This is a genomic window from Paenibacillus sp. RS8, assembly GCF_041956825.1.
Lineage (GTDB): Bacteria > Bacillota > Bacilli > Paenibacillales > Paenibacillaceae > Paenibacillus_AQ.
This window is the reverse complement of sequence record NZ_CP168131.1, coordinates 1-115343: the sequence shown is the minus strand read 5'-3', so window position 1 is coordinate 115343 and position 115343 is coordinate 1. Positions and strand designations below refer to the sequence as shown.

87 protein-coding genes, 1 tRNA gene, 3 rRNA genes, 2 pseudogenes and 2 other annotated features (1 of these 95 running past the window's edge) are annotated in these 115343 nt (G+C 44.0%); of the genes and pseudogenes, 82 read left to right on the top strand and 11 right to left on the bottom strand.

The genetic code is table 11. The features are described 5' to 3' along the window. Positions 1 to 1185, top strand: the end of a protein-coding gene (locus ACDZ28_RS01635; protein ID WP_375103879.1) for a beta strand repeat-containing protein. Its footprint begins 2520 nt before the window's first position; 1185 of the gene's 3705 nt are visible here — the last part of the coding sequence; the start codon falls outside the window, past its left edge; the stop codon is at positions 1183 to 1185. A gap of 393 nt (positions 1186 to 1578) precedes the next feature. Then, positions 1579 to 3009, top strand: a complete 1431-nt coding sequence (locus ACDZ28_RS01630; RefSeq protein WP_375103878.1) for an exosporium glycoprotein BclB-related protein — start codon at positions 1579 to 1581, stop codon at positions 3007 to 3009. Between the two features lie 98 nt (positions 3010 to 3107). Here the strand turns inward: ACDZ28_RS01630 and ACDZ28_RS01625 are convergent, their stop codons facing one another. The 5 genes from ACDZ28_RS01625 to ACDZ28_RS01605 all read right to left on the bottom strand — a co-directional run bounded on the left by ACDZ28_RS01625 (position 3108) and on the right by ACDZ28_RS01605 (position 10213). Further along, the gene (locus ACDZ28_RS01625) at positions 3108 to 6452 is read right to left on the bottom strand and encodes an SNF2 helicase associated domain-containing protein (protein ID WP_375103877.1); all 3345 of its coding nucleotides are present in this window, start codon (positions 6450 to 6452) and stop codon (positions 3108 to 3110) included. A gap of 82 nt (positions 6453 to 6534) precedes the next feature. Then, positions 6535 to 7224, bottom strand: coding sequence for a TetR/AcrR family transcriptional regulator (locus ACDZ28_RS01620; protein ID WP_375103876.1), 690 nt, complete (start codon positions 7222 to 7224; stop codon positions 6535 to 6537). Between the two features lie 58 nt (positions 7225 to 7282). Continuing rightward, positions 7283 to 8338 carry an ABC transporter permease gene (locus tag ACDZ28_RS01615; RefSeq protein ID WP_375103875.1) on the bottom strand — a complete coding sequence of 352 codons (1056 nt, stop codon included), beginning with the start codon at positions 8336 to 8338 and terminating at the stop codon, positions 7283 to 7285. After that, the gene (locus tag ACDZ28_RS01610; protein ID WP_375103874.1) at positions 8335 to 9066 is read right to left on the bottom strand and encodes an ABC transporter ATP-binding protein; all 732 of its coding nucleotides are present in this window, start codon (positions 9064 to 9066) and stop codon (positions 8335 to 8337) included. The genes ACDZ28_RS01615 and ACDZ28_RS01610 overlap by 4 nt, the downstream gene beginning before the upstream one ends. A gap of 262 nt (positions 9067 to 9328) precedes the next feature. Beyond that, positions 9329 to 10213 carry an AraC family transcriptional regulator gene (locus ACDZ28_RS01605; protein WP_341114724.1) on the bottom strand — a complete coding sequence of 295 codons (885 nt, stop codon included), beginning with the start codon at positions 10211 to 10213 and terminating at the stop codon, positions 9329 to 9331. Between the two features lie 124 nt (positions 10214 to 10337). Here ACDZ28_RS01605 and ACDZ28_RS01600 point away from each other — a divergent pair, with 124 nt between their 5' ends. Further along, entirely contained in the window at positions 10338 to 12428 is a 2091-nt protein-coding gene (locus ACDZ28_RS01600; RefSeq protein WP_375103873.1) for an alpha-glucuronidase family glycosyl hydrolase, read from the top strand. 96 nt (positions 12429 to 12524) lie between these two features. After that, on the top strand, positions 12525 to 15968 hold the full coding sequence (locus ACDZ28_RS01595; RefSeq protein WP_375103872.1) for a glycoside hydrolase family 2 TIM barrel-domain containing protein: 3444 nt from the start codon (positions 12525 to 12527) through the stop codon (positions 15966 to 15968). A gap of 95 nt (positions 15969 to 16063) precedes the next feature. Here ACDZ28_RS01595 and ACDZ28_RS01590 read toward each other — a convergent pair whose 3' ends face one another. After that, positions 16064 to 16717 carry a GntR family transcriptional regulator gene (locus ACDZ28_RS01590; protein WP_375103871.1) on the bottom strand — a complete coding sequence of 218 codons (654 nt, stop codon included), beginning with the start codon at positions 16715 to 16717 and terminating at the stop codon, positions 16064 to 16066. A 186-nt stretch (positions 16718 to 16903) separates the two neighbouring features. Here ACDZ28_RS01590 and uxuA point away from each other — a divergent pair, with 186 nt between their 5' ends. The 6 genes from uxuA (at position 16904) to pstA (ending at position 24101) form a co-directional block, all read left to right on the top strand. Further along, positions 16904 to 17980 carry a mannonate dehydratase gene (gene uxuA, locus ACDZ28_RS01585; protein ID WP_375103870.1) on the top strand — a complete coding sequence of 359 codons (1077 nt, stop codon included), beginning with the start codon at positions 16904 to 16906 and terminating at the stop codon, positions 17978 to 17980. Next, entirely contained in the window at positions 17981 to 19603 is a 1623-nt protein-coding gene (locus ACDZ28_RS01580; RefSeq protein ID WP_375103869.1) for a mannitol dehydrogenase family protein, read from the top strand. It begins immediately after the preceding gene. A gap of 243 nt (positions 19604 to 19846) precedes the next feature. Next, positions 19847 to 21283: a stalk domain-containing protein gene (locus ACDZ28_RS01575; RefSeq protein ID WP_375103868.1), complete on the top strand. Its 1437-nt coding sequence runs from the start codon at positions 19847 to 19849 to the stop codon at positions 21281 to 21283. Between the two features lie 55 nt (positions 21284 to 21338). After that, the gene (locus tag ACDZ28_RS01570; protein WP_042130657.1) at positions 21339 to 22199 is read left to right on the top strand and encodes a phosphate ABC transporter substrate-binding protein; all 861 of its coding nucleotides are present in this window, start codon (positions 21339 to 21341) and stop codon (positions 22197 to 22199) included. A gap of 82 nt (positions 22200 to 22281) precedes the next feature. After that, positions 22282 to 23229 carry a phosphate ABC transporter permease subunit PstC gene (pstC, locus tag ACDZ28_RS01565; protein ID WP_375103867.1) on the top strand — a complete coding sequence of 316 codons (948 nt, stop codon included), beginning with the start codon at positions 22282 to 22284 and terminating at the stop codon, positions 23227 to 23229. Then, positions 23226 to 24101, top strand: a complete 876-nt coding sequence (gene pstA, locus ACDZ28_RS01560) for a phosphate ABC transporter permease PstA (protein WP_042130653.1) — start codon at positions 23226 to 23228, stop codon at positions 24099 to 24101. Before pstC ends, pstA begins: the two co-directional genes overlap by 4 nt. 1677 nt (positions 24102 to 25778) lie before the next feature. Here pstA and ACDZ28_RS01555 read toward each other — a convergent pair. Next, positions 25779 to 25852, bottom strand: a tRNA-Arg gene (locus ACDZ28_RS01555). Positions 25853 to 26132: 280 nt separating this feature from the next. Here ACDZ28_RS01555 and ACDZ28_RS01550 point away from each other — a divergent pair. The 6 genes from ACDZ28_RS01550 to ACDZ28_RS01525 all read left to right on the top strand — a co-directional run bounded on the left by ACDZ28_RS01550 (position 26133) and on the right by ACDZ28_RS01525 (position 32599). Continuing rightward, a complete protein-coding gene (locus tag ACDZ28_RS01550) occupies positions 26133 to 26978 on the top strand; it encodes a hypothetical protein (RefSeq protein ID WP_339287839.1) in 846 nt (281 codons plus the stop codon). A 98-nt stretch (positions 26979 to 27076) separates the two neighbouring features. Continuing rightward, complete coding sequence (tig, locus tag ACDZ28_RS01545; protein WP_341114711.1) at positions 27077 to 28411, top strand: trigger factor; 1335 nt, start codon at positions 27077 to 27079, stop codon at positions 28409 to 28411. A gap of 285 nt (positions 28412 to 28696) precedes the next feature. Beyond that, complete coding sequence (gene clpP / locus ACDZ28_RS01540) at positions 28697 to 29287, top strand: ATP-dependent Clp endopeptidase proteolytic subunit ClpP (RefSeq protein ID WP_036685049.1); 591 nt, start codon at positions 28697 to 28699, stop codon at positions 29285 to 29287. 12 nt (positions 29288 to 29299) lie between these two features. After that, positions 29300 to 30556, top strand: a complete 1257-nt coding sequence (gene clpX, locus ACDZ28_RS01535) for an ATP-dependent protease ATP-binding subunit ClpX (protein ID WP_042130648.1) — start codon at positions 29300 to 29302, stop codon at positions 30554 to 30556. Positions 30557 to 30665: 109 nt separating this feature from the next. Beyond that, complete coding sequence (gene ispG / locus ACDZ28_RS01530) at positions 30666 to 31793, top strand: flavodoxin-dependent (E)-4-hydroxy-3-methylbut-2-enyl-diphosphate synthase (RefSeq protein ID WP_060621818.1); 1128 nt, start codon at positions 30666 to 30668, stop codon at positions 31791 to 31793. Between the two features lie 134 nt (positions 31794 to 31927). Further along, entirely contained in the window at positions 31928 to 32599 is a 672-nt protein-coding gene (locus ACDZ28_RS01525; protein ID WP_375103866.1) for a type IV toxin-antitoxin system AbiEi family antitoxin domain-containing protein, read from the top strand. A gap of 1192 nt (positions 32600 to 33791) precedes the next feature. Here the strand turns inward: ACDZ28_RS01525 and ACDZ28_RS01520 are convergent. After that, complete coding sequence (locus ACDZ28_RS01520) at positions 33792 to 33944, bottom strand: hypothetical protein (RefSeq protein WP_375103865.1); 153 nt, start codon at positions 33942 to 33944, stop codon at positions 33792 to 33794. Positions 33945 to 34095: 151 nt separating this feature from the next. Between ACDZ28_RS01520 and lonB the strand changes: the two genes are divergently transcribed. The 20 genes from lonB (at position 34096) to ACDZ28_RS01420 (ending at position 58821) form a co-directional block, all read left to right on the top strand. After that, positions 34096 to 35805 (top strand): ATP-dependent protease LonB, encoded by a 1710-nt coding sequence (lonB, locus tag ACDZ28_RS01515; protein WP_375103864.1) that lies wholly within the window; start codon positions 34096 to 34098, stop codon positions 35803 to 35805. Between the two features lie 293 nt (positions 35806 to 36098). After that, positions 36099 to 38462, top strand: coding sequence for an endopeptidase La (gene lon / locus ACDZ28_RS01510; protein ID WP_042130641.1), 2364 nt, complete (start codon positions 36099 to 36101; stop codon positions 38460 to 38462). 12 nt (positions 38463 to 38474) lie between these two features. Continuing rightward, positions 38475 to 39143, top strand: coding sequence for a ribosome biogenesis GTP-binding protein YihA/YsxC (gene yihA, locus ACDZ28_RS01505; RefSeq protein ID WP_042130640.1), 669 nt, complete (start codon positions 38475 to 38477; stop codon positions 39141 to 39143). A 103-nt stretch (positions 39144 to 39246) separates the two neighbouring features. Next, positions 39247 to 40029, top strand: coding sequence for a tyrosine-protein phosphatase (locus ACDZ28_RS01500; RefSeq protein WP_375103863.1), 783 nt, complete (start codon positions 39247 to 39249; stop codon positions 40027 to 40029). Positions 40030 to 40166: 137 nt separating this feature from the next. Then, positions 40167 to 42197 (top strand): S-layer homology domain-containing protein, encoded by a 2031-nt coding sequence (locus ACDZ28_RS01495; protein ID WP_375103862.1) that lies wholly within the window; start codon positions 40167 to 40169, stop codon positions 42195 to 42197. 125 nt (positions 42198 to 42322) lie between these two features. Further along, the gene (locus ACDZ28_RS01490; protein WP_375103861.1) at positions 42323 to 43102 is read left to right on the top strand and encodes a YveK family protein; all 780 of its coding nucleotides are present in this window, start codon (positions 42323 to 42325) and stop codon (positions 43100 to 43102) included. After that, complete coding sequence (locus tag ACDZ28_RS01485; RefSeq protein WP_339287833.1) at positions 43083 to 43769, top strand: CpsD/CapB family tyrosine-protein kinase; 687 nt, start codon at positions 43083 to 43085, stop codon at positions 43767 to 43769. Before ACDZ28_RS01490 ends, ACDZ28_RS01485 begins: the two co-directional genes overlap by 20 nt. Before the next feature lie 41 nt (positions 43770 to 43810). After that, positions 43811 to 45643: a polysaccharide biosynthesis protein gene (locus ACDZ28_RS01480; RefSeq protein ID WP_375103860.1), complete on the top strand. Its 1833-nt coding sequence runs from the start codon at positions 43811 to 43813 to the stop codon at positions 45641 to 45643. 25 nt (positions 45644 to 45668) lie between these two features. Then, on the top strand, positions 45669 to 46346 hold the full coding sequence (locus ACDZ28_RS01475) for a hypothetical protein (protein ID WP_375103859.1): 678 nt from the start codon (positions 45669 to 45671) through the stop codon (positions 46344 to 46346). A 2-nt stretch (positions 46347 to 46348) separates the two neighbouring features. Next, positions 46349 to 47374 (top strand): stalk domain-containing protein, encoded by a 1026-nt coding sequence (locus ACDZ28_RS01470; protein WP_375103858.1) that lies wholly within the window; start codon positions 46349 to 46351, stop codon positions 47372 to 47374. Positions 47375 to 47727: 353 nt separating this feature from the next. Further along, on the top strand, positions 47728 to 48843 hold the full coding sequence (locus ACDZ28_RS01465; RefSeq protein WP_375103857.1) for a DegT/DnrJ/EryC1/StrS family aminotransferase: 1116 nt from the start codon (positions 47728 to 47730) through the stop codon (positions 48841 to 48843). 2 nt (positions 48844 to 48845) lie between these two features. Beyond that, positions 48846 to 49580 carry a sugar transferase gene (locus ACDZ28_RS01460; protein WP_375103856.1) on the top strand — a complete coding sequence of 245 codons (735 nt, stop codon included), beginning with the start codon at positions 48846 to 48848 and terminating at the stop codon, positions 49578 to 49580. A 47-nt stretch (positions 49581 to 49627) separates the two neighbouring features. Next, positions 49628 to 50626: a glycosyltransferase gene (locus ACDZ28_RS01455; RefSeq protein ID WP_375103855.1), complete on the top strand. Its 999-nt coding sequence runs from the start codon at positions 49628 to 49630 to the stop codon at positions 50624 to 50626. Between the two features lie 29 nt (positions 50627 to 50655). Further along, positions 50656 to 51975: a nucleotide sugar dehydrogenase gene (locus tag ACDZ28_RS01450; RefSeq protein WP_375103854.1), complete on the top strand. Its 1320-nt coding sequence runs from the start codon at positions 50656 to 50658 to the stop codon at positions 51973 to 51975. 126 nt (positions 51976 to 52101) lie between these two features. Next, the gene (locus tag ACDZ28_RS01445) at positions 52102 to 53205 is read left to right on the top strand and encodes a glycosyltransferase (RefSeq protein ID WP_375103853.1); all 1104 of its coding nucleotides are present in this window, start codon (positions 52102 to 52104) and stop codon (positions 53203 to 53205) included. Positions 53206 to 53247: 42 nt separating this feature from the next. Beyond that, positions 53248 to 54405: an O-antigen ligase family protein gene (locus ACDZ28_RS01440; protein WP_375103852.1), complete on the top strand. Its 1158-nt coding sequence runs from the start codon at positions 53248 to 53250 to the stop codon at positions 54403 to 54405. Further along, positions 54402 to 55367: a glycosyltransferase family 8 protein gene (locus ACDZ28_RS01435; protein ID WP_375103851.1), complete on the top strand. Its 966-nt coding sequence runs from the start codon at positions 54402 to 54404 to the stop codon at positions 55365 to 55367. The genes ACDZ28_RS01440 and ACDZ28_RS01435 overlap by 4 nt, the downstream gene beginning before the upstream one ends. Positions 55368 to 55392: 25 nt before the next feature. Beyond that, complete coding sequence (locus tag ACDZ28_RS01430; RefSeq protein ID WP_375103850.1) at positions 55393 to 56514, top strand: polysaccharide pyruvyl transferase family protein; 1122 nt, start codon at positions 55393 to 55395, stop codon at positions 56512 to 56514. Between the two features lie 30 nt (positions 56515 to 56544). Then, a complete protein-coding gene (locus tag ACDZ28_RS01425; protein ID WP_375103849.1) occupies positions 56545 to 58008 on the top strand; it encodes an oligosaccharide flippase family protein in 1464 nt (487 codons plus the stop codon). Between the two features lie 165 nt (positions 58009 to 58173). Continuing rightward, positions 58174 to 58821, top strand: coding sequence for a YdcF family protein (locus ACDZ28_RS01420; RefSeq protein ID WP_375103848.1), 648 nt, complete (start codon positions 58174 to 58176; stop codon positions 58819 to 58821). A gap of 1291 nt (positions 58822 to 60112) precedes the next feature. On the opposite strand, the pseudogene ACDZ28_RS01415 reads toward ACDZ28_RS01420, so the two are convergent. Together ACDZ28_RS01415 and ACDZ28_RS01410 are read right to left on the bottom strand one after the other, a co-directional pair. Further along, a pseudogene (locus ACDZ28_RS01415) lies at positions 60113 to 60293 on the bottom strand (DapH/DapD/GlmU-related protein); the annotation flags it as partial. Between the two features lie 129 nt (positions 60294 to 60422). Next, positions 60423 to 60656, bottom strand: a pseudogene (locus ACDZ28_RS01410) (hypothetical protein); the annotation flags it as partial. A 666-nt stretch (positions 60657 to 61322) separates the two neighbouring features. Here ACDZ28_RS01410 and hemA point away from each other — a divergent pair. From hemA to ACDZ28_RS01335, 15 genes are all read left to right on the top strand, one after another. Next, complete coding sequence (gene hemA / locus ACDZ28_RS01405) at positions 61323 to 62720, top strand: glutamyl-tRNA reductase (protein ID WP_375103847.1); 1398 nt, start codon at positions 61323 to 61325, stop codon at positions 62718 to 62720. Positions 62721 to 62725: 5 nt separating this feature from the next. Continuing rightward, on the top strand, positions 62726 to 63553 hold the full coding sequence (ccsA, locus tag ACDZ28_RS01400) for a cytochrome c biogenesis protein CcsA (RefSeq protein WP_339291451.1): 828 nt from the start codon (positions 62726 to 62728) through the stop codon (positions 63551 to 63553). A 5-nt stretch (positions 63554 to 63558) separates the two neighbouring features. Continuing rightward, the gene (locus ACDZ28_RS01395; RefSeq protein WP_375103846.1) at positions 63559 to 64206 is read left to right on the top strand and encodes a bifunctional precorrin-2 dehydrogenase/sirohydrochlorin ferrochelatase; all 648 of its coding nucleotides are present in this window, start codon (positions 63559 to 63561) and stop codon (positions 64204 to 64206) included. A gap of 439 nt (positions 64207 to 64645) precedes the next feature. After that, positions 64646 to 65599 (top strand): hydroxymethylbilane synthase, encoded by a 954-nt coding sequence (gene hemC, locus ACDZ28_RS01390; protein ID WP_375103845.1) that lies wholly within the window; start codon positions 64646 to 64648, stop codon positions 65597 to 65599. Positions 65600 to 65604: 5 nt separating this feature from the next. Further along, the gene (gene cobA / locus ACDZ28_RS01385; RefSeq protein WP_375103844.1) at positions 65605 to 67158 is read left to right on the top strand and encodes a uroporphyrinogen-III C-methyltransferase; all 1554 of its coding nucleotides are present in this window, start codon (positions 65605 to 65607) and stop codon (positions 67156 to 67158) included. Between the two features lie 577 nt (positions 67159 to 67735). Further along, positions 67736 to 68734 (top strand): porphobilinogen synthase, encoded by a 999-nt coding sequence (gene hemB, locus ACDZ28_RS01380; RefSeq protein WP_042191201.1) that lies wholly within the window; start codon positions 67736 to 67738, stop codon positions 68732 to 68734. A 76-nt stretch (positions 68735 to 68810) separates the two neighbouring features. Beyond that, positions 68811 to 70112 carry a glutamate-1-semialdehyde 2,1-aminomutase gene (gene hemL, locus ACDZ28_RS01375; protein ID WP_375103843.1) on the top strand — a complete coding sequence of 434 codons (1302 nt, stop codon included), beginning with the start codon at positions 68811 to 68813 and terminating at the stop codon, positions 70110 to 70112. Continuing rightward, positions 70109 to 71044 carry an RluA family pseudouridine synthase gene (locus tag ACDZ28_RS01370; RefSeq protein ID WP_375103842.1) on the top strand — a complete coding sequence of 312 codons (936 nt, stop codon included), beginning with the start codon at positions 70109 to 70111 and terminating at the stop codon, positions 71042 to 71044. The genes hemL and ACDZ28_RS01370 overlap by 4 nt, the downstream gene beginning before the upstream one ends. 355 nt (positions 71045 to 71399) lie before the next feature. Then, entirely contained in the window at positions 71400 to 72752 is a 1353-nt protein-coding gene (locus ACDZ28_RS01365) for a LysM peptidoglycan-binding domain-containing protein (RefSeq protein ID WP_375103841.1), read from the top strand. Between the two features lie 340 nt (positions 72753 to 73092). Further along, positions 73093 to 73376: a binding site (T-box leader), on the top strand. Between the two features lie 203 nt (positions 73377 to 73579). Beyond that, positions 73580 to 76216 carry a valine--tRNA ligase gene (locus ACDZ28_RS01360; protein ID WP_042132415.1) on the top strand — a complete coding sequence of 879 codons (2637 nt, stop codon included), beginning with the start codon at positions 73580 to 73582 and terminating at the stop codon, positions 76214 to 76216. A 5-nt stretch (positions 76217 to 76221) separates the two neighbouring features. Further along, the gene (locus ACDZ28_RS01355) at positions 76222 to 77598 is read left to right on the top strand and encodes a folylpolyglutamate synthase/dihydrofolate synthase family protein (RefSeq protein WP_042130595.1); all 1377 of its coding nucleotides are present in this window, start codon (positions 76222 to 76224) and stop codon (positions 77596 to 77598) included. 6 nt (positions 77599 to 77604) lie between these two features. Continuing rightward, on the top strand, positions 77605 to 78981 hold the full coding sequence (gene murC / locus ACDZ28_RS01350; protein ID WP_042130593.1) for a UDP-N-acetylmuramate--L-alanine ligase: 1377 nt from the start codon (positions 77605 to 77607) through the stop codon (positions 78979 to 78981). 281 nt (positions 78982 to 79262) lie between these two features. Next, positions 79263 to 80429, top strand: a complete 1167-nt coding sequence (locus ACDZ28_RS01345) for a GGDEF domain-containing protein (RefSeq protein WP_375103840.1) — start codon at positions 79263 to 79265, stop codon at positions 80427 to 80429. A 36-nt stretch (positions 80430 to 80465) separates the two neighbouring features. After that, positions 80466 to 81623 (top strand): GGDEF domain-containing protein, encoded by a 1158-nt coding sequence (locus ACDZ28_RS01340; protein ID WP_042130590.1) that lies wholly within the window; start codon positions 80466 to 80468, stop codon positions 81621 to 81623. Positions 81624 to 81961: 338 nt separating this feature from the next. Then, positions 81962 to 83146 carry a glycosyltransferase gene (locus ACDZ28_RS01335; RefSeq protein WP_042130587.1) on the top strand — a complete coding sequence of 395 codons (1185 nt, stop codon included), beginning with the start codon at positions 81962 to 81964 and terminating at the stop codon, positions 83144 to 83146. A gap of 93 nt (positions 83147 to 83239) precedes the next feature. Here ACDZ28_RS01335 and ACDZ28_RS01330 read toward each other — a convergent pair whose 3' ends face one another. After that, positions 83240 to 84226, bottom strand: coding sequence for a diaminopimelate dehydrogenase (locus ACDZ28_RS01330; RefSeq protein WP_042130586.1), 987 nt, complete (start codon positions 84224 to 84226; stop codon positions 83240 to 83242). Between the two features lie 215 nt (positions 84227 to 84441). Between ACDZ28_RS01330 and ACDZ28_RS01325 the strand changes: the two genes are divergently transcribed. The 31 genes from ACDZ28_RS01325 (at position 84442) to rrf (ending at position 115343) form a co-directional block, all read left to right on the top strand. Next, positions 84442 to 85677 (top strand): SPOR domain-containing protein, encoded by a 1236-nt coding sequence (locus ACDZ28_RS01325; protein WP_375103839.1) that lies wholly within the window; start codon positions 84442 to 84444, stop codon positions 85675 to 85677. A 251-nt stretch (positions 85678 to 85928) separates the two neighbouring features. Further along, positions 85929 to 86174 (top strand): DUF4321 domain-containing protein, encoded by a 246-nt coding sequence (locus ACDZ28_RS01320; RefSeq protein WP_042130585.1) that lies wholly within the window; start codon positions 85929 to 85931, stop codon positions 86172 to 86174. Between the two features lie 34 nt (positions 86175 to 86208). Beyond that, positions 86209 to 86805, top strand: coding sequence for a nucleoside triphosphate pyrophosphatase (locus ACDZ28_RS01315; RefSeq protein ID WP_042130583.1), 597 nt, complete (start codon positions 86209 to 86211; stop codon positions 86803 to 86805). A 24-nt stretch (positions 86806 to 86829) separates the two neighbouring features. Continuing rightward, positions 86830 to 87519, top strand: coding sequence for a DNA repair protein RadC (radC, locus tag ACDZ28_RS01310; RefSeq protein WP_042130581.1), 690 nt, complete (start codon positions 86830 to 86832; stop codon positions 87517 to 87519). A gap of 39 nt (positions 87520 to 87558) precedes the next feature. Further along, on the top strand, positions 87559 to 88593 hold the full coding sequence (locus tag ACDZ28_RS01305) for a rod shape-determining protein (protein ID WP_042130579.1): 1035 nt from the start codon (positions 87559 to 87561) through the stop codon (positions 88591 to 88593). 62 nt (positions 88594 to 88655) lie between these two features. Next, the gene (gene mreC, locus ACDZ28_RS01300; protein WP_042130577.1) at positions 88656 to 89534 is read left to right on the top strand and encodes a rod shape-determining protein MreC; all 879 of its coding nucleotides are present in this window, start codon (positions 88656 to 88658) and stop codon (positions 89532 to 89534) included. Then, the gene (gene mreD, locus ACDZ28_RS01295) at positions 89534 to 90064 is read left to right on the top strand and encodes a rod shape-determining protein MreD (protein ID WP_081389959.1); all 531 of its coding nucleotides are present in this window, start codon (positions 89534 to 89536) and stop codon (positions 90062 to 90064) included. The genes mreC and mreD overlap by 1 nt, the downstream gene beginning before the upstream one ends. 79 nt (positions 90065 to 90143) lie before the next feature. Further along, positions 90144 to 90803, top strand: coding sequence for a septum site-determining protein MinC (gene minC, locus ACDZ28_RS01290; RefSeq protein WP_042130575.1), 660 nt, complete (start codon positions 90144 to 90146; stop codon positions 90801 to 90803). Positions 90804 to 90808: 5 nt separating this feature from the next. After that, complete coding sequence (gene minD / locus ACDZ28_RS01285; RefSeq protein ID WP_042130573.1) at positions 90809 to 91603, top strand: septum site-determining protein MinD; 795 nt, start codon at positions 90809 to 90811, stop codon at positions 91601 to 91603. 300 nt (positions 91604 to 91903) lie between these two features. Continuing rightward, positions 91904 to 92767: a M23 family metallopeptidase gene (locus ACDZ28_RS01280; RefSeq protein WP_042130571.1), complete on the top strand. Its 864-nt coding sequence runs from the start codon at positions 91904 to 91906 to the stop codon at positions 92765 to 92767. Beyond that, positions 92760 to 93602: a M50 family metallopeptidase gene (locus ACDZ28_RS01275; RefSeq protein ID WP_042130570.1), complete on the top strand. Its 843-nt coding sequence runs from the start codon at positions 92760 to 92762 to the stop codon at positions 93600 to 93602. The genes ACDZ28_RS01280 and ACDZ28_RS01275 overlap by 8 nt, the downstream gene beginning before the upstream one ends. 59 nt (positions 93603 to 93661) lie before the next feature. Next, a complete protein-coding gene (locus tag ACDZ28_RS01270) occupies positions 93662 to 94903 on the top strand; it encodes an Rne/Rng family ribonuclease (RefSeq protein ID WP_042130568.1) in 1242 nt (413 codons plus the stop codon). Beyond that, complete coding sequence (locus tag ACDZ28_RS01265; protein ID WP_156114857.1) at positions 94884 to 95033, top strand: hypothetical protein; 150 nt, start codon at positions 94884 to 94886, stop codon at positions 95031 to 95033. Before ACDZ28_RS01270 ends, ACDZ28_RS01265 begins: the two co-directional genes overlap by 20 nt. Beyond that, positions 94966 to 95051, top strand: a sequence feature (ribosomal protein L21 leader region). Its footprint overlaps the gene before it by 68 nt. Positions 95052 to 95065: 14 nt before the next feature. Next, positions 95066 to 95377: a 50S ribosomal protein L21 gene (gene rplU / locus ACDZ28_RS01260; RefSeq protein WP_042130566.1), complete on the top strand. Its 312-nt coding sequence runs from the start codon at positions 95066 to 95068 to the stop codon at positions 95375 to 95377. A 12-nt stretch (positions 95378 to 95389) separates the two neighbouring features. Further along, complete coding sequence (locus tag ACDZ28_RS01255) at positions 95390 to 95725, top strand: ribosomal-processing cysteine protease Prp (protein ID WP_042130565.1); 336 nt, start codon at positions 95390 to 95392, stop codon at positions 95723 to 95725. Positions 95726 to 95742: 17 nt separating this feature from the next. Beyond that, positions 95743 to 96054, top strand: coding sequence for a 50S ribosomal protein L27 (gene rpmA / locus ACDZ28_RS01250; protein WP_042130564.1), 312 nt, complete (start codon positions 95743 to 95745; stop codon positions 96052 to 96054). A gap of 279 nt (positions 96055 to 96333) precedes the next feature. Next, the gene (locus ACDZ28_RS01245; RefSeq protein WP_076120422.1) at positions 96334 to 97074 is read left to right on the top strand and encodes a Spo0B domain-containing protein; all 741 of its coding nucleotides are present in this window, start codon (positions 96334 to 96336) and stop codon (positions 97072 to 97074) included. Between the two features lie 15 nt (positions 97075 to 97089). Continuing rightward, complete coding sequence (gene obgE / locus ACDZ28_RS01240; protein ID WP_042130561.1) at positions 97090 to 98400, top strand: GTPase ObgE; 1311 nt, start codon at positions 97090 to 97092, stop codon at positions 98398 to 98400. A 212-nt stretch (positions 98401 to 98612) separates the two neighbouring features. Beyond that, entirely contained in the window at positions 98613 to 99932 is a 1320-nt protein-coding gene (locus tag ACDZ28_RS01235) for an SPFH domain-containing protein (RefSeq protein WP_375103838.1), read from the top strand. 11 nt (positions 99933 to 99943) lie between these two features. Further along, positions 99944 to 100690 (top strand): hypothetical protein, encoded by a 747-nt coding sequence (locus ACDZ28_RS01230; protein WP_375103837.1) that lies wholly within the window; start codon positions 99944 to 99946, stop codon positions 100688 to 100690. A gap of 15 nt (positions 100691 to 100705) precedes the next feature. Beyond that, a complete protein-coding gene (locus ACDZ28_RS01225; protein ID WP_375103836.1) occupies positions 100706 to 101476 on the top strand; it encodes a DeoR family transcriptional regulator in 771 nt (256 codons plus the stop codon). A gap of 66 nt (positions 101477 to 101542) precedes the next feature. Next, the gene (locus tag ACDZ28_RS01220; protein WP_375103835.1) at positions 101543 to 102904 is read left to right on the top strand and encodes a hypothetical protein; all 1362 of its coding nucleotides are present in this window, start codon (positions 101543 to 101545) and stop codon (positions 102902 to 102904) included. A gap of 159 nt (positions 102905 to 103063) precedes the next feature. Next, entirely contained in the window at positions 103064 to 103501 is a 438-nt protein-coding gene (locus tag ACDZ28_RS01215; protein WP_076120416.1) for an ACT domain-containing protein, read from the top strand. 36 nt (positions 103502 to 103537) lie between these two features. After that, complete coding sequence (locus tag ACDZ28_RS01210) at positions 103538 to 104824, top strand: homoserine dehydrogenase (protein WP_375103834.1); 1287 nt, start codon at positions 103538 to 103540, stop codon at positions 104822 to 104824. 60 nt (positions 104825 to 104884) lie between these two features. Further along, on the top strand, positions 104885 to 105865 hold the full coding sequence (gene thrB / locus ACDZ28_RS01205; RefSeq protein ID WP_076120414.1) for a homoserine kinase: 981 nt from the start codon (positions 104885 to 104887) through the stop codon (positions 105863 to 105865). Further along, on the top strand, positions 105862 to 106749 hold the full coding sequence (gene pheA, locus ACDZ28_RS01200) for a prephenate dehydratase (protein ID WP_042130547.1): 888 nt from the start codon (positions 105862 to 105864) through the stop codon (positions 106747 to 106749). Before thrB ends, pheA begins: the two co-directional genes overlap by 4 nt. A gap of 4 nt (positions 106750 to 106753) precedes the next feature. Next, the gene (gene ilvE / locus ACDZ28_RS01195; protein ID WP_042130546.1) at positions 106754 to 107635 is read left to right on the top strand and encodes a branched-chain-amino-acid transaminase; all 882 of its coding nucleotides are present in this window, start codon (positions 106754 to 106756) and stop codon (positions 107633 to 107635) included. Positions 107636 to 107961: 326 nt separating this feature from the next. Then, positions 107962 to 109809, top strand: a complete 1848-nt coding sequence (locus tag ACDZ28_RS01190; RefSeq protein WP_375103833.1) for a LysM peptidoglycan-binding domain-containing protein — start codon at positions 107962 to 107964, stop codon at positions 109807 to 109809. Positions 109810 to 110297: 488 nt separating this feature from the next. Next, a 16S ribosomal RNA gene (locus ACDZ28_RS01185) occupies positions 110298 to 111855 on the top strand. Between the two features lie 232 nt (positions 111856 to 112087). Next, a 23S ribosomal RNA gene (locus ACDZ28_RS01180) occupies positions 112088 to 115016 on the top strand. 214 nt (positions 115017 to 115230) lie between these two features. Further along, positions 115231 to 115343 (top strand): 5S ribosomal RNA (gene rrf / locus ACDZ28_RS01175). The 16S, 23S and 5S rRNA genes sit together here, the layout of an rRNA operon.

Here is a 115343-nt window from a genome sequence, read left to right as displayed (position 1 = left end):
GCGACAGGAGCAGACGGAGTGACAGGTGCAACAGGAGCAACTGGAGTTACCGGAGCAACAGGAGTAACTGGAGCGACTGGAGCAGCCGGAGTAACCGGAGCAGACGGGGTGACTGGAGCAACTGGAATAACAGGAGCAACTGGAGCAACGGGAGCAAACGGAGTGACTGGAGCAACGGGAGCAAACGGAGTGACTGGAGCAACGGGAGCAACTGGAGTTACCGGAGCAACAGGAGTAACTGGAGCGACTGGAGCAGACGGGGTGACTGGAGCAACTGGAATAACAGGAGCAACAGGAGCAACAGGAGCAACGGGAGCAAACGGGGTGACTGGAGTAACAGGAGCAACGGGAGCAACTGGAATAACAGGAGCAACAGGAGCAACGGGAGCAAACGGAGTGACTGGTGCAACAGGAGCGGACGGAGTGACTGGAGCAACGGGAGCAACGGGAGCAGACGGAGCAACTGGAGCAACGGGAGCAGCCGGAGTGACTGGAGCAACAGGAGCAACTGGAGTTACCGGAGCAACAGGAGCAACTGGAGTTACCGGAGCAACAGGAGCAGATGGAGTAACTGGAGCGACTGGAGCAACCGGAGTAACTGGAGCGACTGGAGCAACAGGAACAACAGGAGCAACAGGTGCAACAGGAGTAACTGGAGTAACAGGTATTACCGGAGCTACAGGAGTCACGGGTCCGAATATTCAACAAGAGGGATTTTCGGCATTTAAATCTTCATTGTCGGTCTCCACTTCCTCACAAATAACAGGTTGGACTGTAACAACACCATTTTATGATAGCCCGACTTTCGACGAAGTTGGGGGCAATTATACCATTCCGACAACCGGCAGATATTCAATTGAAGCTACTATCAACTATTCCACAACTGCCTCAATCTCAATTAGTCTCGGCAGTGCGATCAATCCAGCTTTCGTAGTTCAGAGAACTTCTCCAACAACAACAAATCTGGTTAGTGGATTATTTCCAGTGTTGGATGTGAATGTTGCGCTTATTCTAACTTTGAGAGCTATTTTGGGAAGCGGGACTGTAACGTTGGCTGGTGAATTTGCACTGACAGCAGGTGATGTTATTGGTTTGTTCTATGTGTCAAATGGCTTGACGGTTCCTTTGGATTTGGGCGGCGCTAACACAGCGGGTATCGTTTGGTCTGTTCATGAATTGACTTAATTTATTCACGTAGTTTGATGGTAAAAAGAGGGGGTACTCTGGAGCGTAAGTAAGGTTCCTGAGCTATCCTCTGTTTTGTTAAAGGGACATGTTATGGGGAGAACAGAATAATGCTCCTAAGATCTACAGCTAATTAAATGATGATAGATTTTCAGAGTTTTTATAAGTATTTAATATGTATAGTAGTAGCTTTTGATGGATGTCCACACCTTAAATCAAGATAAGAATATTACTATTAAGAGCCGGAAATTTCCAACTGAAAAATATAATAGGCTCATTGCTAGCGAATTTAGAGTAGATCGGAGGAATGTTTATAGTAACGCAACTATTTAGAGTTTTTGTAGGACAATCTTTTTGTAGGCAATCTATTTAAAAATAAAAGGAGTTGATAACTTGAGTTATTTATCTACTGGACCTATAGAAAACAATCTGGTAGGCGGAGGAAGACCCACCCAGCTGGTTACTATTAAGCTTGTCAATCAGAGTGATGTTTCTGCGGCTATGATACAAATTCAAGGCTACTATATGAACGGTACAAGAACACTATATGTTAGTGAACTTCATACTGTGGGTCCTAATCAAGTGCTAACGAAAGATTATTATGCAGATTTTGATTCATTCGAATTTTTATTCATAACATCAGCTCAGATAGACGATCCAATTCAAGTCTCAGTTTGGGGAAAAAGCAGCACAGGCCAATTAGTGACTGCCCATCGGCTTGTATACTCTGAATTGTATAGTGAATATATAGGTTATACAGGAGCTACCGGAGAAACCGGTGCCACAGGAGATACGGGGGCGACGGGAAGTACAGGTGCAACGGGAGCGACCGGAAATACAGGTGCAATGGGAGCGACCGGAAATGCAGGCGCAACAGGAGCAACCGGAAATGCAGGCGCAACAGGAGCAACCGGAAATGCAGGCGCAACAGGAGCGACCGGAAATGCAGGCGCAACAGGAGCAACCGGAAATGCAGGCGCAACAGGAGCAACCGGAAGCGCAGGCGCAACAGGAGCAACCGGAAGTGCAGGAGCAACAGGAGCAACAGGAGTCGCAGGTGTAACAGGAGCGACCGGAAGCGCAGGTGTAACAGGAGCGACAGGAAGTGCAGGCACAACAGGAGCAACCGGAGTCGCAGGCGTAACAGGAGCGACAGGAAATGCAGGCGCAACAGGAGCGACCGGAAGTGCAGGCGTAACAGGAGCGACCGGAGTCGCAGGTGTAACAGGAGCAACCGGAGTCGCGGGCGTAACAGGAGCGACCGGAATTGCAGGCGTAACAGGAGCAACAGGAGCTACGGGTTCAGGAGCCATTATTCCATATGCTTCTGGTCTGCCAGCTGTTATGACCACAGTATTGGGAGGTCTTTTGAATACTTCAAGTGCGATTGGTTTTGGTAGCACTGCAACAAATATCGCTATTACAGGTGGCACTATAGATCTTACAGGAGCAGCTGGAACCTTGCTGAACTTTGCGTTCTCAGTTCCTCGAACTGGAACGCTTACTTCTCTAGCAGCCTATTTCAGTACGACAGCTTCCGTTAGTTTAGTTGGTTCTACAGTAACAATCACGGCTCAATTATACAGATCTACTACACCTAACAATACCTTCACAGCAGTACCTGGGGCTTTAGTTACATTAAGTCCTGCTCTTACAGGATTAATTTCTCTTGGATCTATTAGCAGTGGGAATACCACAGGTTTGAGCATTCCTGTAACTGTGGGAGAGCGCTTGTTGTTGGTCTTTACTTCAACGGTAACGGCTGGCCTTGATGTTGCAGCAACCGTTGCAGGCTACGCTAGTGCAGGAGTTACAATCGCATAATCTGATGATGATTATGACGTATTTACTACAGAAAAAGGGATATCCCAAAAGCCATTTGGCTGAAGGATATCCCTTTTTTTCTCCAAACATCATTACACCTAGATCATCAGAATTTCTCGGATGTCTTGTTCTGTCAGAGTAGATAACCCTTCCTGACCTGGCTGAATTACCTCATCGATCAAGTTCCTTTTCTTCTGTTGTAGCTCATACATCTTGTCCTCCACAGTGCCTTGGGTGACGAGCCGAATGACTTGCACTACTTTTTTCTGCCCGATTCGGTGTGCACGATCCGCTGCTTGCTGTTCGACGGCAGGGTTCCACCACAGATCGTATAAGATTACAGTGTCAGCCCCTGTTAAATTGAGTCCGGTTCCGCCAGCCTTTAAAGAGATCAGGAAAATATCCCGCTCTCCTTCATTAAACTTATTACATAAATCTACCCGCTGTGACACAGGCGTTTGACCGTCTAGATAAAAATATGGAATGCCTTGATATCCAAGCTCCCGTCCAATTAGGCCAAGCATTTCTGTGAACTGGGAGAATACTAGCATTCGTTTACCTGAGCTGCGGCATTCCTCGATGATTTCAAGAAGCTGCTCGAACTTGGCGGAGCCTCCTTCATACCCATCTACAAAAAGAGCCGGGTGGCAGCACAGCTGGCGCAGACGGGTGAGTCCCGCAAGGATTTTAATCCGATTATTATTGCCAAAGCTATCTTGTGTAAGATGCTTAAGCGCCTCTTTTTTCAAACGGGCGAGATAAGCGACATATAACTTCTTCTGCTCAGGCAGTAGCTCACAGGCTTGAAGGGACTCGATTTTCTCAGGAAGCTCCTTTAACACATCACTCTTTAAGCGCCGCAGCAAAAAGGGACGTGCCCGTTTAGCAATAACATCTCGCGGTAAATCGTGGAAAGCCTTCTTGCCTGGAAACAGCCCAGGGAATACAGTGCCGAAGATGGACCAAAGATCTTCCAGCGCATTCTCCACAGGAGTCCCAGTAAGTGCAAAACGATGCCGGGCCTGAAGAGCCATCACAGCTTGGGCAGTTTGCGTTGTATGGTTCTTTATGGTTTGCGCTTCATCGAGAATTAGGGTATGAAAAGACTTCTTAGCATACAACTGTACATCTCTGCGAAGCAGCGGGTAAGAGGTGATGATTACATCAGCCTTTGCTGCATTTTTTAAAATTCGACCGCGTTCCGTTAAACTTCCATCTGCAATAACAGCCTTGGTTTCAGGCGTGAATTTTTTGAGTTCATTAAGCCAGTTGTAGGTAAGAGACGCCGGAGCGACAATAAGAGCCGGCAGACCACTCTGACGAATATTTGGAAGCTCAGAGAGCAGAAAAGCGATACTCTGCAACGTTTTTCCAAGACCCATATCATCCGCCAAAATACCGCCAAAACGGTAATGGGCCAATGTTTTCAGCCACTGAAATCCATACTGCTGATAATCCCGAAGCACAGGAACTAGACTTTCTGGTATAGGAAAATCAAGGTTCTCAGGGTTGTGCATATTCGCCAGTAGCCGCCTAAAAGATCTGCCAAGCTTAACGGAGTCACTTTTCTCGTCTGCGGAGGTCAAATGTAAACCACGTACAATCGGCAGAGAAAATGCGGCACCTTTGATCTCACCTTCCCGAATACCCATTTCGTTCATAAAGGTGATGATTTCTTGAAGCTCCTCACTTTCCAGCGGCAGCAACGCCCCTTCGGGCAAGCGGTAGTATTTACGTTTATCCTGAAGTGATTTCAAGACCATCACAATCTCAGATTCGGGAATACCACCCATGTCGAATTTAAAATCAAGCCAGTCGGTTTTCTCATTCCAACTAATGCTCACCTTTGGTGGCGTGGTCCCCGTGAACAATCTATCTTTGACAGCGGTGGTCGCATAGACCGTTAGCAGTGGCTCAAGCAACGGAATCGTATGGTACAAAAAATCGTACTCACCTTCCTCATCCGTCATAATATACCCGCCTTCGGTTTTGGCGAAGGATTCATGCCCCATTAGCTCCAGAATTCGGGCCTCTCCTTCGCCGTCGCGAATAAGAATCAAGTTCGTACCGCGAATATGGGCATTTTCGTCTAAAGGATTGATAATGATGTCACCATACTGAAACTCTAACCCTGCGAGTAGTCTATCTCTCACACGGTCCAGATAAAGCCTCGCTGTAAGCTTGTGTTGTACAATTCGATCAGCAATGGAGTCGGCGATATGCACGTTGCCCAGTTTTTTCAGTCCAGGAATAACCTTGTCCATAAAAGGCTCCATTTGCTCAGGTGCGATATCGATGCCATCTCGCCGGGAAGATTCCAGCATTTTCTTCATCTCAGATAGGCGCATGCATTCCTGAGGGGATAGCTTCAACAGCTTCCCTTCAGACAGCACGAGTCCATAGTCTTCCAGAACTGAGATCTGCTCCAGTCCTTGAATATCCAGATGGTATCCTTCGCCTTCGGCTTGCTCGAATGCAAAGCTAAGAGGCGGTGCTTCATTAGACATATGAATGCCTTCGTGTAGTATCTCTCCTTGTTGCAGATAAACCGATGAAACCTCTGAAAGCGCAGGCTGAAGCGTCTCCCAGAAAAAAGGAGGGACAGCCAGCAGGCGATCTCCTCCCAGGTTACCACCATATGGAGAGTAGTTAGTGACGTTGTCACGATACATTTTTTCATTTAAGACAATTTCAATCAGCTTCTGAAGAACGATGTTATCTTCCTTCCGAAAGCTGTGAATGGCAGGATCATAGATGAAATGCTTAGAGAACTCGAAGGTTTCTCCACGGTGAATGCGTTCCAGAAAACCTCTTATTTTATGAACGACATATAGACGTTTCAAGCCGACTTTTATTTCTATCCCCAGCATGGTAGCGGTGTAGCTGTAAGTGAATGGCTTGCAGATGAACTCTACATTTAATGGGATTCTATTGTCCACAAAAGCTCCAGTACCACTCGGACGCGGTTTATGGTTGCTGAACATGCCTAACAGGCTGCTCACCAGATGCTGATCTCTGGAATTTCCTCCTATGTCTCGCGTAGAATCCGTAACAATACGTGGGGTTAAGACCCCAGTATCTTCTATAGAAGAAAGACGGGAAGCCCCGGAAGGCTCCTCTTGTTCTCCGGTAGACTCAAGGGCATCAATGCTGATCAATACAGCAGCGATATGTTTGCAGAAAGGCCCCCCATGTGAGTAAGCGGGACAAGTACACTCTGCCGATACATCACCATCGATATCAATGACAACCATGACTTCGTAGCCAATGCCCCCTTGAACGAGCGCTTCATAACGAGATCTGGGCAGATCTGGGATGGATTCATTTCGTTCTTCAATATCAAGGATATCGACGCTTCCAGACTGGTGATAAGCCAATCCTTTTTCAAAAATAGACTTGCCGCACAGCAGCTTAATTACCCGTTCTGTTACACTAAAGCCCATAACATAATTCCTTCCTCGTAACTTGTTCTTCGAAAAGTCCGATTATTATATAGTTCTTATGATAACAGAACGGGCGTGCGCATCAAATAGGAGCCGCGGCTCTACCAATCCCATGCATAATAAAATGGATCGTCAGGTTAATCTCTTCTTCGTCGTTCCAGTCCTTCTCTGGCTGTAGAAGCAGGCGATTAATCACATACCCTACAACGGATGAAATAGTGAAGCGTAGAATAGCGGGTGCAGGTAATTCAATGACTTCGCCTTTTGCCTTGAAATGTTCAACAATTTCGATGAAACGTTCCAGCACTTTACTCAGAATATTCTCCGTGAATTGCTCTTTGAGCTTTGGCTGGAAAGGGATCTCCTGAATTAGGATCTTTAGAATTTTATAATTCTTGCGGGCAAACTCCAACCGATTACTGATGAATGATCGCAGGAATTCTTCAAAACTGTCAAAGGGTACGTCAAGTACCCCATTGAAATTTCGTAGCACAAAAGGGGCGAGCATACGACTCATGGTGGGAGCTACGATGGACAGGAGTAAATCTTTTTTGGTTTTGTAATATCGGAAAATCGTTCCCTCTGCTACGCCTGCCTTTTGAGCAATCACACTAGTCGCTGTAGCAGCGTATCCTTTTTCGGAAAACACCTCAATCGCCGCATGCAAAATGGAAATCTGCTTCGGTGTCAGTTTATCGTCTTCACTTCTGGCCAGCAGCTCTTCAATCCACTGCTCTTCTATATTTTGATCCGCAGAATCGTGTTCCTTCATTACATTTATCCTCCAAACTTGGTTCATTCCGTTTAACCGATGAAAGATCTTAGTGAGGCTACATTTTCCGGTGTTTGCGCAGCGCCAATACATTCAGAATCATGAACAATAGTGAGAATCCGATCAGCACATAGACATCCAAAGCGATGGAGTTCCATCCTTTGCCACGGATCATGATGTTCATAAGCGCTTCTGATCCATAATAAATCGGGGTCGCGTAGCCGATGCGCTGTAGCCACAGTGGTAGGGTGTCGAGTGGGAACAGTCCGCTGAGGAAAACTTGTGGCACGATAATGAGTGGAATGAATTGAATCATCTGTAGCTCGTTAGCTGCAAAAGCAGATAGTAACGTGCCCAGTGTCAAAGCTGTCATCGACAGGAGTAAGGTGATCAGCATTACGTAACCAAAGCTTCCCGTCATCATAATGCCAAGAATCTGAATGGAGAACCATGAGATCAACAGCGCTTGGAATACGGTGAAAATGCCGAAACCACATACATACCCGAGTACAATCTCCCATCTTTTTAAAGGAGTGGAAAGCAAACGTTCAAGGGTGCCTGTAGTCCGCTCTCGCAGGAAAGAAACACCGGCAATCAGGAATACGAAAAAGAAAACAAATACACCAATCATAATCGGACCGAAGCGGTCGATCGTCTTCATATTCTCAGAACCGTATAGGTAGCTGATCTGGGGCTGTAATTGTAATGGTGTCTCTGTACTAGGAAGAAGCTTCTGAGATAGCTGTTGAAGCGTCATAATTACCGCCTTGTTGGCCGTTGGATTGCTGCCTTCTAACAACACTTGGGGCATGCCTAGTGATTCTCCGGCCTTTCCGTCCAAAGTGATCAAAGCGTCAATCTTTCCTTCTACTAGAGCGTCTTTTCCTAACTCTGCGCTGGCATAATCTTGGATTGTGACCTGTTGTTCTTTTAACGCAGCTGAGATACTTAATGGCACTTCGGATATTCCGATTGTTGGCTCATAGGCATCACCGTTAAATACCAAGCTCATTAAGCTTAGAACGAGGAGCGGTGCGATGAACATTAAGGCCATCGTTCTTTTATCATGAATAAATTGTCGCAAAATCCGTAAGGTGATCGCTCGGATTCTCATGAACGGACACCCCCATAATATAGAAAGGCTTCTTCAATAGAAGTTGAGCCAGTGGCTTGAAGCAGTCCGGCAGGTGTGTCGGCGGCAAGCAGCTTGCCATCACGGATCATTCCGAGGCGATCACATTTCTCTGCTTCGTCCATGACATGCGTAGTGAGTACAATCGTGGTGCCTTTCTGGTTCAGGGCTTTTAATTCTTTCCATATAGATAAACGCAGTACAGGATCGATGCCAACGGTAGGTTCATCAAGAATAAGCAGCGGAGGCTCATGGAGCAGCGCAATCGCCAGGGATAAGCGGCGCTTCATTCCGCCAGAGTATTGATCTACTCTTTTGCGCAGATGCTCTTGCAGATCCACCAGTTCCATAACAGCTTTGATACGTTTGCCGCGCTCCGCACCTTTAAGTCCATATAGCGCAGCGAAGAACTCCAGATTTTCTTTTGCGCTGAGTTCCGTATATAGGGCATCGGATTGAGCCATGTATCCAATTTGCTGCAGGATGGATAGCTTAGGCATGGTGACACCAAGCACCTTTACCTCGCCTGAGGTCACCACGTCGATACCTGTTAACAGCTTCACTAGCGTTGTTTTTCCGGAGCCAGATGGGCCTAGTATACCGAAGGTTTCTGCACGTTCGACTTGAAGCGAAATATCCTCGAGAACCTGTTTGTCTCCAAAGGCTTTTCTGACACGGCTCACTGAAATGACTGGAAATTCCGGACCCATATTCATCTCCTCGATTCTGAATAGTCTGGGATACTGAATGGTGTTACAGAGTGCTCTCCAACACGATAATGAGTGAGCGCTCGCTCATTATTGTGCTCCGGAATCCAGTAAATGTAAAGTATTCAATTTTTGGCTGAAAGCTGCTTAAAATCAGGTATAAATCGCAAAGTAGCGGCATTTTTACACAAGATGTGAATACTTGTTCACGAACCGGCTTGATATGATGTTAACTAGGAATGAGGCAGATGGAATATTCAACAACCTAATGATGGATATACCATTGCTTCCGAAATCGATTAGGCGTTGTGCCGAAATGAGTTTTGAACAATTTGCAGAAATGAGAGCAATTCGTGATTCCGACTTCCTCGGCGATGTGCGCGACTGTGTATTCGCTTGAAGTCAGAAGATGAACCGCTTCTTGCATTCTTTTTACCGTTAAATAATTGGAGATACTGCTGCCTGTACATTCTTTGAATAAGTGGGATAAATGATGGGGTGAAAGATGCAGATCCTTGCTCATTTGATCCAGCCGCAAAGGTTCCTTGTAATGCAACTGCAGCCATTCCATGATACTTTCTGCCTGATGTGGTTTGCGGAGCAGTTGTTCCCTGGAGGTCGTCTGATGCTGTGTATCCCATAACGGCTTTAAAGTATGTAGGAACGTGATGAGAAACAACGAAACCTCCTCAAGGAAATCATTTTTGTGCAAAGTTGGAAGCGCTTCATCCAGATCTTTCAGAAGAGCCGTCAGGGATTGAAGGTCCTGCTGTTCATACCATCGAGGTGAGGCCAAATCGCCACTATGAATATGATTAAAAAACTTTTGCAGGATAGGCCACTTCTCAAAATAAGCTTTAAATAGGCTAGGCTCATAATGCACGATCGAACGCACGAAAGGAATCGCCTCATTAATTTCAATTTGAATATGATGCAGTTGGTAAGGCTGGAAAATACAGATCATCCCTGGTTTTATTTCATAACTATTCTGATCAATAATCAGCGTACCTTTACCTTCATGAACAATAAGAATTTCAACACCTTGATGGGCATGGAATGTTCCTTGATAGTCATCTGTATTTGTACTAGTTCTTTTATATACAAAATAGAGATGGAACGGTTGTAAGTCCTGCTGCGCATGGTACGTCACATTCGTGTTCCTCCTATATAGTAGGGATGCGGTTAATCTATCGTTTACAAAAGTATAAGAGAACCATTGCATAGCTAGCAACATTTGGGCATAAAAGTCTTACACTAATGGAGGACACCGAATTATGGCAAAGAAAAAAACAGAATTACATAACGCAGGGTATAAAGCTTGGCTCGAATATCCTAATATCCAATCGAGCGCCATAAGAGAGCGCTATGCTTCATGGTGTTATAACATCTTGACCTCCAATCAGGAACACCCAGTGATCAAAAGTGCTGTGCAAGAACTAACACGCGGCATACAAGGAATGCTTAATATCGATGCTATCATTACTCAGTCTCAGGATATAGCTGAGCAAGCTTGTATTGCAATCGGTACGTTTGACAGTCATCATCCACTTCTTACGCATACCTTCAGCGAAGCTGAGAGGACAGAGGTTGGGCTTGAAGGATATGTCATTCGAACAAATGTGGAGAAGAATTGCATTGGAATCGGTGCCGCAACACCTGTTGGATTACTGTACGGCGTATTTGCATTCTTACGCTTACTTGGAACGGGTCAATCTATTGAAGCGTTGGACGTGTTGGATCATCCGGTAAATACGCTCCGCATGATGAATCAATGGGATAATATCGATGGAAGCATCGAACGTGGTTACGCAGGGAAGTCGATATTCTACGCGGGCAACGAAATCACTAAGGACTTTGATCGTTTGCAAGATTATGCGAGAATGCTCGCTTCGATAGGGATCAATGCGATTGCTATAAACAATGTCAATGTACATCGGTTTGAGACGATGTTTATTACGGACCGCTATCTTCCAGACATCGCGAGGGTTGCAGATATCTTCCGTAACTACGGTGTGAAGCTGTTCCTAAGTATTAACTATGCTAGTCCGATCGAACTCGGGGGATTGAATACTGCGGACCCATTAGATCCTGAGGTTCGCCAATGGTGGAAGGCTAAGGCTATAGAAATCTATAAAGAGATTCCAGACTTCGGTGGTTTCCTCGTAAAAGCAGATTCAGAGAATCGTCCAGGTCCGTTTACTTATGATCGTGATCATGCAGAGGGTTCAAATATGCTAGCTGAAGCTTTATTGCCTTTCGGGGGAATCGTCATCTGGCGCTGCTTCGTCTACAATTGCAAGCAGGATTGGCGGGATCGTTCTACCGATCGCGCACGTGCGGCATATGATCATTTTAAACCGCTGGATGTCCGATTCATGGAGAATGTTATTTTACAGGTGAAGAATGGTCCAATGGATTTCCAAGTGCGAGAAGGCGTATCTCCGTTGTTCGGTGCTATGAAGCACACGAATATGATGATTGAATTTCAGATTACGCAGGAATATACAGGCCAACAGCGTCATGTCTGCTACCTCGTCCCTCAATGGAAGGAAGTTCTTGATTTTAATACGTACGCAACAGATTCGGAGTCATCGGTAAAGCGGGTTGTTGATGGATCCATGTATGGTAATAGATATAGCGGCTTCGCGGCTGTTTCGAATATTGGCAATGACCATAACTGGACAGGGCATTTGTTAGCACAGGCCAATCTGTATGGTTACGGTCGACTCGCTTGGAATCCGGAATTAAGTGCAGAGCAAATTGCGAAGGAATGGATAATGCTCACTTTCAGTGCAGAGGATGAGCAGTTAATCGATACTATTCGTGAGATCTTGCTAACCTCTTGGCATATCTATGAATCTTATACTTCGCCGCTTGGGGTAGGTTGGATGGTTAATCCGGATCACCATTACGGTCCAAATGTGGATGGATATGAGTATTCGAAATGGGGAACGTATCATTTTGCGGACCTACAAGGCATTGGCGTAGACCGGACAATGAAGACAGGTACAGGATATGTCGGTCAGTATCAAGGCGCGAATGTAGATCTGTATGAATCTGTAACTACATGTCCGGATGAGCTATTGCTGTTCTTCCATCATGTCCCGTATACGCATACGCTTCATTCTGGTAAAACCGTCATAGAGCATATTTATGATTCGCATTTTGAAGGTGTGGAACAGGCAGATCAACTGAAAGAGATGTGGCAATCTCTTGAGGGGAAAATAGACGATAGCAGACACGGGCAGGTGGCAGACCGTCTGCATGAACAGGCACTGCATGCTCGCGAGTGGAGAGATATCATCAATACGTATTTTTATCGAAAAAGCGGTATCCCAGACCGGCTTCAACGCAAAATATACTAAATATTAACATTAGGAGGAGTGTGTCCAGTAGGGCCACTCCTTCTAATGTTCCCTCTCTTTGTTTCATACTCCTACGAGAAGAAAGGAAGATACATATTGAATCATAAAAGATTGTTTAATGAAGGCTGGGAATTTGCTAAGAGCACCTTAGAAGTGACGGATGGAGAATTCTTGGATTTTCATACCGTAGATCTCCCTCATGATTGGTTGATTTATAATACTTTAGACTTGTATGAGGATAGCATTGGCTGGTATCGAAAGCGTTTTATAAAGGAGAAGGACGATAAGCAGAGATTGTTATGCTTTGATGGTATTTATATGGACTCGGCGATTTATGTGAATCATCAATGGGTAGGAGAGTGGAAATACGGGTATTCTTCCTTTGAATACGAGATTACAGATTTGCTCATAGACGGGGAAAATGAAATTCTAGTGAAGGTCGTGCACCAGAGTCCGAATAGTAGATGGTATTCAGGAGCGGGGATCTATCGGAATGTATGGCTCAAGACAAGAGATTCCAGTCACATCGTGACAGATGGGATTTATATTCATACGGTACAAGAGGATAGCGAGTGGCGAGTGGAGGTCGATACCGATGTGAACTTCACGGAAGAGATGCGGCTTTCGCAAACCATTCTACATCAGGACCGAGTGATAAAGACCTGTGTAGAAAAGCTCTCAGCTGGAGAACAAACACAAGCTCCCTCTCGTGTAAGTCAGGTGCTATCTGTAGATACGCCTTTATTATGGAGCACGGATGAGCCGCATTTATATCAGCTGAAAACGGAATTGCAATATATGGCATCTGATCAGGGTTCTGAAGAAGTGTGGAGAACCATTGAGGTAGTAACACAGCGTATAGGCTTTCGAACGATAGTACTGGATCCGCAAGAGGGAATGCTCCTTAATGGTTTGAAAATTAAGCTTAACGGAGTTTGCGAGCATCATGATCTTGGAGCATTGGGTTCGGCGTTTAATACAGCAGCCTTGCGAAGAAGACTTAAGATCTTAAAGGACATGGGTGTGAATGCGATACGCACCGCTCATAATATGCCTGCTGCAGAGCTTATGGACTTAGCGGATGAAATGGGGCTGCTTGTGGTTTCGGAAGCCTTTGATATGTGGGAACGATCGAAGACTTCATATGATTATGCAAGGTTTTTCAAGGACTGGGCCTTAAGAGATGTGTGTAGCTGGGTCATGCGAGATCGTAACCATCCAAGCTTGCTGATGTGGAGTATTGGCAATGAAATTTATGATACACATGCAGATGAACGAGGCCAAGAAATAACGAGTATGCTGATGGAAGCCGTTCTTCATTATGATCCAAGAGGCAACGGAAAAGTGACCATTGGATCGAACTATATGCCATGGGAGAATGCTCAGAAATGTGCGGACATCGTAAAGGTGGCAGGCTACAATTATGCGGAAAAATATTACCATCAGCATCACGCAGAGCATCCTGACTGGATCATCTATGGCAGTGAGACCGCCTCTATTGTGCAGAGTAGGGGAATATATCACTTCCCATTCGAGCAATCCATCTTGGCTGACGACGATGAGCAATGCTCTGCGCTAGGCAATAGCTCTACAAGCTGGGGAGCGAAGTCAGCAGAAGCGTGTATTATTGCGGAGCGAGATGCGGCGTTCTCATTAGGTCAATTCATATGGACCGGCTTTGACTATATTGGTGAACCTACACCGTATCATACGAAGAACTCGTACTTCGGGCAGATGGATACAGCGACCTTTAAGAAGGATTCTTATTATATCTATCAATCGGCTTGGACGAATTACAAGAGCAATCCGATGGTGCATATTCTCACCTATTGGGATTTTAATCCAGGCCAGATGATCGATGTTCGAGTCTGCTCGAATGCGCCGAAGATAGAATTGCAGTTCAATGGTGAGACTGTAGGGACCTATGATATCGACCATGAACATGGGACGCAGTTAGCTGGCTGGTGGAAGATTCCTTATGAACCAGGCGAGCTTAAAGCCATCGCTTATGATGAAGCTGGCCAAATCATTGCAGTAGACTTCAGAGAATCGTTTGGTGATGTGAGTCGAATCTGCTTAAAGGCGGATAAGGATACGCTTCTTGCGGACGGTACAGATTTAATCTTCGTCGAAATTACGATGGAGGATGAGATGGGTCATACCGTTGAGAATGCCAACAATCGCGTACAAGTCCAGGTGAGCGGAGCAGGGCGGTTAATCGGTTTAGATAATGGAGATAGCACGGACTATGATCCTTACAAAGGAACGAGTAGACGTTTGTTTAGCGGCAAGTTAATGGCGATTGTGGCTGCCAGCTTAGAGGCTGGAACGATTACAGTTGAGGTTACTTCGGGAGGTGTAGAAGGCAGTAAGCTACAGCTTCAATCACTCCCTGTGCCAGATCGTAAAGTAGGTATTTCGGCAAACACAAGAAATTTAGATATGCCATGTGTGCTGGGGAATGAAGAAGAAATTCCTTTACGGAAAATAGAGATTGTAAGTCATTCTGGGCAACAGTTCAATGAATCTAGAAGAGAAATGATCGTTAGCGCAAACCTCTACCCTGTAGATACTTCTTATTCTGAAGTGGCATGGAGCATTGTAAATGACGCTGGGATCGAGTCTAATTTAGCCCGGATCGAATCGTTTGGAAAAGAAGCCAAAATCACGGCATTAGGAGATGGGAATTTCCGCGTTCGCTGTATGAGTAAGAACGGTACGGATAAGACAAAGCTGATTTCACAGTTGGAATTTACGGCGAGCGGTCTGGGAACGGCCTTTAAGGATCCGTATGGATTCATTTCTGGTGGATTATATGACGAGTTTAAAGGCGAAGTCGGAAACGGAAATGAACGAGGCGTAGCTACGAGTCGAGATGGTGAGACGCAGGTTGCCTATCGTGAGATTGACTTTGGACCTTACGGCTCGGATTTGATAACGATTCCCCTATTCGCATTGTCTAACGAAGCCTACGAGCTCCAGATTTGGGAAGGCATGCCGGACGAAGAGAACAGTGAACTTTTGGCAGACGTTATTTATCAGAAGGAATCACAATGGAATGTTTATCAGGAGGCAACCTATCGATTATCCAAGAGACTCACTGGCATCAGCTCTATTTGTTTCGTATTGCAGAAGAAGGTGCATATTAAAGGCTTTTCATTTGTGAAAAAGAATCGAGCGTTCGAGCAGAACCATGCTGTAGATTGCGATCGTATTTACGGTGACACATTTACCATCGCTGAACAGGGCGTTGAAGGAATCGGGAATAACGTATCCCTTGTGTTCGAGCAGATGGACTTTATCACGGAAGGTGCTTCAAGGCTTGTTATTTGCGGAAGATCACCGATCGATAAAAATACCATTCATATTCGCTTCGAAGAGGGTGAAGAGTCTAACCATCAACTGATCGAATTTACACAATCAGATGGATATGTAGAGCGAGTATTTGAGTTGGAGAAAGTGACAGGAGAGCAGAAAGTAACGTTTATCTTCTTGCCTGGAAGTCAGTTCGATTTCGGGTGGTTCCGATTTGAAAGATAGTTTGTCATTTTAACTACAATGATAAATGAAAAAAGGACCGTGGCTGCATGAGGCGGTCCTTTTGTTATTAAGTAGGCTCTGTTAATACGCGTGTATTACGTTTTGATATAATCCGCAAAATTCTCCAGCAAGTATAAGGAGTTCATATCTTCACGCAAATGATGCTGGACTAATGCATCCACTTTATCCGTTTCATGGTTTGTCATACAATCCAGGATCATGTGATGCTCCCTTAAAATTTTCTCCAGCTTTTCTTGCTTTAGAGTATGCAGACGGCGGTATCTTTCATAATGCACATGGGAGAACTTAATTTGTTCCCACAAAAATTCATGTCCTGCTAAAGAGAATAACGTCTTATGAAAGGCGTCATCCAAGGCAAGAAAGTGCTCAAATGCATGTTCTTGATGGATGGCGTTTTTTTGCTCTTCCAGATTCTTCTGAAGTTCCATAATTCCTTTAAGAGTAAGGCTGCCGGATAGACCTTTGATAATATCTTTTTCCAAAACACTTCTTAAATAGATCATCTGCTCAACCGATTCCAAATCAATGTACGAAACAAGATTCCCTTTTTTCGGATACACATCAATATAGGACTCGAGGGATAGCTGCTTAAGTACATCGCGCAATGGTGTTCTGGATATCTGAAACCGTTCGGACAACACGGTCTCACTCAGAATGGTTCCAGGCTTTAGCGTTAGATTAAGGATTTCGCGCTTCAATAGGTTCAAAATATCATTTTTGGTGGACATGAGTTACGTCTCCATTGCCATTGAATTTGTAATTAAGATTCATTATATATTCATTTTAACTTGTATACAAGTTTTTATTAGATGTATTAAAGTTATTGACAAAATCCAATGTTTAACTCTAATATTTGAGTATAATTTCTTGTATACAAGATCTCGACATATGAAATTATAGGAGGTTTTATCCAGATGAACATGACATGGAGATGGTATGGAGAAGGCAATGACAACATTACGCTTGATCATATCCGGCAAATTCCGGGGGTAATGGGCATTGTCTGGTCACTACATCATAAGGTAGCGGGCGAAGTATGGGAAATGGATGAAATTCAAAAGGTTGCGGATCAAATTACGGGCAAAGGGTTTAGCACTGCCGTAGTAGAGAGTGTGAATGTCCATGATGATATCAAAATTGGACTCCCGACGCGTGATAAATATATCGATATTTACATAGATACCATCCGGAAGTTAGCCAAGGTCGGTACTAAAGTGATCTGTTACAACTTTATGCCGATCTTTGACTGGACTCGGACGGAGCTGTACAAGGAATTGCCGGATGGCTCAAATGCTCTTTTTTATGAAAATGCAGCCGTTAATGATAACCCTCGCGACATGGTGAATCGTATTCTGGAGGGGGCTGGCGAATTTACGATGCCTGGCTGGGAGCCGGAGCGTCTGGCGAAGCTTGATGAGCTTTTCGCCGCTTATGCAGATGTAACGGAAGAGAAGCTGTTCGAGAATTTGATCTATTTTTTGAAGCGAATTATTCCGGTCTGTGAGGAAGTGGATATCAAAATGGCGATCCATCCCGATGATCCCGCGTGGCCGATCTTTGGTTTGCCCCGCATCGTCCGCAGCCGCGATACGATTCGCCGTTTACTCGATGCAGTAGATAGTCCGTATAATGGATTAACCTTTTGTACAGGATCGCTCGGGACGAATCCGAAGAATGATCTGCCAGCGATGATTCGGGAATTCTGTAATCGTATTCATTTTGCTCATATTCGAAATGTTAAGGTTTTTGAGAACGGCGATTTTATTGAGGTCTCTCATCGTGGACGGGATGGCAGTGTGGATGTAGCAGAGGTTGTCAAAGCATATCATGAGAACGGATTTACGGGATATGTGCGCCCAGATCATGGTCGTCACTTATGGGGAGAAGAGAAGACTTGCCGCCCAGGATACGGGCTGTACGATAGAGCGATGGGGATCATGTATTTACTTGGTGTGTGGGATAGTCTAGAAAATACGACGGGGGTGAAGTGAATGCTGCTCCTGACAAGAGAGTGTATTCAATCATGTGCAGAGGCGTGGAAGGACGCTGACGTGGAGCTTCCTCAGTTTGATTATGAGCAGGTGGCGAAGAATACACGTGTTAGGCCGGAATGGGTTCATTTTGGAGCGGGTAATATTTTTCGTGGATTTGTTGCAAATGCTCACCAGAAGCTGTTGGAGCTTGGAAAAGCAGATACAGGTATTATCGCCGCTACCTCCTCAGACTACGAGCTGATTGACAAGATTTATAAACCGTATGATCATTTAACACTTCTCGTATTAATGAATGCGAATGGCGAGTTTACGAAAAAGGTCATCAGCAGCATTACCGAGGCTGTAATGGCGAACACAAATCGAGCGGAGGATTACTGCCGTCTGGTTGAAATTTTTGAGAATCCGAGCCTGCAGATGGCCAGCTTCACCATTACAGAGAAAGGCTACACTTTAACAGATGCTAATGGAAAGTACCTTGATATTGTGAAAAAAGATATGGAGCAAGGGCCGGAGCAGCCTTCCCACAGCATGAGTGTGATCGCTTCACTTGCTTACCGTCGTTATCTTAAAGGGCAGTATCCGATGACTTTTGTTAGTATGGATAACTGTTCACACAACGGGGATATGCTGAAGAATAGCGTGATTACAATCGCCAAGGCATGGGCTGTAAAAGGACTTGTGGAGGATGAATTCGTAGTGTATCTCGAAGACGAGAGTCGGATAACATTCCCTTTGTCGATGATTGATAAAATCACACCTCGTCCGTCCGAGGCTGTACGTAATGCCTTACAGGAGCAAGGGATTGGCGGTATGGACATACTTATTACCTCGAGAAACGCTCATACCGCACCTTTCGTTAACGCAGAAGTTAGTGAATATCTGGTTATTGAGGATAAGTTTACGAATGGGCGACCTTTATTAGAAGAAGCGGGCATTATATTCACTGATCGTGAGACCGTGAACCGAGTTGAAACGATGAAGGTTACGACCTGTCTGAATCCCTTACATACTGCCTTAGCGGTTACTGGCTGTCTACTAGGCTACACGCAGATTTCCGATGAGATGCAGGATCAGACCCTACGTTCATTAGTCGAGAGGATTGGGTACAAGGAAGGATTGCCTGTAGTTGTAGATCCTATCATTTTAGGACCACAGCAATTCTTGGATGAAGTGCTGCAAGAGCGACTCACGAATCCATATATTCCGGACACCCCGCAGCGAATTGCGACAGATACGTCGCAGAAGGTGGGCATTCGTTATGGGGAAACGATCAAATCCTATGTACTACGAGAAGATCTTAATCCAGCTGACTTGACGGCGATTCCATTAGCCCTTGCTGCATGGTGCCGCTATTTGATCGGAGTGGATGATGAAGGGAATTCATTTAAGCTAAGTCCCGATCCTCTAATGGAGTCACTTCAAGCACATCTGCAGGGAGTGACTTTGGGAGATTCGAACTCTAATGTGCACGAGATTTTAGATAATCAGAAGATCTTTGGTGTACCTTTATATGAAATCGGTCTGGGTAGCAAGATTGAAAGTTACTTCTATGAGATGCTCAAAGGCCCAGGAGCTGTACGGAGAACGTTGGAAAGGCATTTAAATGAAGAGTTAGTGTAGATCACATTTACAAAAAACCTCATGGAGTAAAGCTACTGCACCCCGCAGAGCAATACTCTATGAGGTTTTTTGGTGTCTAGTCCATTTGGTTTATCTAGATAGTGCAGTCTATTACGCTAATATACCTACTTTTTCAAAAAAATAATTATAGTTAATATTTCCATAACATTCCTCTGCAACAGAGTTGACAATTGTAGACGAAAATGACATTAGCAGTTACCTATACGAAAAGGGTGAATCTAATTGAAAAACAGTAAATGGATTAGCGCAACGTTGGCTTCAGCACTTCTTGCAACAGTAGGCGTTGGGAGTGTATCTGCAGCTAGCATCGGCAGTAATGTAAAATCTGTAGCTACCAATCAAGCCGCTGCAAAAACAGCAGTTAAAGAAGGTACAGCTACTTGGAATGTAAACGGTACGCCGATTGTGTTTAACACCATTAATAGTAGTGGTTACAAGCTGTACGCTCTGAATCAGGTAGCTGGTGAAATTGGAGCTAAGTTAGTACTTGGAGCTGGCGGGTTTGAACTTAATGACAGCAAAGGATTACATAATGTCCAACTCAAAACAGGCTCAAAGAGCTATCAAGTAGATGGTAATACTGATACGTTCACCGTTGCTCCAGTATTTTATAACGGTAAAACCTATGTGGAGCTTACTAAGTTAGTTTATGCATTAGGCGGAGAGCTGGATGCTGATGCCAGCACGATTTTAAGCTTTGCTCGTCCTGAAGGATTGTTTGATACTTTACACTGGACAGCAGCTGGAAATCTGATTGCGAACAAAAGTGATGCTGAAACTGCTCAACTTATCAAATTCAGCACTGAACCAGGTAACTACGAAGTATTTTCATCAAATGACAGTGCAGTGGATTTCTCGGTATCGCCGGATGGACAGTGGGGAGCTTTCAACGATGAGACTGGTTTGTTAAATCTGATTAACCTGTCGAGCGGAGCTACTAAGATACTGGGTACTGATAATAGCGTAAAAACAGATCTGGTATGGTCTAACGATGGTAAAAGCATTTACTTCATCCAAGGAGACAAGCAAGAAAAAATTGCAAAAGTCTCAGTAGAAACTGGTGATGTAAAATCCGTATTGGCGGACAAAGTTGAAAATAAATCCGAACTGCGCATTTCCACTGACGAAAAGAGTGCCGTTTATATCGTTAACTTGACGGGTGTTGCTAAGAACGATGCGGACAGCACAGAAGATTCTCTTACTGTAGACTTCAGCTCTGCTGGAGAGCAGCTTTACAAGCTAGACCTGGCTACAAAAGATGCTAAACCAGTTGCACTGACAACTACACCGGATAACAAGCTGTACCCTGAAATTTCTGCTGATGGCAGCGTAGTTTACCTGAGCGCAGATGCTGAAGGTAACGCAGCTAACACATTGAAGGTTGTAAAAGCAGACGGAACAAGCAGCAAAATTGCACTTGATGTAGAAGTAACTTGGTCTACTGGCGTTAAGAACGGCTTGGTTGTGGCAGGTTCAGCGGCAGATGGAAGCACAGTAGTTTATTCCATTGATAACAATGGTGCTAAGACTGAGCTGTTCCGCTCCACTGAAGATGTATCTGAAGTAGCAGTTTCGAATGATGGAAGTAAGCTTGCTATCGTAAGTGACGGCGGTGTATGGGTAGTTCAAGGCGGTAAAGCGTTGCAACTGTCGAAATAATAAATATCCCCAATCATATTTTAACGGCGTAGAGCCGAGAGGAGAAATAATACAAATGAAGATTTTCAAAAAGCTAACAGTAACGGCTCTAACGGCTGTAATTGCGGTAACCGCATCTTTCGCAGGGGTTGCAGCAGCAGCTGATTCACTAAAAGGTAAGATCACAGTTAACGGTTCGACCGCACTTCTTCCATTGACGCTTCAAGCGGCAAAAGAATTCCAAAAGCTGCACCCTAAAGTAAAAATCGCAGCATCAGGTAAAGGTTCAGTAACTGGACCTCAAGCTGTTAAAAAAGGCATCGCCGATATCGGCGCTTGCGACTGGGATGCTAGCATCGACGTACCAGGCTTCAAAGCTTTTGACGGCCAAGTTGCGAACAAAGTAGCTGTTATTCCTTTTGCTACAATCGTGAATAAAAATGTTGGCGTAGATAACCTTACAACTGAACAACTTAAAGGCATTTTCGCAGGCAAAATCACGAACTGGAAAGAAGTAGGCGGTTCTGATGCTGATATCGTAGTTATCACTCGCTCTTTCGGTTCCGGTACACGCGTTAACTATCAAGCTAAAGCTTTGGATGGCGGAGAAATCGTTAAAAAAGCTAAGAACTACAAAGAAACTGGTTCTTCCGGTGACATGAAAACAGCAGTAGGCACAACTCCTAACTCTATCGGTTATATCGACCTTGTATATGTAAGTGGCGACGTAAAAGCTGTTAAACACAACGGTGTAGCTGCTACTACAGACAACGTAATCAATGGATCTTATAAGATCTGGGCTTACGGTTACTACATGACTAAGGGCCAACCTACTGGCGCAACAAAAGAATTTATCGAATACGTACAAAGCAAGAAGTTCCAACAAGGTTCCCTGAAAAAGCTTAAATTCATTCCGATCGCAGCAATGAAGGGCTAATATCATCTAAAGATCATATTGAACGGTAACAGCGGCCAGCTCCGATCTTGATACGGGGGTGGCCGCTTACAGGAGGGAAAGTATGGGGGCACCAGTCCACGGCTTGGCAACTAGGGGAAAAGAGAGCGTAACGCAGGTTACCGCTAACTCCAAACGTCATGGTAGACATTTGTTTAGCAACAAATTTTTCAAGTTTTATTTTCTATTCAGCATTCTCGCGCTTTGTTTCGTGCTTGGACTTGTAATTCTATTTATCGGCAAAACGGCTATGCTTCTGTTCGGCCATCTCTCGCCTGCGGACTTTTTCTTTTCCTTTAATTGGACGCCGGAAGAGGATTCTTTTGGAGCGGCTGCCTTCATTGTAAATACACTTTCTCTAACTGCATTGACACTGCTGATCGCAGTTCCTATCTCGGTGGGGATGGCGGTGCTTTGTGCAGAAATTGCTCCAAAATGGATGAAGACTTTCATCCGTCCAGTGCTAGATTTGTTAGTAGGTATTCCTTCAATTGTTTACGGATATATAGGCTTAACGGTATTACTTCCTTTCTTGCGCAGAATTAGCGGGGAGAGCTTAGGTGATGGCCTGTTAGCAGCTGCACTTGTGCTCGCATTAATGGTGCTGCCAACGATTTGCCGAATCAGTGATGATGCCATTGTCTCTGTGCCGCGCAAATATCGGGATGCAGCATATGCTCTTGGATCTACCCGTTTACAGGTAATCATGCGTGTAATACTGCCTGCAGCTAGCCGGGGAATTATCTCTGCGGTTATTCTGGGTATGACTCGTGCTGTGGGTGAGACGATGGCTGTAGTTATGGTTATCGGGAATACACCGCAATTGGCGAAGACGTTATTCACGCCAGCATCGGTGCTGACTAGTAACATCGTTATGCAAATCTCTAATGTAGAGTTTGACTCTACTTGGAACTATGCGCTACATATGATGGCATTTCTCTTGCTAGTAATATCATTTGTATTAATTCTGATTATCCGCGTGTTGGGTAGAAAAAGGAGGGATGCAGCGTGAACGGATTCGCAAGTACAAAGCATACCGCGCGTGCCCAAAGAAACAATAAAATCGCGACCATCGGGTTTTATACGTTAGGGGCTTTAGTCATGCTGCTGATTTTCTGGCTGCTCTTCACGATTCTTAGTAAAGGTCTACCGGCACTTCGGCCCGATTTCCTGATTAAACAACCTGAAGAGATTGATGCAGGTGGTGGGATTGGCCCGGTGTTGTTCAACTCCTTTTACATTTTGTTTATCTCGCTGATTATTTCCGTTCCAATTGGTTTGGGTGCGGGAATCTATATGGCTGAGTATGCGCCAGATAATAAATTTACAGGGGCACTGCGTATTTGCGTGGAATCACTGTCATCGGTTCCTTCGATCGTGTTCGGTATGCTCGGACTTGCGATTTTTGCGGAATATTTCGATATCGGTCTTACGATTCTTGGCGGGGGCGTCAGCTTGGCGCTACTGAATCTACCTATGCTTGCTCGAGTAACAGAGGAAGCGATACGTGCCGTACCAGGGGATATACGCGAGGCTGGTTATGCGCTTGGGATGACTAAATTCCACGTGATCCGCACGGTAGTCCTACCTGTTGCAATGTCTGCCATCGTTACTGGGATTTGTCTTGTTGCTGGACGCGCTTTCGGGGAGTCTGCGGTTATTATCCTTACTGCCGGTCTCAGTACCTCAGGCGAAATGTGGGACTTCAATCTGTTCTCACCGGGTGAAACCCTGGCCGTACACCTCTGGTATGTACAATCCGAGGCGATTGTAGAAGATGCACGTCAAATTGCTGATAAGTCGGCAGCGGTACTTGTATTTGTAGTTTTGTTTATCAATTTTGTATTTCGATTCCCGCTGTGGTTGGGAAATCGCCGGAAGTAATGAAGTAGGGTCTACGGGGGAACCTGTAGGCCTTTATTTGTTTGTAAGGTTTGATGGGTTGCTGATGAGGTGCTGATAGATTCTCGACGGATTGATGGATGAATTGAAGTTGTTTATTCCTAATTAGGGAATATCTCCCTATAATTCAGTGTTTTATCGTCTTTAGAAGCATAATTAGGGAAATCCTCCCTCTAATATCTTTGATTTACACCTAAATAGAGGTTTTTAGGTAATATTTAGGGAGGATTTCCCTAAAAAGTTTGTTTTTTAGCGATTACAGGCGAATTTCAGGGAGAAATTCCCTAATGTTATAATATCGGCAGGATATAACCCGTCCGATCAGTTTACGGGAACTTCACCCTAAGTAAGCTCCAATAACTGAAAGGTCCTCATTCAGTTAAACTGCCACGAATCCGAAACAAGTAGCTCATAACCCGCAACCATCAAGCCTCTAGTTCCTTCAACCAATCTAGTTAATCGAGCGTACCTAGCCGTCACAGCACCTTAGGATACTCTGAGGAACGCCAACCATACTCGCCCCAGTTCCAAGTTCCTTCAACCATTCTAGTTTATCAAGCGTACCTGTCGTCACAGCACCCTAGGATACTCCGAGGAACATTAACCGTACTCGCTCCAGTTCCAAGTTCCTTCAACCAATCTAGTTAATCGAGAGTACCTAGCCGTCACAGCACATTAGGATACTCCGAGGAACGCCAACCGTACTCGCCCCAGTTCTAAGTTCCTTTAACCATTCTAGTTTATCGAGCGAACCTAGTCGTCACAGCACCTTAGGATACTCCGAGGAACGCCGATCACACTCGCTCCAGTTCCGAGTTCTTTAAACCAATCTAATTAATCGAGCGAACCTAGCTGTCACAGCACCTTAGGATACTCTGAGGAACGCCAACCATACTCGCTCCAGTTCCAAGTTCCTTAAACCAATCTAGTTAATCGTGCGAAACTAGTCGTCACAGCACCTTAGGATACTCCGAGGAACACTAACCACACTCGCTCCAGTTCCAAGTTCTTTAAACCAATCTAGTTAATCGAGCGTACCCAGCCGTCACAGACCCTAGGATGTACCGAAGAACGCTAACCGTACAAGCTTCAGCCACAAGTTTCTTAACAAACCTAATGAGATGAACGTAACACATCTATATACAATCAAGGATACTTTGAGGAACACCGACCACACTCGCTCCAGTTCCAAGTTCCTTCAACCATTCTAGTTAATCGTGCGAAACTAGTCGTCACAGCACCTTAGGATACTCCGAGGAACACTAACCACACTCGCTCCAGTTCCAAGTTCCTTCAACCAATATAGTTAATCGTGCGTACCTAGTCGTCATAGTATCTTAGAATGCTTCTAATAAGCCTCTAATAACAACAATCGCTATTATCCCAGCCACATATTATTCAACAACCTGTCAGATGATTAACATTACATTTTGCGTCTGAAGAGTCGAGTATTCTTTAAGCATATACGTCGAGTGTTTCTACCGCAGAACGCAATAACAGCCTCCCCGAAGGAAGGCTGTTATGCTGATGTCGCGTGCGGGATGCAGCCCTAACGGGCTGACGCGAAGCGTACGTTTTCGATGCTCACTCCGAAGAACCCGGTGCTTCACATCCCCTGAACGCAGAAACAGCCTTCCCGAAGGAAGGCTGTTTCACTGACGTCCCGGAAGGGATTCGAACCCCTGACCGTGCGCTTAGAAGGCGCATGCTCTATCCAGCTGAGCTACCGGGACATGAATGATGGCTGAAAAGCAAGCAGGATTTATCTTATCATATGCGTTAAAGTTTTTCAAGCTGTTTTTTAAAAAGAGTACGGGGTATGCTATAATCTACAATTATTAAGTTTCGGATGAAGCTTAAGGTCTTAATAACATTTATGACGTTTTAGAATTCAATTCACATAATTAGCTATAAGGAGGTGCCCTCATTAAAGATTCAGATTCCCCCGCCACAAAAGAAAATATCGTCCTGTTTCCCAAGACACTGGACTATTATCAAATCCAGCTTACGGTGATGCTGGAGAGTGAACGGTACGGGGAAGCGATGGAACTGCTTCGTTTTTTGCTGCAGTGTCAAGGTCAGGAAGAGCGAAATTACGAAGAATGGCGGTCTTTGCTGGAATGGCTGGAAACGGCGTTCCCCTATGCGTCCCAGAATGGAGATGCAGAAGGAGCCGTTCACCCCGAAGACGAAGATTTAAGAGAAGAAGATATGGCCCGTCTTTTGGCCAAATCAAAAATGACCGAGGATGCGGGGTACCCTCAAAAGCTGCTGCAGCGGGTAATGAATGAGCCGCTGTCAGAGGCGACAATCCTAGCACTAGAGCAGCTTTCTTATCTGGAAGGCGGCGGAGTCGATGAGGCGCTGACGGCTTGGCTGCAGGGGGATAATGTTCACCCACTGCTGCAATTTCGGACCCTGCAGACCCTTCGGCGGCGTGGGATGCAGGGTACGGTCAATCTGATTCGAGGTCACGAAACAGCAATTGTAGAGATTGAAAGTGTGCCGCTGCAGACCGAGGATTTTCCACCGCAGGTGAGTCAGGTGCTGGAGCGGGTAGCCGAACAGGCGGAGGTACACGAGCCTACGCTGTATTATTTTGCACAGGAGCTCTGGGGTCAGTTCGTCATGTCGATTTATGGATCGGAAGAGTATCGGAAATTACTGGATGGAGAAGATGCGCTGCTGGATATTTGGGCAGGGGCGTTACACCAGTTTGTATCCGAGAGCTTAAACGGTACACGGCAAGAAGAGGAGACTCGTGGAATGTACGGCATTACAGACGGCATGCGCTTTCAATTTGAGGGAGCTTATCGTGCGATCAAGGGTTTTGTAAAGACTTCTCTACTTGATAAATAAAGTAATGTTGTATATAATATAATGGTTATTCTGTGCGTGGATTGTATCATTTTTTGAAGTAAACTTGTGAACCTATATTTTGGAGGGAAAAGTATAATATGAAAGCAACATGGGAAAAAATAGAGAAGAACCTTGGAGTTCTTGAAGTAGAAGTTGACGCAGAACGCGTTGCAGCAGCACTCGATAAAGCTTTTAACAAAGTCGTTAAGAAAGCTAACGTACCAGGCTTCCGTAAAGGTAAAGTGCCACGCCCGATCTTTGAATCCCGTTTTGGTGTAGAAAGCTTGTACCAAGATGCAATCGACATTCTTCTTCCTGAAGCTTACGGTGAAGCAGTTGAACAAACTGACATCTTCCCTGTAGACCGTCCTGAAGTTGATATTGAGCAATTTGCTAAAGGTCAATCCTTTATCTTCAAAGCGAAGATCACGGTTAAACCTGAAGTGAAGCTTGGCGATTACAAAGGTCTGGAAGTTCCAGTACAAAAAGCTGAAGTGACTGAAGAAGAGTTGAGCGCTGAGCTTGCTCGTCTGCAAGAGCGTCATGCTGAACTCGTTGTAATTGAAGAAGAAGCAGCAGCTAACGGCGACATCGCTGTGATCGATTTTGACGGATACGTTGATGACGTAGCGTTCGAAGGCGGAAAAGCTGAGCGTCATTCTCTTGAGCTTGGTAGCAACTCCTTCATTCCTGGATTTGAAGAGCAAGTAGTGGGAATGTCCACTGGAGATTTCAAAGATATCGAAGTTACTTTCCCAGAAGAATATCATGCAGAGAACCTTGCGGGTAAGAAAGCAGTATTCAAAGTGAAACTGCACGAAATCAAACGCAAACAACTTCCTGCACTCGATGATGAGTTCGCTAAAGATGTAAGTGAATTCGAAACTTTGGAAGAGTACAAAGCGGATCTGAAAGCTCAGCTCGAATCCCGTAAACAGGATGAACTGAAAGGTCTTCGTGAGAACGCAGTTGTTGATAAAGCAGCAGCAAACGCTGAAGTTGAGATCCCAGAAGCAATGATCAACAGTGAAGTTGAGAACATGGTTCGTGATTTCGACACTCGTCTTCGTCAACAAGGTATGAACATGGATATGTTCCTTAGCTTCTCCGGTCAAACACGTGAAGACTTGCAGAACCAAATGAAAGGCGATGCTGAAAAACGCGTTCGCAACAACCTGGTACTGGAAGTTATCGCTAAAGAAGAGAACATTGAAGTTTCTGAAGAAGAAGTTAACGAAGAGTTGGCTACTATGGCTGAAGCTTACAAACGTACTCCTGAAGAAATTCGCAGCATCTTGGCAGCTAACGGTTCCCTGGGCAGCTTGAGCGAAGAACTTTCTTTGCGCAAAACCATTGATTTCCTTGTTAGCAACAGTGTAGAAGTTGAAGCAGTAGAAGAAGCACCAGCTGCTGAAGACACTAAAGCTGAGTAAGATCTTTTTGACACTACCTAGAACGGCCAAGTAAGTCGGCCTCCATACAGATATGATAAGGCACGTAAGTTTCGTTACGTGCCTTATTTTTATCCTCGGCCACAGATATATGTGAGTACATAGGTATTCGTATGAGCGTATGGTAATAAAAAAATGGCGTGACAATCATTATTGACAAGCAGTGGACAGGTCTGCTGTAGTGAAAAAATGACATCGAGCCGTGAACGTGTTAAAATATTTTTGAAACGATAAGACTAATCTGTAAAGAGAAAAGAGGTTGGTGGCATGAGTCTGGTACCAATGGTTGTGGAATCAACAAGTCGTGGGGAACGTTCATACGATATCTATTCCAGATTGCTCAAGGATCGCATTATTTTCTTAAGCAGTGCGATTGACGATGATGTCGCCAATCTGGTTATTGCTCAACTGCTGTTCCTTGCAGCAGATGATCCCGAGAAGGACATTCACTTGTACCTCAACTCACCCGGTGGTTCAGTAACAGCCGGCATGGGTATATACGATACGATGCAATATATCAAACCGGATGTTTCAACCATTTGTGTAGGAATGGCGGCAAGCATGGGATCGCTCCTTCTAACAGCTGGGGCTCCGGGCAAAAGATATGCGCTGACTAACAGCGAAGTTATGATTCATCAACCGCTCGGTGGTGTTCAAGGTCAAGCGTCCGACATTTGGATTCATACCGATTGGATCCTCAAGACGAAACAGAAGTTGAATCAAATTTATGTAGATCGCACAGGTCAGCCCCTTGAAAAAATCGAACGGGACACAGACCGCGATAACTTCATGAGCGCGGAAGAAGCCAAGGAATATGGGCTTATTGACCAGGTTCTTTCTTCACCGATGAAATCTTAAAGGGGTGGTTAGATGTTTAAATTTAATGATGAAAAAGGGCAATTGAAATGTTCTTTTTGCGGCAAATCACAAGAGCAGGTTCGTAAGCTTGTAGCAGGACCGGGCGTTTATATATGTGACGAATGTATCGAGCTTTGCACGGAAATCGTGGAAGAAGAGCTCGGTCATGAGGAAGAGCTTGATCTGAAGGATATTCCAAAACCAAAGGAAATCCGCGACATTTTGGATCAATATGTAATCGGTCAAGAACAAGCGAAGAAATCGTTGTCTGTTGCGGTTTACAATCACTATAAACGTGTGAACAGCCAAAGCAAGATCGAAGATGTTGAATTGACAAAGAGTAATATTCTCTTGCTTGGTCCAACAGGTTCGGGTAAAACCTTGCTTGCTCAGACGATGGCGAAGATTATCAACGTTCCTTTTGCTATTGCAGACGCTACTTCCCTAACGGAAGCTGGATATGTCGGCGAGGATGTTGAGAACATTCTGCTTAAGCTGATTCAAGCGGCAGATTATGATGTGGAGAAAGCCGAACGCGGCATTATCTATATTGATGAGATTGATAAAGTGGCACGTAAATCCGAGAACCCGTCCATTACTCGTGACGTATCCGGTGAAGGTGTTCAGCAAGCGCTTCTGAAGATTCTGGAAGGAACAGTTGCTTCTGTACCTCCACAAGGTGGACGTAAGCATCCACATCAAGAGTTTATTCAAATCGACACGACGAACATTTTGTTCATCGTTGGCGGTGCCTTTGACGGTCTGGAGCAAATGATTAAACGCCGTATCGGTAAAAAAGTCATTGGCTTCAACGCAGCGGTTGAAGGACAAAAGGATCTCAAGCCTGGCGAATATTTGTCGATGGTATTGCCTGAAGACTTGCTCAAATTCGGATTAATTCCTGAATTTGTAGGCCGTCTACCGGTTATCTCGACTTTGGAGCCGCTTGATGAGAATACGCTGGTGCGTATCCTTTCCGAGCCTAAGAATGCACTCACGAAACAATACATCAAGCTGCTGGAAATGGATAACGTAGCGCTGAAGTTCGAACCGTTGGCACTCGAAGCAATTGCCAAGGAAGCGATCAAACGCAATACGGGAGCCCGTGGACTGCGCGCGATTATTGAGAGCATCATGCTTGATGTGATGTATGAAGTTCCTTCACGCGATGATATCAAGGATTGTGTGATCACGGAGCAGGTCGTTCAAGAGAAGGCTTTGCCTGAATTGAACCTTAAGAAAGATAAGAAGAAAGAGGAAAGCGCGTAAGTCGCTTACCTTAACAATACATGTCACTGTCTCCACCTTTCTTCCGCTTATCCCGCTTCACTAGCGGTTGCGAAGGGGTGGAGCTTTGGCGTTATGGGGGAGAAAAATCATGTTCTTGAGACACCAAACCCGTCCTGTCAATGTTGGCGGGCTCATTATTGGGGGAAACAACGAGGTTGCGATTCAAAGCATGTGTACAACCAAAACAGCTGATGTGGAGGCTACTGTAGCCGAAATTTTACGGCTTGAGGAAGCAGGCTGCCAACTGGTACGCGTTACTGTCAACAATGAAGAGGCAGCCGCCGCGATTAAGGAGATCAAGAAGCAGATTCATATCCCACTCGTAGCGGATATTCATTTTAACTATAAGCTCGCGCTGATGGCTATTGAGAACGGCATCGATAAAGTACGGATTAATCCGGGCAATATCGGTCGTCGGGAGAAGGTAGAAGCAGTAGTTAAAGCGTGTAAAGAAAAAGGAATTCCGATTCGGATTGGTGTAAACGCCGGTTCTTTGGAGAATCATCTCTTGGAGAAATACGGATATCCGACTCCAGAAGCTATGGTAGAAAGTGCACTGTACCATATTGGTATTTTGGAAGAGCTGGATTTCCACGACATTATCGTATCTTTAAAAGCATCCGATGTGCCTATGGCCATCGAAGCTTACCGTCAGGCTGCGGAAGTCATTCCTTATCCGCTGCACCTTGGGATTACAGAATCCGGCACCTTGTTTGCCGGTACAGTAAAAAGCTCCGCGGGTATCGGTGCACTGCTCTCTATGGGCATCGGCAGCACCCTGCGTATCTCGCTTAGCGCTGATCCAGTGGAAGAAGTTAAGGTGGCACGCGAGCTGCTGAAGACCTTTGGTCTGATCTCTAACGCGGCAACGCTGATCTCTTGTCCAACTTGCGGCCGACTGGATATCGATCTTTTCTCCATCGCTAATGAGGTGGAAGAATACATTTCGAAGCTTAAGGTGCCTATTAAAGTTTCCGTGCTTGGCTGCGCCGTTAATGGTCCTGGTGAGGCACGTGAAGCAGATATCGGTATTGCTGGTGCCCGTGGGGAAGGTTTGTTGTTCCGTTACGGACAAATGATTCGTAAAGTCCCTGAAGCGGAACTAGTGAACGAGCTGAAGAAGGAAATTGATGCGATTGTTGTGGCGTATGAGGAAACTGGTGAAATTCCAGGCCGTGCACACGCTAATCTTGCACCTCCTGTGCAATCGAAGTAATCTGGTCTTTTACGAATTTATGATTCGTTAATAATAGGTGGCGAAGAACGCCCTGTTACACCCCGGTTTATCTGGTGGTGGGAACGGGGCGTTCTTTTTTTTACGTGAAATTAATTTTATAGGGGGAACATCGAATGAATTATGAACAAGCCCATGAAGCATTTATAGAGCGACATCTAACAAGCAGGACAGGTGAAAGACGGGGAAGGTTGGAGAGAGGACATCGTCATGCCGAAGAAATGTTTTTGCAGAATGTATGGTGGCCGCTTCGTGGGGACTTCAAGGATCTGCATCCGGAGTATGAGGTGCTGGATTGGCGCGGACGATCATACTTTGCTGACTTTGCGTATTTGCCAGGACCAGTGAAGCTGTTGTTCGAGATCAAGGGTTATGCAGCACATGTACGAGACATGGACCGACAAAAGTATAGCAATGAGCTGAATCGTGAAACTTTCCTGTACGGGATGGGGTACCAAGTAATTTCATTTGCCTATGATGATGTGAACGAGCGGCCTGATTTATGCATCACATTGCTGACTATGGCGCTAAGTCGACATCAGGTTGTTAGTGCACCGGGCGGTAGACTTCTACTCGCTGAGAAGGAAATTATCCGTTTAGTTGTCCGTAAAGCTGGGACAGTGCGTCCAAAAGATGTGTCAGATTACTTTGGGTTAGATCCCAAGACTGTACGAACGATGTTAGTTAATTTATGCGAAAAAGGCTGGCTGGCTCCAGTAAGAAGGGGAGTTGGTGTTAAAAATGTTGAGTATAAACTGGCACGTGATGTTCTTTATTATTGGGATTGAACAGAATGTAGCAAAGTGTGAAGTAGTGACAAGTAATTAGGGAAATTCTCCCTGATCTATGCTTGATATTGCTCGAAATAGGCTAGATTGCGGAAAAACTCCCTAATTAATGGGCGATTTCCACGTTTTGAGCCTTCTGAGCAAATAATCAGGGAGAAATTCCGCAATTGTGAGCGTAGGGAGCAAATATGACGAAAATCAGGGAGGATTTCCCCAATTATCGGCAATCGGCATACTGTTCTGAAGGTTACTTTGCGTTCTTAGTAAGTGTTGAGAATGGAGCAAAGTTCGGATACCGAGGGCTGTAGAGTAATCAAGGTACTACCCAACAAAAGGTTACTTTGCGTGCTTAGCGAGTGTGATGAACGGAGTAAAGTTTGGATACCGAGGGTTGTAGAGTAATCAAGGTACTTACCCATCAAAAGGTTACTTTGCGTGCTTAGTGAGTGTGATGAATGGAGCAAAGTTTGGATACCGAGGGCTGTAGAGTAATCAAGGTACTTACTCATCTAATGGTTACTTTGCGTGCTTAGCGAGTGTGGAGAATGGAGCAAAGTTTGGTTACCGAGGGCTGTAGAGTAGTGAAGGTAATTACCCATCTGAAGGTTACTTTGCGTGCTTAGTGAGTGTGATGAATGGAGCGAATTTTGGATACCGAGGGCTGTAGAGTAATCAAGGTAATTACCCATCTAAAGGTTACTTTGCGTGCTTAGCGAGTGTGGAGAATGGAGCAAAGTTTGGTTACCGAGGGCTGTAGAGTAATCAAGGTACTTACCCATCTGAAGGTTACTTTGCGTGCTTAGTGAGTGTGATGAATGGAGCAAAGTTTGGATACCGAGGGCTGTAGAGTAATCAAGGTACTTACCCATCTGAAGGTTACTTTGCGTTCTTAGTAAGTGTTGAGAATGGAGCAAAGTTCGGATACCGAGGGCTGTAGAGTAATCAAGGTAATTACCCAACAAAAGGTTACTTTGCGTGCTTAGTGAGTGTGATGAATGGAGCGAAGTTTGGATACCGAGGGCTGTAGAGTAATGAAGGTAATTACCCAACAAAAGGTTACTTTGCGTGCTTAGTGAGTGTGATGAATGGAGCGAATTTTGGATACCGATGGACGCCAACTAATTAGGGAAATTCTCCCTGATCTATGCTTGATATTGCTCGTAATGGGCTTAATTGCGGAAAAACTCCCTAATTAATGGGCGATTTCCGCATTTTGAGCCTTTCTGAGCGAATAATCAGGGGGAATTTCCGCAATTGTCAGCGTAGAGAGCATATATAACGAATAATCAGGGAGGATTTCCGCAATTGTCGGTAAGCTAGCAATGGCATCCCCATTCCAAGCCAAAGGATACTCTGCGCACTAAGCGATTTCGGCGTATGGAGATACTCAATTCAACAAATCCTCAATTGTGCGTTTACTAATTACCGAAACGGCTATACTACCTAATAGTAGCCAAAGGTGGAAAGGTAGACTGAACGAAACAGGAGGATGACCTATGGAATTAAGTATAGTTGTGATGATCGTGCAGCTCTTTTTCGCGCTGGTTATCGGCGTATACTTTTGGAATCTGCTGCGGGGTCAAAAGACAAACAAGACAGCAGTAGAACGAGAGTCGCGCAAGGAATTGGATAAACTTCGAAAAATGCGAATGATTTCACTGACCAAACCATTGTCGGAGAAAACTAGGCCGGCTTCTATTGGAGATATTGTCGGGCAAAAAGACGGGCTGCGCGCCTTGAAGGCCGCACTATGCAGCGCTAACCCGCAGCATGTAATTATCTATGGTCCGCCAGGAGTTGGCAAGACTGCCGCAGCGCGTGTAGTCATGGAAGAGGCGAAAAAAAATGTTCTTTCCCCTTTTAAAAGTGACGCCAAATTCACAGAGATCGATGCCACAACCGCTCGTTTTGATGAGCGTGGTATTGCCGACCCGTTAATCGGATCGGTGCATGATCCTATTTATCAGGGCGCCGGAGCTATGGGCGTGGCGGGTGTGCCACAACCGAAGCCGGGAGCGGTGACGAAGGCGCATGGCGGGATTCTCTTTCTGGATGAGATCGGTGAGCTTCACCCCATTCAGATGAATAAGCTCTTAAAGGTGCTGGAGGACCGGAAGGTGCTATTAGAGAGCGCATATTATAATTCGGAGGATAATAACACTCCGGCTTATATTCATGATATTTTTCAAAATGGCTTACCCGCTGATTTCCGGTTAGTTGGCGCTACTACGCGTTCCCCGGATGAGATCTCTCCCGCGCTGCGCTCGCGCTGCATGGAGATTTATTTCCGTCCGCTATTGCCGGATGAGATTGCAGTCATCGCGCGTGACGCGATACAGAAGATCGGACTGAAGCCAAGCCCGGATGCTGTCACTGTAGTGCAGCAATATGCAACAAATGGCCGGGAGGCGGTTAATATGATTCAGCTCGCAGCTGGATTAGCGCTAACTGAGCAAAGAGATACGCTAAACGCTGCTGATGTAGAATGGGTAGCAGGCAGTAGCCAGCTTCCACTTCGTACAGAACGCAAGATTCCTTCGGCGCCTCAGATTGGATTAGTTAATGGGCTCGCAGTGTATGGACCAGGTATGGGCACCTTGCTCGAAATCGAGGTATCCGCAGCGCCTGCGCAGAATGGTCAAGGTAGACTGAACGTAACCGGAGTAGTAGATGAGGAAGAGATCGGTGGAGGTTCTCGCACGATTCGGAGAAAGAGTATGGCCAAAGGCTCGGTTGAGAATGTATTGACCGTACTGCGCACCATGAATCTGGAGCCGGACCGTTATGATCTGCATGTCAACTTCCCTGGGGGTACACCGATTGATGGACCTTCAGCAGGAATTGCGATGGCCGTGGCTATCGTCTCCGCTATTCGTGGTCTGCCCGTGGATAATACCGTAGCGATCACTGGTGAGATAGGCATTCATGGCCGCGTGAAGCCTGTTGGTGGTGTAATTGCGAAGGTGGAGGCTGCTTTTCAAGCGGGAGCTACTACGGTGCTTATTCCAAAAGAAAACTGGCAGTCCTTATTCGCTGATCTCGCCCCTCTACGAGTCATACCTATGGAAACGGTGGAAGAAGTGTTCCGTCATCTGTTTGGTGCCGATACAGCAGATGTAAGGCTTCCTGCAGTAGCCGGCGAGCTATTCTCTGCAGCACCTTCACTGCTGAAGGCTGATGCCGCTGGGGAATCTGCAAAGGGCTAAGCTTAAATTATAACTTCAAATGTGAGCTAGGTTGTATTGAGTTGTGGACGAGTAAATCGAGACTTACCGCTGTAAAATAAAGGGAGCTGCAGGTGTGTCTGCTGCTTCCTTTTTTAAAATATAGATTCACACTTTCCATAATCCTTACATTTCTTTGAGAAACGTTGCTGTTTTTTAAGGATAATAAGGTTGTTTATTCTTAAATTGCAAGTACTTTGTTGGTGTTTTGGGGCTGCTTTTGTTAGAATGAATTCATATGAGATTAATTGAGAGCCATGGGAGGTGCGAAAGCGATGATGACAAATAAAACAAAAGGTCGTCGTTTTCCTTTATTACCGCTAAGAGGTCTTCTTGTGTACCCAAGCATGGTTCTTCACTTGGATGTGGGCCGTGAGAAGTCAGTTCGGGCACTAGAAAAAGCTATGGTTGAAGATAATTTGATTCTTCTTTGTTCACAGTCGGAAGTGAATATTGAAGAGCCTGGTCAGGACGATATTTTTCGGGTCGGTACTGTTGCGAATGTGCGACAAATGCTGAAACTGCCAAACGGTACGATTCGTGTACTGGTTGAGGGTGTAGAACGAGCCGAAATTATTAATTATATCGATAATGATGAGTATTATGAGGTCATGGCGCGCGAGCTACCAGAAGAAGAAGATAGCGATCAAGAGTGTGATGCGCTGATGCGTACAGTACTTAATCAGTTCGAACACTATATAACGTTATCCAAAAAAGTGACACCAGAGACGCTGGCTGCTGTATCCGATATTGAAGAGCCCGGTCGCCTTGCGGATGTTATTACGAGTCATTTATCGCTAAAAATTAAGGATAAGCAAGAAATTCTAGAGACGATTGATGTTAGTAAACGGCTGGAGAAGCTTCTTGATATACTTAATAATGAGCGTGAAGTGCTGGAGCTTGAACGCAAGATCAATCAACGTGTGAAGAAGCAGATGGAGAAGACGCAGAAGGAATATTATTTGCGCGAGCAAATGAAAGCGATCCAGAAAGAACTCGGTGAGAAGGAAGGTCGAGTGGGAGAAGCGGAAGAGCTGCGGACTCTAATGGAAGAAAAGAATTTGCCTGAACGTGTAAAAGAGAAGATGGAGAAGGAAATCGATCGTCTGGAAAAAATGCCAGTAAGCTCAGCGGAAGGCGGCGTAATTCGCAATTATGTGGATTGGCTGCTGGGTCTTCCTTGGAATGAACAGACTGAAGATGACCTTGACATCAAGAAGGCAGAGCAAGTACTCGATGAGGACCACTACGGTTTGGAAAAACCAAAGGAGCGGGTATTGGAATATTTAGCCGTTCAACAGCTGGTGAAGAAGCTAAAAGGTCCGATCCTATGTCTTGTAGGGCCTCCAGGTGTGGGCAAAACCTCACTGGCTCGTTCCATTGCCCGTTCACTCAATCGTAAGTTCGTTCGCATTTCGCTTGGCGGTGTGCGTGATGAAGCGGAAATCCGTGGTCATCGCCGGACTTATGTCGGTGCAATGCCAGGCCGAATTATCCAAGGGATGAAGACGGCAGGTACGATTAATCCGGTTATTCTGTTAGATGAAATTGATAAGATGGCTGCAGATTTCAGGGGAGATCCATCTTCGGCATTGCTTGAGGTGCTGGACCCAGAACAAAACAACTCGTTCAGTGATCATTTTGTAGAGCTGCCGTTTGATTTGTCGAACGTTATGTTTGTGACTACTGCAAATGTGGTTCATAACATTCCGCGTCCGCTACTCGATCGGATGGAAATGCTGTTCATTCCGGGTTATACAGAACTGGAGAAATTGCAGATTGGTAGCCGTTATCTTTTGCCGAAACAGAAGAAGAATCACGGTCTTGCAGAAGATCAACTGATCATCGAGGATGACAGTTTATTGCGTATCGTGCGTGAATATACCCGTGAATCCGGAGTGCGTAATTTGGAGCAGCAGATTGCAGCGTTATGCCGCAAAGCCGCGAAACAGATTGTGTCCAAGGAAAAAGAAAGTGTGGTCATTCTGCCGGATGACATCAAGGATTACTTAGGTGCATCGAAATACCGTTACGGTATGGCAGAGCTCGAAGACCAGATCGGTACAGTAACTGGGCTGGCCTGGACTGAGGTTGGTGGCGATACACTGCTGATCGAAGTGACGGTTGTGCAGGGGACGGGCAAGCTGACACTTACTGGACAACTGGGCGATGTAATGAAGGAGTCGGCGCAGGCTGCTTTCAGTTATACACGTTCGAAGGCGGAGGAGCTGGGGCTCCAGCCCGATTTTTATGAGAAGATTGATATTCATATCCACATTCCTGAAGGTGCGATTCCGAAGGATGGCCCATCTGCAGGGATTACTATTGCTACCGCGTTGATCTCCGCACTCACGAAGCGTTATGTTTCGAAGGATGTAGCGATGACCGGTGAGATCACCCTGCGTGGACGAGTGTTGCCGATCGGTGGACTGAAAGAAAAATCTCTCGCTGCACACCGCGCCGGATATAAAAAGATCCTTCTTCCAAAAGACAATGAACGTGATCTAAAAGAAATTCCAGAGAGCGTGCGTAATGATGTGGAGTTCATACCAGTATCTACTATGGATCAGGTCTTGCATCATGCATTAGTAGAGCATCATAATGAAATTAGCAGTGAGCCACCGAGTAGTGTGCATTAGAAAGGAAGTCCTATGAAAGTTAATATTGCCGAATTTATAATCAGTGCCGTTGGCCCTGATCAATACCCTGATGATGCTTTGCCAGAGGTTGCTCTGGCAGGGCGCTCCAATGTAGGGAAGTCCTCCCTCATTAACCGAATGATTAACCGCAAGAATCTGGCTCGGACAAGCTCCACCCCAGGTAAGACCCAGCATATGAACTATTACCGTATCAATGAAGACAGCATGTATTTTGTTGACTTTCCAGGTTACGGATATGCTAAAGTGTCGAAGACGCAACGTGCAACATGGGGCAAGATGGTGGAGAAATATCTCTCTGAGCGCGATACGTTGAAGCTTGTTCTGCTCATCGTGGATCTACGTCATCCGCCGACCAGTAATGATAAGATGATGTTCGATTGGTTGAAGCATTATGATCTTCCTATGTGTGTAGTAGCGACAAAGGCGGATAAGATTCCGAAGACTCGCTGGCAAAAGCATATTAAGATCATGAAGCAGGAGCTTGGCGTGCTGCCAGGGGATAATTTCATTCCATTCTCTTCAGAGATTGGCCTTGGTAAAGAAGAACTTTGGGGCTTAATCGACGGGTATGTTCTCTCCTCGAAGGATGAAACTCCAGATTCTGAGGATGCTGAAATAGATGCAATTGAACCTCAGCAAGAAGAATCTACTGAAGCTTAAGACAGAACTCATTTACAATCAAGCAACCGTTCCTTTTGGGGAATGGTTGTTTTTTTTGCCGTTAAAACTAAATTTTCTGTGAGAAGGGACCGATAGATAACATATGAAAGATATCCATTGCCACATCTTACCCTTTATGGATGACGGAGCCGCTGATTGGGAATCCGCTCTCGCCATGGCGCATGACGCCTACAGAGACGGGATTACTTCCGTCATTGCCACACCACATCACGCCAACGGTCAATATATGAATAATGCCTCCAGTATAAGAGAAGCAGTGGAATTGATGAATGAGAAACTTCATCAGCATGGAAATCCACTGCTTGTTCTTCCAGGTCAGGAAATTAGAGTGTACGGGGATTTACTGGATGATCTGGAGCGGGGGCAACTGCTAAGTCTTGCAGACTCGCGGTATATTTTGCTAGAAATGCCTTCTTCACGAGTCCCGCGCAACATGGAAGAAATCTGTCACGAGTTGATCATTCAAGGTTTCGTTCCGGTCATCGCTCATCCGGAGCGTAATGCTGAGGTAGCTGCCGATCCTTCTAAGTTAGAAAGATTGATAGAGCTAGGATCACTAGGTCAGGTAACCGCACAAAGTCTTGCAGGCGTCTTCGGGAATAAACTTCAGAAGCTATCCCTGGAGTTATGTCGTAGAAATGCAGTACATGTGTTGGCCTCTGATGCACATGACAGTGTTCATCGTCCTTTTGGATTAAATGCTGCTTATGTGGTTTTAGAGAAAGAATTAGGTCCTGAGATGCGCGACTATATGCGCGAGAACTCTCAGCAAATTGTGGCAAATGGTGAGGTTAATCATGGTAATCACGTACAAAAAAGGAGGAATAGACACAAATTGTTTGGCATTTTTCCCCGAAAGGGCTGACTAATCTACCTAATAGTGGTAGAATGGGTTTTATTGGGTGAATCGTTGATATACGTAATAGTGTAGACATAAGGTGAAATGGTCTAGGACTATAGTAACAAAAGGAATTTAAATACATATAAAGAGGTGGATATTTAGTGACTTTGAAAAAGAAACTAGTAGTATCGACATTAGCAGCAAGTATGGTAGCAGCATCCGTAGCGGGTCTTCCGCTCAGCAGCAAAGGACTGGCTAATCAATTAGGATTGAGCAATGTAGCAGCGGCAGCTACTAGTAATTCAAGTGCGGATTTGAAAGCACGCGCAGAGAAATTGTATGCACAAATTACTAAAGAATCCGATAAGGCGACACTTCGTGCATTGCGCGACGAAGTATCAGCGCTTACATCAGCAGAATTGAAAGAGATCTTCACACCGCTTCGCGGCAAACTTGATCTCAGCACCACTCAAGAGGATACCGTGTTTGCTTTGTTCCAGGATGTAAGCAGTTTATATTATGATCCTGAATATACAGATGCGAAGGATATTCTTAATAATCAGGAGTACATCGATGTACTTAAAGTAATTGCTGAGAAGGGCGGCGTATCTAGCCTCACAGTTGATGATATTTATGCAGCTGTGTTTGGTGATAACGGTCTGGAGAAAAAGTTGGTTGCTTTGGTAAGTGGTAAAACTAAAGAACAATTACTTGAGCTTGTTACTAGCAGCACTGTACAAGATGAACTAGTTAATTCCGCAATTGATGCAGTGCTAAGTCAAACAGCGGGTCCAGATGCACTTAAGATTAGTACTGTACTTAATAATTTGAGTATCAGCTCAGCGGATGTGAAGACGGTTCTTAACAATTCACGTGCCAAGCTAACGAATGATAAAGCTGCATTGCAAGTATTGGCTATTGCATACATCGGTGCTTTTGGATTGGGTGTTACTCCAACTCCAACTCCGACTCCTAGCCCAACTCCAAGCTCTGGTTCCGGTCCGGACGGCACCACAATAACCTTGACACCTGATCAAGCATTTAATGCTGCATCTAAATATGACGCTTCCAAGCTCGTAGTGACTATAGGTGATAAGGCTACTGTGAAGCTAGTTGATGCCGACATCAACAAAGCATTTGATACCTTGGTAGCTGCTGCCAAAGCAGCTGGTAAAACAGGAGCCCTTACGTTAACTCTTGACCTCGGTACTGTGAAGGCTGCTACAGTTGAAGTTCCGTTGTCCAAAGCTATTGTTGAAGCAGCTAAATCTAAAGGTATCGCCAATATCGCAATTACTTTCAACGGTGTAACCGTAACGATTCCTGTAAGTCAGTTCAGCACAGCGATTGCATTGACTGTAACAACTGCTAAACCAGAAGTTGTAACTTCTGTTACCCAATTGAAATTAGCTTCGGATGTATATGAATTCGGACTCAGTGTGGATGGTGTAGCGACTAGCAGATTCAGCACACCAATTCCTATTGAAATTCCAGTTAATAATACCGATGGCATTGATACAGAATTGCTGTCCTTAGCGAAGATTATAAACGGCAAGCTGGAATTCCATGGCGGGCGATTGAATGGTAAGTCCTTAGTAGAATCACGCGATACGTTCTCTTCTTATGCCGTACTTGAGAACAGAGTAACTTTTACGGATATTGCTAGTGTACAAGCATGGGCTGGCAGACAAATTCAAGTCGTAGCTGCAAAAGGCGCGATTGAAGGCGTAGGCGAAGATAAATTCGCACCGAAGAGCAATGTAACTCGTGCAGAGTTCGCTAAGATGCTGATTCGTGCACTTGACCTTGAGAATCACTCAGCTGTACAAAGCTTTAGCGATGTAAGTGGGGCCGCTTGGTATGCACCATATGTAGCTGTTGCAGCAGAAAAAGGAATCATTACTGGCCGCAGTGCGGACAAGTTCGATCCTAATGCAACTATCACACGTGCAGAGATGGCAACAATGATTTCCCGCGCAGTGAAATCTATGAATCCAGCTGCAACAACAAATGTAACAGCAATTAGCCAATTCTCCGATGCTGCTAAGATCAGCGCATCTTTGAGAGATGGCGTAGCATTTGCAGCAGATCATAACTTGGTTATCGGAAATGCTGGTAAGTTCAACCCGAACGATACAGCTACTCGTGCTGAAGCAGCAGTAATTATCTACCGTACCATTAACTTTAAGTAAATAAATTTAAAAGCATAGAATACAGCCTCCTCTCATGTAGGTGAGAGGAGGCGCTTTTTTGCCAATCGAGAAGTGTTCTAATATAGTAACGAAATATTTCAGAAATAGCTTGGAGGTAATTACACTTGTCATCACAAGAATTGGATCTTCGCGATTATTTTCAGATCGTCAGGAAGAGACTATGGCTGATTGTTAGCATAGTTGTTTTGGTGTGCGGTGTTGCTGGTGTGTACAGTCTGTATATTAAGAATCCAGTGTATGAAGCATCCACTAAGATTATTGTTAACCAGACTCCGACTCAGTCAGCAGCAGCGCAGCTTGATTTGAATCAGATTAATACTAATATTCAATTGATTAATACGTATAAGGAAATTATTAAGACTCCAGCGATCCTTGATATTGTTACTAGGGATTATCCGCAGTTCAATATTACTGCAGAAGAGCTGTTGAAGAAGGTTAATGTGAGCTCTGTCAATAATACGCAGGTGATGACACTTGTCGTTCGAGATAATTCGTATCAGCGAGCCGCTGAAATCGTGAATGCCATTTCACTTGTATTCAAGGACGAGATTCCTAACCTATTTAACGTGGAGAACGTATCGATTCTGAATGAGGCCAAAGTGAATCCACTTAATGAGCCAAGACCTGTAGAACCGAATGTCTTAATGAATATGGCTATAGCTTTCATCGTTTCCTTAATGATTGGTTTAGGGATTGCTTTCTTGCTGGAATACATGGATGATACGCTGAAGACTGAAGCAGATATTGAGAAATATCTTGGTCTGCCAACGATAGCTATGATTACTAGATTGGGTTCAGAAGAAAGCAAACAAGGCTCAACTCAGGCACAGACGCAAACATCCAGAAAGGCGGGCGAACTCGAACATGTCACAGCTGCCAAATAAACAACGTCATCTGATTACCGTTACGAACCCTCGCTCCCCTGTATCTGAAGCATTTCGCGCGCTGCGCACGAATATTGATTTTTCCTCTGTGGATGAGACTATTCAAGTAATTATGGTAACTTCGTCCGGACCTGAGGAAGGTAAATCTACGGTATCAGCGAATTTGGCGGCAGCCTATGCACAGGCAGATAAGAAGGTATTGTTGATTGACGCGGATTTGCGGAAACCGACAGCACATAAGACTTTTTCGCTTAGTAACCGTTTCGGGTTATCGTCACTACTGTCGCAGCAGGCGGTTCTTGAAGACACTGTCCAAGATTCTGGTGTTCCAAATCTTTCTATTATGACCTCAGGGCCGATTCCACCCAACCCTGCGGAAATGATGGCTTCTAATCGGATGAGTACGCTCTTGCAGGACTTGCGTCAGCGTTACGATATCATTCTTATTGATACTCCACCGTTATTGGCGGTTACGGATGCGCAGATTATGGCTTCCAAGAGTGATGGTGTCATTATGGTCGTGAGCTATGGCAAGGTAAAACGGGATATTGCTGTAAAAGCAAAAGCTAACCTCGATCGTGTAGGTGCAAAAATGCTTGGCGTGGTTCTCAATAATGTAAAACGTAAAGCCAGCGAAGGCTACTATTACTACTACTATGGAAATTGATTTGTTCTTTAACAATAATGTTGTTTTTGGAGGCACTGAAAATGACAGCGAAATCTAGAGTAGTTCTTTTATTCTTTATTGACCTTGCAATCATCTGGTTCAGCATTATAACATCCTACTTGTTTCGGTATCCTAATCATCCTATCCAGAATTATGTTGAACAGATGCTGCAATTTGGTGTGATTGCAACGGTTGCATTCGGTGGAAGTCTGATCTATTTCGGTTTATACCGAAGAATGTGGCAATATGCCAGCATTGGAGAGATTATATCTGTTTCAAAAGCGATTGTAGTAGGGTCATTACTCTCATTTGCAGCAGCATATTTTATATTGCCAGAACGGGTACCTTTAGCAATAGAAGTTCGGACTATGGAGACTGTTCTTGTGTTAGTAGGTGGAATTCGATTCTTGTGGAGAGTGCTCCATAATGATCGAATCAATTATAAAGACACTCAGACCCATACTCTTATTGTTGGTGCAGGCGATTGTGGAATACTAATTGCTCGGGAAATGATGGGTCCGTCTTTTGCTCATACGAAGCTGGTAGGTTTCATCGATGATAGTATCAATAAATATCATATGTCTATATTGGGTGTGCCCGTGTTAGGAAATCGTTACGCGATTCCCGCTATTGTGAAAGATCGGGAAATTCATGAGATTATTATCGCCATGCCTTCCGTTTCACGTACTGAAATCTCTGAAATTATTAATTTGGCGAAGAAGACAGGGGCCAAGCTAAAGATTATACCGGCGCTTAACGATCTGATTGCCGGGAAAATTTCGGTTAAGAAACTGCGGGATGTTAGTGTTGAAGATTTACTAGGCCGTGAGCCGATTGTAGCGGATTTGAACAGTATCCTAGGGTATGTCCATCATAAGACTGTGTTAGTTACGGGTGCTGGTGGTTCTATTGGTTCAGAACTTTGTCGGCAAATCGCTCCTTTTGGTCCGGACAAGTTAATGCTGCTTGGACACGGTGAGAACAGCATTTATACGATTGAGATGGAGCTGCGCAAGAAATATCCGGATCTGAATATTGTTACCGTAATCGCGGATGTGCAGGATCGCAGTCGGATGATGGACGTATTCAGTAGCAATCACCCACATGTTGTCTTTCATGCGGCAGCACATAAACACGTTCCATTGATGGAGCGCAACCCTTCGGAAGCCATTAAGAACAATGTCTTCGGTACAAGGAATGTTGCGGATTGCGCAGATAAGTATGGTGCGGAGAGATTTGTAATGATCTCTTCGGATAAAGCAGTTAACCCAACAAGTGTGATGGGTGCAACTAAGCGAATCGCTGAAATGTATGTGCAGAGTCTGCATACCACAAGTCAAACGAAGTTCTCTGCTGTGCGTTTTGGGAACGTGCTTGGCAGTCGCGGAAGTGTAATACCAGCCTTTAAACAGCAGATTGCTGCTGGTGGTCCAGTTACGGTTACTCATCCAGAAATGGTCCGTTATTTTATGACGATTCCAGAAGCTGTTCAGCTTGTAATCCAGTCTGGTTCTTTTGCCAAAGGCGGAGAAGTGTTCATTCTGGATATGGGAGAACCGGTTAAGATTCTAACATTAGCGGAAGATTTGATTACTCTCTCTGGTTATGAACCTTATAGGGATATTGATATTCAGTTCTCCGGCATTCGTGAGGGCGAGAAATTATATGAAGAACTGTTAACAGATGAAGAGAATTTAGGTTCTACAGATCACGGAAGAATCTTTATCGGTAGACCTAATGTGATAAGTCTGAATCAGCTTGAACTGGAATTTAAACGCTTGGAACGTGTCCTCGCTGAAGAACCTGAAGTTATACGTGAAGTGATTAATCAGATTGTACCGATGCAGCCCGTTGCTCAAGTTGCTATCAGCTAATTCATTCATAAAGGGGGATACATTAGTGTTCAACAAACGATGGAAAAAGATCCTTTTATGGACGCTGTCAATCATTGTAATTCTGGGTGTAGGTGGTCTGTTCGCTGCTAATTATGCTGTGGATAAGCTGATGAATTCAATGGTGGATAGTTTTGATCTTGAGTCTGAGAGTAATGTTAGCGGAGGTCAAGATCAAGGAACCGCGCCCGAAGATAAAGTGGTGGATGTTGAACTTGTATCTTCTGTAGCACCTACTACTCCATCAACAAATGATGAGGGAAGCAATGATGCTGGGGAAACTGGAAAAGATACAACACCTTCTACTACTAGTGAACCTACGAAAGCTCCATCAACAGATCAAAAAGGTATCTCTTCAGATGGCTATACTGCTGAGGTTTCAACAGATAAAGCTAAAGAAATTCAAGAGAATGTAACGATGAAGGATAAAGCAGACGTAGCTGCTATTGTGCTCGGTCAACTAAGTGTATCTGATATTAATCGGCTAAAAGATCTAGCCAAGGGTGGACTAACGCTTGATGAGAAGCGAGAAGCACGCAGTATCATCCTCGGTAAAGTTTCCGAAGAACAATATAATGAGCTTTCACAGGTTGCTAAGAAGTATGGTATCAGCCAAGGGAAGACACATGACCAAATCATTGCTGAAGAAGAACGATTACAAGCAAAAGAAAAGGGAAGTGAATAAGCATGTCTAAAGCAACGCTACCAATCATAGCTCTATCATTAATTGCATCAGTAGGTTTAGCGCCATTAACAGCTTCCGCACCTATATCTGTATCAGCAGCAGCGGTACCAAGTGCAACAACAAAGGCTGCAAATACTACAATTAAAGTGCAGAGTATGAACGTGAATATGATTTTTGATGGAGCAAGTATTGGGACGCCTGCAGGTCAATATGTATTCATGTACAACAATACAACTTATGTTCCATTACGTTTTATGTCATATGCATTGCAAAAGAGTGTAGCTTGGGATGCTAAAAACGTTAAAGTTACTGTAGCAGAGCCTAGCAAATCAGAGCTAGTAGTGATTAAAGAGTACCTAATGAATGCAACAAACGGGAATAGTGCCTCAGCAGTATCTAAGAATCTTGTACTCAATCAAGTGAAGGCAAGTTATGTATTTAACGGTGCAACGAAGGCATTACCTACTGGGCAATCCAGCTTTATCTTGAATGGCTCCTTATATGTATCCCTACGTTTTTTATCGGAATCTGTAGGTCATAACATTAGCTGGGATCAGAAGACGAAGACTATTACTGCAGCTTCTAAGGCGTATCAAGAGCAAGGTGGCACTAATAGTTCGACTGGTAACAATGGCAAGGACCCATCTCCAGTAGTGACACCTGCACCAACGGATTCAATTGGTGCAGCTGGTGGTGGAACGGCGGGTACTGGAAAGGTTTCTTATGAAACCATTACTAGTGAAACGGAAGCCAAACTTACTGCACTCAAAGATCAAAGCCAATCGACATTAATGAGCATTGCTTTAGAATATCTCGGGGCAAAAGATGAAGCAAGTAAAAAGAGTATTAAGGCTAAAGGTGTACAACAACTTTCAGCGTTTACTGCTAGCTTCAATAGTATAGTTGCAGACACTGAACAAAAACTGAACAGTAATGGATATAGCACAGCAATCATTAGTCAATATAGAAGTGAATTTGAATCGCAGCTTCAGTTGGGTAAAGATTTGGCTGAGGGAATGGCTGACTAAGAACCCTCTTAGAATACCAGTTCGGTTGATTGGAATATATTGAGTAATAGACGAAAGTATTAATTGTACTTACGAGACATTATTATAAGTGAAACAAACAATTGATTTTTTTTGGCTTTAATCGGAAGATCTCCCGTTATGGCCTTTTTCTTTGAAAATCGTTATCACAAACAATAGCCTCCTAGGAAACATTCTATTTAAATTATCAGAGTAATTTCTAGTTTTATATTATTAATTGTACGGATACGTCAAGAACCAAAGATACAATAGAAGGTTTTTGTATACTTTTTATTTTATGAAAATGAAAGTTACCATTGATAAAAAAATATATTCAGATAGGAGATCTATGTAAAATGAGTGCCAATAAAATCTACCTTTCATCACCACACATGAGTGATGAGGGGTATGAAATGCAATACATAAAAGAAGCATTTAGCAGTAACTGGATTGCACCTCTAGGAAATAACGTTAATGAATTCGAAAATGATTTGGCGCAATATGTAAATATTGGCCACGCGGCAGCATTACTCTCTGGTACAGCTGCGATACATTTGGCATTGAAAGCAGCTGGGGTTGGAACAGGGGATATTGTATTCTGTCCGAGTCTTACTTTCTCTGCTACAGCTAATCCGATTATTTATCAAAATGCAATACCAGTTTTTATAGATAGTGATCATGATACTTGGAACATGAGTCCTGATGCATTAGAGCAGGCTTTTAAAAAATATACTCCTAAGGCAGTTATAGTTGTTCATCTATATGGCTTATCAGCATCTATGGATGAAATTTCGGAGATATGTAAGAAATATAACGTACCACTTATTGAGGATGCAGCTGAGAGTTTAGGAACTATATATAAAGGTAAGCATACCGGTACATTTGGAGACTATGGTGTTTTCTCGTTTAATGGTAATAAAATAATTACTACTTCAGGTGGCGGGATGCTTGTGTCTAATAATGAAGAAATGGTGAAGAAAGTTAGGTTTTGGGCTACTCAATCTAGAGATCATGCTAGACACTACCAGCACAGTGAACTTGGTTATAACTATAGAATGAGTAACGTTTTAGCTGGCATCGGTAGAGGACAGCTTAAGGTGCTTGCTCAAAGGGTTGAGAAGAAGAAACATATATTTGAGTTCTATAAGCGTGAGCTAAGTCAATTAGAGGGTGTCAATATGATGCCTGTTAATGATTGGGATAAACCTAACTATTGGCTAAGTTGTATTACTGTAACTGGTGAAGTCAGACCATTAGATATTATGGTAGCACTTGAGGATGAGAATATTGAGTCTAGACCTGTATGGAAGCCGATGCATATGCAACCATACTTTGAGAAATACGACTTCGTAGGCAATGGAGTATCAGAAATGATCTATGAAAATGGAATTTGCCTCCCAAGTGACACAAAGATAACTGATGAGGACTTAAATAGGGTTGTGAAAATAATTAGAAAGTTATGGAGAAAGTGAGAATGCAGACTGAAGTTAAATCAAATATGAATCCATCGTTCCAAAAAGCTGGTAGAAATAGTATTTACAATAGATACATTAAAAGGTCAATAGACCTTATTTTTTCAATATGCGCACTCTTTTTATTATCGCCTGTATTGTTGCTAGTCTCTATTCTAGTAAAGAATAGACTCGGTAGTCCAGTGATATTTAAACAGAATCGACCAGGGCGTAATGAAAAGATTTTCACAATGTATAAATATAAAACAATGACAAACGAAAGGAATGAAAAAGGAGAATTATTATCAGATGAATTAAGACTTACAAAATTCGGAAAATTTCTACGATCAACTTCATTGGATGAATTGCCTGAGCTATGGAATATAGTACGTGGTGATATGAGTCTTGTTGGGCCACGACCACAACTCATCAAAGATATGGTGTTTATGACTCAAGAACAAAGAAAAAGGCACAATGTTTTACCAGGTCTTACTGGATTGGCGCAAATAAACGGAAGAAACTGTATTTCATGGGAAGATAAGATGAGACTCGATCTTCAGTACATAGATTACAACACTTTTGTTGGTGACATGAAGATTATATTCCAAACAATTATCAATGTTTTTAAACGTGATGGAATAAATACTGAAGGAATGGTAACTGCTGAGGATCTCGGTGATTATTTATTGAGAAAAAAGAAAATAAGCAAAGATGAGTACTATGCTGCTATTGAGAAAGCGAACCTTATTAAGAGTTGAGGTATCATCTATTAAATAAAATATGGAATTAGAAGGATTATAAAAATATGGATAATAAAATTGGTAACGAGATTATTGTTTCTATAGTAGTGCCAATAAGAAACGAAGAACAATATATTGAAAAATGTATCCAATCCATTTTAAGTCAGGACTATTCTCTTGAGAAAATAGAGGTAATATTTGTAGATGGATTATCCCAAGACAAGACACAAGAGATCGTTAACGGTTATGTTGAAAAGTATTCTAACACAATAAGACTTATTGAAAATCCTCAAAAAACTGTGCCATATGCAATGAATATTGGAATTGGAAACTCGATAGGTAAATACATTGTACGATTAGATGCTCATAGTGAATATAGCAATGACTACATATCAAAATGCATCTCAACTTTAGAAAAAATTGATGCTGATAATGTTGGTGGACTTGCTATAACAAAAGGACGAGGTATTGTTGGGAAAGTATTTGCTCAAGTTCTAGCATCAAAATTTGGAGTAGGAAATTCCGGATTTCGTACTAACGCTAAATCGGGCTATGTTGATACAGTTCCATTCGGGGCTTTTAAAAGAGAATCTTTTCAAAAATATGGACTGTATGATGTACGACTTAATAGAAACCAAGATTATGAATTAAACTATCGGATCCGAAAAAGTGGTGGATTAGTATACTTAAACTCGGATATTAGTTTAACCTACTATTGTCGAAACACCATAGAGGGTATTTTGAAGCAAAGTTACGAGAATGGAAAATGGAATGTTATAACAGCAAAATTATGCCCAGGTTCTATGTCGATCAGGCATTTTATACCTTTTTTATTCGTGTTATCACTAATTATTATGCCTATATTAAGTTCGTTTTTATTGATTTTTGGTTGGCTTTTTGCGCTTGAATTAGGATTATATATTCTTTTTGATTTAGTATATTCGCTTAAGGGTTCTTCTAAAATTAGCTATGCACCAATGCTATTTGTTTTTTTTCCAGTGTTTCATCTATCATATGGGATCGGCTCACTTATAGGATTAATTAGGAAAATAAAAACTGCGTAAAATATACATAGAGAAGGGGAACTTGGATCATGAGCTTGTATGAAAAAATTCTTAATAATGAAGAAAAAATCTCATTAGTAGGTTTAGGTTATGTTGGTATGCCCATAGCTGTGGCTTTTGCAAAAAAGGTTCAAGTAATCGGATTTGATCTTAATTTTGAGAAAATTGAACAATATAAGAATGGTATTGATCCCATAAACGAAGTGGGTGATGAAGCTATTCAAAAGACTTCAGTTGATTTCACCTCTGATGAAAATAGACTTAAAGAAGCGAAGTTTCATATTATAGCTGTCCCTACACCTGTTAACGCGGACAAGACTCCAGATTTAAGTCCAGTTGAAGGAGCTAGTACTATAGTTGGACGTAATTTAACTAAAGGTTCAATTGTCGTTTATGAGTCTACCGTTTATCCTGGTGTAACAGAAGATATTTGTATTCCGATACTTGAAAGAGAGTCAGGATTGCAATGTGGAGTGGATTTTAAAGTTGGATATTCTCCAGAACGTATAAATCCAGGTGATAAAATACATAGATTAGAGAATATTATAAAAATAGTTTCAGGAATCGATGCGGAAAGTCTTGAAGAAATTGCGATGGTTTATGAACTTGTCATTGAAGCTGGAGTTCATAGAACAAGTTCTATTAAGGTAGCGGAAGCTGCAAAGGTTGTAGAAAATAGTCAACGCGATATTAATATTGCATTTATGAACGAACTTGCGATGGTATTTGATCGTATGGGGATTGATACAAACGAAGTTGTTGAAGCTATGAATACAAAGTGGAATGCTTTGAAATTTTATCCGGGTCTTGTGGGTGGCCATTGTATTGGAGTTGATCCTTACTATTTTATTTATGAAGCAGAAAAACTTGGGTATCATTCTCAAATAGTTTTATCTGGAAGAAAAATAAATGATGGAATGGGTGTTTTTGTAGCAGATACTATCATAAAAAAGTTAATATTAGCAAATAAGATTGTTAATAAGGCGAAAGTTGTTATTTTTGGAATTACATTTAAAGAAAATTGTTCTGATACTAGAAATTCTAAAGTTGAAGATATTATTAAGAGATTATATGAATATGGAATTACACCAATTATAGTTGATCCACAAGCAGATGCTTCAGATGCTAAGGAGGAGTATGGAGTTGAGCTTGTAGACTTAGCAGATGTAGCGGATGCAGACTGTGCTGTGTTTGCTGTAGCTCATGATGAATTTAAAAATATGAGTTTACAAGATATTAACAATATATTCTGTGATTGTGAAATGAATGAAAAAGTAATAATTGATGTTAAAAGTATGTTCGATAAAAAAAATATTGAAGAAATGGGTTACAGCTATTGGCGGTTGTGATTCAAAAATTTGAAGTGCTACTCTTTTTCAATGAAAAAAATCCGAAAAAAGGTTGTTTCCGTGATTTTATTTATTCCAAATCTTATAAAATATAGTTGATTAAGTAGTATTTGAGGTGGGGGAATTTTGAAAATATTAATATTAGCAGCAGGGAATGATATCCATACTGTAAGATGGTGTAATCAATTAAGTGAAAATCAGAGAAACGAAGTGCATTTATGTTATGTTTCTAATCAAAAACCTTCAATAGACGCTTTTAGTAATAAAGTATTTCTACACGAATTAAAATATCCCTCTCCATATGGATACTATTTAAATATATTTGAATTAAAAAAAATTATAAAAAAAATAAAACCTAATATACTAAATACTCATTATGCTAGTGGATATGGAACTCTCGGTAGGATATCTAGATTCTCTCCTCATTTAATTTCTGTCTACGGAAGTGATGTTTATGATTTTCCTTATCAAAATAGATTCAATATGAGATTAATTACTAAAAATTTGAAGAATGCTGATTCAATAGCGTCTACAAGTAATGCCATGGCTATTCAAGTAACTAAACTAATTGAATGTGAATTAGAAGATATTCATATTACTCCTTTTGGTGTAGATGTAAAAAAGTTTCACTTAAAAAGTAGTGAAAAAAGAGATAACGAATTTGTGATTGGTAGTATAAAAAAATTATCTGCAAAGTACGGGATTAAATATGGTATTTTAGCAGTTAATTATTTAATTAAAGATTTATTAACTGATGAAGAGAGAAGCAGAATAAAGTTGAAATATAATATTTATGGTGAAGGAGAAGAGAAGAGTGACCTTCAGAGACTTGTAAGTGAATGTGGATTGGAAGAGATAGTTGTTTTTAAAGGAAAGATAGCCAATTCTGAAGTCCCTAAAGCGCTAAATGAACTTGATGTTTTTCTAGGAACAAGTATTTTAGATAGTGAAAGTTTTGGAGTTGCAATTGTTGAAGCGATGGCTTGTCAAGTTCCAGTAATAGTAACAGATGTTGATGGATTCAAAGAAGTGGTGGATAACGGAAAAGCTGGAATTATAGTCTCAAGAAAAAATTTCATTGAGATGGCTGAACAAATTCTTAAATTACTAAGAAATCCAAAATTAAGAATCGAAATTGGTGAAAAACAGAGAAAGCATGTTATGAATCGATATGATTGGATAGAAAATGTAAAGAAAATGGAATCTATCTATGAACTAATTGAACATTAAAAATGAGATTGTAAATGATAGATTGGGAAGAGTGAAGTATATATGAACATAAAGGAAAATATGAATACGAGTAATTATCATGCCCTTTTCCTGTCGTTAGTCTTTGTTATAATTTCATTTGCTAACTCAGGAATTACTATAGCTAAAGGTTTATTATATTGTGTCTTTATTATTGTTATATTTATTGTTCCTATAATACATAGTAAAATACAGCTAATTTATTCTAAAGTCCTTAGATCAGGATTGATATTAATAACTTATAATATTTTAATTATTTTTGTGAATTTTGAGAATCAATCGAGTGTATATAACGGTCTTCTTTATTCAGGATTGATACTATTCGTACTTGTATTATTAAGTGCAAATTATAAATTAGAGGTATTGGAACTAATAATTCATTACATGTCATTCTTTTCTAAATTGCTACTTTTATTGAATATATTTTTTTCATTATCTTTAAATTTTATTTGGGTTTCATCTACTTCTTTCTTGTTTTTATTTCTTTATTTTATTTACGTAGATAAACACACTAAAAAAATTACAAAAGTTATATATTCGATAATTTGGCTATTAAATGCGATTTTAGATGAATCTAGAACTTTTATTCTATTGTTCCCAGTTTTTGTGTTTTTAATTTTTTCGTGGAATAAAATCACGAAATTTAAACTGAGATATAATATTATCTTTATATTTATCACTTCTTTATTGTTTCTTATTCCAATTTTTTATATTTATCTATCGCATTCTAAATATGCACTTATATTGAATCAATATGCACTAGAATATACTGACAGTAGATTTTTTTCAGGAAGGGATAGTATCTGGTCAAATTTATTAACATATTATTACGATCATAATCTATTTTTTGGTGGGGGGCACCATGTGACACCATATTATGTTTATGGTCATAATATTTCTTCACATAATACATTTATCTCTATATTAATTACTACGGGTATTATTGGTTCCATATTGTTCATTTTATTTGCTAGGAATATTTGGAATTCGTATCTATTATATAAAAATAATAAAGTTATAAAATATAGCGCTATTTTTTTTATTGTTTTATTGTTGAAACAATCTTCAGAATTATCTCTTATTGGTAATAACGTGTCGGTATCAATTATAAGCTGGTTGGTTATTGCCTTTGGATTGATGTATGTTAGTGCATTGAATATTGAAGGGAGACAAAATAAATGAAAAAAGAAGACTACTTAAATTTTGTTCTTGCTTGCGATGAAAATTATGTTGATAAATTGGCTGTTGTAATACTATCAATATTGGAGGCCCATCCTAATGATGAATTAATAAATCTTCATATATTATCAAATAATATTTCAAAAATTAGTCTGAAAAAAATTGAATCTTTGGGAACTGATTATTGCAACTTTTCGATATATAATTTAGATAACTTAAAAGAATTATTAGGAAAAGAAGTTAATGTTGATCATCTTTCTTTAGCAGCCTATGCTAGATTGTTCATACCGAATCTACTTCCTAATGAACTGAAAAAGGTTATTTATTTAGATGTAGATATTATCGTCAAAAATGATCTGAAAGATTTATATTTTACTGATATGAAAGGAAAATATATCGGCGGTGTGAGATCTCTTTCTGATTTGGATAAATCGGGAGATGACTCTTTATTTCATATAAATTCTGGAGTTATTTTATGGAATTTAGAAGAATGTAGAAAAGATAGGCTGTTTGAAAAGTTTTTAGAGTATATAAAAAATGAAGAAGGGCATATAAAGTTTCATGATCAAACTGTTATTAATGCATGTTGTAAGGGTAAAATTATGGAACTCCATCCTAAGTATAATGTTATGAGTGGAATGCTATTCTTAAAATATTCAAAATTCATTGAGGCATATGGATTGAAGAATTACTATACAAAAAATGAATATGAAGTAGCAGTTTCTGATCCTTATATAATACATCTTACATCGTGGGTTGTGGGTCGACCTTGGGAGAAAAAATGTGTTCACCCATATAAAAGTGAATATCTTGGAATTCTCGATAAAACGCCATGGAGAGGGATAGCTTTAGTTGATAACAAACATTCTAAACTAAACTTCTTGAAAAGGTCTATTTATAAAGTATTACCAGGTTACTCAATAAAATTTGCAACTCAATTAAAAAGAAAATTGAAAAGTAACTAATAACTATAAGTCTGGAGTTGAGAAAATGAAAATTGGAATATTAACATATCAAAACACATTGAATTTTGGTGCTTCTCTTCAAAGCTACGCTCTATATGAAACGTGTAAGAAATGTGGTGCGGAGACGGAAATCATTGATTATAGAAATGAAAGAATCACTGAGGCTACTAAACCGATTTCTGTTATCAATAAAAGAGGAAGTAAAAAAATCAACCCAATTGGTATAATTAAATATCTATTTGTCTATCCACTTGTAGCAAAGAAAAAAAAATCTTTTAGAAAGTTTCAAAATAATTTTATGAAATACGGGAAACAAGTATTTCATAGTAAGGATGAAATTATGCATGCCCCCCCTATTTATGATAAGTATATTATTGGAAGTGATCAGGTTTGGAACTATAATATTAATGGAATGGATACAACTTACTTTATGGATTTTGTGCAAGATAAATCTAAGTTGATGAGTTTTTCTTCTAGTTTTGGTTTAGAGAGAATTGATGAAAATAAAGAAGAGATATACAAATATTTTCTTGATTTAATTCCAATTATTTCAGTGAGGGAAGAGATTGGCGCTGAAATAATTTTTAACTTAACTGGGAAAAAAGTAACTGTAATTAACGATCCAGTCTTTTTGCTTAATAAAGATGAATGGTTGAAAATTGCTTCAAACAAAAAAAGAAAATCGAAAAATCATATAGTAAGTTATTTTCTGAATTATAATACAAGATTGAGTTTTGAGAATTTGATAGAAAATGAAATTTCTTTAAAGAAGTTGAAAGTTGCTAAATTAGCAGGTGGTATAAAAATCAACGATTTCATAAATACAAAAGTGAAAGTTGATTATTCTAATGGACCTATCGATTTTATTAACTATATTAATGATGCTAAATACATATGTACTGATTCTTTTCATGCAACTGTATTTTCTATATTACTTAATAAACAATTTATTGTTTTCTTATCAGGTGACAAGGGTAGGGACTCTAGGATAATTAATTTATTGAAAATTTTCAATTTAGAAAATCGTATTTATAATAAAGATGCTACCAATAGTTTAGATGATCCTATTAATTTTGATAATGTAAATGAAATATGTGATGCATTAAAATCAGAGGGTATGAGTTTTTTAAAAGAAAATTTAAAATGAATAAAATCAGAGAAATGATAAGGAAAATAAATGAGAAAAAATGTTATTTTTATGGCATTATATCAGCTTTTGATTTTAATAGTCCCGTTCATTACATTACCCTATGTCTCAAGAATATTGGGGCCTCAAGGAATAGGTATAGCTGCCTATAGTGATGCTGTTGTAGGTTATTTTATGTTAATTTCACAGCTTGGAATTCATTTGTACGGAAAAAGAGAAATTGCAAAAGTTAATCAAGATACTTCTAAGAGAAGTTCAGCTTTTATTGAAATATTTTATATACAACTGTTTATGTCCATAATTTCCATAATATTTTACCTGGCATTTGTATTGTTTTTTTTCGATAATTACAAAAGAATACTATTGATTCAATCTATTATGTTGTTTTCTAGTTTGTTAGATATAAGTTGGTTGTATTTTGGAATGGAGAAATTTAAGATTACGATTTTGAGAAATATGATAGTGAAATTAATATCAATAATCTTTATATTTATGTTTATTAATAGTTCTGACGATTTAAGCATTTATATATTTGTAATCGCCATATCTACATTTATAAGCCAAATTATAATGTGGTTTAACATAAAAAAATACATCACATTTAATAAAATTAACTTTAGGGGAATATTAAAAAGGTTTTATCCGATTTTAAAATTGTTTATACCTGTTTTAGCAATCCAACTATATGTTATTGTAGACAAAACAATGCTTGGAATATTTTCGAATGTCCAAGAAGTTGGCTTGTTTGAAAATGCAAATAAAATCACTAGAGTTCCTATATTGGTTATTACTTCGTTAGGAATCGTGATGCTTCCTAGAATGACAAATCTAATTGCAACTGGTAAAGATAGAATTGCTGCGGATTATATTGAAAAGTCATTACTTTATACTATGTTTATTGCATTTGCATTTGCCTTTGGAATGTTTGGAGTCTCGAATACTTTTGTACCTTTATTCCTAGGTGAAGCATTTTCTGATTCAATTATTTTAGTTAAAATATTAACACCAATATTAATATTTATTTCTTGGGGGAATGTATTTAGAACTCAATATATTCTACCAAATGGTTTAGACAACTTGTATACAAAATCAGTTATCTATGCGGCCGGATTAAACATTTTATTGAATTTTGTGTTGATTAAATATTATGGAGCAATTGGAGCTGCCTTAGCATCTATAATTTCGGAGTCATTAATATGTATTTATCAGTCAGTGAAGATAAAATCAAAATTCAGAATGGGTTACTACTTAAAGAATTGTATAAAATATTTTGTTAGTGGTTTAATTATGATGGTAATTGTAATGTTCATAGGTAAAATATATCCTGTTAAAGTGAGTACAGTCATTTTTCAGATTCTTGTAGGGGCTGTATTTTATTTTTTATTGTCAATAATTCTAGAAAAACTTTTCAAACAAGAGTTGATAATAAATGAAATTAAGAAAATAGTATTTAAACTAACAAGAATGATTAAGCTTAAGATTCAATCAAGATGAAGTCAAATTCAAGTAGAAATCTAAAAAACTGAAATATGATAATTTTACTCGAGTTCAATATTTTTCTAATGAAAAAATTAATTTTTGAGTTCTTATTAATTTAATCAAAAGTCTTAACTTGGTTATTGAGTTTCACTTACATAGCAAGAGGAATGAAATCCTATCATGTTCAAAAAAAATATTATCTGCTTTAAGAATAAATTACGAAAAATCAGATCATGGTTTCTCTTGCCACTTCTGATTATAGCAATAGGACTTGCGAATGCAGGGAGCTTCCTCTCGTATTCTCAGATTCCTCAACAAGCCGATATTCTTATAGTACTTAGCGGAGGTACGGCAAGGGTGGAGAAAGCGGTTGAATTATATCGAGCTGATTATGCCCCTTATTTTATTTTCTCCAACTCCAAGCAATCGGCTAGTGCCTCTGGTGATATGCTAAAAACCGCTCTTGCTCTAGATATCCCGCAGGAAGCCATCTTCACAGAGCAATCGGCCATGAGCACCTATCAGAACGCTGAACTCACGTTGACGATCATGCTGGAGCACGGCTTCACTTCGGCGATTGTGGTTTCCTCGGACTTTCATATGCGGAGGGTAAAGTTTATTTTTGATCATGTTTACAAGGATTCAGGAATAGTGCTAACTTACATAGGCTCTGATTCAGGTTATAAGGCCAGGGTTTGGTGGTGTGATTTGTATAGCCGGAAAACTACCTTCAACGAATATATCAAAATGCTCGGAAATTTCTTCGGCTACAATGGACCGGAAGCGAAGAAAACCCTGGATAAAGTCAAGTATTGGCTCAGCTTCTGACCCCCGATAATCCAGAAGTGAAGTTATTTGTATATGTACTATACATCCTCTGGTTACCATTCAGTTACACTTTGGTACGCTCTACGCTTGCATCTTTATTTCTGTGAGTGGTTGAGATAGTAGAAGTTATGCGTTAGGTCATGACAGTTTTCTAGATTTCACAGAAAAGTTTGTAGTCATCTTATAGTACGCATACAGATCGTACAATCTGGCTTCGTTTTTAGAATCAATAAGCTATTAATGCAAAATATAAATGTTGAAGTTTATAACACATTAGGTCATAACGAGAGAATCAATCTTGAATTTGTTAAGACCGTTATCAGTAGGTTAAGTAAATCTGATGATTTATTGAATTAGTAATAGATCGTCTTAAACGTTGTTCCAACTAAACATAAAAATAAACAGAATGCCTATGTTTACTTTTGATTCAAAGGGTATGTCAGACTCATCCAGTGGTACATTGACAAAGTTGAATGGTGGCAATATCTTAATAAGATTCGCACCTTAAGAAAAGGTAGTTTAAGTAATAGAAGATTATGTTTTAATATTACCCATTGGAATCTTTAAGAATTGCTCTCTTCCTCTACCTAGCTGAGTTTTCGAGTCAAGCGTTATCATCGTACTTTGAGATGGAACTTGACTGGCGAAGAAGGGACTGTTTATATTGAGCCGGTCACATTTCCTCCATCTCCAACGATCTTAGCCTACCGTAGGGTATTTTCTTTACAGAAAACGCATCTGAAAACATCTACCAGGACACAGAGTTATAGTTACACCTAATGAATAACATTATTAAATCTGCAATTATAGTCTTTTTTCTTTTTTTGTGGGTAAGGTTACTATTTGATCATATGTACAAAATCAGGAATAGAATTGATTTACGTCAAGTTCGATTCATTTAGTATTTGCAAACGATGTTGTAATGATCAGTACAACTGAGAGACCAGGTTCATTGAATACAATAAAATGATTTGCAACATAATTAGCTATAACAAATCTAAGGTCAAGAGTATGTTTTAATAGACCAAGAGCTATTTTCGCTAGCCCTTCCATTTGGAAAGTACAAAGACGATCCATAAACTATAAAACTCTCAAAATGAAAAATTATGGGACGTTCCAACATCTTTTTTCTGTTTTTACGGGTTACTATTGTGATAATTATCGCACTACAATTAGTGAATGTGATTTAATTTGTCTTTCCAAGTATCATTAAGTGCAAAGAGATGTTTATTGTCATTAATTTTTTTTATATCCCAATTCCACCATTCCATGCCCTCAATCGCTTGAACTTCATCACTTGAAAATCTTTTTCTCACTACCTTTGCGGGTACTCCTACTACGACGGAGTATGGTTCGACATCTTTTCTAACAATAGCACCCGCACCAATTATTGCACCGTTTCCTACCTTTACGCCTTGAAGTATGACAGCGTTCGCTCCGACCCAAACGTCATGCCCGATCTCAACCTTATCATGATAATTCTTCCAATAATCCTTGCTATTTACTACATTTTCACGACCAGTAAGATGTGGTGTAATGGCTAAAAACTGAAGTGGATGATCAGCTAATCCAATTTTACAATCGTACGAAATCGAACAAAAATTACCTATAATTGTATTATTCCCCAAGTGGGATCCGTTATTAATATAAGTATATTTCCCTATCTTTACTCCTCTAGAAAGAGAAACATTTCTGTTTATTAAACTATTTTCACCAATTTCTACATTCTGTGAAATATAACAACTATGGATTCGGCACTTGGCGTATTTAATCCGACTGTAATACAAACGAAGAAAATTTAATGGTGCATTTGGTAGATACTCTTTAACTCTCACTTTCTAAATCCCCCTTAATTAATGTCGTTATATTTATTCCAAGGTATCATATTCCTTTGAGATTTGGCCATTTTTTTCAATTCCTAGTAGTGTTAAAATCTATTATACTATTACCGATGACTAGTAAAAAAATTTAGTTAGATGGACAGCCTGTCCTACTAGTACCATATTCGTTCATTGATCGGTTCCCATAAACGCCGAGTTCATAAATAAGGTCTCTCAAAGACCCATGAAGATCGGAGATTATAATTGATTTCCAAAGATGCTGGGTTTATCATAAATTGCGTCTAATACAATTAATCATAGATCAAGACCATGGGGTACCCACAGCCACAATTATTGCTACGTCTTGCGAAATATTTTCTAAGTACACAACGAGAAGATATGGATATCTGAAATATAGTCAATATTCGATCTTCCCACTTCCACCAACTAATAATTAATCACAAAATAACCCATCCTAACCGTAGCGAACCTGCGGTTTTTTATTTATAATAATTATTATCTGGATTTCATAAAGCGTTCAAAAAATCTGTAAAAAGTCGTATTTTCGTGTGATATACTTAACACAGTGTTTTTAGATGTTGTGAAAGTGAATATTATGTAAAAATATTCTTAATATAACTGTACACAGTAATGAATAGAGACTAGGATGGTGAACTATCGATGCACATCGTCGTCGTTGGCCTGAATTATCGTACGGCTCCCGTGGAGGTTAGGGAACAGTTTGCTTTTGCGGAGAGTGATCTTCCGGCAGCGCTTCATCAATTGATGAAGACGAAGGGTGTGCTGGAAGGGGTCGTAGTAGCCACCTGCAACCGTACGGAAATTTATGTGGTCATGGACCGTCTCCATATGGGAGGTTATTTTCTCCGCGGCTTTATGGAGCAGTGGTTTGGAGTGAAAAACGAGCAATTTGCACAGCATATGTATATATATGAAGACGAGCAGGCGATTGCGCATTTGTTCCGCGTGACCTGCGGCCTGGATTCCATGGTGATTGGCGAGACGCAGATCCTGGGACAGGTGCGAAGTTCTTTTCTCACGGCTCAGGCTGAGGGTGTAACTGGAACTTGGTTCAATCGGTTATTTAAACAAGCGGTGACGCTGGGCAAAAGAGCACATAGTGAAACGTCAATCGGCGAAAGCGCAGTATCTGTCAGTTATGCGGCAGTGGAGCTGGGCAAGCGGATTTTTGGCATGTTCACTGGTAAAAGAGTGTTGATTCTCGGCGCCGGAAAAATGAGCGAGCTCACTGTAAAGCATCTATATAGTAGTGGTGCGGCTGAGGTGATTGTCGCTAACCGTACGCTGTCGCGTGCGATTGAACTGGCAGAGAAGTTCTCGGGTAAGCCAAGCACGATTGAAGATGCGCTAAAAACTCTTAATGAGGTAGATATCGTGATCAGCTCAACGGGAGCTGACGGCTATGTACTTTCGGCAGATCAGGTAGTGAATGCTATGAAGCGTCGTCCTTCACGGCCGCTTTTTATGATTGATATAGCTGTACCCCGTGATATCGATCCTGCGGCGGCTAATGTGCCAGATGTTTTTTTGTATGATATTGACGATCTGGAGGGCATTGTGGAGAGTAACCTGGAAATGCGCCGGAGTGAAGCTGCGAAGATTGAAGTGATGATCAGCGAGGAAATGGATGAATTCCAATTGTGGCTGAAGACGCTTGGCGTGAGACCGGTAATCCGGGCGCTTCAGGATAAGTCGAATGCGATTCATGAGGAAACGATGGAAAGTTTATTCAATAAGCTGCCTGAGCTGGACGAGCATCAGCGCAAGGTGATTCGTCGTTTGACCAAAAGCATTGTGAACCAAATGATGCATGATCCAATCAATGTAATTAAAGAGATGTCCGGCGGCAAGCAGGGGAATGAAGCGCTTGATTATTTCTCCAAAATCTTTGCCTTGCAGGAACAGCTCGAATCCAATTCAGATGGCGGAGATTCCGCCCCGGTTAAGCAGTCTAGTTCCGCAGAACGAACTGCCGGTAGTGGCGATTTTTCTGTGCCTAAGACGGTGCTTGCTCCGGCAGGCCTGTTGGGTAGGTGAGTGATATGCAACTGCTGAACGGAATATATGATGCCGCTCTGCTGCTATATGCCCTGAGCCTGCTGTTTGTTTTCTCGGATTGCCTTTATCGCAACCCGAGTGGGAAGCGGTTAGGCACGGGGCTTCTTGTTGTTGTGGGTCTTTTACAAGCTGCGGGGCTCGGGATTCGTTTCTCTCAGGAGAAAGGGCTGCCCATTTTTACACCTTATGATTTCTTGTTCTGGTTTGCATTTAGTATTGTTCTGACTTCGCTTGCGGTGGCTTTCACGCGTGGTGGGGAGTTTACGATTCTGCTGCTTAGTGTGGCTGGATTCTGTGTTTTTCTCCTAAATCGGGTGTGGCTGACGGCTGGGGGACATACGCTTGAGACTTGGAGCGCGGTGTATGGCTGGCTGACGATGCATGTGATTTTGGCTAACTTAAGTTTTGCTGCACTGACTCTAGGGACCGTATTTGCAATATTGTATTTATTCCTGCACACCAGACTCAAAAGCAAGCAATGGAGTGATCGAATCCGTCGTTTGCCGAACTTAGAGACTACAGATAAATACTCTTACACAGCTATTCTGGTGGGGACTCCTTTGCTGGCAATCTCTCTGGTGATGGCTAGCTTATCTATTGTATCTGAGGGCCGGACACTATTATTGAAGGATTTAAAAGTATTAACAACGCTTATCGGCCTCGGGATTTACATATTTTATATTATCTTTAAGAAATCCGGGCGGAAAAGTGGAGTAAGTATGGCTCGCTGGGCGATTTTAGGATATGCTTTTACTATCTTGAATTTTTTGTTGAATTCTTTGTCTGGTTTTCACGGTTGGAGCGGGGAGTGAAGGACATGACTCGGTATTTACCTATAATGCTGGATTGCGAAGGGCAACTGGTTGTGGTTATTGGCGGTGGTGCTGTGGCTGAACGGAAGGTGAGTGGGCTGCTGGAAGCTGGAGCGGTGGTTAAGGTGATTAGTCCCTCTTTGACAGATACACTTGTCGCTCTAACAACTAAGGGTCTCATGACCTGGCATGACCGCGCTTATGCTCCCGGAGATCTCCGTGGGGCCTTTCTCGTATATGCAGCCACTAATGATAGAACGGTTAATGAAGAGGTTGCGCAGGAGTCTAGGCGAATTGGCATTCCTGTGAATGTGGCTAGCCATGCGGAAGCGGGTAATTTTATCACGCCCGGAGTTGTACGTAGGGGGCGTTTGACGGTAGCTGTATCTACTTCGGGTGCTGGTCCGCTTGCGGCTGCGAAGATTAAAACTGTGCTTGAAGAGGCGCTGGATGCGGCGTATGAGCCTTATTTGGATTTTGTACATACCATGCGAACCCGGATTAAGGAAAGGGAATCTTCTGCTGAAGTTCGCGGAAGGCTTTTGCGGAAGCTCGGGGCGATCGATGTGTTGAACGAGATGAGAAACGGTAGCTTTATCGCGTGGAGCGCGGAAGATATGGATGCTTGGATTGTTAGTCATCGGGCGGAGTAAAAGTGCGCGTGAACACTGTGAAGATTACAAAATTAGGTTAGATTAATGATATGAGAAAAATAGGCTACTGTCGGGATAGTTGAGATAGCGGTAAAAGTACTGATGAACTAATTAGAGATGAGCAAAACAGCGAAAAGAGGGACAAAAATACCTCTCAATTGAGCTATAGTCGTCGAAGATGCTAAATGAGGTGTATAAATGCCCCTGAATTAGCTGAAAACGGTCATATCAGCGAAAAGAGGGACAAAAATACCCCAGAATTGAGCTATAGTCGCCGAAAAAGCTAAATGAGGTGTATAAATACCCTTGAATTAGCAGAAAACGGCCATATCAGTGAAAGAGGGACAAAAATCCCCCTTAATTGAGCTACAATCACGGAAGTACTATATACGTTCTACGGTGTAGAGTAAGAGGCAGACGCTATCAGGAGGAATGAACAATGCGTAAGATTATTGTGGGGAGTAGACAGAGTGCGCTTGCATTGACGCAAACAGGGCATGTAATTGCCGATCTGGAGCGACTTAGTGAGGAGCATGGGTTTGGATTTACTTTTGAGGTGAAAAAGATTATTACCAAAGGGGACCGCATCCTTGATGTCACCTTGTCCAAGGTCGGCGGCAAAGGGCTGTTCGTGAAGGAAATCGAGCAAGCAATGCTTGAAAAAGAAATCGACATGGCAGTGCACAGCATGAAGGACATGCCCTCCGAGTTACCGGAGGGGCTGATCAACGGCGCTGTGCCGAAGCGTGTCGATCCACGCGATGCACTGATCTCTAACGGAGGCGTCTCGCTGAACGAGCTGCCTCCGGGCGCACGCGTAGGCACAAGCAGCCTACGCCGCTCCAGCCAGCTAGCTGCGCTGCGGCCTGATCTGGTCATTGAGCCCGTGCGCGGCAACATTGACTCGCGGCTGCGCAAGCTGGAGAGCGGCGAGTACGACGCGATCCTGCTGGCAGTAGCGGGGCTGTCGCGTATGGGCTGGCAGGATCGCGTGAGCGCCTACCTGCCGCCGGAAGTTTGCCTGCCCGCTGTAGGGCAGGGCGCACTCGGCATAGAGTGCCGCGAAGATGACGCCGACCTGCGGAAGCTGTTGGCGTTATATAACGACGCCGATACAGCGTTGACGGTGGCAGCGGAGCGCACGTTCCTTGGCGCGCTGAATGGAGGCTGCCAAGTGCCGATTGGCGCTCATGCAGTGCTTGACACAGCTTCCGAAGCTGTTGCAGCGGAGCGCAAAGTGATCTCCTTAACCGGAATGGTGGGAACGCCTGACGGTTCAACGATTTTGAAAGAAACTTGCGCTGGGGTAGACCCGGTACAGCTCGGCGAAGAAGTTGCTAAGAAGCTGATCGCAAGAGGAGCGGAGAAGATACTGTCAGACGTTAGGGGATGAGGGGATTGACGGGGAAGGTTTATTTGGTAGGTGCAGGTCCCGGGGACGCAAAACTGATTACTGTAAAAGGCCTCGAGTGTATTCGAAAAAGCGACGTACTGGTGTACGATCGGCTGGCAAGTCCTAGATTGCTGAAATGCATGAAGCCTGGCGGCGAGAAGATTTATGTAGGCAAGCTGCCGGATCGCCACACGATGAAGCAGGAAGAGATTAATCAATTGTTAGTTGATTTGGCTTTGCAGGGGAAAACAGTGGTGCGGCTTAAGGGTGGGGACCCTACGATTTTTGGCCGCGTAGGTGAAGAAGCGGAGCTGCTGCGCAAAAATGGGATCTATTACGAAATCGTACCGGGCATCACGTCGGCGATCAGCGTACCTGCTTATGCGGGTATCCCTGTCACGCACCGCGATCATGCTTCTTCCCTGTCGATTATCACCGGACATGAGAGTCCAGATAAACTGGATCATTCCATTCATTGGGATAAAGTAACGAACGCCACAGGGACGTTAGTATTCTTGATGGGCGTAGCTAAAATAGGATATATCAGCGCCCAGCTAATCAAGCATGGGCGTCCGCCAGAAACACCCGTGGCGCTGGTACGCTGGGGCACACGCGCAGATCAGGAGACACTGACGGGAACCCTCGCCGATATTGAGGCGAAGGTGAAGGCGGCGGATTTTCAGCCGCCAGCCGTGATCGTTGTCGGCGACGTGGTGCTGCAGCGTGAGCAGCTCAAGTGGGTTGAGGCGATGCCGTTATTCGGCAAACGCATCGTAGTGACACGGGCTCGCAGCCAAGCAAGCGAGCTCGTGGATATGATTGAGGAACTCGGCGGGGAACCCTACGAGTTCCCGGTGATCGAGACGATCATGCCGGAAGGGGCAGAGAAGAAGGAGAAGATTGCAGCGGCGTTTGGCGCGCTGGAATCGTACGACTGGGTATTCTTCACTAGCCCGAACGGCGTGGAGTTTTTTTGGCGCCACTTGGCGGAGCAGGGGGCGGACATTCGAGGGCTTCACCGCGCAAGGGTTGCAGCGGTGGGGCCGGGCACTGCCGCCGCGCTGGCGCAGCGCGGGGTGATTGCTGAAGAACTTCCGGCGAAGTTTCAGGCGGAAGGTCTGATTGAGACGTTCGGCCCTCGGCTGCTGCCGGGGCAGAACGTGCTGTTGCCGCGCGGTGATCTGGCGCGCGAATGGCTGCCGGACAAGCTGAGAGAGCTTGGCCTTCAAGTGACAGACGTCGATACCTATGAGACGGTTGTGACTGGTGAGGATGATGATGAGCTGTTGAAGCTGCTGGAGGAGGGGCGTGTTCACGCAGTAACCTTTACCAGCTCTTCGACGGTGCGCAATTTCATCCACATTCTGAAGCGAATGGGGCTGGAAGATCCACTCCCACTGCTAGCTAACGTGAAAATAGCCTGCATTGGGCCATTAACCGAGCAGACTGCCGTGGAGGCGGGGCTTACTCCGGGACTACTTCCTGAAGAAGCTACTATTAATGCTCTGGTGCAGGAGCTCTGTCGCTGGAATGCAGAGACTCAACTTCAAAAAGCTTGAATGGACGCCAATCGAACATCGGCTTTATAACATCGCCTGAAGTTGTATCTATCTAGGAAGTCTCACATCGCTATTGTAAGTAACTTAAGTAGCATGAGCTTGACCTCCGAACGTAGTTACTGTTGAAGCTCAGAGTATGATGGACGGCTGAGTTGTAAACTAACTGGTGTGTATGGGTGAGTAAGTCTATGTACGTATAAAGTTCACGTAGCTCTAACTGATATGTTAGATATTGGGTACTTGGATTAATATGCAACCTAGTGGAAATATAGCTTTTAATCTGGTTACGAGACTGGTATGAGGTCTGTTAGCATGAGGTCAGATTGAGGTTTAGTTGCACTTTATACACTTAAATTCCCTGAATTTTAGCGAAAATCCATTTTAGTTGTAATATGTGCAATTAAATATGCGCTAAAACAGGGGTTTTCGCTCTTTTGTAATAAATAACTGTAGAGAGTGCAACTAAAACTTACAGTTACGATAAAACTTCAAAATAACTGCACAAACTACAACTAAGCCGCAGTTAGTCAATGATCGAGGGTTTAGTTATATATTTTATTTTCAGGAGGATGAACAAATGAGCTTTCCAATAACACGTCATCGCCGTCTACGCGGATCTGCTGGAATTCGCGGTATGGTGCGGGAGACCGTACTGAATGTGCTGGATTTTGTACAGCCTATATTTGTGACTTATGGAACAGGTGTGAAGAATGAGATTAGCTCGATGCCGGGCGTGTACCATTTTTCACTGGATACTTTAAAAGCAGAAGTGGACGAGATTGCCGCACTGGGCATTCCGGCTGTGCTGTTATTCGGGATTCCTGAAACGAAGGATGCTATCGGTTCTTCCGGTTTCGCAGAGGATGGAATTGTGCAAGAGGCTACTCGCTTGATCAAGCAGTGGTACCCTGAGCTGCTGGTCGTTGCAGATACCTGCCTTTGTGAATTTACGGATCACGGACATTGCGGGATGGTGCATACGCATACGGTGAACGGCGTTGTACACGGTGATGTCATCAACGATGCTTCGTTAGAGCTGTTAACTCGTACTGCGGTGTCCCAAGCTAAAGCTGGAGCAGATATTATTGCCCCTTCGAATATGATGGATGGATTCGTACACGCGATTCGTGCGGGACTGGATGAGAATGGCTTTGAGCATGTGCCGATTATGTCGTATTCGGTTAAATATGCTTCGGCATTTTATGGCCCTTTCCGCGAAGCTGCGGATTCGGCACCTCAGTTCGGGAATCGCAAAACGTATCAAATGGACCCTGCTAATCTGCGCGAAGCGCTCCGTGAAGCAGAATCCGATGTGCTGGAAGGCGCAGATATGTTAATGGTGAAGCCAGCTCTGGCTTACTTGGACGTGATTCGTACGATCCGCGATCAATTTGATTTACCTCTTGTGGCTTATAATGTGAGTGGCGAATATTCCATGGTAAAAGCAGCGGCGCTGCAAGGCTGGATCGATGAGCAAGCCGTTGTGCTGGAAATGCTGACTGGAATGAAGCGCGCCGGAGCGGACATTATTATTACTTATTTTGCAAAAGATGCAGCCCGCTGGCTGCGTGGTTAATCTCGATCACACTGATATCGCTGCCTAAGCAGCTGCTATACTTGTGAGACCCAGAACAGAACAGGAGTGAAGATAGATGAGTAATGTGCCAATGGCGCGTAAAGAGGAAGCGTCCCGTAAGGCTTTTGATGAAGCAAAACAATATATTCCCGGTGGGGTGAACAGCCCTGTACGGGCGTTCAAATCCGTAGGTTTGACTCCAATTTATGTGGATCATGGGGTCGGCTCGCGTATTTATGATATCGACGGCAACAGCTTTATCGACTATGTATGCTCATGGGGACCGCTGATTATGGGTCATGCGCATCCTGAGGTTGTAAAGGCATTGCAGGAGACGGCAGTAAAAGGGACAAGCTTTGGCGCACCAACTTTACTCGAAACAGAGATGGCAAAAACCGTTGTTGAACGTGTGGCCTCTGTAGATATCGTACGTATGGTTAACTCCGGAACGGAAGCAACGATGAGCGCGATTCGTTTGGCACGTGGTTATACCGGACGCAGCAAAATCTTGAAGTTCGAAGGCTCCTATCACGGCCACGCGGATAGTTTGCTTATTAAAGCAGGTTCCGGTGTAGCCACATTAGGTTTGCCGGATAGCCCGGGCGTTCCTGAAGGTGTAGCAGTAAATACCATCACAGTTCCATACAATGATTTGGAGTCCACTCAGGTTGCTTTCGAACGCTTTGGCAGTGAGATTGCCGCAGTGATTGTGGAGCCGATTGCCGGGAACATGGGTGTTGTACCACCACTTCCAGGATTCCTGGAAGGACTTCGCAAGTTAACCTCAGACCATGGATCTTTGCTTATTTTTGATGAAGTAATGACAGGCTTCCGTGTCAACCGTGGCTGTGCTCAAGGATTGTTCAACATTACTCCGGATATCACTTGCTTCGGCAAAGTCATCGGCGGAGGACTTCCAGTAGGCGCTTATGGCGGCAAAAGAGAGATTATGGAGCAAATCGCTCCTACGGGACCGATTTATCAGGCGGGCACACTTAGTGGTAATCCATTAGCAATGGCAGCAGGATATACTACGTTGAAGCTGTTAACACCTGAAGTTTATGATCGGTTGGAGCAATTAGGGGCACGATTGGAAGCAGGCTTGAAAAAGAATTCCATCGAGACTGGCATTCCGCTGACCATTAACCGCGTGGGCTCGATGGTCTGCCCTTTCTTCACGGAAGGACCTGTTACCAATTTTGAGACGGCCAAGACTAGCGACACAGACCTATTCCGTCGTTATTTTGGTCATATGTTGAGCCAAGGCATTAGCGTGCCGCCTTCACAGTTTGAAGGCATGTTCGTATCGGCTGCGCATAGTGAGCAGGATATTGATGATACCATTGAGGGCCATTATAACGCCCTGAAAGCCCTTTGAGTAACGGAGCCGGGGATCGAACCGGTGGTGGAGCTTGGACTAGACGTGGAGAGTGGCTGGAAGTCACACCCGGCAAAATCATTACTGGAGCCGAGGATTCTGAAGCTGCAATTGACAAGTGGCTGCTGGAAACTGTAGGGATGCCTGAGAAGCTTCATCTGCGTCTGCGCCGCGAGGGAGGCATTCAGTGGAAGGGAGACCGACTTCGGTTGGCTCTTTTCCCTCATCGTGAAGCGGGTATTGAGCCTGTATGGGAAGAGCTTGAGGTGCTGTATGAGGATGATTTTTGCTTGGTCATCCACAAGCCGGCAGGGATGGCGGTTCATCCAGACGGCAGTGGCTTAGGTGTAACGCTGGATCACCTTGTAGCTGCGCATTATATAGCTTCCGGAGAAGGTGTGGCTGTGCGCCATATTCACCGGCTGGACAAGGATACAACAGGCCCGGTGATGTATGCGAAGAATGAGTTCGCACAGCTTGTCTTAGACGAGAATATGCGCGACAAAAGCATCTCGCGGCTTTACGCCGCGATCGTCGAAGGCACAGTGCCGCCTGCGCTTAAAGTGATCGACGCGCCGATTGGGCGCGATCGTCATCATGCGGCGCGGAGAAGAGTCTCACCCGGCGGACAATCCGCCGTGACTCGAATCATTGGACGCGAGGCACTGCATGGCGGGAGCCTGGTGCATGTGCAGCTGGAGACCGGACGGACGCATCAGATTCGCGTCCATCTCAGCCATATGGGTCATCCCTTGTATGGGGATGCGCTATATGGCGGCCCGGTCTGGGCTTCAAGCGCAGCCGGCCGTCATGCGCTTCATGGTGAATCGTTGACCTTTCGTCACCCTTGGAGCGGAGAACAGCTTGAGGTGGGTGACCCGTGGCCGGAGGATATGCTGCAGCTGCGGGAGCTGCTGGCTGAAGCACCTTAACGCAACGTATATCTAAGAGCCGTAAAATCAGCAAAAGCTGGTTTTACGGCTTTTTTTAATTTATTTTTCGCAGAGTAAATAAATTTCTAATTTTTTTCAGAAAGAAACATCTATCTATGTCCTATTAGCAAAAGCAGCATATAATACTCTGTTCGTGCGGAGCAGGGTATATCTGTACAAGGAGAGTTCGGTTAGCCTCTGAATTTATGAAATTAATTAGCATCCTGTCCGGTTAGTGCTGCCAAAGTTGTCATGCCTTCCTGTTTGAAGCATATACATGTGGGGAGTAACATTTTGGGCTTATGCTCTGGGCCTGTCTCAGGGTTAGATTATGCCAAGAAGGAGGACATATCCCGTGTTTGATCAGTCCCACGGCTTGCGGTTTGATATTTATGAACGCATTCACCTATCGGAAGAGCTTCCGGGAATAGCTGAGCTGGAGGAGGTTGAACTACTTCCGGAAATCCAGGTGATTCAGCGGGAGGATCGTGCCGAGTTATATGGTCAGCTGTTGCTTACCGGACTCTACCGGAGCGAAGATGACCGAACGCAGCGTCTGGAGCACGCCATTCCCGTTGAAATCACTGTTCCGCTTACACGCGTCAGCTCGATTGAAGATATCGGGGTGGAGATCGAGAATTTTGATATTGATCTGCTCACGATGCGTACTGTGAATATAACAGGCGTATTATCCCTGCGGGGAATTGGTGGTGCGGAGCCTCAACCACAACCGACCTGGCAGCAGGAAGAGTACACAGTAGCCTATTCCCCTCTAAGCGATGACAGGGTAAGCGAAGCATCTGAAGTAAACCAAGAACACGAAACTGATGTACTTTATGAAAATTCACAGTGGACCTTTGGTGAGGATGCATCGGAGGTTGCTGTAGAAGAACATGAGCATGCAGAAGCAACAGAGCCCCCGCTGGTCTCAAGCGGAGCGGGTCAATCGTCCCCTATAGTTAATTTCTCATCCGCTCATGAGAAGGACAAGGGCGCGAAAGCACGGACGCATAGTCTGAATTCGCAAACTGAGGATTCCAAAGCAGGTATAGCGGATTACTGGTTTAAAGCTGAGTCACAAAATGAGGAAGCTGAGGTCACTCAGTTGAATCAAGTTATTGAAGCGGATCAGGAGCAAGAAGCGGAATATACCTTTGCTTCCAGAGAAAAAGCTGTCCCAGCAGCCACTGTTGAGGCAGAACAAGACATTGCTGTATTCGCTTCAGAAAACGAGGCAAACCATGAGCTTCACGCACAAGAAGAGAATGCTCAGCCGATCAGTGAGAATGCGAACGAAGTCTTTGTTTCTCAAGAGACGGTGCCACAGCCAGAGGAGAAGCAAGACCTTAAGATTGCGCTAGGTAGTAAGAAAGAAGCAGAGGTTCCAGCCAAAGAACATCTTACTTTCTCTTCATTACTTAGCTCTAGCCGTTCCCGTAAAGAACAGGAAGCTCTTCAGTCCGAAGGAACTGCATCGGCTGCAGCGATCATTCCAGAAGCGGGAAATAATACAGAGTGGAAGAGCAGATTCATTACCGGAGCAGATGGCGCTAACTTGTTCCGGAAGGTTCGCCTTTGCATCGTGCAGCGTGAAGAAACGCTAGATACGATCGCAGAGAAGTATCAGCTAAGTGCGCGGGAGCTGGGAATGTATAATCGATTGTCAGGGCAGAGTGTAGAAGAAGGGCAAGTATTGTACATTCCGTAGTTGAGTTACAATGCGCACTCACATGAATAGGTGAATCCCGATCTGATAGTAGATCGGGATTTTTGTCTAAATATAAGAATATATAAGTTTCACGTTATACATTATCCTTATATTTCTCGAATAAACGTTTACCGTCCGTAAAAGGACGGTAAGCGTTTATTCTTGTGTGAACGGAGAACGTTAGAAAGTGGGGTATCTAACCAACGCAGAGTGATGAATCGAATGAAAATTCGACATATGCACGCTATAAGTCGAAATTCCGCTTAAAGTCCCGCTGTAGAAGCCTATTCAGGTTGACTAGGGATGACTCAAAATGTATTATGGAGTAAGCAATATCTAAGTAAAGACTGGGAACGGGAAGAGTAGGCGGTCAGCCCTTCAGAGAGCGGAATGCAAGTGCTGTGACATTCCGTAGGATACAGCCACCGAAGTCGCCCCGGAGTCGCCCTTCTGAGCTTGTCTTCATAGGCATGAGAGATAAGTTAGGATGTGGCCGGTAGCAGCCGTTATCTGTACGAGTGTCGCGCTAAGCTTCTGAACCGTAAGGTGAGAGAAGTGTAGGTTTATTTTTCATTGGCGCGAAACAAAGGTGGTACCGCGAAAGAATGGCCTTTCGTCCTTTGAGACGAGGGGTCTTTTTGTTTTTTTAATATAAGAATGTATAAGTTTCACTCTGTATATCGTTCTTATATTTTTACAAGAAACTACAAGTAACCAAGTGGAGGTATCAGAGAATGGCTGACCAAAACAATCTAACAGCGGCAGAGTTGCCGGACCTGCAAGATACAGCGGCAGATGCTGCCGCTGCAAACGACACTAAGAATGAAATGCCAACAACGTATGATCCGAAATCGGCAGAAACCAAGTGGTATTCCTACTGGACAGAGGGTGGATATTTCCGTGCAGGCGGACGTCCAGATGCAAAAGCATATAGCATTGTAATCCCGCCACCAAACGTAACGGGAATGCTGCACATTGGCCATGCGCTTGATTTTACGCTTCAGGACATCTTGATTCGTACGAAACGGATGCAGGGCTTCGATACGCTTTGGCTACCGGGTACGGACCATGCCGGTATCGCAACGCAAACAAAGGTAGAGCAAAAGCTGCGTGAGCAAGGAATCTCAAGACATGATCTCGGACGCGAGAAGTTCCTGGAGCAGGTATGGGATTGGAAAGATAAATATGCGAACACCATTCATGAGCAGTGGGCTAAGATGGGGCTTTCCCTTGACTATTCCCGCGAACGCTTTACCTTGGATGAAGGGTTGTCGAAGGCTGTACGTGAGGTATTCGTTAAGCTTTACAATAAAGGCTTGATCTACCGTGGGAAACGTATCATCAACTGGGACCCGGCGGCTCGCACAGCATTGTCGGATATCGAGGTTGAATATAAAGAAGTTAACGGTCACTTGTATCACCTGCGTTACCCGCTCAAAGACGGTAGTGGATTTATTACAGTAGCGACTACACGTCCGGAGACGATGCTGGGCGATACGGCGGTTGCTGTTCATCCGGAAGACGATCGGTATAAAGATCTGATCGGCAAAACGTTGATCCTGCCGATTATTGGCCGTGAGATTCCGATTATCGCTGATGATTATGTAGACAAAGAGTTTGGTAGTGGTGCGGTTAAGATTACACCAGCTCATGACCCGAATGACTTCGAGATGGGGCAACGTCACAACTTACCGCAGATTAACGTAATGGATGAGAGCGGTACGATGAATGAAGAAGCAGGACCTTATCAAGGTCAAGACCGGAGTGTATGTCGTAAGGCCATTACTGCTGACCTGAAGGAGCAAGGTGTGCTGATCAATATCGAAGATCATGTGCATCAAGTAGGACACAGTGAACGCTCTGGAGCCGTTGTTGAACCCTACTTGTCCACACAATGGTTCGTGAAGATGCAGCCACTGGCTGAAGCTGCCATTAACGCACAGAAGGATGGGAACGGGGTTAACTTTGTACCGGACCGTTTCGAGAGAACATACCTGAATTGGATCGAGAACGTTCGCGATTGGTGTATTTCCCGTCAGCTGTGGTGGGGACATCGAATTCCAGCATGGTATTCCGAGTCTACTGGTGAACTGGTTGTGGCAAATGACGAGGAAGAAGCACGCCGGATCAGCGGTCTAACCGATCTGAAACAGGACGAGGATGTATTGGATACTTGGTTCAGCTCTAATCTGTGGCCTTTTGCGACACTAGGATGGCCGGATGAGAACAGCGCAGATTTCAAACGCTACTATCCGAACGATGTGCTCGTAACAGGTTACGATATTATTTATTTCTGGGTAGCGCGGATGATCTTCTCAGCCCTCGAATTTACCGGAGAAAAACCGTTCTCTGATGTATTGATGCACGGTTTGGTACGGGATTCCGAAGGCCAAAAAATGTCCAAATCTCTCGGAAACGGCGTAGATCCGCTTGAAGTTATCGAGAAGTATGGCGCAGATGCAATGCGCTACATGATTTCTACCGGCAGTACCGCCGGACAGGATCTGCGTTTCCGCTGGGAAAAGGTTGAACAGGCGCGTAATTTCGCCAATAAGATCTGGAATGCATCACGCTTCGCGCTCATGAATTTGGAAGGCGTAAGCTTTGAGAATATTGATATTTCTGGTGAGCTAAGTACTGCTGATCGTTGGATTCTGCACCGTCTGAACGAAACTTCTCGCGAAATTACGCGTCTAATTGACTCGTACGAGTTCGGTGAGACCGGTCGCCAGCTGTACAACTTCATTTGGGACGATCTCTGTGACTGGTATATTGAGTTCGCGAAGCTGTCGCTTTACGGATCAGATGCCGCTGCCAAAGCTAAGACACAGTCTGTACTTGCTTATGTATTAGACCGCACAATGCGCCTGATTCATCCGTTCATGCCGTTTATTTCGGAAGAAATCTGGCAGCACTTGCCGCATGAAGGAGAGACGATTACCCTTGCTGCATGGCCGGAGTATGATGCTGCTCTGGAGAACCCACAAGCGGTAGCAGAAATGAACCTGTTGATGGATGTAATCCGGGCGGTTCGTAATATCCGTGCTGAAGTGAATGTACCGATGAGCAAAAAGGTTGAATTGATCATCAAAGCGGGTAATGAAGAAACGCTGAGTATTATTACCCGTAACGACAACTACATTGGACGCTTCTGTAATACTTCTTCTTTCGAAGCTGGCCTGAATCCGCAAACGCCGGATAAGGTAATGTCCGCTGTAGTAACAGGAGCAGAGCTGCTTCTGCCATTGTCGGGCCTCATTGACATTGAACAAGAAATCGCTCGTCTGGAAAAAGAAGTACAGACGCTAAACAGCGAAGTAGAACGTGTAGAGAAAAAGTTGAGCAATCAAGGCTTCGTAGCTAAAGCTCCTGCTAAAGTTATCGAAGAGGAACGGGCGAAGCAGGCAGATTATTCTGCTAAACGTGAGAAAGTACTTGCCCGCATCGCAGAGCTGAGAGGATAAGAGACATGGATGACCTAAATCGGGGCGGAAGTACCGCCCCTCTTGCGACATACACCGAAGCGGTTGATTGGATCAAGAGCCTAATTCCTTTTGGAATCCGGCCAGGTTTAGATAGAATTGAGATGTTGATGGACAAGCTGGGAAATCCGCATCGTCGGCTGAAATTTATTCATGTGGCGGGAACGAACGGCAAAGGCTCAACTTGTGCTTTCTTAACTAGTGCACTTATACAAAGCGGCTATTCTGTAGGAACCTTTACGTCTCCGTATATTACTAAGTTCACGAACAGGTTCCAATACAATAATACGGACATCGCTGAAGAAACGCTTGTCGAGCTGGTTAACCAATTACGTCCGCTAGTCCAAGAAATTTCGGAAACGGAGTTTGGCTCACCTACGATGTTCGAGGTAACTACAGCTGTAGCCATTCTATTTTTTGCGGGCGTCTCTTGTCCTGATGTTGTCGTATGGGAGACCGGGCTTGGGGGAAGGCTGGATGTAACGAATATCGTGACTCCGATTGTTTCTGTGATTACTAATGTTGGTCATGATCACATGGATATTTTGGGAGATACGCTAGAGAAGATAGCGATGGAGAAAGCCGGAATTATCAAGACAGGCGTACCTGCTGTTAGCTGCGTAACTCAGCCGGAGGTTGTGGCGGTTCTGAAAGAGAAAGCAGCGGCTTGCCGCTCAACTCTTTATCTTGCAGGAGAAGATTTTAGTTATGAAGCTAGTGGAATCCGTGAGGGAGCCCAGACTTTTCATTTTAAGGGTCCCTTCCGTTCGCTTGAGCTTGGGATTGAGATGAAAGGCGAGCACCAGATTAGCAATGCGGCGGCTGCCATGATGGTACTTGAAGTTCTGCGCCAGTATATGGCTTTTATGCTTGAGGATGAAGATGTTCTTGAAGGTTTGCGACACGCATTCTGGGCTGGAAGGCTGGAAGAGGTAAGCAAGTCTCCTAGGATTGTACTGGACGGAGCACATAATCCGGAAGGTGCGGAGAGTCTTGCAAAAAGTCTGCCTCAGCTCTATCAATACGGTAAATTAAATTTACTTATGGGAATGCTGTCAAATAAGCATCATGAATCCTACTTTAAGCATATACTGCCTATAGTGGATACGCTCATCCTGACCGAACCGGATTTCCAGAACAAAATGGACGCGGAGAATCTGCAAGTTATCGCAGAAAGTCTGCGGGAGAAATATGCCAAGGAAAACTTGGCAATCATAGTAGAACATAATTGGGGAAAAGCGCTGCAGCTACTGAAGTCGATTACAGCGGAGGATGACCTTGCCGTCGTATCTGGTACGCTGTATTTAATCTCTGACGTACGCGGTACACTTTTGCAGCAACCCGATACTGAAAAAGGCTGGTGACGACTGTTGGATACTACTGAACGGGTGCATTTTATAGGGATCGGCGGCTACGGAATGAGCGCGATTGCCCGGGTAATGCTGGAAATGGGATATACAGTTACGGGCTCCGATGTGGCTGCCCAAGAATTAACGGATAAATTGATTGCCAAAGGTGCCAAGATTTATATCGGGCATACTGCGGAACAAGTAAAAGGTGCGGATCTAGTCGTATACTCTACGGCTTTGTCTAGTGATAATGTGGAATGGGTGGAAGCTGAACGTCTTAAGATTCCAATTCTACATCGTTCACAAATGTTAGCCCGTTTATTGAATGAACGTAAAGGGGTAGCCGTTGCTGGAGCACACGGAAAAACTACCACCTCCTCCATGATCGCACTCGTGATGGAAGAATGTGACGTTGATCCAACGTACATTATTGGCGGAGAGATTATGAATGTGGGCACGAATGCAAAGGCAGGACAAGGTGAGTTTGTAGTAGCGGAAGCAGATGAGAGTGATGGTTCTTTCCTGCACTATCATCCTTGGCTTGGGATTGTTACGAATGTGGAAGCGGATCACTTGGAAAATTACGATGGGGACTTTAACCGTCTTAAGGCTGCATACGTGCAGTTTATGAATCAAACGCGCGAAGATGGAACGGCTATAGTATGCGCTGATGACGAGAATGTGATTTCTCTTTTACCTGAAGTAACAGGTAAGGTAATTACTTATGGCATCAAGTCAAATACTGCGGATTATATCGCCACTGATATCGTTCTAGGTGATCGTCAGGTGTCTTACACGATGAATCATAATGGGGAAGTGCTTGGACGGATTGAACTCTCAGTTCCCGGACAGTACAATCTTTATAATTCAATGGCAGCGGTAATTGCTTGTTTGAAATCAGGAATCTCCTTTGAGAAAATCGCTGAAGCGATTGTGAAATTCCATGGTGCGAAGCGCCGTTTTCAAGTGCTCGGAGAAGTTGATGACATTCTGGTCATTGATGATTATGCGCATCACCCTACCGAAATTCAAGCAACAATCAGTGCTGCCAAGGCTACAGGAAAACGGATTATTGCGGTATTCCAGCCTCAACGGTATACACGTACTTTCTTTCTGTTAGATGCTTTCAGCCGTGCCTTTAGTGAAGCTGATGAAGTCATCATCACCGATATTTACTCTCCGGCTGGAGAGAAACAGATCGAGGGTGTGACTTCTGCGAAGCTGGTTGAGCTTATCGTTAAGAACAGTAATGCAGGCGCAAGACATCTACCAACCAAAGAAGATGTTCTTGCTGATCTGACACCTCGTATTGCTTCAGGTGATCTGGTGATTACGATGGGTGCAGGCGATATCTGGAAGGTCGGATACGCACTGGCAGACGGTTTGAAGAAGCATTAATATTACAGATCGTAGCTAATACGAGGATATTCAAATTCTCTCTTCAATAGCACTTCCCCCAAATTTCCTTCAGATCATCTATTTGTTTATCTGAAGGGAGCTTAGGGGGAAGTGTTTTTTTGGTATTGTTAGCGTATTTACTGATATAGTTATAAAGTGCTATAGTGCTGTCAGAAGAGGATCGATTTTTTAACGTATATTTGGGGCTCCCACAAAGTACCTGAGTACGCATAGAAGCAAAGACTCAAGTTGTGGGGATATTTTCACATAGGTGGTGACGTATGAGCTCCCTGATTGAAATTAGAACACTAATTTATTTGTTTATTTTTGGTAACTTATTTATGTTGCTGCTAATAACCAATTATCGAAGTACCGCTGTTAAAGATACCGCCTCGACAATGTTCATCCGATCAAAAGGGGTACAGCTGCTCTTTTGGTGTTCGATATTACTGTGGGATTACCTCCCTCATACGTTGTCCATTCCACTTAGCAATGCTCTGATTCTTGGCGGGTGCTGTCTAGAAATTACAGCCTTACTGCTGATGATGGGAGTACTGGGACCAAGAATAAAGCGATATTACATCATCCTTTCGGTATGGAGTGCAATCAGTTTTAGTATCATCGCATTATTTTTTAATCATTCCAACCTGCGCATTGCCTGTACATCACTTTGGTCTATATTGTTTGTAATCTATCCGGCTTATCATCTAACTGTAAATAAAAAGGCTACCCCTCTTCAAAAAATATTGGGTGTGTTATTTTATGTAATTGCAGTGATTATGCTCATGCGGGCATTTGTTGCACTGATTTGGGAGCCTGAGATGAATGTGTTCTCAACAAATCTTACGCAGTATTTGTATTATCTGGGAATGTATTTATTATTTATTGTGGGGGCGGCCGGTTTTATTCTACTCTCTAATGAACATTCTTATGTCAAACTAAAAAGAATAGCCAGTTACGATGATTTGACGGGGATCCTAAACCGTGGAGCATTTCTTCAGGAAGCGGAGATAAAGCTTGAAAAGGCATTTCGAGAGCAGGATTACTTCTCATTTTTGCTATTGGATTTGGATCATTTTAAAGAGGTCAACGATACTTACGGTCATGATACGGGTGATATAGTTCTGGAAGAATTCGCATCGACGATTAAAGATCATCTCGGAAATGGTGATTTGTTTGGCAGACTAGGGGGCGAGGAATTCGCAGTCATACTCTGTGGAATAGATGAACAAAGCTGTGACCAGAAAGCTGAGACACTTCGCGAGGTGGTAATGAATGCTTCCACTCATAAGATTCCCCAGGGGTACACAGTTAGTATAGGTGTAATTACGATCATGCCAGATCAGGAGATCTCGATAAATAAGTTGTACAAGCTAAGCGACAAGGCGTTATATCAGGCCAAACAAGAGGGAAGAAATAGAATCATCAGATACCGATATGTATACTAAGAGTCAGGAATAGTTGGGGAGGTGAACTTCACTCATATGCATCTGGATCTCCAGACACTGCTGATATGTCTCTTTCTATGGCAATCGTTCACGGTGCTGCTTATCGTGGTATATCGTTTACGTTACGCACAGGAACAGACGTATTCATTGTTTATCACAGCAAAATATTTGCAACTAGCAGTCTTGATCCTTTTATTGCTGAAGGATTATATAGATTCGTCACTTAGTCTACCGATCATAGTACTTCTTGCTTTGGCTGGCGGTACGCTCGAAAGCTTGGCGCTTCTGATGCTTCTCAGAGTATTCGGGAATAAGGTTGAGAAATATTATTCTATATTATTCGGAGTATCGATTATCGTTGTGGTGCTGATGTATTTGTTTAAGCAAGAGGATTCACTCGTTATTGCCGTTGCTTGCCTTGCGGGAGTTCTGATTATCGCCTACCCTGCTTATGTTTTATGTTTGAAGGTTATGGAGACCTCGCTACAAATGATAATGGGACAGCTATATTTTATTGTTATCTTATCGTTGGCAGGGAGAGCTTTGGAACCGCTGTGTTCCGTGTTAGGATTCAATACGCAAGTGACACAATTTCTTTATTTGATTTTTTATCTCGGTATTTATTTGTATATGTTTTTAGGAACCGCTGGAATTATGCTGCTTTATAGAGAGGATTCCTTTGCAGAAATGGAGCGGGTTGCAACTTATGATGAGTTGACAGGTATTTTGAACCGCAGGTCGTTCGTTCTGCGTGCTCGGCCTTTAATAGCTGCTTCAGCGATGAAGAAGCTGCCCTATTCTTTTTTACTGCTGGATGTGGATCACTTTAAGAGCATAAATGATACTTACGGTCATAATATGGGAGACCAAGTACTAACTGATCTGGCGTCTAAAATCGAGCAACAGCTTGGCAATGGTGATTTGATCGGTAGATTTGGGGGAGAAGAGTTCGCAGTACTTCTGCACAGAGCTGATGAGAAAAATAGTGATGTTATTGCTGAAGGAATGCGCACAGCCGTTTTAGGCTCAGTGATTCATGGTGTTCCGCTGCATTACACGATAAGTATTGGGGTCATTACGATAGAATCAGGCGAGCGTTTTTCTCTGAACAATCTCTACAAACTTTGTGATAACGCATTATATCAGGCTAAGAAAAAGGGCAGGAACTGCGTCGTTAGAAGCTACGAAATATAAAAGTGTTTTTCTTTCGTCATTAGACGAGGAAGACACTTTTTTTTGTTGCATAAGGAATGGTTCATTATACCTAACGACTATGACAATTATGTTTAGAGAATTCATGTTCATGAATCTCTGGAAAAAAGAGATTTTTGGGTTGGATTATCAAAAAAATGGCGATTTATAAAGGTTTATCGCAATGAATTTCGAATAAAGGATGAAAATATATAATAAATTTAAAGCTTCCCCTATAAATCGACAAATATTTTATATGAAATGAGTTACTATTGAACTGCATCTAAAGTTGCAGTGGAAAGTGGAGAGGGTTTAATACAAAAATACAAGGAGCCAGAGTCATGCGAGAAAAAATGCTGTTCCTATCAGCTCAGAATCAAAGCGCAGAGGATCTAGAAGGAGAAATGAGAACAGGGAGTATTCTCGAGATTTTGCTTGGGAAATTTGATATCGATTTGCTGACGTATTCCAGTACGCACAAGGAAATGTCTACAAATGATGGAACTTCACTAAAGGTTCATTACATTAACGGGTGCATTACCTCATGGAAATCCATGCTGCGTCCCTTACATATATTACGGAATTTCACTAATCGGAGTCATGCAGATAAAGACATGAAGAGCACCATCATGGAGCTTTGCAGATCGAATAATTATAGACATGTATTTATATCGCATAGCTTGCTTGGGAATTGTATAGATATGGTTCGGAATCTGCTACCTGAGGCAAGTGTTATTACAGATACGTATCGTTTTGAGAGCGGCGTTGCCGTTGGAAAAGAAATCGGAAGGCCGAACAGCGGTAATCCTTACCATAAACTAAATGAAGCTTTGATTCGGCGGCATAAACGGAGACTAATGAATAAAACAGGGGTACTCCTGGCAACCTCGGAATGGGATGCCCTTAAATTCAAATCCTTATCCTTTGCGGATGCTCGTAAGGTTCATGTTGTTCCTCATTTCATAAAAATGAACGAGTACGACGCTTTTACTGAGCCTGTTGCAAAAGAAAATTCAATAGTTCTGCACTGGAATATGAACACCAGACAGGGAATTAAAGCCGCTCAAAACTTCTTTAAGAAAAGCTACCCATTGATTAAGGAACAAGTGCCTGATATCAAGTGTTACATAACTAGTCATGAGGTTCATTCGGAAGTGTTGACGCTTATAAAAGAAGATGTATCAGTAGTTATCACTGGACCTTTGAAACCGTCAGCGGATTATATTCGTCGAGCTAAAGCGGTTCTAGTGCCTATCCTTGAAGGCTGTGAGGTCTCCAGAAACATTCTGGAATCATGGGCACTCAAAACGCCGGTTGTTACTAGCTCTATGGTATGTGAACGATTGAACTGTGAGCATAACCGTAATATTTTGCTTGCTAACAGCTCAGTTGATGTTGTAGCTAGTGTAATAACGTTGTTAAAGAATCCCGAGATGGCAACGATTATTGCTGATCGGGCGCATCGCACATTGTTGAAGGATTACGAAGTGAATTATGTGAAGAATAAGATTCTTAGTCTTGTATAGAAGGTTTGCCCGAGAAGGGTGTGCCTGCAGTATATAAAAAAACCGCGCGGACGTTTTAGGGTCCAACGCGGTTTTTTATATTCTTGTATGATTTTACAGCAGGTTGCGGCGCAATTCTTCCGGAGATTTAGGAGACAGCATTCCAAGTGGAATATCGAATACTGTACGCGCTCCGCTTTGTCCTTCTTGACTCATGCGCTGAGCGGCTCTGGCATAGGCTACGAGAACACTAGCTGTAAATTCTGGATTGCTCTCCAGTTTCAGGCCGAATTCAATAATCTGCTTTGTGCCTTCCCCTGTTACACCGCTGCGAATAACAAACCCGCCGTGCGGAATTCCGCTATGCTGAGCTGCCAATTCTTCATCAGTGATGAAAGTAACCGTAGTATCATAATCTGCAAAATAGTTCGGCATATTCACGATTTCCTCGCGAATGCGTTCTTGATCTGCACCTGCCTCAGCAACAACAAAACACTCTCTGAGGTGCTTCTGGCGAGTGGTAAGCTCTGGTGTTTCGCCAGCGCGAATGGCATCAATAACCTCTTGTACTGGAACAGTATATTGTACACCGGCTTTCACTCCATCCACTCTGCGGATCGCATCGGAGTGACCTTGGCTAACGCCTTTGCCCCAGAAGGTATATTCTTTACCTTGCGGAAGAATGGCTTCAGCAAGCAGGCGATTCATTGAGAATAAGCCTGGATCCCAGCCGGTAGAAATTACGCTGAGTGTTCCACCTTGTTTAGCTGCGGCATCAACGGTCTCGTAGAACTCGGGGATTTTGGCATGAGTATCAAAGCTGTCCACGGTATTAAACATCCGGGCAATGGCTGGTGTTTGTTCTGGCAGATCTGTAGCCGATCCTCCGCATAGAATCATAACATCCACTTTTCCCTTATATTGTTCGACGGCAGAGATGTGCTCGAACTTCACACCGGTTTCTCCGGCTTCCAGTTGTCCAGGTTCTCTGCGCGTAAAGATCGCAACTAGCTCGATATCTTCACTTTGGTTGATAGCCTTACGTACACCTTTTCCTAAATTTCCGTAGCCTACAATAGCTGCTTGAATTTTTTGTTTCAGAAGAAGCCCTCCTAATCAGTAGTGAACTAAAGCACTATTTCTAGTTTACCTAGTATAGTGTACAATTTCAGCTCTTTTTATATAGTATATAAAAGTTACATGTAATGTAAACTGAATCTGCATAATCTTTCATAATTCCTAGCGCTTAAAAATAGCATATCTCTCTATTGTCTATCATATATTATTTATAGATTAGATGAGGTGAGGTGTAACTGTTGAATAACGGAAGAATGACATTCCGATTTGACGTGAACAAGGACGAGCCTAAACCAAAGCCTAAGGTGGTGGAGCGCTGGTCAAATGGCGGACTGGGCACAGCTGAAGAGTATGCTGAGGGGCTGCGTCAAGAGGTTGGCCCAGCGCAGCAGACATGGATTTATGAGCCTGATTTTCGTTCTACGCGTGAGGCACCGCCGGAAGATTCCTACGACTATTACTCGGGCACTGTAGATCCGCGTCAGGAAGAATGGGACGAACAGGATAAAGATTTTAGATATACACAACCATCGTATCTTCTTTCAGATATGGTTTCGGATAGCAGAGATGAATTAGAGCATGTATCCACTGGCAACTACGGAGGATCTTACCATACCCGGCGTCCCTCGTATTGGTGGAAGCTAGCTCTTTCTGTTACGGGAGCCATCGGCACAGGGGTGCTGCTTGGATATGCTGCACTTTCTTTTTTCTATGGAGGAAATATGGACAGCACCTCTGGAAACGGGATAGCAGATATATCGGCTACTTCAGAGCAGTCTAGTGGAGCTAAAGATCCGGCAGGTGTAGGCACATCAGGATTGCCGGTTACAGGAACTGAGAATGCCGGGAAGAACAGCATCCCTGTTCAAGTCGCAGCACAAAGCTATTATCTGTTGCAGTACGGAGTATTCAGTACACCAGCAGGCGCTGAAGAGGCTCGCCAGGAGCTGTTAAACGCAGGATTGGCTGCGGGTATGGACCCTGCTGACGGCAATCGTGTTTATGCCGGAATGTCATCGGACCGTGAACAGGCTAAGCTGCTAAGCAGCGGTCTGCAGAATCAGGGGATTGAGCTATATGTGAGAGAGGTGGCAATTCCCGGGGCAGAACAGCTTGTCTATTCCGGTAAAGCAGAAGAAGTGAAGAACTATTTCTCTGTAAGCGGGCAGCTGCTCAGTGAACTAAGCAGTCAATCTGCTTCTTTATTAAGCGCTGGTCAAACGAGTACGGCAGCAAATACCTCCGTTGTGAGTGATCTGCATCTGCAGTGGAGTGAAGCCGTCAAAGTGCTGGAGCAAAGCGTGTCTCCCGAAGCGAAAAGCATCTGCGCAGCGCTAGAGAAATCAATGAGCCAAGGGATATCAGCATTAAGTGAATATAACAAGAACAAGGCGCAGGGGCTGCTTTGGGAAGTACAAGAATCGATGCTAAGCTTTTTGACTAGCCAGAAACAGTTACTGTCTGCAATGAATTAACGAATAAACGGGTGACTTTAAAAACAGCAAGCCTCCAGATGTTGGGGCTTGCTGTTTTGGCGCGATAGGATGGGAACTTCGCTATATTCCGATATATAACATAAACTGAAATGGATACAGAGGGTGTTATCCCTCCGCAACTTTTAGGGCAAATGGTGGTAAACATTACCGTAAGGGATTTTACGTTTGTATTGATCACAATTTCACCGTATAATAATTAGGGTGTCAAAAAATGGCGAGGGAAGACTGAGATGAAGAAGAAAAATGTAGGAACACTGCTGTTATTTCTAATTCTAGGTTGGCTGGCTGGAGCCTGGATCGCCAAGCTACTGCAGCCGGTAAAGGCTCTTTCTTTTCTAACAACATCGACTGTGCTTAAGTGGTCTCCGCGAGCCGATTTGGACATCATAACCTATGACATCACTATTCATTTGAAATTGTGCATGCTAAGTCTCATCGGTATTATTACAGCGGTATGGCTGTACCGAAGAGTGTAACTCTCGTTACTGATCAAGAAGGGACGTTTACAACGTGGACAACTCACAACTCATTATTTTAGCCTCAGGTTCACCGCGTCGACGAGAGCTTTTGTCTTTACTGGGCTTGCCTTTTGAGGTTATTACCAGCGAAGCTGACGAAAGCACACCACCTGACTTTACGCCGGAGCAAATCGTGCGCAGTCTGGCTTTGCGTAAAGCAGAGGCCGTTGTAGCTGCAGCAGGAGAGCGTAACGCAGTAATCGTTGGTAGTGATACGATTGTTGTGCTAGATAACACTGTGCTAGGCAAACCGGTGGACGAGCTGGACAGCAAATCGATGCTTACCAGACTTCAGGGCCGGAATCATAAGGTATACACGGGTGTAGCCTGTATCGGACTTCCGCATGGAAAGACTATAGTGGAGCACCGTGTTACTTCCGTAACGATGAGAGCAATGACTGAAGATGAAATTGTTGCTTATATAGCTACGGGAGAGCCCGCTGATAAGGCTGGCTCTTATGCGATACAGGGGCTTGGCTCGACCTTGGTGGAACGAATTGAAGGCTGTTATTTCAATGTTGTCGGATTGCCGCTGTCGCTTCTTGGCGAAATGCTGTCCGAGTTCGGTATAGCTGTATTGAACCGGTAGGAAGCTTGGGAAAGAGGGATAGGGATGGAGTCGCAATCAGTAATGCTGCGGGACCTCCCCCATGAAGAACGACCAAGAGAGCGCATGATGCATTATGGGGCGGAATCATTAAGTCAAGCGGAGTTGTTAGCCATTCTGCTGCGTACGGGAACACGCCGTGAATCGGCTATTCATATTGCTCAGCAGATGCTAGGGAAGATCGGTGGCCTGCGTGGGCTGGTTGACCTTAGCATCGAAGAACTGACCGAAATCAAAGGTATTGGCCCTGCCAAGGCCGTACAACTAAAAGCAGGCATCGAGCTTGGAAGGCGCCTTGCGAACTCCAGGTTTAACATGCCGGTCATTATCCGTTGTCCTCAGGACGCTGCAGAGATTCTGACCGAGCAGTTGCGTTATTTGCAGAAGGAGCATTTTGTCTGCCTGTTTCTGAATACGAAGAATCACGTGATTGGACAAGAAACGTTGTCTATGGGCAGTCTTAACGCTTCGATTGTTCATCCTCGCGAGGTATTCCGAGCAGCTATAAAATGTAGCAGTGCCTCTATCATATGCGCACATAATCATCCTAGTGGTGATCCAACGCCTAGTCCGGAGGATATCTCCTTGACTCAGAGACTGCTTCAAGCAGGTGAGATTGTCGGAATAGACGTGTTAGATCATCTAATTATCGGTGATAGCAGCTTTGTAAGCTTGAAAGAAAAAGGACACATGTAATATAAATGTGAAGATTTACTTAGGAAAAGGAGAATTAGCATGTTGGGTAGTTTTACGAAAGATTTAGGAATTGACTTGGGGACAGCGAATACGCTTGTCTATGTACGCGGTAAGGGGATCGTTGTAAGAGAGCCTTCCGTTGTAGCCATTAACACTGACACTAAGACGATTGAAGCCGTGGGTGAATCCGCTAAAAAGATGATTGGTCGTACACCCGGTAACATTCGTGCGATCCGTCCGATGAAGGATGGCGTTATCGCTGATTTTGACACAACGGCTACGATGATTAAATATTTTATCCGTCAAGCACAGAAACAGCGTTCCATGTTCCAACGTCACCCTAATGTAATGGTCTGCGTACCCTCCGGCATTACTGCTGTAGAGCAACGTGCCGTAGAAGATGCCACTAGACAAGCTGGTGCTCGTGAAGCTTACATTATCGAGGAACCTTTTGCTGCTGCGATCGGTGCAGATCTACCGGTATGGGAGCCAACAGGAAGTATGGTTGTTGATATCGGTGGAGGTACAACAGAAGTTGCTGTAATTTCACTTGGCGGTATTGTTACTAGTCGTTCCGTACGTGTTGCGGGTGATGAAGCGGATGAGTCGATCATTCAATATATCAAACGTCAATACAATCTAATGATTGGTGAGCGTACTTCAGAACAGCTTAAAATGGATGTGGGTTCTGCTCTTCCGCTTGAGAAGGCTGAGACTATGGAAATTCGCGGACGCGATCTCGTAACAGGTCTGCCAAAGACGCTTACAATCACTTCCGATGAAATCTGTGAAGCTTTGTCCGACACTGTGAATTCTATTATTGAAGCTGTTAAAGTAACTTTGGAAAAATGTCCACCGGAGCTCGCGGCAGATATTATGGATCGCGGAATTGTTTTGACAGGTGGAGGCGCCTTGCTTCGTAACTTGGACAAGCTCCTTGCTCGTGAGACTGGAATGCCAGTTATTGTCGCTGAGAACCCTTTGGATTGTGTAGCTATTGGAACAGGAAAGGCGCTTGAAAATATCCATTTGTTCAAGAGCCGCAGCAGTTCCAGTCTTCGCTCTAAGAGATAAGCCTATGTATTGCCACTTGTGTAAGTCAACCCCTGTTATGGGAGAAATACTGTTGTTAGAGGGTGTTGAAACTGTTTAAACTCTTAAGCAATAAACGTTTGTTTATTCTGTTGATTACACTGGTGCTGTTCATTGTGGTGATGGGCTTCAGCTTGGCATCAAGGAGCTCCTTGTCCTGGCCGGAGAATTTTCTTAGAGATACGACTGGTTTCGTGCAAAAAATGTTCTACAAGCCCGCTGGATATGTAGCGGGCTTGTTTGAAGATATCGGAAATCTGAAAGATCTTTCTAAGGAAAATGAGCAGCTGAAGATACTTGCTGCCCAATATGCGCGTGATAAAGCTCAATACAATTTCATTCAGGTAGAAAATGAGCAATTGAAGGAACAGTTGAAGTTCACAAAAGCTCAAGAGGAATTGTATAAATATCAATATCATATTGCGCAGGTGGTTAGTCAGACTACAGAACCAAGCAATAGCACGATTGTAATCGATTTAGGCGCCAAAGATGGCGTTAGACCAAATATGTCCGTGATTTCTGTTGATGGTTTGGTGGGGGTTATTAGTCAAGTCAGCAATTTCACTTCTACTGTGAAGCTGATGACTATGATGGATACGAATGACCCTAATTCTCAGCCGCCAATTGCGGCAACTGCTATCTCCAAAGAGGGCAAGACCTTTGGTATGATTGAAAGCTATGATCCTAAGACAAACAGGTTATTGATGAACAAGATCCCGCCAGGCGATCCGATTGCACCGAAGGATGTTATAGTTTCCTCCGGTATTGGCGGATTGTATCCGCGAGGCTTGACCATCGGTACGGTTGAAAGTGTTGAGGTTGGTGAATTTGGATTAACTTCCACAGCAGTGATTAAGCCTTCAGCAGAATTCCAGGACTGGAAGCAGCTGATCGTTGTGTTTACGGAGGAGCGTGCTGAATAGTGAATATGCGCAGATCTGTTCTTGTTCTGTTACTGTTCCTCTTGTTTATTCTGGAGGGAACCATTCTGCCTTGGCTGATTCCAGATGCTTGGCAGATGCGAATTATTCCGAATCTAGTGTTCGTTGTACTATTGTTTGTGGCTGTATACCATCATCGTCATACGGCCCTTATATTAGGTCTATCCTTCGGAATGATACATGATGTCGTTTTTTATGGCAGAATTTTAGGAGCACATTCCTTTGCGATGGGTCTGTCGGCTTACTTAATCGGCCTTCTGTTTCAGATCCCGCGTGCTCCATTGCCTCTTATGATGACTGTGATTCTGCTCGGAAGCTTGCTAGAGGATAGCGTGTTATTTGGTATTTATAGTGTATTTAATCTCAATCAGGAGCCTTATAGCTGGGCGATTTTGAATCATATGCTGCCAACGATGCTCTTTCATTTTGCTATTGCTCTGATCCTCTACATACCGTTACGACGCCAGCTTGAGCTGATCAAGAAAGAGAAGAGTACGGAAGAAGCAGCATAAAGAGCTTCTAATTTCTTTCTTGATAAAGCAGGAATTTAAGAGGCCCGGCACGAATGAATGAGGATAGGGGGCCAGGCATATGACAGTAAAATCCAAGCATGTAAGGATTAAGGGCATCAAGGATGGCCTGATATTCCTGCTAGACGACAAATGTCCCTTCGAAGATCTTCTGAGTGAGCTTCGCTATAAGCTGGAGCACAGCCATCAAAATATTTTAACTGGACCGATTGTACATGTGGACATTAAGCTAGGCAATCGTCTCGTAACTGAGGAAGATAAGGAAGCTGTGCTGGAGATTCTGAAGGGACAGGGAAACCTACTGATTCGTTCCATAGAGGCGCTACCAGTACCCGGCAGTGAGGATAATGACGCGTTGTTTCTAATGAGCGGGATTCTTCGTTCCGGTCAGGTGCTGCACCATGATGGAAATCTTTTATATCTGGGAGATGTGAACCCAGGAGGGACCATAACCTGTTCAGGCGATATCTATATTCTAGGATCACTTAGAGGTATGGCGCATGCTGGAGTAGATGGCAATGAAGAGGCAATTATCGCTGCTTCATTAATGTCTCCGACACAACTGAGAATTGCTGATATTATCAGTCGTCCTCCCGATGAGTGGGAAACCCGTGAAAGCAGTATGGAATTTGCATATTTAACGAACGGAGCTATGCAAATCGATAAAATTCATAATTTAGTCAAAGTACGTCAGGATTTAAATGTGTTTAAAGGGGTGTAGCCTCCATGGGAGAAGCGATAGTCGTAACCTCGGGCAAAGGCGGAGTTGGCAAAACAACCACAACAGCCAATATTGGAACCGCACTTGCACTGCAGGGTAAAAAAGTATGTCTCGTCGATACCGACATTGGACTGCGTAATCTGGATGTAGTTATGGGGCTTGAGAATCGCATTATTTATGATCTTGTGGATGTAGCGGAGGGACGTTGTCGTTTAAATCAAGCACTCGTTAAAGACAAACGCTTTGATGAGCTGTATATGCTGCCCGCAGCACAAACAAAGGATAAAACGTCTGTCACTCCTGAACAAGTAAAAGATATCATTCTCGAACTGAAGAAGGAATATGAATATATTCTGATTGATTGTCCAGCAGGGATTGAGCATGGCTTCCGTAATGCGATTGCCGGTGCGGATAAAGCGATCGTAGTTACCACACCAGAGCATGCTGCTGTGCGGGATGCGGATCGGATTATCGGACTGCTTGAACAGTCGCATGTGGAATCCCCAAAATTGGTGGTAAATCGTATTCGTCCAGGTCTTGTAAAGTCTGGGGATATGCTTGATATTGAGGATATTTTACAGGTGCTGAATATTGACCTTATCGGAATTGTTCCGGATGATGAACTGGTCATTAAAGCCGCAAATAGTGGAGAGCCTACAGTTATGAATCCTGATTCGTCAGCAGCTATTGCCTATCGCAATATTGCACGTCGAATTTTAGGCGATGCTGTACCATTGATGCAGCTTGATCGGAAACCGGGCGCATTTAAGAAATTTAAGAAGTTTTTCGGTATGGCTTAATTTTGCAAAATATAAGAAAGATAAGTTTCACACAATACTTTATGTCTTATATTTCTCGCTAAAACGCTTACCGTCCTTATAAGGACGCCGAATGCGTTTTTGCTTGCCAAGCAATCTTACTATAGAAGCATTAACGGTCCCACCACTTGAGAAATCTAAGGGGTGGGATTTATTTTGGGGAAAATAAGAATATTTGACCGTTTCAGGGATTTAAGTGCTCCGCCTTGGGCGGGCTTGTTCTAAAGAGACTTCCGTGCTTCATAAAATGGAAGTAAAACAAGCCCGTCCGGAGGGATAAATATGGATCTGAAATCAGATATCAAGAATCGCCGCAAGGAGCGTATTCGCAGTTTGTTGGAAGAAATCCCAGATATAGAAACAGCGGAGGCAGCTCCGTTATTCGTTATGCCCGAAAAGAGTACGAGCTTCAGAGAATGGGGAGCGGGATTTAAGGGGAATGATGAGCAATCCTCTATAGAGCCTGATCCAGAGGTGATGTGGAAAGAGAGACGTGGGGGCTGGGAGGAACCTGGTGGAGGGGGTTCTAATTTTTTTTCCGGCTTTATTCGAAGGGTCGTAGCCAGCGTGCTAGTGTTTGGAGCGGTGTGGGGAGTATTTACAATTCACCAGCCATGGTCCTATAAAGTTCAAGCTTTTGTGAGTGATGCCTTGAGCAATGACATGGATTTCACAGCAGTGCGGGTCTGGTATGAGGAGAATTTTAACGGTGCACCAGCGTTCATACCGATATTTGGGGATAAAGATGAACCTGCTCAAAAGGCAGCGGCTCATCATGAGCTTAGCGCTCCGGTAGCCGGGAGCATTGTGGAGCCTTTTGCATCCACGTTAAAAGGTGTTGAAATTATGCCTCAACTCGATTCAACCTTAAATGTGACGGTGAAGAGTATAGACATGGGACGCGTTCTTTCCATATCCAAAGAATTGGACGGAGGAATTCGAATTGCGGTCCAGCATTCTGGAGGAATTACAGCAGAATACGGACATTTAAGTGGCACCAAACTGGAGATAGATGACTGGATTCAAAGCGGAGATTCACTTGGCTGGATGCTGGAGAAAGAGGGCTCCTCAGCACCAACGCTGTTTTTTGCCGTGATGAAAGACAAGACTTATATTGATCCTACAGAAGTGGTATCGTTTGATTAGGATCTTAGGGATCGATTTGTCACTACATCCATTGTTCGTAATCATCATGTTGTTCTCTGTACTCACAGGACAATTTCTGGAGCTGCTGACTTTATTTACGATCGTCCTCATACATGAATTAGGACATGTGGTGGCTGCCCTTCTGGTTGGTGTTACCGTCAAGTCGGTTCAGCTTCTTCCGTTTGGTGGCGTTGCGGTTATTGAAGATCATGGGCGGCTTACAGCTAGTCGTGAGATTGGCATTGCACTTGCCGGTCCGCTGCAAAATGGAATCATGATTGTTATGGCTCTTGGGCTTCAGCAGGCAGGTTACGGCAATCAGGAATTTTTAACCTATTTCATAAATGCCAATGCAATTATTGCACTCTTTAATCTAGTGCCTGTTCTCCCACTTGACGGAGGCAAAGTACTTCAAGCGACAGTGAGTCTATTCCTTCCTTATTACTATACTTTGCTGTGGAGCGGACGAATTAGTGTTGCTGCAAGTGTTCTTGTGATTGTTTATGCGCTACTGCCCCTTGGAGCGGGTGGAGGACTCAGGCTGAATATGGTCATGATCGGTGCCTTTCTGCTGTATTCAAATCTTACGGATCATCGAAATTTACCGTACCGATTCGTTGCATTTTTAATGAATAGGGAGGCTGTCTACGAGTATCATTTGCGGACAGGTAGTGTGGCTCGTCCAATTGTTGCCTTATCGGCGAAACCTTTAGATGCTATATTGCGTCTATTTAAACGTAATCAATATCATTTTATCTATGTATTAAACGGCAAAGGAAATGTTGTTGCTGTTGTGCCGGAACAGCGCTTAATATCTACTTACTTCGGAATGTAGTGTATTTATGCAGAGAATGAGCAAGTAATCAATGAATGAACGAAACCAGAGGTGAAGCCATGAAACAGATGATCGTTCACTGCACGCAGCACATTACCCGAATGGCTCTTCTGGAGAACGGAAGGCTTGTGGAGTACGCGGCTGAGCGCGATCAGCAGCAAGGGCTGGTCGGAAGTTACTACAAAGGCCGTGTGATTAACGTACTTCCAGGTATGCAGGCTGCTTTTGTTGACATCGGACAGAAGAAGAATGCTTTTTTATATGTTGATGATGTATTGCACCCTCATTTGGATAAACAGCCGGATGTGAAGCCTTCTATTGAGACGCTTTTACAGCCTGGTCAGGATATTGTTGTACAAGTAAGAAAAGAGCCAAGTGGCGGTAAGGGGGCCCGTGTAACCACACATTATACATTGCCGGGTCGCTGGATGGTGTATATGCCTTTTGCTGATTATGTCGGGGTATCCAAAAAAATAAGTCGCGATGCAGAACGTAGCCGGCTCAAAGGAATCGGCGAACGTCTGCGCATGAAAGAAGAAGGGCTTATTATGCGGACTGTCTCTCAAGACGAGCCGCATGAAGCGGTGGAAGGTGATCTTTCATTTTTACGTGCACAATGGGATAACATTACACGTCGGGCGCAAACTGCAGAAGCTCCGGCACTGTTGCATCGTGATCTTAGTATTGTTCAGCGCTTCATTAGAGATGCATTTAATCCGCAGCGAGATCAGTTGATTATAGATTCTCCTGCCGCAGTTAAAGAAGCCACGGCATTTCTGGATGACATGGCACCTGATGGGTACAAGCCTGTAAGTTTATATAATGGATCGGAGTCCATTTTTACAGCGTATGGAATTCAGGAACAGCTGCACAAAAGCTTCAGTCGCAAGATCACACTGGAGGGCGGAGCAACAATGATCTGGGATGAAACGGAGGCGCTCACCGTTATTGACGTTAACACTGCCCAATACATTGGAGGAGCATCGCTTGAAGAGACGGTGACGAATACTAATATGCTTGCGGCTGAGGAAATTGGTCGTCTGATCCGTTTGCGAGATACGGGCGGAATCATTATTGTCGATTTTATTGACATGGAGGAAGAAATACATCGTAAAATGGTTACTGAACGGCTGGAGAAGGTGATCTGCAGGGATCGAACCAAAACACATATTCTCGGTTGGACAAGACTTGGACTCCTCGAGATGACCCGGAAGAAGGCAAGACATGATTCAGCCAGCTTCGCACCTATCCTTTGTCAGTGCTGCGGAGGGACTGGGAAAGTTGGAGAATGGATGGAATGAGTTGACGATAGGCGATAAGTATGATAATATCTTCAAGTATGTGTTTGATTCATTCGGTCCTGCACATGCTGTAACCGCTCCGATCGGGTACATAAGTGCAGTTCCCACGGGAATCTGCCACCTAGACTAGGCGAGTCTGAGACATGAGGAGGTGCAAGTAAAATGTATGCAATTATCGAAACTGGCGGTAAACAATACAAAGTCCAAGAGGGCGATGTTTTGTTCATTGAGAAGTTGGAAGCTGAAGACGGCGCAAGTGTAACTTTTGACCGTGTATTGGCTGTTTCTAACGAAGGTGGTCTGACTGCAGGAACTCCGCTCGTAAGCGGCGCGTCTGTAACAGCTAAAGTCGAGAAACATGGTAAAGGCGCTAAGGTTGTAGTTTACAAATACAAACCTAAGAAGAACTACCACAAGAAACAAGGCCATCGTCAACCGTACACGAAAGTAACTATCGAGAAGATTCAAGCGTAAGAAGGTGCGTGAATGATTAACGTACGGATTACACGATCTTCGGATCTAGGGACTATCGTTGGCTTTGAGGTAAAAGGGCACGCGGGTTATGCAAAGCGTGGCGAAGATATCGTATGTGCCGGAGTTTCGGCCGTAACGGTTGGAACCGTCAATTCGATTGAGACATTGACCGGAATCTCCATGGATACATCCATGAAGAACGGATTCCTAAGTGGAACATTAAGTTCCATTGATGATTTCGATACTTCCGCGAAGGTGCAATTGTTGCTTGAATCCATGGTCGTGATGCTAAATGATATCGCAGAATCATACGGAAAGTATCTTCAAATAGAGCAAGTAAATATTTAAAGAAGGAGGTTGACAACATGTTGAAATTGAATCTTCAATTGTTCGCATCGAAAAAAGGTGTAGGTTCCACAAAAAACGGACGGGATTCCCATTCCAAACGTCTTGGCGTGAAACGTGCTGACGGTCAAGCAGTAACCGGCGGTAACATCTTGGTTCGTCAACGCGGAACAAAAATTCACCCAGGCACTAACGTAGGCATCGGTAAAGATGATACGTTGTTCGCATTGGTGGATGGCGTAGTGAAGTTCGAACGTTGGGGCCGCGATCGCAAAAAAGTGAGCGTATACCCAGTTGATGTCGCTCCGGTAGCAGCGGCACTGGAAGCGTAAGCTTACGGAACCATATTTGCATGTAGAAGCCTCCGGCATGAGTGCCGGAGGCTTTTTTGTAGAATATTCAGAATCGTTTGTGAAACCTCTTTGAGCACTTTAGAAACATACCTTCAGAGTTTTAAGAAAGCATGAACATCCTTAAACATATGTAAAATACTCATGGTTATCTCTGGTGAACTACAGGGAACTGCTGTGTTATACTAGGAAATGGTAATTGATGAGGTAATATTCTAAACAAAGTCATGAATTTTGCGAACTGAGGGACGGGGAGAAAGAATGAAATCCTGGAAAAGTGCAATCTGGGCAGTCATGTTATCCGTATTGCTTCCTTTAGGACTCGTGTATTGGCATACCTCCCTTTTGACGTGTCTGTTACTTGGAATTTGGGTAGCGGTAATAGTTGCCTTTAGTTTCATTTGGAATCAGCGTCATTGGGAACGGGAACTGCGCATACAAGAGAACACACTGCAACAGGCGGCGATTCGGACACTGAATCATCATCGTCATGATTGGATGAACGATTTGCAGATTCTTTACGGATATATTCAGCTTGGAAAACCTGATAAATCCGTGGAGTGTGTGGAAAGAATAAAGGAGCGCATAGCGCTTGATAGTCGTATCGCTAAGCTGGGCATTCCTTCATTGGTCTTTTTTATCCAATCTTTCCGAACTTACCGGACTAGTCTGGAACTGGAAGTTCAAGTGGAGGAAGGATTGCAGCTGGAGGACAAGCTAAACCGGGAAGCAGGAGATGAGCTGACTTCAGTGATTATGCAGACCGTACGGGCTTATCAATATAACGGACTGGCTCCCCAGGGAGAAACGCGCAAGCTGCGTCTTGGCTTTATTCAGGATGGAGGAGACATTCTTATCTCCTTCGAAGGTGAGGGAGAGCATGGCAATCCCGAGCAGCTCAAAGGGCAAATTTATAATATAGTACAAGGAAAAATCATGAAAGCGGAGCAGTTTAAGCCTAGTAAGGCTTATGTAGAACTGCGGTTGCCGCTTGAAATGTGAGGAAGGTGAACATTAATGTTCGTAGATAAAGCTAAGATTTATGTTAAGGGCGGAGACGGCGGGGATGGTATCGTTGCGTTTCGTCGGGAAAAGTATGTACCGGATGGTGGTCCAGCAGGTGGTGACGGTGGCCGTGGTGGCGACGTTATCTTCCGCGTAGATGAGGGCTTGCGTACGCTGATGGATTTCCGTTATCAGCGCCATTTTAAAGCGGACAAAGGGATTAAAGGACGTAACAGAAGTCAGCATGGGGCGAACGCTGATCATATGATCGTGCGGATTCCACCTGGAACCATATTAATTGACGATGATACACAAGAGATCATCGCCGATTTGACTCGTCATGGTCAGCAAGTTGTTGTTGCCCGTGGGGGTCGTGGGGGTCGTGGGAATTCTCGTTTTGCCACAGCAGCTAATAAGGCTCCAGAGCTAGCAGAGAACGGCGAAGAGGGTCAAGAGCGGTATATTGTTATGGAACTTAAGGTTATGGCTGATGTGGGACTTGTAGGCTTCCCGAGTGTAGGCAAATCTACGCTACTGTCGGTCGTATCCGCAGCTCAACCAAAGATTGGTGCATACCATTTCACTACGATTACACCGAACTTAGGAGTAGTAGATGTTGGAGATGGACGAAGCTTTGTAATGGCGGATCTGCCAGGATTAATTGAGGGAGCTAGTGAAGGCATAGGGCTTGGTCATGAATTCCTACGTCACGTTGAACGTACACGGATCATTATTCACGTAGTGGATATGTCTGGTTCAGAGGGGCGTGATCCCTTCGAGGATTGGGTTCTCATTAATGACGAGCTGAAGCAATATAATGCGGCTCTAATTGATCGTCCTCAGATCGTGGCTGCAAATAAAATGGATATGCCTGCGTCAGAGGAGAATCTCATCGCTTTCCGAGAACGCGTAGCTGAGGTGCGTCCGGATCTTGAGATTATGCCAATCTCCTCGCTTACCCGTCAGGGTGTTCAGGAACTGTTATATCGTGCAACGGATATTCTTGATAGTATTCCGGTGGCACCGGTAGTTGAAGACGTATCAGGTACAACTGAACGTAAGGTTTATAAGCTAGAAGCGGAAGATGATAACTCATTCACGATTACACGTGATAATGAAACATATGTGGTCAACAGCCCTCGTATCGAGAAAATGTTGAAACGTATGCAGCTTAGCACACATGATGCGATTCTAAAGCTCGCCCGGACTTTGCGGCATATGGGTGTAGATGCAGAGCTTCGTAAACGTGGAGCTGTAGAGGGGACTATTGTCCGTATTGGTGAGTTCGAATTCGAGTTCGTAGAGAGTAGTAGTTACTATTAATATTTAGCTGATTACAAAGCGCGACTTGTGTTCTCCTGTAAAGGAAGACACAAGTGGCGTTTTTTTTATTTCCGTACAGAGCATTTTTTTTTCAAGAAAAGAACCCAAAACACGATATATATCGTATACAATAAATATCGAAATACACTTATTCCCAACCGGGAACACATACGTTATTCGTATATCATAGATGATGAAAGAAGGAATAGCAGATGGCAATTATAGAAGTGGTGAAGTACGACGGTCCTCCAGGGATTTTCGCATGGAAATATCCTAACCAAGAGCTAGGAACATGGACTCAGCTAATCGTTAATGAATCTCAGGAAGCGATCCTGTTTAAAGGAGGACAGGCGCTTGATTCCTTTTCGGCAGGAAGACATACCCTAAGCACCGCCAATATACCAATTTTATCTAATATCGTTAATCTCCCTTTCGGCGGGAAGTCACCATTTACAGCAGAAGTATGGTATGTGAACAAGACTAACTCGATGAATGTTAAATGGGGAACAAGCGCACCTTTACAACTCCAAGATCCTAAATATAAAATTATGATTTCTGTTCGTTCCTTCGGACAGTTTGGTGTAAAGGTCGATAATCCACGTAAATTTTTATTGCAGCTCGTTGGAACGCTTCCTCAGTTTGATCACGATACACTGGTTAATTATTTCCGCGGCTTGCTTATGTCGAATATTAATGAACTGATCTCATCCTACCTTGTACATAAGCAAATCAGTATTCTGGAGATTAATGCTTATGTTGCAGAGATTTCAAAGCATATCCAGGGGCGGTTAGCATCGACTTTTCTGGATAATGGTCTTGAGCTGAATAACTTCTATATTGATTCGATTAATATTCCTGATGATGATCCGGCAACGATTCGATTAAAGGAAGCTTTAGCTAAAAAAGCAGAAATGGATATTATCGGTTTCAATTACCAGCAAGAGCGGGGCTTTAACACGATGGAAAAAGCAGCCGGCAATCCTGGCAATCTTGGTGTAGGTATGATGAACACTGGGATGGGACTTGGGCTTGGGATGGGATTCGCTGGCCCGGCTATGGATATGGTAAACCGTATGACCCGAGGGATGAGTTTTGATTCAGGGACAACAGTTGTACGTCAAGAACGCTCCTGTTCGAAGTGTGGGGTTATGAATCCTGTAGAGGGAAGGTTCTGCAGCGGCTGTGGGCATGCTCTGGAGAGCATTCAGCAAAGTACGCCGTCCGGAAATAAGATCAATTGTTTGGAGTGTGGACATGAACTGAAACCTGGAGCCAAGTTCTGTCCTGGCTGTGGTAATCCTTATCGAGCTTGTCCAGCCTGTGGAGCGGATAATCCTGAGGGTGCGTCTTCCTGTGTCTCTTGTGGAAAAGAAATGCCTAAGGCCTGTGGCAAATGTGGAGAAATGGTATCGCCAGGGGTGAAATTCTGTCCTCATTGTGGAGACAGCTTAGTTATTAAATGCGGAGGCTGTGGGCATGAGCTGAAGCCTGGACAGAAATTCTGTGCAGAGTGTGGAACTAAGGCAGGCTGAAGGAGGACGTAATGAACAAGGGTAAAAGCTATATTCGTATCATCACTATTATTTATGTTGCTGCTATAATACTAACGGTGTTCTCCTTTATAGGATTAGGCTTCTCTGAATCCCTGTTTCGATTCGTGACTTCGCTAGTTGCTGTTCTGCTGGCGGAGAGTGTGGTGTATGGCTATTGTATTTTTTGGCTCCGTAGTGCAGGTAGTGTGCAGCGGACCTCACCCGTTCTTCTCAGTGGTGCATTCATCACGGGAATCTATGCGGCTGTCGTATTCGTATCAGCTATTGTTTTTGATTGGCTGCTGGAGATGTCTCCTTTGTGGTATGCTGCCGTCCAACTGCTGATTCTTTTGATTGGTGGAATCACACTGGCTGTGATCGGGATCTATGGATGGAATGCCGGAACAGAAGAACAGCAAATGCGGAGATCCTTACAAGCATTTCGGCAGCATCAGAGTGAAATAAACGAGATCAGAGCGCTGGCAAGCAGCTGGAAGGATCCTGAAACTGAACAGCTTGTAAAAGTGCTCAATAAGTTACGAGATCAATTCAAGTTCAGTGATCCTGTATCAGATCCATCTTTATATGCTACTGAGGATATCATGCATCAGCAGATCTCCTTGTTGCATGATCATGTGAAGCTACTGCTCATGACAAAAGAGCCACATGAGAACTGGCAAGCTGAAATCAACGAAATGGCCGACAGTATTAAAGCTACTCTAGAGCGGCGAAATCGGGAATTAGCGGCACTTAAATAGGAGGAAAATAACTACATGAACAGATCGAACATACAAGAGCCGTCACCGAACCCAGCGGGGAGTGCAGCGGTTCCTCTGATTAAATTAGATCGGACTGGGTTTGATTATGTCATTCTAGCGGCAGCTTATCTATTCATGCCCATTGGACTCATCCTTGCATTGTTACGGTTGATGCTGACCCATTATAAAAATTACCGGAGACCCACCAATCTAAATCTGCTCATGCATGTATTTATCGGAGGATTTGTTGAGCTCTCTATTGCGATGTTTGTGGATACCATGAGTGGAAACACTGGAACTTCCGAATTATTAACGATCCAGATTTTCCTTGCAGTCATATTTTTGATTCCGGCTTTTATTCTTGCGAGTGTGACAGCAAAAGCTAAATATACACTTTCTAAACTTAACACTTCTTATATAGAGCTGATTCAAAATAAAAATATCCGATATGTCGGCAGTATAGCAGAACGGATAGGTATAAGCGAAAGTGATGTACGGAGAGATGTCCAGTATCTAAAGAATAAAGGATTACTGGATATTGATATTGTCCTTTCGGAGGGGCGCCAGACGCCAGATCCATCCATGACTGCACCTAATCTTGTTCATCCTGGAAGGCCATCAGGCTTCGGAGCCCAAGCCTCGGGACAGCAGGTTCATACTCAACCTCAGTCCTCGCCGCAAATGCCTAAGTCCATTCGTTGTCCGGGCTGCGGAGCACAGAACACGGTTCAGCCTAGTCAGTCAAAGAGCTGTGATTATTGTGGAACAATGATATCGTACAGTTAATGCCGTCAACCAACAGATTAGCTGCATCGCATATAGGATTACATAAATAAGGGGATTAAAGACAAAATGAGTGGATTGGATATACGCAGACAGCCGCCGACATCGGGAAAACCCGTGTATAAGCATGAATATGAGCGGACGGCGTTTGATTATACGACTATTGTGTTTGCGTATATATTTGCTCCGGTTGGCTTTATATTGGCTGCCATTCGGTTATTATCTACACATTCCAAGAGACAGCGCAAAGCAAGCAATATTAACCTGTTTTATCATGCGTGTATGGGTGCCTTTGTAGAATTGGCGATCTATTTCATTATTAGTAAGCTACTCGGTCAAATCGATTATGTCGCACTCTTGATCAGGCTTGTGATTATCTACGCATTGTTTAGGATTCCTGCCATCAAATTGTCGGTTAGGGCCGTAGGATGGAGAGAGGGATTCACCTATCTTTGCAATGACTATATCGCATTGGTTCTTGTGGACGGCATAAGGCATATCGGCAGCCTATCCGATATTCGCGGATTCAGTGAAGAGAACGTCCGCGAGGTTTTGGAATATTTAAAAGATCAGGGAGTACTTTCTCCAGATATTGTTTATTATGAAGGACGTGTAGACAATCCATTTGTAAAATTGCCGCCGAAGCTTATTTATTCCAAACGGGCACAAGCACTGGTGCGTGCGCCTGAGAATAACCTTCGCTACCGTAACAAGCGAGACCGGACAGTGTTTGATCGAATCATCATGGCGATTGCCTATTTGTTTGCTCCGCTTGGGTTTGTACTTGCGATGCTTCGTTTTATAAGCACTCATTATAAGAATGAGCGGAAATCATTTAACTACAAATTGCTCTATCATGTATGTATGGGAGCTTTTATGGAACTTGCCGTCCTCTTCGCCGTGGGGACCTACAAAGGGGATTTTAAGTGGTTCACTTTATTGATCATTCTGGTGGTCCTCTACTTGATCTTTATAATTCCGGCGGACAGCTTTGCAGGGAGGGCTTCCTTCGCAACAGAAAACTTTGATTTTCTGTGCAAGAAGTATCTCATGCTGATCATAGTGGATGATGTTAGACATATTGGTAATTTAGCTGATATCACGAAACAAAGTGAAGATGATGTACGTAGAGACCTACGGTATTTGGTGAGATGGGGGTTACTTGCTTCTGATCTTGTCTATTATGAAGGACGTGTTAAGCTCTTAGATAAACAACCGCCCAATCTTGTGCATCCTGACCGGGCACAGCCCTCCACGGCATCAGAGAACCAGCCGTCATCTGGGCGGCAGTCATTACCGGAGAATAGGCCTAAGCCACCTGTCCAACTGCCGAAATCCATCGTTTGTCCGAGTTGCGGTGCTAAGAGTAGAGTACTTCCTGGTCAGGACAAGATCTGTGACTATTGCGGGACGACGATTCCATACAGTTAGTGTACATACGATTGCCAACTGCCTCCGGGAACTCCGGGGGTTTTGCTGCACCTGAGTCTCCGACTTCAGAGTATGCATATAAAGTTATTGCATTTTATAAGTCTTTTCCGATATAATGTCCACTAAGAAAACACAAAAGTCTTTGAGGTGAGGACGTTCGTGAAAGAACGCTATTATTTGGTCCGTGAGGACATATTACCTGATGCTGTACTTAAGACTATGCAGGTTAAACAATTGCTTGAGGCCGGGGATGCGAAGACCGTACATGAAGGTGTAGAGCAGGTAGGATTAAGCCGAAGTGCTTTTTATAAATACAAGGATGGCATTCACCTGATCCATCAGCTCGAACGTGAGCGAATTGTTACGATCTCCATGGATTTGGAACATGAATCTGGGATGCTCTCCAAGGTTCTAGGATCTGTGGCGGGGCATGGGGCTAACGTGCTGACCATTCACCAGAGTATTCCGTTACAAGGACGTGCGAATGTGGTGATTTCCGTGGAAATCTCACATTTGAATGAGGAGCTCGGAGAGATGCTTGATAGTCTGAAGAATATTCCGGGAGTGAAGCGCGCCATAATCGTTGGACAGGGATAGAGAAATTATATACGTAAAACTTTTAGGAGGATACAGATGAAGCCGGTTAAAGTAGGATTGCTGGGCCTGGGAACAGTTGGTACAGGTGTAGTTCGTATCGTGGAAGGAAATCAGGAGGATTTGAGCAGTCAAGTAGGCTCTCCAATACTCATTGAGCGCATAGCGGTGAATAATTCCAATAAACCACGTGATATTGAGGTCGATCCTGCCAAAATAACAACTGATCCATGGGATGTTATTCGTGATCCTGAGATTGATGTAATTGTTGAAGTGATGGGTGGTATCGACGGAACAAAGGAATATATTCTTGAAGCTTTGGAACGCGGGAAGCATGTTGTGACTGCGAACAAGGATTTGATGGCGCTGCACGGCTCGGAGATTTTGGCTAAAGCGCAAGAGAAGCAATGTGATGTCTTCTATGAGGCTAGTGTTGCTGGGGGCATCCCGATTATTCGGACGCTTATCGAAGGCTTTTCTTCAGACAAAATCATGAAGATTATAGGTATTGTGAACGGAACAACTAATTACATACTAACCAAAATGAGTCAAGAAGGCGCGTCCTATAATGATGTGTTAAAAGAAGCGCAGGATTTAGGATATGCTGAGGCCGATCCAACTTCCGATGTAGAAGGTCTGGATGCTGCCCGCAAAATGGCGATTCTCGGAACCCTAGGCTTCCGTACTAACGTGGAGCTACACGACGTCAGTGTGAGCGGGATTTCAGAAGTGAGTAAAGCTGATATTGCTTTTGCAAAGCGTCTCGGATACGAAATCAAGCTGCTAGGTATCGCAGAACGTCAGGATGAGGAATTCAGTATCAGTGTTCAACCGACCTTGATTCGGGCAAGTCATCCACTAGCTTCTGTAAATGGCGTCTTCAATGCGGTTTATGTGTATGGTGAAGCAGTAGGAGAGACAATGTTTTATGGTGCGGGTGCGGGTGCAATGCCAACAGCAACTTCGGTGGTAGCTGATTTGGTAGCTATTATTAAGAACCTCAAGCTGGGCGTCAATGGATTGAAGCAAAAAGTGCCTTATAAGCAGAAGAAGCTTAAGAGTGATGAAGATATCTTTTATAAGAACTTTCTACTTTTACACGTTGATGATAAAGCAGGCGTATTGGCTAAGATTACTCAGGTGTTTGCCGAGTATGACGTGAGTCTTGATTCGGTAGTTCAGCAAGCCAATGCAAATAATCCTGATGCGGAGATTATTATTGTTACCCATAACGCCAGCAAAGCAAGTATGAATAAAGTGCTGCGTCACTTTAAGGAACTGAAAGTCATCCACCGAATCAAGAGTCATTATCGTGTGGAAGGTTAGCACTGTAGCTAGAGTTAGACTTTATATATTCAAACAATGAGTAAGGAGATTGCACCTGTTATGAGTACTTATGGAGTAGCAAGGGTTAAAGTACCTGCTAGTACAGCCAATCTTGGTCCGGGCTTCGATACTCTCGGCATGGCTTTGCCGCTGTATGCCTGGATTGAGATGGAGGAAGCAGAGGAGACTGTTTTTCATCTATATGGTGATGAGATGAAGGGAGTGGCTCGGGATAAGAGTAATTTACTCTATAAGGTCGCTCAAATGGTATTTGCAGAGGCAGGCGTTACGGTGCCTGAATTATCTATCTCGATGTACTCAGAGATTCCGCTTACGCGTGGACTTGGCAGCAGTGCCTCCGCTATCATTGGGGGCATGGTCGCAGCTAATACGATGATCGGTTCACCGCTGGATGAGGCCAAGCTGTTTGATATGGCGACCCAGCTTGAGAAGCATCCCGACAATGTAGGGGCTTCCTTATTTGGTGGCATTATTACCGCAGTGTGGGATGGTGCTCATGCTGATTATGTTCGCCTTGAACCACCACAAGACCTTGAGGTTCTCGTGGTTATTCCTGAATTCGAGCTGGAAACCACAAAAGCACGGGGAGTGCTTCCAACAGAAATCTCAGTTAGTGATGCTGTGTACAACATCAGTAGAACCTCTTTAATGACGGCCTCGTTTGCATCAGGTCGGCTTGACCTGATCAGTAGAGCGATGCAGGATCGTTTGCATCAACCTTATCGGGCAGCGCTTATTCCAGGCATGGAGAAGCTGCTCGCAGAAGCACCTAAACATGGTGCTTTAGGGATCGCACTTAGCGGTGCCGGCCCTACGCTACTGTGTTTAGTTGATCGCCGTGAGACTCGTAAGAGTGAGCTTGAGGCTTTCCTGAAGAATACGATGCAAGAACACGGCATCTCTGCTAAGACTTGCTGGCTGATGCCTTGTACTTCAGGTGTTACATCAGAGCTGCTTAAAAGAAACGAGATGCAAAACGTATCATTTTTGGATATGATAAAAGGAGAAGTACGGTCATGAAATCAATAGCGGTATTGCCGCAGGGCTCAGTATCTCACGAAGCGCTGCTGCATTTGTTTAACGGTGAGCCTGTAAAAATTGTGCATCACAAGTTAATTTCCGATGTCTTTCTCTCTACGGATGGTGGAGCCACTGATTACAGCGTTATCCCGATTGAGAATACTATCGAAGGTTCGGTTAGTCTCCATATTGATTGGCTTATTAATGAAGTTGATCTACCTATGCAGGCGGAATGGATCTTTCCATCGATACAGAATCTCATCGGTCACCCGCTGGAATTCAGAGATACGAACGGCAATAAGGATTTCACTAAAGTGAAAAAAATCCTTTCGCATCCTGTTGCAATGGCACAGTGTATGCAATTTGTTCGGAAGCATGCACCTTGGGCTGAACTGGAGTCGGTCGGAAGTACCTCTGAAGCTGTTGAAATCGTTAAGAACAATCCTGGAAAGGGTTGGGCTGCGATTGGTACTGCGCTTGGTGCAGCTACTCATGGACTGGAGATTGTTGATCGGAAAGTTACAGATCACAACAACAACTACACAAGATTTGTCCTTGTCGGTCCGCAGAAGGTAGATCTTCCACGGAGCAGCAATGGTGTAAAGACGAGTGTCCTAGTAACGCTGCCTGAGGATTTTCCAGGTGCTTTGCATCAGGTTCTCGCTGCCTTTTCTTGGCGAAAGCTGAATTTATCGCGTATTGAATCACGACCAACGAAAAAAAAGCTGGGTACTTATTATTTTTATATTGATGTGCTGGAACCGATAGAATCGGTCCTGCTGCCAGGGGCTATTGAAGAGATTAATGCTTTAGGCTGCCAGGTACGGATTCTGGGCTCGTATCCCACATACACCTATGAGGAAGAGAAAGCGGAGGTGCAGTAAATTCATGGCTGAACAATGGATCTATCTGGATGGACAACACGTAACTAAGGAAAATGCAAAGGTATCCGTTTTTGATCACGGTTTTTTGTATGGAGACGGCATATTTGAAGGTATTCGTATCTACAACGGTAATATTTTTAAATGTAAAGAGCATTTGGACAGACTTTATGATTCGGCGAAGTCGATCATGCTGGATATTCCGCTCACTTATGACGAGATGTTGGAAGCTATGGCTGAAACGATTCGCCTTAACGACATGCGTAACGGCTATATTCGATTGATCGTATCCCGTGGTCCTGGTAACTTGGGTCTTGATCCACGCCGTTGCCCTAAAGCCAGCGTAATCATTATCGTTGAACAATTAGCTATTTACCCAGAGCAAGCGTACATTAATGGGCTTCGTGCTGTTTCTGTATCCCAACGCCGTAATATTCCGGATGCACTGAATCCGAAGATTAAATCGCTTAACTATCTCAATAATATCCTAGTGAAAATTCAGTCCAATCTGGCAGAAGCCGATGAAGCGATTATGATGAACGCTCAAGGATATGTTACTGAAGGATCTGGCGATAATATTTTCATCATCAAAAATGGCGTGGTCACCACTCCACCTTGCTATCTGGGTGCGCTCGAAGGAATCACACGTCAGGCTATCATCGAGCTATGCGAGAAATTGGGTATTAAACTGAAAGAAGAACCATTCAGCATGCATGATGTTTACATCGCCGACGAGGTATTCTTCACTGGAACGGCAGCAGAGGTTATTGCAGCGCGTGAAATTGACGGACGCATCATCGGAGAAGGACATGCAGGTCCAATAACGTTGAAGCTTCTTGAAGAATTCCGCAATGTTGTTGACAAAGATGGCTACAAGGTTTGGGAATAACAGTTACTCGTACAATATGCTCTTTTACATGCTTGTCGTGTAAAAAGTGTTAAATAGGCATTAATAATCCTTTCATGATACATGAAGAAGATGTCCGGAAGTCTACGGTAGATCTTTTCATGATACATGAAAGGATTTTTTTTATTTCAGGGATGTCATTCGCCCATGGGCTGCATAAGATGTAGTAACGAAGGAGGCGGCTGTACCGCATATAACTTTGTAAGAGAGCAATGTTCCATCCAAAGGGTGTTTGCTTTCAAAGCCAGTTTTGCTGTGTAGCTGTAAGAAAGCAATACTCCACAAAACTTTTAGGAGGTTAATGCTACGTGAAAATACACATTGTCAAACAAGGCGATAGTCTGTATGCATTATCGCAAAAGTACGGAGTGCCGTTACAAAAAATTATTGAAGCTAATCCACAGATCAGTAATCCGAATGTGCTGGCACTTGGTGAAAAAGTAAAAATACCTACGGCTCCTGTATCCGTACCGGATAACAGTGAAGTTTACTACAAGCATACAGTTAAACAAGGAGATACCTTATGGAAATTATCTAAGGCGTGGGGAATCCCCTTAAAGGATATGGTTGAAGCAAACCCTCAGCTAAAGAATCCGAATGTATTGATGTTAGGGGAAGTAGTTAACATTCCTAAAAAGACATCAAACGCTTCGCCCGTACAGCCAGGCTACATGCCTTCTAATGCTTCTGAGAAAACACAAGTTGGCGGGAAGGAATATACGGGTCCAAAAGAACAGCCAGTTGCTGAGGTGGTTCCTGCACCAAAACCGGAAACTAAACCAGAGGTTAAACCAGAAGCTAAACCTGAGGCAAAAGCAGAAACTAAACCTGCACCTAAACCATCGCCAAAAATCGCACCTGAATCCAATTCAGCACCACATCCATCGGTAAATATAGCTCCAATTAATGCACCGAACCCTGCGCCAAATATGCAAATGGAAGTTGCTCCTGTGCAAGAAATTGAAATGCAGAGCTTGTTTGTTCAGATTACAGTACCAAATCAAGAGCCCGTAGCACATCATGAGGCGTCAAAAGCTGAGATGAAGCCAGTGGCTGCCAAAGAGGAAAAGGCAAATTCTTGTGACAGTATGGGATACCCAGGCCTAGGTGGAAATCCTTATCTCTATGATTCTTATCAGAATAACCCTAATATGAACATGAACTGGGCACCAAGTTATGTTCAGCCAGCGGCATTTGGACCAGAGTGCATGTCTCCATACTACTTTTCAGAAAACATGTATTCACCTAATATGAGTCCAGAACAATGGAATCCGAACGCTGCGCCTAACGTGAGTCCGGAACAATGGAATCCGAATGCTGCTCCTAACGTGAGTCCGGAACAATGGAATCCGAATGCTGCTCCTAACGTGAGTCCGGAACAATGGAATCCGAATGCTGCGTCTAATGTAAGTCCGGAACAATGGAATCCGAATGCTTGGTCTAATGTGAGTCCGGAGCAATGGAATCCAAATGCTTGGCCTAATATGAGTCCGGAGCAATGGAATCCAAATGCTTGGCCTAATATGAGTCCGGAGCAATGGAATCCAAATGCTTGGCCTAATATGAGTCCGGAACAATGGAATCCAAATGCTGCACCTAACAATATGGAGGCTAATGCTTCGGGGATGAACCCGATGTATGGGATGTCATCGAACCTTCCTTGGCCAACTACTTGTGGGTGCGGGGGAATGCATGTTCAACCCTATTCATATGAAATGCCCGCATATAATACCTATCCTGCATATGGAAACCCAAATGCATTCTCTGCTTATGGAGCAGGAACACCTAATCAGGGAATAGTCCCAGATTCTCCTCTTGGAGCTTTTGGCGGGCCGATAATGTCGAGTATTCCGTCTAATCCGCAGTATCCTGGTATAGGTAATTATTCGCAGCATAATCGGGTTCCGGAAATCCAAGATCCTGAAACGTTTGTACAGGACACTCCCGAAGTTGCTAGAACAGTGAGTGAGGAATCTAGCTCTGGTAGTTCGCTCAAGAGTAAGGGGAATGCAACGAAGGAAACGGCAGCAAAAGCAAAGACCTCAAGTCAAAATAGCAGCAAGAAGACCAAAACGGTTGTGAAATCTCAGCGTTCAAGTGCAGGTGGTCGTACAGAGAGTTCTAAGAAACGCAGAAATCCGTGGATTTCTAATTAATACAGTTTTAAACTAAAAGCCAATCTCTCTTTAACGTGCAGATTCTGATTATCAGAGTTTGCACGTTTTTTATGAGAAGAAATGAAGCAGATGTAAGAATGAGGCGAAAGTATTTTTTTGAATTTTTAAAATTTAGGGGTTGTTTTTAGATTGGGTTATATGTTATATTATAAATCCAGTCGCAAAGAGGAGATATAAACTTTCGATTGGTGAATGTTAATCCAGATGAGATTACACAAGACTTTGAAAAAAAAAGTGTTGCAATTCATCGGAAAGCATGATATATTATAAGAGTTGCTGCTGAGACATTAAACGGCGCCAACGAGAACTTGATCTTTGAAAACTGAACAACGAGTGAGTAGGAAATCACGAAAGTGAAATCCAAAACTGATGAGTTTCACAGCGTATTTTACGCTTTTGAAATTTCATCGTGAGAATTAATTTTCTCGTCAGATGTTTCAAAATGAGCATATCGCTCTTTTCAATACTAATTGGAGAGTTTGATCCTGGCTCAGGACGAACGCTGGCGGCGTGCCTAATACATGCAAGTCGAGCGGAGTTATTTTGAAAGCTTGCTTTCAAAATAACTTAGCGGCGGACGGGTGAGTAACACGTAGGCAACCTGCCCCTTAGACTGGGATAACTACCGGAAACGGTAGCTAATACCGGATAATTTCTTTTTTCTCCTGAAGAAAGAATGAAAGACGGAGCAATCTGTCACTGAGGGATGGGCCTGCGGCGCATTAGCTAGTTGGTGGGGTAACGGCCCACCAAGGCGACGATGCGTAGCCGACCTGAGAGGGTGAACGGCCACACTGGGACTGAGACACGGCCCAGACTCCTACGGGAGGCAGCAGTAGGGAATCTTCCGCAATGGACGAAAGTCTGACGGAGCAACGCCGCGTGAGTGATGAAGGTTTTCGGATCGTAAAGCTCTGTTGCCAGGGAAGAACGTCCGGTAGAGTAACTGCTATCGGAGTGACGGTACCTGAGAAGAAAGCCCCGGCTAACTACGTGCCAGCAGCCGCGGTAATACGTAGGGGGCAAGCGTTGTCCGGAATTATTGGGCGTAAAGCGCGCGCAGGCGGTCATTTAAGTCTGGTGTTTAAACCTTGGGCTCAACCTAAGGTCGCACTGGAAACTGGGTGACTTGAGTACAGAAGAGGAAAGTGGAATTCCACGTGTAGCGGTGAAATGCGTAGATATGTGGAGGAACACCAGTGGCGAAGGCGACTTTCTGGGCTGTAACTGACGCTGAGGCGCGAAAGCGTGGGGAGCAAACAGGATTAGATACCCTGGTAGTCCACGCCGTAAACGATGAGTGCTAGGTGTTAGGGGTTTCGATACCCTTGGTGCCGAAGTTAACACAGTAAGCACTCCGCCTGGGGAGTACGGTCGCAAGACTGAAACTCAAAGGAATTGACGGGGACCCGCACAAGCAGTGGAGTATGTGGTTTAATTCGAAGCAACGCGAAGAACCTTACCAGGTCTTGACATCCCTCTGAATCTGCTAGAGATAGCAGCGGCCTTCGGGACAGAGGAGACAGGTGGTGCATGGTTGTCGTCAGCTCGTGTCGTGAGATGTTGGGTTAAGTCCCGCAACGAGCGCAACCCTTAACTTTAGTTGCCAGCAAGTAATGTTGGGCACTCTAGAGTGACTGCCGGTGACAAACCGGAGGAAGGTGGGGATGACGTCAAATCATCATGCCCCTTATGACCTGGGCTACACACGTACTACAATGGCCGGTACAACGGGAAGCGAAGCCGCGAGGTGGAGCCAATCCCATCAAAGCCGGTCTCAGTTCGGATTGCAGGCTGCAACTCGCCTGCATGAAGTCGGAATTGCTAGTAATCGCGGATCAGCATGCCGCGGTGAATACGTTCCCGGGTCTTGTACACACCGCCCGTCACACCACGAGAGTTTACAACACCCGAAGTCGGTGGGGTAACCCGCAAGGGAGCCAGCCGCCGAAGGTGGGGTAGATGATTGGGGTGAAGTCGTAACAAGGTAGCCGTATCGGAAGGTGCGGCTGGATCACCTCCTTTCTATGGAGAATCGTCTTCTGCAATGAAGACATTCAAATCGGAAGTTAAACTTCCACAATCTCAGGTTTAGGCCTGTTACTCACTCGTTGCTCAGTTTTGAGAGTTTAAGCTCTCAGTAAGACTTGATCCTTGAAAACTGGATACCGAAACGAATTTGCGTTTTAGAACATCTTTTAGCAACTTGTGTAAACAAGTGAATGTTATTAGTGAGATTTTTCTTAGGAAAAATCAAGGTTAAGCTAATAAGAGCACACGGAGGATGCCTAGGCGCCAGGAGCCGACGAAGGACGTGGCGAACAACGAAACTGCCTCGGGGAGCTGTAAGCAAGCTTTGATCCGGGGGTGTCCGAATGGGGAAACCCAGCTGTGGTAATTCGCAGTTACTCATACCTGAATACATAGGGTATGTAGAGGCAGACCAGGGGAACTGAAACATCTAAGTACCCTGAGGAAGAGAAAACAATAGTGATTCCGTCAGTAGCGGCGAGCGAACGCGGAACAGCCTAAACCTAAGAGCTTGCTCTTAGGGGTTGTGGGACGTCTCACATGGAGTTACAAAGGAATATGGTAGGTGAAGAGGTCTGGAAAGGCCCGCGATAGAGGTAAAAGCCCTGTAGCCTAAACTGTGTTCTCTCCGAGACGGATCCCGAGTAGTGCGGGGCACGTGAAACCCCGTATGAATCCAGCAGGACCATCTGCTAAGGCTAAATACTACCTGGCGACCGATAGTGAAACAGTACCGTGAGGGAAAGGTGAAAAGCACCCCGGAAGGGGAGTGAAATAGAACCTGAAACCGTGTGCTTACAAAAAGTCAGAGCCCTATTCATGGGTGATGGCGTGCCTTTTGTAGAATGAACCGGCGAGTTACGTTTAACATGCAAGGTTAAGTCGAGAAGACGGAGCCGCAGCGAAAGCGAGTCTGAATAGGGCGATTGAGTATGTGGACGTAGACCCGAAACCGTGTGATCTACCCCTGTCCAGGGTGAAGGTGCGGTAACACGCACTGGAGGCCCGAACCCACGCACGTTGAAAAGTGCGGGGATGAGGTGGGGGTAGCGGAGAAATTCCAATCGAACTCGGAGATAGCTGGTTCTCCCCGAAATAGCTTTAGGGCTAGCCTCGGTATAAGAGTAGTGGAGGTAGAGCACTGATTGGGTGCGGGGTCCGCAAGGATTACCAAGCTCAGTCAAACTCCGAATGCCATATACTTATTGCCGGGAGTCAGACAGTGAGTGCTAAGATCCATTGTCAAAAGGGAAACAGCCCAGACCATCAGCTAAGGTCCCCAAGTGTGTGTTAAGTGGGAAAGGATGTGGAGTTGCACAGACAACCAGGATGTTGGCTTAGAAGCAGCCACCATTGAAAGAGTGCGTAATAGCTCACTGGTCGAGTGACTCTGCGCCGAAAATGTAACGGGGCTAAACACACCACCGAAGCTATGGCTAGATACGAATGTATCTGGGGTAGGGGAGCGTTGTATGTGGGTTGAAGGTGTACCGTAAGGAGCGCTGGACAGCATACAAGTGAGAATGCCGGTATGAGTAACGAAAAGATCAGTGAGAATCTGATCCGCCGAAAGCCCAAGGTTTCCTGAGGAAGGCTCGTCCGCTCAGGGTAAGTCGGGACCTAAGGCGAGGCCGAAAGGCGTAGTCGAAGGACAACAGTTTGAAATTACTGTACCACCGTAATCCGCTACGAGCGATGGGGTGACGCAGGAGGGTAGTGACGCGGACTGATGGATATGTCCGTCTAAGCAGTGAGGCTGATGTGTAGGCAAATCCGCACATCATTAAGGCTGGGCTGTGATGGGGAGCGAAAATTGTAGTAGCGAAGGTCATGATCTCACACTGCCAAGAAAAGCCTCTAGCCAGGAGAAGGTGCCCGTACCGCAAACCGACACAGGTAGGCGAGAAGAGAATTCTAAGGCGCGCGGAAGAACTCTCGTTAAGGAACTCGGCAAAATGACCCCGTAACTTCGGGAGAAGGGGTGCCCCGGTAGTGTGAATAGCACGAGGGGGCCGCAGTGAAAAGGCCCAAGCGACTGTTTAGCAAAAACACAGGTCTGTGCGAAGCCGCAAGGCGAAGTATACGGGCTGACGCCTGCCCGGTGCTGGAAGGTTAAGGGGAGTGGTTAGGGGTAACCCGAAGCTATGAACCGAAGCCCCAGTAAACGGCGGCCGTAACTATAACGGTCCTAAGGTAGCGAAATTCCTTGTCAGGTAAATTCTGACCCGCACGAATGGCGTAACGACTTGGGCGCTGTCTCAACGAGAGATCCGGTGAAATTTTAATACCTGTGAAGATGCAGGTTACCCGCGACAAGACGGAAAGACCCCATGGAGCTTTACTGCAGCTTGATATTGAATTTGGGTACGATCTGTACAGGATAGGTGGGAGCCGTAGAAATCGGAGCGCAAGCTTCGGTGGAGGCGCCGTTGGGATACCACCCTGATCGTATCTAGGTTCTAACCTAGTGCCCTAATCGGGTACGGGGACCGTGTCAGGCGGGCAGTTTGACTGGGGCGGTCGCCTCCTAAAGAGTAACGGAGGCGTTCCAAGGTTCCCTCAGAATGGTTGGAAATCATTCGAAGAGTGCAAAGGCATAAGGGAGCTTGACTGCGAGACCTACAAGTCGAGCAGGGACGAAAGTCGGACTTAGTGATCCGGTGGTACCGCATGGAAGGGCCATCGCTCAACGGATAAAAGCTACCCTGGGGATAACAGGCTTATCTCCCCCAAGAGTCCACATCGACGGGGAGGTTTGGCACCTCGATGTCGGCTCATCGCATCCTGGGGCTGAAGTAGGTCCCAAGGGTTGGGCTGTTCGCCCATTAAAGCGGTACGCGAGCTGGGTTCAGAACGTCGTGAGACAGTTCGGTCCCTATCTGTCGTGGGCGCAGGAAATTTGAGAGGAGCTGTCCTTAGTACGAGAGGACCGGGATGGACGTACCGCTGGTGCACCAGTTGTTTCGCCAGAAGCATGGCTGGGTAGCTACGTACGGACGGGATAAGCGCTGAAAGCATCTAAGCGTGAAGCCCCCCTCAAGATGAGATTTCCCAATTAGTAAGACCCCTTGAAGACGACGAGGTAGATAGGTTGGAGGTGGAAGTGCAGTAATGCATGGAGCTGACCAATACTAATCGGTCGAGGGCTTATCCTAAAAATACCCCAAAAAGTGAAGAAGAAGCTACGAAGCTAATTCCTAGTACTTTCCGGGGGCCCCGTAAGAAGGGCGAACGCAAATTCAATTCGGATTCAGTTTTCAGGAATCAAGTTCTAACCCATATGGTACTAGTGACTGTATGATGATGAATTTGTTTTCAGCATTTGGCGATGCTGAGACCTGAATAATGCATTTGTACCGCAAATGCCCGTTTGGTGGCGATAGCGGAGGGGTTCCACGCGTACCCATCCCGAACACGACCGTTAAGCCCTCCAGCGCCGATGGTACTTGGACCGAAGGGTCCTGGGAGAGTAGGACGTTGCC

What these genes read in the sequence shown, in the direction of transcription:
- ACDZ28_RS01255 (WP_042130565.1), top strand. Translation starts at nt 95,390, where the DNA reads ATGATTAACGTACGGATTACACGATCTTCGGATCTAGGGACTATCGTT.
- uxuA (WP_375103870.1), top strand. Translation starts at nt 16,904, where the DNA reads ATGAACATGACATGGAGATGGTATGGAGAAGGCAATGACAACATTACG.
- ACDZ28_RS01500 (WP_375103863.1), top strand. Translation starts at nt 39,247, where the DNA reads ATGAAAGATATCCATTGCCACATCTTACCCTTTATGGATGACGGAGCC.
- tig (WP_341114711.1), top strand. Translation starts at nt 27,077, where the DNA reads ATGAAAGCAACATGGGAAAAAATAGAGAAGAACCTTGGAGTTCTTGAA.
- ACDZ28_RS01460 (WP_375103856.1), top strand. Translation starts at nt 48,846, where the DNA reads ATGCAGACTGAAGTTAAATCAAATATGAATCCATCGTTCCAAAAAGCT.
- ACDZ28_RS01590 (WP_375103871.1), bottom strand. Translation starts at nt 16,717, where the DNA reads ATGTCCACCAAAAATGATATTTTGAACCTATTGAAGCGCGAAATCCTT.
- pstC (WP_375103867.1), top strand. Translation starts at nt 22,282, where the DNA reads ATGGGGGCACCAGTCCACGGCTTGGCAACTAGGGGAAAAGAGAGCGTA.
- clpX (WP_042130648.1), top strand. Translation starts at nt 29,300, where the DNA reads ATGTTTAAATTTAATGATGAAAAAGGGCAATTGAAATGTTCTTTTTGC.
- ACDZ28_RS01440 (WP_375103852.1), top strand. Translation starts at nt 53,248, where the DNA reads ATGAACATAAAGGAAAATATGAATACGAGTAATTATCATGCCCTTTTC.
- ispG (WP_060621818.1), top strand. Translation starts at nt 30,666, where the DNA reads ATGTTCTTGAGACACCAAACCCGTCCTGTCAATGTTGGCGGGCTCATT.
- ACDZ28_RS01435 (WP_375103851.1), top strand. Translation starts at nt 54,402, where the DNA reads ATGAAAAAAGAAGACTACTTAAATTTTGTTCTTGCTTGCGATGAAAAT.
- ACDZ28_RS01430 (WP_375103850.1), top strand. Translation starts at nt 55,393, where the DNA reads ATGAAAATTGGAATATTAACATATCAAAACACATTGAATTTTGGTGCT.
- ACDZ28_RS01225 (WP_375103836.1), top strand. Translation starts at nt 100,706, where the DNA reads ATGAACAGATCGAACATACAAGAGCCGTCACCGAACCCAGCGGGGAGT.
- ACDZ28_RS01320 (WP_042130585.1), top strand. Translation starts at nt 85,929, where the DNA reads ATGAAGAAGAAAAATGTAGGAACACTGCTGTTATTTCTAATTCTAGGT.
- ACDZ28_RS01550 (WP_339287839.1), top strand. Translation starts at nt 26,133, where the DNA reads ATGCTGGAGAGTGAACGGTACGGGGAAGCGATGGAACTGCTTCGTTTT.
- ACDZ28_RS01620 (WP_375103876.1), bottom strand. Translation starts at nt 7,224, where the DNA reads ATGAAGGAACACGATTCTGCGGATCAAAATATAGAAGAGCAGTGGATT.
- ACDZ28_RS01230 (WP_375103837.1), top strand. Translation starts at nt 99,944, where the DNA reads ATGAACAAGGGTAAAAGCTATATTCGTATCATCACTATTATTTATGTT.
- ACDZ28_RS01355 (WP_042130595.1), top strand. Translation starts at nt 76,222, where the DNA reads ATGGATGACCTAAATCGGGGCGGAAGTACCGCCCCTCTTGCGACATAC.
- ACDZ28_RS01580 (WP_375103869.1), top strand. Translation starts at nt 17,981, where the DNA reads ATGCTGCTCCTGACAAGAGAGTGTATTCAATCATGTGCAGAGGCGTGG.
- ACDZ28_RS01270 (WP_042130568.1), top strand. Translation starts at nt 93,662, where the DNA reads ATGAAACAGATGATCGTTCACTGCACGCAGCACATTACCCGAATGGCT.
- radC (WP_042130581.1), top strand. Translation starts at nt 86,830, where the DNA reads ATGGAGTCGCAATCAGTAATGCTGCGGGACCTCCCCCATGAAGAACGA.
- ACDZ28_RS01525 (WP_375103866.1), top strand. Translation starts at nt 31,928, where the DNA reads ATGAATTATGAACAAGCCCATGAAGCATTTATAGAGCGACATCTAACA.
- rplU (WP_042130566.1), top strand. Translation starts at nt 95,066, where the DNA reads ATGTATGCAATTATCGAAACTGGCGGTAAACAATACAAAGTCCAAGAG.
- ACDZ28_RS01420 (WP_375103848.1), top strand. Translation starts at nt 58,174, where the DNA reads ATGTTCAAAAAAAATATTATCTGCTTTAAGAATAAATTACGAAAAATC.
- ACDZ28_RS01425 (WP_375103849.1), top strand. Translation starts at nt 56,545, where the DNA reads ATGAGAAAAAATGTTATTTTTATGGCATTATATCAGCTTTTGATTTTA.
- thrB (WP_076120414.1), top strand. Translation starts at nt 104,885, where the DNA reads ATGAGTACTTATGGAGTAGCAAGGGTTAAAGTACCTGCTAGTACAGCC.
- ACDZ28_RS01245 (WP_076120422.1), top strand. Translation starts at nt 96,334, where the DNA reads ATGAAATCCTGGAAAAGTGCAATCTGGGCAGTCATGTTATCCGTATTG.
- ACDZ28_RS01480 (WP_375103860.1), top strand. Translation starts at nt 43,811, where the DNA reads ATGACAGCGAAATCTAGAGTAGTTCTTTTATTCTTTATTGACCTTGCA.
- ACDZ28_RS01360 (WP_042132415.1), top strand. Translation starts at nt 73,580, where the DNA reads ATGCCAACAACGTATGATCCGAAATCGGCAGAAACCAAGTGGTATTCC.
- ACDZ28_RS01570 (WP_042130657.1), top strand. Translation starts at nt 21,339, where the DNA reads ATGAAGATTTTCAAAAAGCTAACAGTAACGGCTCTAACGGCTGTAATT.
- ACDZ28_RS01465 (WP_375103857.1), top strand. Translation starts at nt 47,728, where the DNA reads ATGAGTGCCAATAAAATCTACCTTTCATCACCACACATGAGTGATGAG.
- ACDZ28_RS01450 (WP_375103854.1), top strand. Translation starts at nt 50,656, where the DNA reads ATGAGCTTGTATGAAAAAATTCTTAATAATGAAGAAAAAATCTCATTA.
- hemL (WP_375103843.1), top strand. Translation starts at nt 68,811, where the DNA reads ATGAGTAATGTGCCAATGGCGCGTAAAGAGGAAGCGTCCCGTAAGGCT.
- ACDZ28_RS01220 (WP_375103835.1), top strand. Translation starts at nt 101,543, where the DNA reads ATGAGTGGATTGGATATACGCAGACAGCCGCCGACATCGGGAAAACCC.
- ACDZ28_RS01305 (WP_042130579.1), top strand. Translation starts at nt 87,559, where the DNA reads ATGTTGGGTAGTTTTACGAAAGATTTAGGAATTGACTTGGGGACAGCG.
- ACDZ28_RS01615 (WP_375103875.1), bottom strand. Translation starts at nt 8,338, where the DNA reads ATGAGAATCCGAGCGATCACCTTACGGATTTTGCGACAATTTATTCAT.
- ACDZ28_RS01335 (WP_042130587.1), top strand. Translation starts at nt 81,962, where the DNA reads ATGCGAGAAAAAATGCTGTTCCTATCAGCTCAGAATCAAAGCGCAGAG.
- ACDZ28_RS01395 (WP_375103846.1), top strand. Translation starts at nt 63,559, where the DNA reads ATGACTCGGTATTTACCTATAATGCTGGATTGCGAAGGGCAACTGGTT.
- ACDZ28_RS01210 (WP_375103834.1), top strand. Translation starts at nt 103,538, where the DNA reads ATGAAGCCGGTTAAAGTAGGATTGCTGGGCCTGGGAACAGTTGGTACA.
- hemC (WP_375103845.1), top strand. Translation starts at nt 64,646, where the DNA reads ATGCGTAAGATTATTGTGGGGAGTAGACAGAGTGCGCTTGCATTGACG.
- lonB (WP_375103864.1), top strand. Translation starts at nt 34,096, where the DNA reads ATGGAATTAAGTATAGTTGTGATGATCGTGCAGCTCTTTTTCGCGCTG.
- hemB (WP_042191201.1), top strand. Translation starts at nt 67,736, where the DNA reads ATGAGCTTTCCAATAACACGTCATCGCCGTCTACGCGGATCTGCTGGA.
- ACDZ28_RS01470 (WP_375103858.1), top strand. Translation starts at nt 46,349, where the DNA reads ATGTCTAAAGCAACGCTACCAATCATAGCTCTATCATTAATTGCATCA.
- lon (WP_042130641.1), top strand. Translation starts at nt 36,099, where the DNA reads ATGATGACAAATAAAACAAAAGGTCGTCGTTTTCCTTTATTACCGCTA.
- minC (WP_042130575.1), top strand. Translation starts at nt 90,144, where the DNA reads ATGACAGTAAAATCCAAGCATGTAAGGATTAAGGGCATCAAGGATGGC.
- ACDZ28_RS01235 (WP_375103838.1), top strand. Translation starts at nt 98,613, where the DNA reads ATGGCAATTATAGAAGTGGTGAAGTACGACGGTCCTCCAGGGATTTTC.
- ACDZ28_RS01625 (WP_375103877.1), bottom strand. Translation starts at nt 6,452, where the DNA reads ATGGGCTTTAGTGTAACAGAACGGGTAATTAAGCTGCTGTGCGGCAAG.
- ACDZ28_RS01455 (WP_375103855.1), top strand. Translation starts at nt 49,628, where the DNA reads ATGGATAATAAAATTGGTAACGAGATTATTGTTTCTATAGTAGTGCCA.
- ACDZ28_RS01280 (WP_042130571.1), top strand. Translation starts at nt 91,904, where the DNA reads ATGGATCTGAAATCAGATATCAAGAATCGCCGCAAGGAGCGTATTCGC.
- ACDZ28_RS01610 (WP_375103874.1), bottom strand. Translation starts at nt 9,066, where the DNA reads ATGGGTCCGGAATTTCCAGTCATTTCAGTGAGCCGTGTCAGAAAAGCC.
- ACDZ28_RS01485 (WP_339287833.1), top strand. Translation starts at nt 43,083, where the DNA reads ATGTCACAGCTGCCAAATAAACAACGTCATCTGATTACCGTTACGAAC.
- ccsA (WP_339291451.1), top strand. Translation starts at nt 62,726, where the DNA reads ATGCAACTGCTGAACGGAATATATGATGCCGCTCTGCTGCTATATGCC.
- ilvE (WP_042130546.1), top strand. Translation starts at nt 106,754, where the DNA reads ATGGCTGAACAATGGATCTATCTGGATGGACAACACGTAACTAAGGAA.
- ACDZ28_RS01345 (WP_375103840.1), top strand. Translation starts at nt 79,263, where the DNA reads ATGAGCTCCCTGATTGAAATTAGAACACTAATTTATTTGTTTATTTTT.
- clpP (WP_036685049.1), top strand. Translation starts at nt 28,697, where the DNA reads ATGAGTCTGGTACCAATGGTTGTGGAATCAACAAGTCGTGGGGAACGT.
- minD (WP_042130573.1), top strand. Translation starts at nt 90,809, where the DNA reads ATGGGAGAAGCGATAGTCGTAACCTCGGGCAAAGGCGGAGTTGGCAAA.
- obgE (WP_042130561.1), top strand. Translation starts at nt 97,090, where the DNA reads ATGTTCGTAGATAAAGCTAAGATTTATGTTAAGGGCGGAGACGGCGGG.
- hemA (WP_375103847.1), top strand. Translation starts at nt 61,323, where the DNA reads ATGCACATCGTCGTCGTTGGCCTGAATTATCGTACGGCTCCCGTGGAG.
- rpmA (WP_042130564.1), top strand. Translation starts at nt 95,743, where the DNA reads ATGTTGAAATTGAATCTTCAATTGTTCGCATCGAAAAAAGGTGTAGGT.
- yihA (WP_042130640.1), top strand. Translation starts at nt 38,475, where the DNA reads ATGAAAGTTAATATTGCCGAATTTATAATCAGTGCCGTTGGCCCTGAT.
- pheA (WP_042130547.1), top strand. Translation starts at nt 105,862, where the DNA reads ATGAAATCAATAGCGGTATTGCCGCAGGGCTCAGTATCTCACGAAGCG.
- ACDZ28_RS01340 (WP_042130590.1), top strand. Translation starts at nt 80,466, where the DNA reads ATGCATCTGGATCTCCAGACACTGCTGATATGTCTCTTTCTATGGCAA.
- ACDZ28_RS01600 (WP_375103873.1), top strand. Translation starts at nt 10,338, where the DNA reads ATGGCAAAGAAAAAAACAGAATTACATAACGCAGGGTATAAAGCTTGG.